This is a genomic window from Desulfospira joergensenii DSM 10085 (assembly GCF_000420085.1).
Taxonomy (GTDB): domain Bacteria; phylum Desulfobacterota; class Desulfobacteria; order Desulfobacterales; family Desulfobacteraceae; genus Desulfospira; species Desulfospira joergensenii.
Window position 1 is genome coordinate 284,866 of sequence record NZ_ATUG01000002.1, and the last position, 115,343, is coordinate 400,208.

Sequence of the window (115,343 nt, forward strand, 5' to 3'; positions counted from 1 at the left end):
CCAACCGGGCAGGATCTATCGTGGTCTCGGTGGACTATAGCCGGGCACCGGAGTTCCGGTTTCCAGCGGCATTGCTTCAATGCTACAAAGCCACTGCCTGGGTAGCCCGGAATGCCGCCCAGATCGGGGGAGATCCCCATCGGATCGCCGTGGGCGGAGATAGTTCCGGGGGCACCCTGGCCGCCGGAGTCACCCTCATGGCCCGGGATATGGGCGCACCCCCTGTCTGTTTTCAACTGCTCATCTACCCGGCCCTGGATGACTGCCTGCCCGGAACCCTCTCCTATCGAAAGTTTTCAACCGGTTACTCCCTCACCCTGGCCATCATGAAATGGTTTTTTGATCATTATCTTCCCGGTAAAATCGATAAAGATACTCCCTACCTGTTTCCGGCACGGTCCAAGAGCCTGGAAAACCTGCCCGGGGCCCTGATCATCACGGCGGAATATGATCCCCTGCGGGATGAAGGTGAAGAGTATGCCTTCCGGCTGGAAAAAGCAGGATCAGACGTGACCCTGAAAAGGTATGAGGGAATGATCCACGGATTCATCATCATGCACCGGGCCATTGACAGGGGAAAACAGGCCCTGGAAGAGGCAGGAGAATTTTTAAAAAACAGATTCGCGTCCCTTGGGGAAAGCCAGGGGAACATTTAACTTTTTAGACCAAAGGAATTTGGCCATGTTTATTAACGGAAAATGGGAAAAGGCGGAAGACAACGCCCAGTTTGAGGTATTTAACCCGGCCACCGGAGAGATGATCACCCGGGTGGCGGATGCCGGTCCTAGGGATATTTCCCGGGCCATAGATGCGGCGGACCAGGCATTTCCTGCCTGGTCCGCTTTGACAGCCTTTCAGCGGTCCCAATATCTTTACCTGGCCTGGCAGCTCATGATGGAAAAAAAGGAAGACCTGGCCCGGATCATGACCATGGAACAGGGCAAGCCGCTCAAGGCCGCCCGCAACGAAGTGCAGTACGGGGCTGATTTTCTTCTCTGGTTTGCCGAAGAGGCCAAACGGGTATACGGGCAGACCATTCCCTCGGCAAGGCCGGACCAGCGCTTTATGGTCCTGAAACAGCCCATCGGAGTGGTGGGCGCCGTCACCCCCTGGAACTATCCCGTATCCATGATCACCCGGAAACTGGCCCCGGCCCTGGCCGCCGGGTGCACCGCAGTCCTGAAACCGGCCGAGGCAACCCCCCTTTGCGCCGTTGAGATGTTCAAGATCTTTGAGCAGGCAGGGATTCCGGCAGGGGTGGTCAACCTGCTGACCAAGCTGGATCCAAAACCCGTGGGCCAGGCCTTTGTCTCCGATCCCCGGGTGAAAAAGCTGACCTTTACCGGCTCCACCCAGGTGGGGAAATTTCTGGGCCGGGAAGCCGCCGGCCATATGAAACGGATCTCCCTGGAACTCGGGGGGCACGCCCCCTTTATCCTGTTTGACGATGCCGATCCCGTCCATGCCGCCAAAGGGGCGGTCCTGGTGAAGTTTCTCAACACGGGCCAGGCCTGTATCAGCCCCAACCGGATCTTTGTTCCCCGGTCCATGGTGGAGGATTTTACCCGGGAGTTTGTCCAGAGGGTTAAGGCCATGAAAGCCGGGAACGGGATGGATGACGGGGTCAGGATCGGCCCTCTGGTGGGAGCCGATGCCCTTGCAAAGGTGGAGAATCAGGTCAAAGACGCCCTGGACAAGGGTGCGAGGCTTTTGGCCGGCGGAGAACGGCTTACACAGGACCGCCTGGAACGCGGCTGGTTTTATGCCCCCACCGTACTCACGGGGGTGACCCCGGACATGCTGATCTATAGGGAAGAGACCTTTGGGCCGGTGGCCCCCGTCATTGCCTACGGCCCGGAGGAGGATGTGGTTGAAATGGCCAATGACACGGTATACGGCCTTGCCGCCTATGTCTATACCAAGAGCATTTCCCGGGCCATGTCCGCCTTTGAGCGCCTTCATTTCGGGATCATCGGAATCAACGATATCAATCCCACATCGGCCTCAGCCCCCTTTGGGGGTATGAAGGAAAGCGGCATGGGCCGGGAAGGCGCCCGGGAGGGTATCGAAGAGTACCTGGAGACCAAGCTGGGAGGCTTTTCCATTTGACCACCCGGGTCATCCTGGTTTCCCATGCCTTGACCCCCTGGAACCTTCAGGGAAGGGTCCAGGGTCACACGGATGTTCCCCTGCACCCCCTGGGCTGGGAAATGGCCCGATGGCTGGGCCGGCAACTGGCCGGGGAGAGGGTTGACGCCATTTACACCAGCGATCTGATCCGGGCCGTACAGACAGCCCTTCCCTGCGCCCGGCAGAAATCCATTCAGATAAAAACCGACATACGGCTCAGGGAGGGGCGCAGTATCCTTCAGGAGCGGTCCGCTCTTTACCCGACCCTGGATTTTTCCAAGGAGGTTGAAACAAAGACCGATCTTTTTTTAAGAATGAACAAGGCCCTCTCGGAAATTGCCGGGACCCATGGGGGAGAATCCCTTCTGGTGGTTTCCCATGCCGCTGCAGTGGATATTTTTATCAACGCCCTTCTGGAAAAATCCGGGGATACGTCTTTGCACAAAGGCACCCGCATGGCCTTAAATTTTCTTTGCCGCACCCCAAACGGATGGCAGATTGACCACCTGGAAAAAGATCATTTCCTGAAAGTACCGGACCAGGGGCGATGCGCCCCATATTGTCCAGGTGATCCAATGGAATCCGGTCACCCAGACCAACAGTCAAAAGGAATGATATTTCCCGGCCGCGGTCGTTAATCATTGATAGTCAGTTCTGTATCTGCATGGGATCAAAAGTTGATTTTTTTACCAGGTCCGGAAATTTTCCGTTCAGGGTTTCCAGCGCGCCAATGGCTTCCGGGGGACCGATAAAAACCACATGGTTCAGCAAAGGGGTGCAATCTTTGACCGGCGAATAGGGTTCAATAGCGTGCTGTGCCATTACCAGGTTGAACAGATACATCTTGTCCCTGCACCCAAGCACTCCTTTGGCCCGGATCAATTTTTTGGGTAACCCCGAAACCATTTTTTTAAAGTCATCGATATCGTTTCCCTGCCACAGATACACGGCAGACAACAGGCGATCAGGCGGAACAGCATCCGCGTCCGGGTTTTCAATCAGTTTTTCAATTGCCGCTTCAAGTTTTTCTTCTGTTAAGGGCGCCAGCTCCTTAGGGACGAATTCTTCCTTTTGACCGTCGGAGAAAAACGGTTCAATGGGGATATCGGAAAATGTGGTCTCCATAAACCGGGCCGAGGAATTGTGTGTCCTGACCAGATTTTTTATGGCCTCTATCTGTTCTCCGGACACCAGATCAATTTTGTTGATAACAAAGAGGGAGGAAGATTCAATCTGTTTTTCCACCGATGCAAAAGATTCGTAAACATCCTCAAAACAGGCAGCATCAATGATGCAGATCTGGTCTGTTAGGTGAAATTGGCCATTGAATATCGATAAACTCAAATCCTTTTTCAGGGCCGTTGGATTGGCCACTCCTGTGGATTCAACAATCAGAAGATCCGGTTTAATGGTGCGGGCGATTTGGTTGAGGGATTTGATAAAATCGGTTTTCACACAGACGCAGAAGATAGAACCCCGGCTGATTTCAAGCATGTCGAAATCATCTCCCTCGATCAAGGTCCCGTCCAGTCCGACCTCTCCGAATTCATTCATCAGAATCATCAGCTTTTGATCTTGGGGTACTTTATTGACCATACGATTGAGAAAAGTGGTTTTTCCACTTCCTAAGAATCCTGTAATCAAAATAACTTTCGTCACAGCTCCCATATTTGCTTTCTCCTGTCCCCTCTCAGCTTTGTTTCTTCCTTGCTGTAAGCGTGTCGATGAGTTTTTCTTCGCTGAGCACCATGCCGGATGAAATCAATTCACCTTCAATGACCAGCCCAGGCGTTGTAAACACCCCCATTTTAATGAAATAATCTATATCATTTGTTTTTTCTATATTTGAGACCGCAGTCAGCCCGGTTTTTTCCAGGGCCTTGACCACATTCTCATATAAGGTATCACAGCTTTTACACCCTTTTCCCAGAATTTCTATCTTCATGAAAGAGCCTCCTTCAACCTTGTTAAATTTGATTTTTTTTGAAGAACCGCTGTTGGATTTCCTGAATCATGACTTCCTGACCCGGTATGATGGAGGAATAGACAATAGTTCCGTCCATGGCAATGCTGGGAAGGGATTTGGCTCCTATTTCCCTGAATCGCATGACCCCTTCCATGGTTCTTAAGTCCCATTCAAACACCTCTATCATTTCCTGAATTTCCTGAGGTAAAACCTTTACCGACTCTGCCATATAGACACAGGCTGTTCACTGTCTGAAATCGGTCAGCAGGACATCCACCACTATTTTACCGGCCAATTCAATTTTCTCCCATCATCAAATGCAATCTCTGTTTCAGTTCATCCACACCCGGTATTTTTTCAAACACAGGTTCTCCGTTTATCAGGATTGAAGGAACAGCAATCTGTCTTTTGAAAAGGGTCATGATCTTCATGTACCGCTTGGCCCCGGCAGGCGTTCTGGTGATCACTTTTTCAACCCGGACCCTGTCCGTGAAATCAGCCGCTGCCGCTTCAGCCACCCGGGCCATATAATCACAGGGAATTCAGTGTTCCCCTTCATGAATAACCTCAAGGAGTATCTGCCGCTGATTTTTCACTTCATCAATCCCCTCTTCAAGCTCATGTCTTGGTGGGATGGCATCAAAGAACAGCTCTCCATTGATAAACAGAGAGGGTATGGGAGCAATCCGTTTGAACTCGTAGACTCCCGCCTCCCCGAACAATTCAACAGAGAGTTCGAGAAACCGTTTTTTCCCTGGGGCTGTCTGCAGGTCAATTCTCCGGTATTCGACAATATCGGAATACTCCGGAAGAATTTCTTTTACCGCCTTATCCATATAAAAACAGGGAAGGCAATGGTTTGCCTTGTACATTACTTCGACGACCACTTTTTTCTGTGTATCCATAACCCTTTATTTACTTTCTGAAATAGACGTTGGAATGCCCGGTAAAAGAGAAAAAACCTTCAGGGAATTCCTTTTTTACCGGGCAGTGCTCCTTTTGTTCAATCAGCCATCGACCCGGGTATTTTTACCGGCACCTGCTTTGTCCAGGTTTTCTCCGATTTTGTCGAACTGGAAACCAACGTCCCGGGCTGCTTTTAGTTTCTCAACCAGCTCAGGATTTTTGGTTCGTTTGATCATTTCGTCAATCAATTCTTCATACTGGGGGATGATGCTGGGGAATACGATTTCTCCTTCAATGGCAATGGAAGGCAGGACCTTTCCCTTCAACTCCATGAATTTGCCAACTCCGGTCTTGGTCTTGATGGACCATTCCTTGTATTCGATCAGTTTCTGAACTTCTTCGGGCATTGCTGCCATGGATTCCATCATGTATCCACAAGCCGCACATTGGACGCTATCGAGCGTTAAGACATCAACCTGTATTTTATCTTCGGCCATGTGTTGCCTCCTATCTTTCTTTACAACCCTTGCGGATATCTTGGGAATGTTTCTTCAAACCATGTTTTGGCTTCATAGACCTGGGTCATATGTTCCGCCGGAACATCGTATGGAAGATCTCAGCCAGGGGCGAAGGTATAGCCGTGAGAACCGCCTGCGGCAAGGCTGACAAGAGCATCCTCCCTCGGCGAGATAAGACCCAGACTCAAGGCAAGGGTCAACTTCAGGTTTCCACCGAATCCCAGTCCGTATTCTCTGGCTTTGTCGCGGATAAAGTTCATGTTCAGCTGTTCATCAATGGCAAAGCCGTGGGTTCCAATCTTGCAGACTTCGTCCATGACTTTTGTGCAGTCGCCGCAGATAAAGAATGAAGAAGTAAGGCCGGCATCGTGAATGGCCTTAATGGAAGACTGGCAGTTCGGGGTAACATATTCACGGAAAGTTGTATCTCTGATCTGGGATGCAACGGGATCAACCAATGCGACAATCTCACACCCCATTTCAATATAAAACTTTGTTGCTGCTTCGCAAACCATACCGGCATACTCCAGAACCGCATGGGCGAAATCCTTTTTTTTGTAAACATCAGTAAATATACGGACTCCGGCCAGATGGGACGCAAGAGTCAAGGGTCCGCAGACAAGACCCATCATGACGCAGTCGAGCTCATCCAACTGCGGTTTTGCGATTTTTGCCGCCTCAAACAACACGGGCCAGCGGCCGTCCTCTTTGGTCGGAATCCTCATCCCTGCATCTTCCGGTGTTTTCTCCGAGCACGGATGAGTAGAGACAGAAGGAACATTATCTTCCCACCATTTCAAATGGCTTCCTACGGAATTCGCCTCCACGGACAGGTCAAAAAGCAACGGAATCCCATCTGCTTTGTACTGCTTTGCGGTCTCTACAATTCCTTTGGCGATCAATTCAGGGCTTTTAAGGTAATCATCTGCCTTTTCATTGATCAGAAATGCGCAATGAACGCCTGCATACGGGACCCAGGGAGCAGATTCAGTTCGCTTGCCTCTGTAGGCATCAATCAACAGCTGTTTGGACATAGGTGTTGCCTCCTCCATCTTTGTGTTGTGGGAAAAAAATATTAAGGGCCAATATATATTTTCCTTGTGGGGAAAATCCCAAATAAATTAAATCTCTTATATCCGATTAAGAGCGTTAATTAATGTCTTTAGCCAATAGGAATGATTTCAATTATCGTGCCACGAGAGGAATCGGCCCCAAAGCCACAAGGGTAGAGGGTGGATATGGTTCGTCTTTATTGCGGAGGAGGGTTGGATTTGGGGTCAAAGAGCCCCCAGGATTCATGAATGGACGTGCAAGGCTTTAATTTAACATGGAATTTCAGTGTGCGGGGTCAATCGTAAACAGTTTGGGGTCTTTTGGCCCCGAGGCAATTTTATTGTCAACCGGATTCTTCCAAGCGCCCTTTGCTCGGATATGGAAGATGTCGGACATGCATTAGTTGATTCCGTGCAGTTTTAATTTTTTAAAAAGCGTTTTACGGTTAATTTTCAGCATGGAAGCCGTTTTTGTCCGGTTCCACTGGTTTCGCTCAAGGGTTGCCACGAGTATCTCTTTCTCATACCTTTCCATAAACTGCCTGAGACCGTCTGCGTTGACATCGTCTCCATTTGGGGATGGAATAGACATTTCTTTTGATTTTTCAACCGCGCCATGACCGAAATCGAGACGGCGAAGTGTAATATACCGGTGAAACACGTTTTGCAGTTCCCTGACATTGCCCGGCCAGTCATATTCCGCAAGGGAGTCCAGAACACGGCTTGTGAATAAATGGGCTTTTTTCCCCCCTTGTCCTGTTTGATGGAGAAAGTGCTGGATCAGCAGCGGAATGTCTTCTTTCCGTTTTCTCAAAGGCGGCAGATCAATGGGGATGATGTGTATCCGGTAAAAAAAATCCTTGCGCATCTTGCCGTCGTTGACATACTGAAAAAGATCACGGTTTGTGGCCGCAATGATTCTTATGTCCGGTTTTATCACCTCCATACCGCCGACAGGTGTAAATCCGTTGCCTTCAATAGCTCTTAAAAGCTTGACCTGCATTTGCAGAGCTATTTCTCCAACTTCATCCAAAAACAGGGAACCGCCGTCAGCCTGTTCCATATATCCGGTTTTGTTGGTATATGCCCCTGTGAACGCACCTTTTTTATGGCCGAAAAATTCACTCTCAAGCAGATGCTCCGGAACCGCACTGCAATTGACGGAGATAAAGGGCCGGCCCCTTCTGTCACTAATGTCATGAATCGCTCGAGAGACAAGTTCCTTACCGGTTCCGGACTCTCCATAGACAATCACGTTGGTATCGGAAGCACCCGCCTCGATAATATGGTTATAGACTTCCTGCATCGCCGTGCTTTTGCCCACTATCTGGCCGAGTCCATAGCGTTTCTGCATACCGGATTTCAGCAGGAGATTTTCCTTGCGCAGGCTTTCCTCCTGCTTTCGCAATCGTGCTTGGGCCTGTTTTGACTGGGTGATGTCAAAAAAAGAAGCAATGCATCTTTTTTTATCAGGAAGGACTCCCAGCTTGATGACAATATCTTTTTCAACCCCATCCCGTGTAACAAACGAGCATTCATATTCATAAGGCTCATTCTCAGACCGACGGGAGCATATCTGTAAAAAAATCTTCAGATCCTCTGCTTTTTTGCAATCAATGAGATGGGAAAATTTAATCTTATTTTCTATTTCCTGCCGTGAAAATCCGGAAAATTGATTAAATTTGAGATTTGCCATGGAAACGGTCAGATCCCCCTCAATAATTAAAGAAGGGGCACCTGCATGCTCAAACACACTGCGATATTTCAATTCATTTTCCCGCAGCTTGTCTTCAACCTGTTTCCGGCGGATAATGTTCCACATCCCGTCCATCAGCAGGATCACCTGCCTTACATCGGATCGGTCATAAGGTTCCTTTTTATTTCCGACTCCGGCTATGCTTACAACCCGGTCCTGGTCAAAGGTGGGAACATTCATGTGTCTGTAAATTTTGGCGTGGCCCTCTGGCTGCCCCCTCTTATGCGGGTTGTCAGCCAAATAATCGTTGGTAATAATCGGTTTGCGCTGCCTTAAAGCTTCACCCCACAATCCCATATGATCAATGTGAAAGTTTTTTTGTTTGTGCTTTAGTTCGCATTGCAGGATGGCTGCTGTAGACCAGGAGTACATCTTGACGGTCTTTTGATCCTCATGGACAAATGCAAAATACCCCACCCTGCTTTCGGTCAGCTCAATCGCCTTTTCAAGTGCATAGCCGATAATTTCGTTCAGGGGAACCCCGGTCATCTGATTTAATTCCCAAAGGGTACTCAGGCGGGACTCGTTGAGATGCAGGGTCCTTAACGCCTGGCGTTTGAGGGTAGTATCATATATGGTTCCCATGAAAAAATAGTTTCCCAGACGATCGATGACCGGCTGACCGCTTTCGTGAACCCAGCATGTTTTCCCATCGGCATGGATGATGCGGTATTCCACGTCATAATTTTTAAATTGGGTCGCCCTGCGCAAAATGCTGTTCGTCCTGATGTCCCGGTCATCGGGATGGATGATGCGGGTATAATCCCGAGGGATACGGCCGGAGAAATGAGAGGGATCATGACCTGTTATGGAACTGATAACATCATTGAGGAATTCAACTTCCCATTCAGGGTTTTTAGTGCAGCGGTAGATTGCCACAGGGAGTTTCTGGGCAAAAGATAAAACATCATCATCATTCATTTCGTTTCTCCATTCATCAATCGATTTGTTTGATGGGTCTGGCTGAACAACGTCATGAAGCAATTTCAATGGAAATAATCAGATTTTTTCTCTTGGCCCGGTCCCTCCTTCTGTATGGTTATGATTAAATCACCTGGGTCCGGGCATTCTGAGCACAGGAGAGGAGATGTGTCAAGAAATTTGTCCCCTCCCGGTCCACCACCAAAGAATTGCCTGCTCCCCTCCTCCTGGGCAGTAGCCGAACCATTTCAATCGTCACTCCGGGTGCCCGGCTTCCGGCCGGAAGAAGATCCGGATCGCTGGGTGATCCCGGGAGAATGAGAATTGCCCTGAATCTCTCACAGGCGCACTGGGGGGATGAGCAGGCTGACATTTTTCATGGTGAAGTCATAAACTTGCGGGATATGATGACATTTGAGAGAAAACGCGGTCAGGAACTTCGGACGGCATTCCGGGAATCGGTGGATGATTACCTGGAATTCTCTACGGGGCGAGGCGAAGAACCAAAAAGACCCTATTCATGAGAATTTATGGTCCGGGTGGAACCGGAACTTCACAAGGCCCTGGCCGATAAAGCCGGGAAAAAGGAAAAATGCCTGAACGCCGGGATGAATGACACGCTTCAAGACGTTGTGAAAGGGGGTATCCAGGCAGATGCCTGGAAGGCCCCGGTCTTTGTTGAGAGCTGCCTGGGGATACCTGACAACTGAAAATCATTCCTTTCAGATATGGATATCGATGATCCCCAGCTGGATGGCATATTGAATCAGTTGTGAGAGATTGTCCATCTTCAGCTTTTCCATGATATTGGAGCGGTGGGACTTTATGGTGCTGGGACTCAGGCAGAGGGCGTCGGCGATCTTCTTGGTGGAGCTGCCCTCCACCATCATCTGGAACACCTCCCTTTCCCGGTTGGAAAGGGTGTTATACAGCTCTTCCTCCTGGGATTGTTTGTTCATGACCAGCCAGTCTTCGATCACCCGGGTGGAAATGGAGGGGCTCAGATAGGTAACTCCCTTGATGGCGCTGGTAACGGCCTTGACAATATCCCTGGATGCAGAGTTCTTTAGCAGGTATCCGGATACGCCGAGACCCAGGAGCTCCCGGATGTAGCGGCTGTGATCATGCATGGAAAGGATGATGATCTTGCTTTCCGCCCCGGCCTGTTTGATCTGACGGGTGGCTTCGATCCCGTTGAGTTCGGGCATGGCAATATCCATGATCACGATATCCGGTGTAAGCTCCATGACCTTTTTTACGGCCTCTCTCCCGTCCTTGGCCTCACCGACCACATGGATGCCTTTCTCTTCCTCCAGAAGCTTCATCAGCCCCTGGCGGACAATGGTATGGTCGTCGGCAATGACGATGCTGATTGATTTATTGCTCATACATCTCCTGTACATCCATGGGAAGGCACTCGGCGGCCTTTTCCTGGTTTATGGGAATTTCGATTCTGATTCGCGTCCCTTTCCCGGGTGCGGTCCTGAGGGAAAATTTCCCCCCCAGCAAAGTGGCCCGCTCCCTCATGGACAAGAGCCCCAGGGCGGGCCTTTCCTGATGTTCCAGTTCCAGGTCAAACCCGATCCCGTCATCGTCGGCAATAAAAATAATCGAGGGGTATCCTTTGATGATGGAGAGTTTAAAGGACCTGGCCCGGGCGTATTTCATGGCATTTGACAGGGCCTCCTGGGAAAACCGGTACAATACGGTCTCAATGTCTGGATTGATTCTCCCTGAAAATCCGATCATCTTAAAGGTAATTTTCAACCGGCTCTGTTCGGATATTTCGGAAATATACTGATCCAGGGCCGGCTCCAGTCCAAGATCGCTGAGCAGGGCCGGATGAAGCCGGTGGGAGATGCGGCGCATTTCCAGATAGGTATGGTTAATCTGTCCCTTGACATGCCGGAGCAGGGATTTTATCTCATCCGCTTCATCGGGAAGCTTGTTTTCAACGGCATCCAGTTTCAGGTTGATTCCGATCAGGGCGGAGCCGGTCTCATCGTGGAGTTCCCGGGAAATCCTCTTGCACTCCACTTCCTGGGAATGGAAAAGCCGGGCCGTGATTTCCTTTAGTTCCTCCCGGTGTTTTTCAACGGTCTTGATCAGGTTGATATTGGCAATGGCTCCCCCCACGAAATTGCCCAGGGATCCCAGGAGATGGAAATCCTCAATGGCCAGGGCCTCTTCATCCCGGATGCGGAAGGCCATGAACCCGGAAGGCTTTTCCTTTTCCGTGATGAGAAAGCAGGTCATGGTAATGGCTTTCCGGGTCTTTGAATTGCACAGGGAGACCTTAAAGGAAGGGAAAATCGATTTCGGCGTTAAAAAATTATCCTTTCCCAGGAGAAATTCCATGAGTTCAAGATCATGGAAGGTCAGGTCCACCGGACCCTTGTACATCCTGCTGGAAAACCCTTTGTAGGCGTTCAGATCAAAGGTATGCTTTTCATGGTTGATTAGAAAGATGGCTCCGATGGAGAAGTTCAACAATTTCATGACTTCATTGAGGGCCGTGGAGAGCATGGCCTTGAGATCATTGGTGCTGTTCATGGTCACAGCAATGGTATTTAAGAGCACAAGTTCCTGGTGATTTTTATACAGGGCCCTGAAGGCATCCATGCGGGCCGTGATGTCCTTTGCTATTCCTTCATATCCCAGGATCTTTCCCTGCCCGTCCCGGATGGTATTGGCGCTCAGGTTGCAGTGGAGGCGGGAGCCGTCCTTTGTTTTGAATCCGGCCTCAAAATCTTTTACATAACCGTTCAAGATCATCTGCTTCTGGAAAACCTTCCAGTGAATGGAATCAATAAAGATTTCTTCAATGTTTTCCAGGGCATAGAGTTCTTTCTTTTCTCGGTACCCGAGAAGGTCCACCAGGGCCTGGTTGAGATCGAGAAACCGCCCCTTTTTTGATATGATGAATATCATATCTTTGGTGCTTTCAAAAAGATGGCGGTACTTGTTTTCCGAATGCCTGAGGTCGTCCTCGAGAAGTTTGATCTTTGAAATATCTTTAAACACATCCACGGCACCGGTCACCATACCGTCTGTGCCTAAAATTGTTGAAGTGGTGCATTCAACCGGGTGAAGCTTTCCGTCTTTTCGGGTAATAATCATTTCCCGCCTGCTGCAGGTCTTTTTGGCCATTTCAGGATTGAAATAACAGCATTCGTTACAGCCCGGGGATTTGAATACCTGGCTGCAGTTCATCTTGCCGGCATCTTTGTTGGTATATCCGGTAATCCGCTGGGCCTGGGCATTGAGAAATTCCACCCGGCCTCCCTTACCGATGATCATGAAGGCATCGGACAGGTTGTTTAAAATCGCGGAAACGCTTTTATTCTGTAAATCCACCTTAAATCAAGGTCCTTTTGTTTTTGTCTGCTCAAACCCGCTTTATCCCAACAACAATCAGCATATTAAAAACAAAAGGTCAAGACAAATCATTGGAAAATGAAGAGAAAACCCCTGGCCTGCCGCTAATTTCAGAGGTGTTGACCCCGGGCGAAGGGGCAAAAGGAAAATCATCTTTTTTTTGATCAAATTCGTCTTTGGGACTATTTACCATGACCCGGGGCCAGGGTTAAAGTTGATGTAAATCTAAAAATAGTATAAAGGCAGGAGGTATGAGCGGCCGCATTCAGATATATACAGGCAACGGCAAGGGGAAAACCACCTCAGCCCTCGGGCTCATCCCGGGGGCCGTGGGAAAAGGGAAAAAGATCTTTTTCGGTCAGTTTTTAAAATCCGGAAAATACTCTGAAATGGATTCCTTACGGCGGTTCCCCGACCAGGTCACCGTGGAGTATTACGGACTGGGGAAATTCGTTAAAGGCTGTCCTTCGGATGAGGATAAATCCGCCGGCCGCCGGGGCTATGAAAAGATACGGGAGATTCTCAGGCAGGGCATCCATGACCTGGTCATCATGGATGAGGGCAATATGGCCGTCAAGTACGGTATAATCTCGGAACAGGCCCTTCTCGATCTTTTTTCCATTAAGCCGGAGCACGTGGAACTGGTTGTAACGGGAAGGGGCGCGACCCCGGCGGTCATGGACAGGGCAGACCGGGTGCTTGAGATGAATGCCCAAAAACATTATTATCAGCAGGGGGTAAAGGCCAGGGTCGGCATTGAAAAATAAAGACCCATAAAGGGCCGGAATGGAACCGGCCCGGACTCCCGGGAATTTTTAGCCAGATAAAGCCGGCCGGAAAACCGGTCCCGGTTTGAAAGGAAAATATGATGCTGGACGGGCCTGTCGTTATCGGTTCAGACCTTTATACCTCCCTCAGGGAGCGGACCCTGGAGTTTGAGAAAAAAAACGGGCGCCGCCCCAGGGTGCTTCTGACCAATATGGACCGGGGTTCAGACGGGAAGCGGGTAAAATCTTTTGGTGTGGTCTATGCGGAAGCCGGGTTTGATGTGGATATCTGCCCGGCCTTTAAGACACCTGAAATCGTGGCGAAAATGGCCGTGGAAAATGATGTCCATGCAGTGGGGGTTGTCAACGGCGGTTCTGAAAATCGGCTGCCGGAGACCTTGACCGCTATCCTGGCCGGCTACGGTGCCCTGGACATCCAGGTCATGGCCGTGGAAGCCGGGCCGTCCATAGGTTCGAACATTGCCGCTGAACCCGGGGAAGCCCTGGCTGTCCGATATGCCGAAGATACCCTGGATCGCCTGGGGGCCTGATGGAAGTTCCCCAATTCTACATCCGGGGTGTGTTGGAAGGGAACCGGCGGATTCTTTCCCAGACCCTGACCCTCCTTGAAAGCTCCCTGAAAAAGCATAAAGAATTATCCGGCAAAGTCCTGGAGGGGTTGCTGCCCCATACGGGCCGTTCCCTTCGTCTGGGAATCACAGGGGTGCCGGGGGCCGGTAAAAGCACCTTTATTGAAAGCCTGGGCTTGGATCTGGCAGAAAAAGGACACCGGGTGGCTGTACTGGCCGTGGATCCGTCCAGCCAGAAAGCAGGGGGCAGTATCCTGGGGGACAAGACCCGGATGCAGAAGCTTTCCTTCCATGAAAATACATTTATCCGGCCCTCACCGTCCGGGGACACCCTGGGAGGAGTGGCCGCCAAAACCAGGGAAAGCATGCTGATCTGTGAGGCGGCCGGCCATGACGTGATCCTGGTGGAAACCGTGGGAGTGGGCCAGTCTGAAATCTCCGTGGCCTTTATGGTGGATTTTTTTCTGGTCCTCATGGTTGCCGGAACCGGAGACGACCTCCAGGGAATCAAAAGAGGGGTGCTTGAGGCGGCAGATGCCATTGTTGTCAACAAGGCCGACGGAAAAAATTTTGATGGCGCCCTGCAGGCCAGAAAGGACCTGGAGCGGGCCGTGCAGATGACCCTGCCCGAATCCCGGATCTGGCAGACCCCTGTGCTTGCCTGCAGTTCCGTAGATGAAAAGGGAACCCGGACGGTATGGGACACAATCCTTGCCCATCAAAGGCTCATGAAAGAGACCCGGGGGTTTGAGGACAGACGGAAAAAACAGGCCCTGAACTGGATGTGGGCCCTGGTGGAGGAGGGACTGAAATTGAGGCTCAATCAAAATTCCGCCGTGGCAGGAATGATCCCCCATGTTTCCGACCAGGTGAGTAAAAACCTGCTCTCCCCCATGGCCGCGGCCCATAAGGTGCTGGAGCTTTTCTGAATCCGGCCGAAAATTACAGCCCGTTCAAAAATGCCAGGAGATATGAGATCCCCGCGCCGGCCCCAATGATGGACAATACCAGTTTGTATACTTTAGATAAGACAGGGGCTGGTTTGCGGTTTTTTGCCCCGGCCCGGCGCCTGGCCGCCCAGGCCTCATGTTCTTTGTGCTGCATTTTGCCGGATTCAAAATTCGTCATGGGTCCGTTCATGATCCGTCCTCCTTTTTTTTCCGATCCTTGTCAATTTGATCATGCTTGTAGCAGAGACCTGTTACGGGAGCGTCTATTGCATCGTTAATTCAACGTTTTTTTCAATTTTAAGTTTGATTTTCCGCAAATGTTAATTGCCGCTGCATCATGGGAAACCATTTCCGTTTTTTTCAAAAACCGCCGGGCTTGAGATTGAAATTAAACAACCCCCATGATAGTTTTCCCCAGATTCATCGTGCCCCATGGTCACCATGAAACCGGATTCTTTTTTCGGAGGAATGGAATGCTCAAGGTTTGTTTGATGGGAAAGTTTGAGGTAAAAATGGACGAGACGCCGGTGGAGATCCCTTCCAGACCGGCCCAGTCTCTTCTGGCCTATCTTATCCTCAATGCAAAAAAGAGCCATCGCCGGGAAAGCCTGGCCGGCCTGCTGTGGCCGGACTCCGGAGAAGCCAATGCCCGGAACAACCTGCGCCAGGCATTGTGGCGCCTGCGAAAATCACTGGGGAAGGAGTATCTCATCACCGATAAAATTTCAGCCGGTTTTAACCCCTCCTCGGATTACCGGCTGGATGTTGACATCTTTTTGAAGGGCGGGGAGGAAGACACGGCTCTGCCAGACTTGATCGAATCGGTATCGGTATATGAAAACAGGCTGCTGCCGGGCTTTTATGATGAATGGATTCTGCTGGAACAGGAGCGGCTGAAAATCTTGTATGAGGACCGGATGCAGCTGCTTTTATGCCGCCTGATGGATCAGGCATGCTGGCGGGAAACCCGCAATTGGGCGGAACATTGGATTGCCCAGGGAGCCATATCGGAACAACCCTATTGCGCCCTGATGAAGGCCCATGCCGGTCTTGGGGACCAGGCCGGCATGGCGGCCGCTTTCCAGCGCTGCTCCCAAGCCCTTAAAAAGTCCGTCGGCATTGATCCTTCTCCGGAAACCAAACGCCTGTTCCGGGAGCTCACATCCGGGGAAATGCCTTTACAGCCCCAAAAATCCCGGAACTATGGAGAGAAAAGCCTTCCTCCGGTAAAACTCCCGCTCCAGCCGACTCCCTTTGTGGGCCGGACAGATGAAATTGATTTGATTTCCGGTCTGCTGGCGGATCCGGCCCGCCGGCTGATATCGATTACAGGTTCAGGAGGCATGGGAAAAACACGTCTGGCAATTGAATCGGCCCGCCGGCAATCCAGAGCTTTTTTAGACGGTATCTATTTTGTCTCCCTGGCCCCGCTGGATGATCCTGTTTTCATGGTTTCCCTCATTGCCGAAACCGTGGACTTCTCTTTCCATGTCAGGGATCCGCGGGAACAATGGGAAGCGGATCAGCAGATCGCACAATTGACCGGTTACATAAAAAACAAAGAGATTCTGCTCATAATCGACAATGTGGAGCATCTTCTGACCTCTTCCCTGCCCTCCATGGCGGAGTGGAAAAAAGGAGCGGAAACCGTGGTGGCCGACATCCTCATGGAGGCGCCCCGGATCAAAATTCTGGCGACCTCGCGGGAACGGCTGAACCTGCAGGGGGAAACCCTTGTGGCCCTGAACGGTCTGAATTACCCCAAAAAGCCGGGAACCGGAGAAATACAGGATATTGAGACCTACAGCGCAATCCGGCTGTTTGTCAAAAGAGCCGGGCAGGTCCGGCCGGGATTTGTTTTGACTCCGGAAAATGTCTCAGATGTCATTGATATTTGCCGCCGGGTCGACGGAATGCCCCTGGCGATCCAGTTGGCAGCCGCCTGGGTCGATCTGCTTTCGCCAAGAGAAATCGCATTGGAGATTCAAAAAAGTCTCGCCTTTCTGGAAACCAGCCTGAATGATATTCCGGTCCGCCAGCGCAGCATGCGTTCCATTTTTGAATCCACATGGCAACGGCTCACTGAAACGGAGCAGGATGCGTTTCGGCAATTGTCCATATTCCGCGGGGGCTTTACCCGCCGGGCAGCACAGGCAATCACCGGTGCACCCCTGACCGTGCTGAGGACGCTGGTGAATAAATCCCTGCTGCGGCCGGATACCCGTGGGCGATATCATACCCATGAGTTGTTAAGGCAGTTCGGATTGGAGCAACTGGCCAGATTCCCAAATACCGAGGCCGCAGCAAAAGATCGGCACTGCATCTATTTTGCCGATCTTTTAAAAACCCTGGAAGCCGGTCTGACCGGGCCATCCCAGGGCCGGGATTTGGCTGAGATCGAAGTCGAAATTGACAACATCCGGGCCGCCTGGAAAAGGGCCGTGATCCAACTCAGGTTTGATCAGATGGAACATCTCATGGAAGGCCTGTGCGAATTTTACCGGATACGGGGGGAACTCAATGAGGGCTTTGAAACCTTTTATCCGACGGCAATGGCATTGGGCTGGCAGGGTTTCTCCCCTTCCCGGACAATCCCGGATTCCAACAGGGTATTTGAAGAGACCCTGCAGATTATAGAGGCAGCAGCACACGGCAGCACTGCCCATGACAGAAAAAAAGCGATCTTGGGCAAGGTTTTGGCCCGGTACGCCAGATTCCATTGCGAGTCTCCCAGCGGAGAGTACAAGGCCTTTCAGATCCGGCACAGTGCCTTGAAAATTTTAGGTGAATCCGGGGAAAAAAGGGAGATGGCCTGGGTTTTACGTTATATGGCCCATCCCGGCCTAAACCCCCGGGAAACCCAGGTCCTTTACAAAAAGGCACTTGCCGTTTTTAAAGATGCCGGAGACCAGCGGGGCATCGTGGACATCCTGTTCCGGCTGGGGATAACCGCGGCTCAACTGGGTGATTATGAGAAGGCAGAGCAATTGTACCGGGAGAGTTTGACAGGATCCCGGAACCTGGGCCGACGGCAGACGGTCATGTTCTGTCTGGCTGAACTGGGCTGGATTCAGTGGTCACTGGGAAACTATTCCCCGGCGGAAAAGCTGTTCAGACAGAGCCTGCCCCTTTCAAAGGAAATCGGATACCCAAGCTATAGGGCCACCATCCTCAGATATCTATCCCAGAATGCCCTCAGCCGGGGAGACTCTCCAAAAGCCAAACATCTCCTGGAGGAGAGTATGGCCATTTATTCCAGACTCGGATTAAGGGGGATGAGGGCAGAGACCCTTGCAGAGTCGGCCCGCATTGCCGCTGTGGAAAAGGAGTATTCCCGGGCCCGCCAATTGGCCGAAGAAAGCATCGGGATCTGCAAAGAACGAACCCACCAGAGGGGGATGGTGGTGCCCCTGACGGCTCTGGGAGAGGCCGCCCTGGGGCTGGATGATTTTGCAGGGGCGAAATCCCATTTCCTGGCGGCATTGGAAAAGGCCATGGACTTTTGGATGCCTCCCCTTGCATTGGATGTGCTGGCCGGTGCGGCCCATCTCATGGCAGCCCTGGACAGGAAAGAATCCATGTTTGAGCTTGCCCTTTTCGTCCACCAGCACCCTGTTGCCTGGCAATGGTCCAGGGACCGGGTTGCCCGGTTACTGAATGCCCACCCCCTGTCCTCTGATGCAATGGAAGCCGTCCGGACACGGGTAAAGAAACAAAAGCTTGAACGCCTGGTCAAAGATCTGTGCCAATTCAAAAAATCAAATTGAAATTGTCGTAAAAGATGAGACCCGATGTCCCGGCCGAGGCAACCTAGGCTTTTTGCGACGGGTTGTGGTCCTTATAAAGCTGTTTTCAAAATAAGATTCCGATTCATGCCGGGAGGAGCAAAGATTTTGCGCTCATTCTCGAAAATCATCCATGATTTTCTCCGAGGAGGGATCCCTTCTCCAGCGGCGTCTTGCCGCCCGAAGGAATCCAATCCGCGAAAACCTCTGCTCCTCCCTGAGTCTGGGCTCAGTCCAGGGAAATCCTCTACAATCCGTATTTTTCCAAACGGTAGAGCAGCACATGCCGGGGGATTTTGAGCAGCCGGGCGGCTTTGGACCGGTTTTGCCCTGCTTTTTCCAGCGCTTTAATCACATATGCCTTTTCAATTTCTTCCAGTGAGATCCCTTTATCGGGGATCACCGGATCCAGTCCGGTTGATCCGGTTGAGTCTGGGGCCATTCCCGGCAGGTGAAGGTCTGCCGCTTCAATGACGGCTCCCCTGCGCAGGATGATACAGCGTTCGACCACATTCTGCATCTCCCGGATGTTGCCCGGCCAGGCATAGGCCTTCATGGCGGTCAGGGCCTCCCTGGTAAAAGAAACATCTGCCGGGGCATCAAACTTTTTTAAAAAATGAGAAACCAGCGCCGGGATATCCTCGGGCCGTTCCCGTAAAGGCGGGATAAACAGGGGAATCACGCTGAGCCGGTAAAAAAGGTCCTCCCTGAACTCCCCTTTGGCGATCCGTTTTTGAAGATCCAGATTGGTGGCCGCAATGATCCGGATATCCACTCCCTGGGTTTTTTCCGCTCCCACCGGCTGGATTCTGCGTTCCTGGATTGCCCTGAGAAGCTTGACCTGGACATCCACGGCCAGTTCCCCGATTTCATCCAGAAAAAGGCTGCCTCCGGATGCAGTCATAAAATGCCCCTTCCGGTTTTTAACCGCTCCGGTAAAAGCCCCTTGAACATGGCCGAAAAGTTCGGACTCCAGAAGACCGGCCGGAATCGCCGCACAATTGATTGCCACCATGGGCCCCTGGCTTCTGGGGCTGTTCTGGTGGATCAGCCGGGCCAGCACCTCCTTTCCGGTTCCCGACTCTCCGGAGATCAGAACGGTGGCTTCGCTGTTGGCAGCCCGGCATGCCATCTCCAGCAACTCCTTCATCGCGGAACTGGCAGAGACAATGCCCTTGGTACCGGTCAGCCGGTTCACCTCATGGGTTAAGAGCCGGGTTCTGGACCGCAGTCCTTTCAGTTCCAGGGCCTTTTCACAGGAAAGAATCAGGGTCTCCCGGTCAAAGGGTTTGGTGATAAAATGGAAAGCTCCCTTTTGCATGGCCTGAACCGCCATTTCAATGGACCCGAATGCCGTAATGATGATCACCGGTGTATCCCGGGACGCCTGCTTGATCTTTTCCAAGAGGTCCAGGCCGTTCATATCATTGAGTTTGACATCTGAAACCACCAGGTCCGGTTCATGGGCATCAAAGAGTTCAAGGCCCTTTTGGCCTGAATCGGCCGTCAATACGGAAAAACCGCGGGAGGTCAGGTTATATTCGGTCACCCGCCGCAGGTTTGGGTCATCGTCTATGAGTAAAATGGTCTGGTTCATTTTCTCCGGCTCATCTGTTCAGGGTTTCTTTCCGGGGCAGGCAGACACGAAAACAGGCCCCGCCCGTTTCCGAGGGGGTGACCCGGATGGTGCCGCCCAAGCGTTCAACGATCCGCTTGCTGATGGACAGGCCCAGGCCGGTTCCCCCTTCCTTAAAGGTGACAAAGGAATTGAAAACCTCTTCGGCCATATCAGGGGAGATCCCCGGCCCATTGTCCGATACTTCAATACAGATCCGGCCTGTTTCATCCCTGTAATGGCAGATCTGGATCTTTCCCTTTTTTTCCACGGCATCTGCGGCATTGAGCAGCAGGTTCATCAACACCTGGGTCATGGCCGGTTCAGCCACCGGAAACCGGGCGGTCTCCTGATTTTTATCCACAGCCAGCCGGATGGATTTTTCCCGGATGGCTTGGCCGGCCATCTGACAGACTTTTTCAATGACGATTTCAAGGGCTTCATATGGGTCCCGGTTATCTGCCTGCTGTCCCCGGCAATAGGCCAGAACCTCATCCACGGAGTTGTTGAGCCGGAGAATTTCCGACCGCATGATTTCAATGAACTCATGTTTTGGATGGTCTGCCCCGACTTCGTCGGCCAGGATCTCGGCGGCTCCCTGGATGGAGGCCAAAGGATTTTTAATTTCATGGGCCAGGGAGGCAGATAAGCGGCCGAGTACAGAGAGTTTTTTGGCCTGCCCCAGTTCTTTTTCCGCCTGAACCAGCCTCACGGCCTGTTCGTGGAGGCGTTTATAGGATTTCGCCAATTTTTCGGAAATCCGGCGATACTCCTTCTGGAGTCGGTTCTCCCGGCTGGAAATGAGCCCGATGACCAGCCCGGCCAGCAGATAGAAGATAATTTCCGAAAGCTCCGAGTAATAGGCTTCGGGCCCCTGGGACCAGAACAGGAAAAGGTGGGGAACAAAGGAGAGACAGGACAGGACCGCCAGGGCCAGACCTCCCCGGACCCCATAAAGAATGGCCCCGATGGCAATGGGAAAATAGGAGAGCCTCCTGAAACTGTCATGGAAAAGAATCAAATGGCCCGGAGTGGTGTAATGCAGGACACCGATGATCCCCACCATCACCAAAAGGCCGATGAAAAGGATTTTTTTTATTTTTGGGTTCATCTGAAAAGTTCCGTTTCTTTGTATCCCTTTTGGGACCCGCTAATTCTATTGAAAAACGAATTAGATAGCAACCGGTTCCTGAAAAGGGACCCCTGGACGAACCATCGGGACCTCTCTTTTTTTTGAGGGTTTCATTTTTATCCTTACCCAAACCTTTATCAAGCCGAATGGAGAATATTCTGCAATCCATTGTAGATTATTCTCCATTCGCTGGCCCGTATTTTTGGAATTTTTTTTATTAATTTTTAAATCCATTGAAATAACAGGATTTTTTTTATGGCACAAGATATGCTATGCTCATACATGTCAGGGAATCCCATTGAACCATAGCACCGGGTCGTTCTGTTGAGAAAACCATTATCCGTTCCATAAGAAAGGACAGGCTTTGCCATGCAGCCCAAAACACTCCAGCAGCGAATCGCTCTCTTCGTTCTGATCCCGGTGTTTTTTATTCTGGCGGGAATGGGATGGGCAAGCTTTCTTTATGCCCGGAAAGCCATCCTGAAACAATGGGGGGAAACCGCCATTGCAAATCTCCAGAAAGCTTCTCACCTGATTGATATGCGGCTGAGCAAGCCCAAAGATCTGCTGCTGATGTTAAGGGACCGCCATGGCAAGGAACAGGATTTTTTTATCCGGGAATTCATCCTTGAGCAGTTAAAGGCCATGGAGGGCGTGGTGGATGTGGTGTATGAACATTCAAAGGGTTCTGATTCCCGTATGGGCCCAAGAAGGGCCATGCCCATGGAGCCCGTTCATTTTAACAAAATGGGAAAAATCCGCTTTTCACTGCCCCGGTATGATACCCAACTCCATCGGGAGACCATATCCCTATCTTCAGAGATCAAGGATTCAGATGACCGGATAACCGGCCGGATTGAGCTTGTTGTCTCCTTTGAGGATTTAATTGATCAAATCAGCAAGGCACCCTGGTGGAAAAGCAATACGGCCTTTTTAATCGACAATGAAGGCCATACATTATCGGCCACAAAAGCTTCCGACAGAAAGCAGGGATTTGACCAGACCGCCCGATTCGGTGAAACCGATCCATTGGAGAGGCAGACCCTGGAAGCGTTAAACAAAACCCCCTATGGAACGATATTCGGACCGGGACATCCCCCGGAGAGAATCAGCGGATATTACCACCTGAAAGAAGCCCCATGGAGCCTAGTTCTGATTTCTCCGGGCAGTCAGGTGCTCAGTTCCATTCTGAATTTCAGGCGCTTCTATCTGATCACGGGTTTTTTCGCCATTCTGGGCGTGCTTGTCTTCATCAGGACGGCAATCACCGGTACGGCCGACGCAATTAAAAACGTGTCCAGAGCCGCTAAGGATCTTGCCGACGGGGCCTTTGGAGAGCCGCTGCCGGTGTTGACAAAGGATGAGGTGGGTGAGCTGACCTTTACCTTTAACCGGATGACAAAACAACTCAAAGAAAGACTTGAAATGAAGGAGGCCCTGGGGTTGGCAAAAGAGATACAGCAAAGCCTTCTTCCGCCGGCAAACCTTTCAAATGAAAACCTTGAAATCAGCGGTTGTTCCATATACTGCGACGAAACCGGCGGTGACTATTTTGATGTGATCGAGGTTCCCGGGGACCCGGGGAAAATATATCTGGCCGTGGGCGATGTGGTCGGCCACGGGATAGGCGCAGCCCTTTTAATGGCAACCACACGGGCCTTATTGAGAAGCCGGATCATGCAGAACGGGTCCCTGTCCCAGATCCTAAACGATGTAAACCAACTTATCTGCATGGATTCCGGGGATACAGGCAGTTTTGTTACCTTTTTCTTGATGAAGGTTGATCATGGAAAAAGAGAGTTGACCTGGATCCGGGCCGGGCACGAACCCGCAATGGTTTTTCACCCGGAAAAAGATGGGGTGAGCGAGCTTTCCGGTGAGGGAATTGTCCTGGGTCTGGACGACCAGTGGAAATACAGGGAAAACACCTGGTCTGATATCCCCGAAGGGACCGTGGTGCTGGTCTCCACAGATGGTGTGCGGGAGCTTGAAAACAGGGCCGGTGAACGGTTTGGGAAGGATAGACTGAAACAGGTTCTTCAACAGTCCCACCCATTGTCCCCGGAAGAGATTATAAAGGTCGTCCTTGATGAAACCAAAGGCTTTTGCGGAGAAATGAACCAGAAAGACGATATCACTCTGCTGGCGTTGAAGTTTAAACAAACGACCCGGCAACGGAAAATATCTGAAAAAGAGCCGAAAAGGAAAAGGGTATGATGAAAAAAGGCATATTGGGGAGAATATTCATCTTTGGTTTTCTATTGCTGGCAGCTTCTTTTTCCCATGCAGGAGACAGGGAGATGCTGGAGCAGATCGAGGAAAGACTTTCAGGGGATCTTTCCATTCCGGATCTGCTTGTCTATGCCTATGAATCAAATCCCCGGATAACCTCGTCAAAGGAATCATGGAAAGGTTTTATCGAAAATTTCCGGATCGGGAAGAGTTATCCCGACCCCCAGCTGGCCATCACCTATTTCCCCTCCCCCATTGAAACCCGCCTGGGGCCCCAGGACTGGAATCTGACCCTTTCCCAGGCCATTCCCTTTCCCGGCCGCCTTGCGCAGAAGGGAAAGGTCCTTGAAGCAGATGCGGCCATTGCAAAGCTCCGGCTGGATAAAAGCGTAAAGACCCTGGTTCGGGACGTGACCGTTGCCTTTCATGAGCTTGCCTATATCCAGGCCGCCCTGGAGATCGCCCGGGCCAATCTGGGGGTGAACCGGCAGATGATGGAGATCAGCCAGAACGCCTATGCACGGGATAAGGCCTTGTTTTACGATGTTTCAAAGGCCCGGGCCCAGGCCGCCCAGGTCGAGTACGACCTTCTCCTGCTCCAGGAACTGGAGCAGACCCAGAAGACCCGGATCAACACCCTTCTCAACCGGACGCCCGAGGCGGCACTGGGAAGGGCCCGGTCCCTGCCTCCCCGGGAAATTGTCTTTTCCCTGGATGAAATTTACGGCCTGGCCCTGGTCCATCAGGAAGACATTCTCATTGCAGACGAGACCCTTAACCGGTCCCGGGAGGCGGTCCGGCTGGCAGAACTTTCAACTCTGCCCACGTTTAAGCTGGGCCTGTTCTATGCCGGTATCGGCAGCCCCGACGTGGCAGCCCCCCCCTCCAACGCCGGTGACGATGCCGTGGGGGTCCAGTTCGGCCTGAACCTTCCCCTCTGGCAGGGAAAAAACAAGAGCCTGAAACTCAAGGCCCAGGCAGAAAAGGAAAAGGCCCGGGCGGACAAAACAGACGTTGTTAACACCCTCAAGGACCGGATCAGCCGGCTCTGGTTCCGGCTCCGGAACTCCGGACGGCTGATTTCCCTGTACCGGGACGAGCTGATTCCCCAGGTCCGGGCCCAGGTGGAGACCGCCCAAACCTGGATGGACCAGGGAGAGGGGAGGATGGCCGATTTTCTGGAAATCCAGTCCACAGCCTATAATTTTGAGCTCTCCCTGGAACGGGCCAGGGCGGATTACGGCCAGGCCCTGGTGAAGCTGGAGCAGGCAGCCGGCGTGATTCTGGACCGGAAAAAAAGCCGGGCCCCCCGCGGGAGTGAAGATCTTCTGCCAAAGGAAGCCGGGAACGGGGGAAGCCTGCCATGAAAAAAAGGTTCTTAATTTTAATTTTGTTTTTTGCCTCTGCCGGGTGGGCCCGGGCCGATTACGCAGGTATGAAAAAGGAACTGGATACCTATCAGTCCCCGGATTTTTTCCCATCTTTTGAAGGTCCAGGACCGGTAAAGGAAGGCGTAAAACAAAGGCCGAAAACAGACGAAATTGATGCGGTTTTCCGTTTAAAACAGGCCTTGGCTTCCGAACTGGAAAAATTTCGGTTTTTTATTCCGGCCGATCCTGCCCTGTTAAAGGAGATCCGTCTTCTGGCAGGAGACCAGGAAAAGTGCACGGCCCTCATCGAAAAACAGGTGGACCCGGAAGAGATACTGATCCTGGCCATCTCACGCAATCCAGGGCTCCGGGCCGCCAAAAAAGAGGTGAAGGCAAAACTTGCCGCCTATGACCAGGTCGCGTCCATGGATGATATCCTAAAGACCTATGATTCCTTTATCAAGGGATCTGCAAACCGGGCCGGTCCTGATCCTGCCATGAAAAACAGTATCCGCCTGTCCTGGCCTTCCCCGGGCCTGACCGCCCTAAAGGGACGGGCCGTTGACGCCGATGCCGCCATTGCCCTTGAAAACCTGGCCATCATGGAAAAAAACATCATCACCCTTACCCGGAAGATCTATTGGGATCTTGCCCTGGTGGACGAATCGGCCCGGATCACCCGGGACACCATCAAGGCACTGGAACGGCTCCGGGAAGTGGCCACCTCCCTTTACAGGAGCGGCCGGACCAGCTTCCAGGATGTGATCAAGATCAATATCCGGCTGGCCCTGCTGGAACAGGACCTGGCCACCTATAGGCTTCAGCGCAGGAATATTGAGGCCCGGCTCCTTGAGAATCTCAACCTTCCGGCGGAATCCAGGGTCGGGGCCGTGGGACAATTGCCTCTCCTGCCCAAAATTCCCCTGCCTGAAACCCTCTATCCCGTTGCCGGAAAAGAGCGCCAGGAAATCAAACTCATCCGTCATAGAATAACCAAACTCCAGGCCATGGTGGAGATGGCCGAATCCATGACCGATGACTCCTTCAGCCTGGGGTTTTCATTTAACGACCATGACTGGACCGGGACATCATCGGGATTTTTAAAAAAGACCCTGGCGTCTGGAAAAAACAACCAGCCCAAAAGGCCGTGGAACGGAATCGCCCAGCCCTGGCTGGAACAGACCCGTCAGGCCCTGGCCGGCCTGGAACAGAACCTGATCCAAGAGAAAAAAGCCTCTGAACGGATGATCCGGGAAGCCTGGTTTGAGGCGGATAAAAATCTAAGGGAACTCACCCTTTTTGAATCCAAGATCCTGGCCCTGTCCCAGTCTGCCCTGGATGTATCCTCCCGGGAATATGAGACCGGGTCCATTCCCTTTTCCCAGGCCATCAGCTCCTATACGGACTGGCTTGGAATACGGCTGGCCATTGCCGAAAAGCGGACCGGTCTCGGCAAGTCCGTGGCAGAACTGGAAAAAAGGATCGGCAAACCCATAATCCGGAAGATACGATGAAAGAAAATATTAAAAAACTGGCAATCGTTGTCCTGGTGACTGCCCTGGCCACAGCAACGGGCACGGTTCTCCTGCTCAAGGTCACAGGCAAAAAGGCCCCGGCATCCCCGGCCGGGGAAAAATCCCAAGCTGAACAGGAACGAAAGATCATTTACTGGAAAGCCCCCATGGATCCCACCGAGATCTATGATGAACCCGGCAAAAGCAAGATGGGCATGGACCTGGTACCGGTGTATGAGGATGAGGTGTCCGGCACCCAGGATACGGGGAAGCGGAAGATCGTCTACTGGAAGGCCCCCATGGACCCCACCGAAATATACGATGAGCCGGGCAAGAGCAAGATGGGTATGGATCTTGTGCCGGTTTACGAGGACGAGCTCAAGGGGGGGGTGGACATAAAAATCAACCCGGTGGTTGAACAGAACATGGGACTGAGGGTGGCAAGGGTCGATAAAGGGATGCTCAACCATACCATCAGAACCTACGGCCATTTGACCTTTGACGAGACCCGTACCGGAATCGTCAGCGAAAAGGCCGGCGGGTGGATCGAAAAGCTGTATGCCGATTATACGGGGTTTGTGGTGGAAAAAGGGGATCCCCTGTACGAGATCTACTCTCCCTCCCTGCTGGCCTCCCAGGAAGAGGTTCTTTCCGCATTTAAAAATTACAGGCGGAACAAAAGCCCCATGAACAGGGACCTTCTGGACTCGGCCAAAAACCGGCTTCTCTATTACGACATCGCTCCGGAAGAGATCGGACTGATCGAAAAAACCGGAAAAGTCCGGAAGAGCCTCATTGTCCGGTCGCCCTACAGAGGGGTGGTGGTGTCCAAGGATGTCATTGAAGGGGCCTATGTGAAAACCGGAGCCAGTCTGTTCACCATTGCGGACCTGTCCGTCATCTGGGTGGAGGCCCATATTTTCGAGTATGAACAGAACCTGGTCTATGAAGGCCAGACCGTTGAGATGACCCTCTCCTATATCCCGGGCAAAACATATACCGGAAAAATCGCCTATATTTTTCCCTATCTTCAGCCCAAGACCCGGGATGTGATCATCCGGGTCTCCTTTGACAATTCAGACGGAGAACTCAAGCCGGATATGTTTGCCCGGATCAGAATCGACACCGCTCCGGGGGCAGAGGGATTGTCGATCCCAAGCCAGGCCGTGATCCATTCGGGAGAGAAAAAGATCGTCTTCGTTGCCAGGGGAAACGGCCGGTTCTCCCCAAGAGAGATTACCACGGGCATGTTTCTGGACCAGGACCGGGTGCAGGTGCTCAGCGGCCTCACTCAGGGGGAAAATATCGTGGTCTCGGGCCAGTTCCTGCTGGATTCCGAATCCAAACTCAAAGAGGCCATACAGAAGATGATCGAATCAAAATCCAAGGGACCGGCCAAGGCCGGCAAGACCCTGGAAACAGGAGGATCGGACGACTTTTTCGATGACATGGATGCGGCCCCGGATGCAGAGGACGATTTTTTTAAGGATATGGAATAGACAAGGAAGCCGTGATGATTGAAAAGATAATCGAGTGGTCTGTTCAGAATAAATTCATGGTGGTGCTGGCCACGGTTTTTGTCATTGCCGGAGGAATTCTGGCCATGATCCATACCCCCCTGGACGCCATCCCCGATCTCTCCGACGTCCAGGTTATTATTTACACGGAATATCCGGGCCAGGCCCCCCAGGTGGTGGAGGACCAGGTGACCTATCCCCTGACAACGGCCATGCTCAGTGTGCCCTTTGCCAAGGTGGTCCGGGGGTATTCCTTTTTCGGCTACTCTTTTGTCTATCTGATCTTTGAGGACGGGACAGATATCTACTGGGCCAGGTCAAGGGTCATGGAGTATCTCAACTTTGTCTCCGGCCGCCTGCCCGACGGCGTGACCCCCAGCCTGGGTCCGGATGCAACGGGTGTGGGCTGGGTCTATGAATATATTCTTCAGGATACAAATGGAAACACCGACCTGCAGCAGCTCAGGTCCCTCCAGGACTGGTTTGTGCGCTATGAGCTGACAGCGGTTCCCGGGGTCTCGGAAGTGGCCAGTATCGGCGGTTTTGTCAAACAATACCAGGTGGAGGTGGATCCCAACAAGCTGCTCTCCTATAACATCCCCATCCAGAAAATCAAAATGGCCATCCAGCGCTCCAACGCCGATGTGGGCGGCAAACTCATTGAAATGGCGGAAACCGAGTTCATGGTCAGGGGACTGGGATATATCCAGTCCATAAAGGACCTGGAGCAGATCGCAGTTGCCTTTGACGATAAGGGAACCCCCATCCTGCTCAAGGATATCGCCAATATCCAGATCGGTCCGGAACTGCGGCGGGGAATTCTTGAATGGAACGGTGAGGGAGAGGCCGTGGGCGGGGTCGTGGTCATGCGGTACGGGGAAAACGCCCTGGAAGTGATCCAGCGGGTCAAACAAAAGCTTGGGGAGCTTGAAAAAGGGCTTCCCGACGGGGTTGAGATCGTCACCGGCTATGACCGGTCCGCCCTTATCGAGCGGGCAGTGGATACCCTCAAGGGAAAGCTGACCGAAGAGATGATGGTTGTGGCCGTCATCTGTATCCTCTTTCTGCTCCACTTCCGGTCGGCTTTTGTGGCCATATTCACCCTGCCGGTGGGGATATTGATGTCCTTTATGATCATGTATCCTTTTGGTATCAATGCCAATATCATGAGCCTGGGGGGAATTGCCATCGCCATCGGGGTGATGGTGGATGCGTCCATCGTCATGGTGGAGAATGCCCATAAACACCTGGAGCGGGACAAAGGAGATCTGCCCCACACCCGGATCATCATCAATTCAGCCAAGGAAGTCGGGCCGGCTCTTTTTTTCAGCCTGCTCATCATCACGGTTTCCTTTCTGCCCGTGTTCAGCCTCATGGAGCAGTCGGGGCGCCTGTTCCGGCCCCTGGCCTATACCAAGACAACGGCCATGGCCGCCTCTTCAATCCTGGCCATCACCATTATTCCGGTGCTCATGACCTTTTTTGTAAGGGAAAATTCCATTGACCCGCAGCTTCCCAGGTCTCAAAAAGTGAAGATATGGGTACTGGCCATGGCAGGCCCGCCCCTGGCGGTTCTTGTCCTCGGGCTCTCCGGAGTCAGCCTGCCGGACCTGAGCCTGGTGCTGGCCCTGGTGCTTTCCCTGTTTCTCGGAATCTGCCTCTCCCCCCAGAGGATTGTCCCTGAACATAAAAATCCCTTGAACCGGTTTTTGATCCGGATCTATCTGCCCGTGATCAAACAGGTCCTGAAATGGCGAAAGATAACGATCCTGATCTCCCTGGCCGCCGTTGCCGTAACCTGGGTTCCCATGACCCGTGTGGGCAGTGAATTCATGCCGCCCCTGAATGAGGGGGACCTGTTGTACATGCCCACTACCTTGCCGGGAATATCCATCACAAAGGCAAAGGAACTCCTACAGCAGACCGACAAGATCATCCAGCGGTTCCCCGAGGTAAGGAGCACCCTGGGCAAAATCGGCAGGGCAGAGACTTCTACGGATCCGGCGCCCCTGTCCATGATTGAGACCGTGATTACACTCCGGCCCCAGGTTGAGTTTGAGATGATTTCAAAGAAGCGTTTTTTTTCATCCTGGCCAATCTGGTTGAAAAAACCCCTTACCTGGATATGGCCGGAACAGGTCAAGGGAAAGAAGCTCCATGAGTGGCGCAAAAAACCCATTGAACGCTTTTTCTCCGGATGGCCGACCGTGCTCAAAGCTCCCTTTGCCTGGCTGCTGCCTGAAGAGCGGTATATCACCATCCAGGAACTGACCGACGACCTGGAGCAGGCCGTAAAGTTCCCCGGGCTGACCAATGCCTGGACCATGCCCATTAAAACCCGGATCGACATGCTCTCCACGGGCATCAAGACCCCGGTGGGCATAAAAATCATGGGACCGGATCTTACGGTCCTTGCCGGGATCGGGGAAAAGATCGAGGCCATGCTCAGGGATAAAAAGGGCACATTATCGGTATTCTCCGAGCGGGTTACCGGCGGCAATTACCTGGATTTCACCATCAAGAGGGAAGAGATCGCCAGATACGGCCTCCAGGTGGCAGATGTCCAGGATATCATCAAGACAGCCATCGGGGGCATGAACGTGACCCATACCGTTGAGGGGCTGGAGCGGTATCCGGTAAATCTGAGGTATAATAGGAAGTTCCGGGACAACCTTGAGGAACTGCGGCGGGTCATGGTGCCCACACCCTCAGGCGCCCAGCTCCCCCTGATCCAGCTGGCCGATATCAGTATCAAAAAGGGGCCGGCCGGCATCAAGAGTGAGAATTCAAAGCGAAGCGCCTGGGTGTTCGTGGATATCAGGGACATGGACATCGGCACCTATGTCAAACAGGCAAAGGCCCTGGTGGATGAGAACATCAAGCTCCCCGCCGGCTATTCCCTGGTCTGGTCCGGGCAGTACGAGTATATGGAAAAAGCCCGGAAAACCCTGAATATTATTATCCCGGCCACTTTGATGGTGATTTTTATCCTCCTCTATATTCATTTCAGCAATATCATGGAGGTGGTCATCGTCATGGCCAGTCTTCCCTTTGCCCTTTTGGGAGGGTTCTGGCTGATTTACCTTCTGGGGTACAACATGTCCGTTGCCGTGGGGGTGGGATTTATCGCCCTGGCCGGACTGGCCACGGAAACCGGGATCGTCATGCTGGTCTATCTGGACGAGGTGTATGAGCGCCGGCAGAAACGCGGGCAGATGAACTCATCCGATGACCTGCACAGGGCCATCATCGAAGGGGCCGTGGACCGGGTCCGGCCCAAGATCATGACCGTGGCCACCACCCTGATCGGCCTTTTACCGGTCATGTACGGCACCGGTGCCGGATCCCAGATCATGAAGCGGATTGCCGCCCCCATGGTCGGGGGACTGGTGACATCCACCGTCATGACCCTGGTCATCATCCCAGTGATTTACAACTTATGGAAAACCCATGAGATCAACCATAAAACAACACAAGAGAGGCACCTATGAAAATTTTTAAATCCATTTTTATCCTTATCTTTATCTCCCTGTTCATCCCCTGCCCGGGCTCTGCCAAAACCAAAATGGCCGGCCACGATATGTCCGGCCACGGCAACTCCTCGGAACGGATCGGCAACCTCTTCCACGAATCCATGAAGGACGGGTACATGCTGTCCTACTACCTCATGGACATGCGGGAGATGAACCAGAAAAAAGACGCGGCCCATGCCGGCCACGGAGCCAAACAGATGGACAAGCCCCACCACATCATGGTCTATATCATGGACAAGGACCACAACCCTGTAGAAAAGGGCAAGGTGGGGTTTCTTATTAAAAACCATGAAGGAAACAAACAGAAGCTCATGGGCATGGCCATGAGCAAAGGCTTCGGCATCACAGCGGACATGCGGGAAAAAGGAACCTATACCATCACCACCAAGGCCGTCCTGGGGGATGTCAAGCTCATGGACACGTTTACGCACCAGATGGAATAACGAGTCTTTTGATTCCGGGCCTGAAGCAAGGCTTCGGGCCCGGTTTTTGATGATCTCAGATTTTTTTCTGACTGGATTGTCCTGTTCCGGGAAAACCGGGTGGGTTATGGATCAATGGACCCAACCCGGCAGGGGAATTCCGTAAATTCCAATCGTCCTGTCCGGTTGGAATGCAGGAAGCCCCGTGGCTTTCTGTCCCGGCATCCCGGGAGTTTGCGCCGATCCATCTGTCTTCTCTCCCTTGCCTGATCCCACCGGCTTTCCATGCCCCTTCATTCCGATCGATAACCATATTCATATTGCCCCACCCTGCTCGGCCTGCTTCCGTTGATGGCGGGTACGAAACCGGATCCCAGATAGCGGATTGCAGCACCCATGGTGGAGGCCTTGTATTCTCATCCATCCTTACACGGGTGATCCTCCCGGCTGTTTATATGATTTGAAAACATGTGGGCATGACCTGTTTCTTTTCAGTCAAAGGCGCAGAGGCTTGGAAAAGGGGCTATATCGCTGTTCTCAAAACAAGATTCCGATTCATGCCGGGAGGAGCAGAGCCCAAAAAAAATAAAGGAACATACTTTTGGGAATCGCTATCGCTGTTATAGGTCCTTAGTGATATTGGCCTTGGTATAAGAGTACTATGGTCCTACCAGAACAGAAAAACCATAAAATCCAGACCTTACCCAGAGTTTCTTTTCTGGGTTGATACTCTTTGTTTAAATACTTTTTAAATTCTTCTTGACAACGCAGGACCTTGGGGATTATAGCATGCCCGGATGCATATAACACTGGTCTAGCCAGATGCCAATTTTCTTGGCTGTGGTCTAGGAACCCGGATGCAATTGCCAGGGTTTGAGGCCTGGGTTATGGGCAAACGGCAAAGTATACCAAAACAACGAGGAGGCTTCAAAATAGTAAAGAGTTAATTAAAAAACCATCACTTAAAGTGAAAGACATAGGTTTGTCCGGTTTGCCTCTTGGGGTGAGCCGGGGATCCCGGTAATTCATCATTTAAGTTTAATGAAATTAGGAAGGAAGTGTTATGAGTGTCGGATTGCAAGGTTTATTGGCATTGCTGCCCATTATTGTGGTGGCGGTTTTCTTGGTTGGGATGAAATGGCCGGCAAGTAAGGCCATGCCCCTATCGTATATTACCGTTGTGGTGGTGGGATACTTTATCTGGGGACTGTCAGGAGCACAGATCCTTGGGGGTACCATCAAGGGTCTTGTGGTGGCCGGAGGGTTGTTGTACATCATCTTCGGCTCTATTCTCCTTTTAAATACATTGCAGGAGAGCGGCGGTCTTCAGCAGATTCGTAACGGATTTACGGACATTACCAAAGACCGCCGGATCCAGGTGATCATTGTTGCCTGGCTTTTCGGTTGTTTTATCGAAGGCGCTTCCGGATTCGGAACCCCTGCCGCAGTGGCGGTTCCCCTGATGGTCGGGCTCGGCTTCCCCGCATTGGGAGCGGTTGTTTCCGGTTTGATTATCCAGAGCACCCCGGTTTCCTTCGGTGCCGTCGGCACCCCCATGCGGGTGGGCGTAGGATCCGGCCTGGGCAACGGCAGCGAGACCATTGTCAATGATTTCGCCGCCAAACTGGGCTTTCATATTGTCGATGCCGCAGGGCAGTTCAACAGTCTTGCCTATGATCATTTCATCGCCTTTATCGCAGCAAAGGTCGCGCTCCTCCATTTTATTGCCGGTGCGTTGATCCCCCTTTTTCTGGTGGCCTTTTTAACCAAATTGTTCGGCAAGAACAAATCCTTTACCGAAGGACTTGCCGTCTGGCCCTTTGCTATTTTTTCCGCCTTTGCCATGACCGTTCCCTATGTTCTTGTGGGAACCTTTATCGGCCCTGAGTTCCCCTCCATGATCGGCGGTGCTGTCGGCCTGTTTATCGTTATTACGGCAGCCAAAAATAAATTCCTCCTGCCCAAGGGAAAACCCTGGGATTTTGAGGAGAAAGCCAAGTGGGAGGAATCATGGACCGGCAGCATTGAGATTAAAGATATCGGCAAACCCGGCGGCATGTCCGGTGCCATGGCATGGGCACCCTACGGGATGATCGCAGCCCTTCTGCTGTTCACCCGCCTGACCCCTCCGGTCACTGCATTCCTGAAATCCTTGACCATCAAGTTCCCGGCCATTGCAGGCATCGGGTCCAGTTTCGCCTTTGGCTATTCCCCGGGCAGCGTATTTGTCGTGGTCTCCCTGCTCACCTTTTTTCTCCACGGCATGAAAGGGGATGCCTATGCAAGGGCGTGGAAAACTTCCGCCAAAACCATGATCGGTGCCGGTACCGCCCTGGTATTCACGGTTCCCATGGTGCAGGTCTTTATCAATTCCGGCGGCGGAACCGCCGGGTTTGACAAGATGCCCTATGCCCTGGCCGCAGCCACATACGCCATTTCCGGCGGATTGTGGCCCCTGCTTTGCACCATCATCGGCGGACTGGGCGCCTTTGTGGCCGGGTCCAATACGGTCAGCAATATGACCTTTTCCCTGTTCCAGTTCAAGACCGCCCAGCTTATTGTGGACGGGAATCCCGCGCTGGCTGCCAACGCCATGCAGTGGCCCACCTGGATCGTAGCCCTGCAGGCCATCGGCGGCGCTGCCGGAAACACCATCTGTATCCATAATATCGTTGCGGCATCCGCCGTTGTGGGACTGCTCGGCAAGGAAGGGGTTGTGGTCAGAAAGACCTTCATGGTCTTTCTTTACTATTGCATCATTCCCGGAGCCATCGGCTACTCCTATCTCTATTGGAATGCCAAGGGCTTCATGAATCTGGGAACCGGTATCCTCATCGTATTCCTGGCAGCCCTGACCTATCTATTGTCCTCTAACAAGAGCCGGCTTCAGGATCTGTCCAGAAGCGCCGGAACCCATGGGTAACCCGTAAGTTTTTTTCGTTTGCTTTGCCGCACAAGCTGGCGGCACCGTTGAAAGTTAAAACGGTGCCGCCATTTTTGTCTGTACAAAAGGATAACCCGGATTTTACCCCAGCTGAAATTCTTCGGCCCAGCCGGCGAACCGCCGGGCGTGATCCGGGCTGATTTTTTCAAGCTTTTCCGTTATCTTCCCGGCAGTCATGGGTAGATTGTTTTTTGGGGGACTTTTAGAGAAGTACTTGTCCGCACAGCAGATGATCTTTTCCGCAAGACTCACCGGGACCATGTCCCGCTGGGGAAGGGGAAGATCGTTGCGGATGATGTTGGAAAGGGTGATGCCGGCCCCGGTGTGGCGCTCCGCCACCAGTCCGTAGGCCGGGTCAAGGCCCTCCTGGTCCAGGATCTGCCGGCCCAGAAAACCGTGGCAGATATAGGGAAGATCCCCGTTGCAGCCGATGGATTCGGAACGGGTCTTAAAAATGCCGATGTCGTGGAGAATGGCGGCCTTTTCAATGAAATCAAGATCCACCTGCCATGAGGCGGGCAGGTTCCCTGCGATCTCCAGGCTTTTTTCGGCCACCTTGACCCCGTGATCCTTGAGAATGGCGCTGAGCCGGGAACCCGGGGCATAGTACTTGTCTATGATGAGAAAAGGATCCATAGTATCCGGAAAAATTCAGGAGGAGAGGAGCACCCCTTCGATAAAGGGATCAAGATCCCCATTCAGGACCCGGTCCACATCCCCGATCTCATGGTCGGTGCGGTGATCCTTCACCATCCGGTAGGGGTGGAGCACATAGGAGCGGATCTGGTTGCCGAATGCGATCTCGTCCTTGCCGTCGTGGAGGCTCTGCATCTTTTTGTCCTGCTTTTCCTGTTCCAGGCGGTGAAGCCTGGACTTGAGGACCTTCATGGCGATCTCCTTGTTCCGGTGCTGGGAGGGTTCCTGCTGGCACTGGACCACCACCCCCGTGGGCAGATGGGTGATTCGGACGGCGGAGCTGGTCTTGTTGACGTGCTGGCCGCCGGCCCCGCTGGCCCGGTATACGTCGATCCTGAGATCTCCTTCGTCGATGTCTATTTTAATTTCGTCCTTGATTTCAGGATAGACAAAGACCGAGGCAAAGGAGGTGTGGCGCTTTCCGCTGGCGTTGAAGGGAGAGATGCGGACCAGACGGTGGACCCCGGACTCCACCTTCATGAATCCGAAGCAATTCTGTCCTGTTACGCGAAGGGTAACGCCTTTGATGCCGGCCTCATCCCCGGGCTGGTAATCGATGATCTGCATCTTATACCCTTTTTTGTCGATCCACCGGGTATACATTCGGAACAGCATCTCGGCCCAGTCCTGGGAATCGGTTCCCCCGGCTCCGGCATTGATGGAGACCAGCGCGTCCCGGGCATCGTCTTCATTGTCCAGGGTAATATCAATGGAGAATTTCTTGATTTTTTTTTCAAGCTTTTCCACCAGGCGGGCCACCTCTGCCTCGCTTTCACTGTCTTCTTCTTCCCGGGCCAGTTCCAGGAGGATCCCGGCATCTTCTATTTCCTCAAAGATCAGGGTGCAGGTTTCCACCAGGTTGGAAAGGGTGGTTCTCTCCTTTAACAGCTCGGTGGCCCTGTCTGCGTCGTTCCAGAAATCTTCTTTGGCGATGAAATGTTCCAGTTCCCGGAGGCGTTTTTCCTTGACAGGAAGGTCAAAGATACTCCTTGAGTTTGTCTGCTTTGGCGGTAATGGCTGAGATGGTCTGTTTTAATTCTGCGCTCATTTTCAGGTTCTCCTCAAGGGTTTTTTCACCACTTTTACCATAAAAGCGGCTGAAATTGCAACCAGGGCCGCCAGGACAAGGACAAAGGGATGCCGGGTGTAAAAGGAAATTTCCCTGAGCACGGGAATCTGCCTTACCAATACCCGGTCCTGGAACAGCCCGGTCCGGTCAAGAATCCGTCCCCCGGGGCCGATAAAGCCGGAGATGCCGGAGTTGGCCGCCCTGGCAACGCTTCTGCGGTTCTCCACGGCCCGGAGTACGGCAATGGAAAAATGCTGGGCCGGTGCGGAGGTGCGGCCGAACCAGGCATCATTGGTCATGGTGGTCAGAAAGTCTGCCCCGTTTCTGACAAATTCCCGGGACAGGGAGGGGAAAAGAATCTCAAAACAGATCAGGACCCCTGTGCTGTGTTCATCTCCCTGCCGGGTGGTGAATTGTAAAGGGGCAAACCCGGTTGTTCCGGGGGAGAAGTCCCCGGCCTCCTGGGTAAGCTTTTCCATGAAGGCCAGATATTTTCCAAAGGGAACATACTCTCCAAAGGGAACCAGATGGACCTTGTCATAGTGGCCCCGTACCAGGGAAAGGGAATCGAGCATATAGGCCCGGTTAAAATAGGAGAGACTCTGCCCGTCTCTCTCAAATGCCGGGCTTCCGATGAGAAAAGGGGTCCTTGCCTTGCGGACAACTTGATCGATCCGGTTGGAAAGGGCCGTGTCGTACCCGTAGTAAAAGGGCAGGGCGGTCTCGGGCCAGATAATCAGATCCGGTTTTGATGTTGAGGCGGTAAGGGAAAGGGACGCGTATTTGTCAATGGTTTCCTGTTTAAAGGCCGGGCTCCACTTTAAATCCTGGCGGATATTGCCCTGGACCAGGGCGATGCCGATTTGGGGAGCCGATTCAATGGCCCGGTCCATGTCCAGGATTCTGGTTTTTCCGTAGAAAAAAGCCCCGGCAAAAAGGGGCAGGATATAGAACAGGCATGCCCAGGCCCGGATTTTGGAGCCCGGCCGGGAGCGGCCGGAGGGGGTTTTAAAAAACAGCCACAGGGAGGCCAAAAGATAATTGGAGAGCAGGATCAGAAAAGAGAGTCCCAGAACCCCGGTCAGGTCCGCCGTCTGGACCAGGGTCAGGTTGGCATATTGGGTGTAACCCAGGACCCCCCAGGGAAATCCGGTAAAGACATGGGTCCTGGTAAATTCCAGGCCGACCCAGACAAAGGCGCCCAATAGGGGCTGAAACAGGGGATGGGGATCCAGTTTTTTCATTATAAAAGCAAACAGGGCCGGGAAAAGGGAAAGATATAAGCTTAAAAGAATGAGGGCCGAGGAAGAAAGCAGGGGGTGGAGTCCGCCGTAGGTGGACAGGGTGGGAATAATCCAGTAGATGAGGGTGATATAATGAACCAGACCTGTCACAAGCCCGGCATAAAATGCCTGACCGGCTTCCAGGGAATCTACAGCGACCAGAAAGGGAACCAGGGCGGCAAAGGCCAGAAACCCCAGTCCCGGATTCGGAAAACAGGCAGTGAGCATCAATCCGCTCAAAAGGGAGGGGAAATATTTTATCGCCGGCAGCAGGCAGACTTTCTTTATCATTATTTAACCCTTAAATTTTTTCAAAAAGTCTGCTATACTTATCAATTAGTCAATTCCGAGTCAATTTAAAGAAAACGGGAGCACCGGCGGCCATGACCGTTCAAAGCTCTAAACCAGATGCAAACAGGATCCAGAGACTGATGGAACAGATCGGGCCATGTGGATGCACCGATGTTCCGGAAGCCGAGTGCCTGACCCTCAACCAGATGAAGACCCTTTTGGCCGCCTCCCCTGCCGGCATAGGCATTGCCGTGGACCGGGTCCTTACCTGGGCCAACGATAATTTATACGCCATGCTTGGATATGAGCACGGCTCCCTCAGCGGAAAAAACGTGCGGATTCTCTATCCCAGCGAAACCGAGTATGAACGCACCTGCAGCCAGTTAATGTCAGGCATTCAAAAATACGGTACAGCCGTGGCGGAAACCCGGCTGGCCAGAAAGGACGGGTCTGCTTTTGACTGCAGGATAAGATCTTCAAAGCTGGACCCTTCTAATTCAGGGAAGGGGACCGTGGTCGTGGTCACGGATATCTCCGAGATTAAAAGTCTTCAGATTCAGCTTCAGCAGGCCCAGAAAATGGAAGCCATCGGTGTCCTTGCCGGAGGAATCTCCCATGATTTTAACAATATTCTCATGGGGATCCAGGGGCACCTTTCCCTGATGCGCATTAATCTGACCGCCACGGAAAAGGTGGCCTCCCATGTCAAGCAGATCGGGAAACTGGTGGGCACGGCCGCAGAACTGACCAACCGTCTACTGGGGTTTGCCAGGGGAGGAAAATACCAGATCGAACCCATGGACGCCAATCGTGTGGTCTCCATGGCCCTGGATATTTTCAGATCCACACGAACCGATATCCTCTTCCATGAATCCTATGAAGAAAATCTTTATACCATTGAAGGGGACTATTCCCAGTTGGAACAGGTCTGCCTGAACCTGCTTCTCAACGCATCCGAAGCCATGATCGAGCCGGGGGAGATCTTTGTCTTTACGGAAAACGTCCTGGTGGACAAAGACCATGATTATCATTTCAAGGTGGATCCGGGCCAATACATAAAAATCCGTATAAAAGATACGGGCATGGGCATGAGCAAGGACGTCCAGAAAAAAATATTTGACCCCTTTTTCTCCACCAAGGAGGCCGGCGGACATAAAGGCAGGGGACTGGGCCTGTCCACGGTATTTGGAATCGTGAAGAATCACGGCGGATTCATCATGGTGGAGAGCGATATGGGCAGGGGGGCGGATTTCCAGGTTTTCCTCCCGGCATCGGGTACGAAGACCAGCGGACCGGAAGAAGGCTCCGGGAAAACAGAGGAACTGGATTCCCGGTTCAGGGGATCGGAAACCATTCTCCTGGTGGATGAGGAAGAGGAGATGTTCCATGTGGGAAAAAGTTTTCTCATCAAACTGGGGTATAAGGTGATCACGGCAAGAAGCGGGATCGAGGCTGGGAAAATTTACTCCATGTACGGAGATGAGATTCCCCTGGTGGTTCTGGATACGGCCATGCAGAAGATGACTGTCCAAAAGGTGATTGCCGAAATCAAAAAGATCCGGAAAGATGTGAAAATCATGGTGGCGGCCGGATATGCCCAGGAAGACAGGGAGATCCCCAGCGCCGAATGCAATGGCTTCATCCGCAAACCCTATTCCATGCATGAATTTTCCCGGGCCTTGAGATCTGTCCTGGATCAATAAAGAGCTTTCCACTGGAACTTTTCTAGAATATCCGGGTGGATCCGTTCCAAAAGAAAAACATTCAATTTTGTTCGAGTTCAAGGCGAATAAAAATTATAACCGCAGGCATACGGAAAGTATTTTGAGGATTATAATTTTTATCCAACGCAGGAATCGGGCAAAAGGGGATGTTTTTCCTTAGATCATGCCTCCGTTGACGCCTATAACCTGGCCGTTGACATAGGCCGCTTTTGGGCTGCATAAAAAGGAAACCAGGGCGGCCACTTCTCCGGGTTTTCCCAGCCGTCCGGCCGGGATGGTCTTTGCGATTTCCTCCCTATCCATTCCTTGAATCATGTCCGTTTCAATGAACCCCGGAGCAACGGCGTTCACCGTGATCCCCCGGTTCCCCACTTCCCGGGCCAGGGCCTTTGTGGCGCCGATAAGGCCGGCCTTGGACGCAGAGTAGTTGACCTGGCCCGGATTTCCGGTCTGCCCGGCTGCGGAGGTGATGTTGATGATTCTTCCGGTCCGGTTCTTCAGCATATATTTTACTACGGGTTTGGTTACATGAAAAAATCCGGTGAGATTGGTATCAATGACCCGCTGCCAGGACTCTTTTTTCATCATGGCCAGGAGTCGATCATCCCGGATTCCGGCATTGTTGACCAGGATATCGATCCGGTTTCTCTCCCTGACGATCTCTTTTACAGCCTGTTCGCAGGCATCCTGATCGGTCTGGTCAAACTGGAGGAGGCGGGCTTCTCCGTTTTCGGCAAGGATGGCCTCCAGGGTTTTTTGGGCGGTTTCCCGGCCGGACCGGTAATTGATGTAAACAAAGATTCCCCGTCTGGAGAGATCCATGGCAACGGCCCTGCCGATACCCCTGCCCGCCCCTGTCACCAAGGCGGTCCGGTCTTCATTCCTGTCTGTATTTGCCTTCATGGTCCTTTGCCTTTTCTTTTACGGGTCCAAAATCATCCAAGGTTGAATCTGAAATATAAACTTGTCATGGGGTTTATGCAAGTTCCAGGGTGGACAAACCCAGGGCATGCAGGTTTACCATCCTTTCGCGGAAAGACGGTTAGAGCCCGTAAAAATCCTTCCCTCAGGAAAGCGGAAGCCCTGCGGCCGGCATTGGGTATTGAGGACAACCCGGACCCGGTCAGAGTAATCGCAAATATTGAAATTCTCAGGGGATTTTCAATTGAGCTTTACAATATCCGTCCCAAATGGTATTTTTTAAGGAGTATCTTATTATAGGTGCATCAGGAGTCTTTTTATGAAACATATTGAGATAAGGTTCGGGGATAACCTTGAGACACACGCTCCAGAAGAGAAATCTTTTGACGAGATGTTTCAAGCGGTCAACCCCATGTTCTGCTTTTCAAAGCGCGTCTGGAAACCCCAGATGGATATATTTGAAACCCGGACGGAAATTATTATCCAGGCGGAGATCGCGGGCGTGAACAAGGAAGATATCGTCATAGAGGTATCGGGCAAGGCTGTAAAGATCTCCGGGTCCAGAAAAAACCGCCAGCCCCATCCAACGGCCACTTACAGGCTGGCTGAAATTCAATTCGGCCAGTTCGAGAGAGTCCTTTACCTGCCCAGCGTCATTGACGTGGACAAGGTCTCGGCCACTTTTTCCAACGGCTTTCTCAAGCTGACCCTGGGAAAATTTCTCACCCGGGACTTCCAGCATGAAAAAAATGTTTCCATAGACTTTGCTTAAATCCTAGGCTTCCAAAAAGGACTTTCCATGGAGGATATCAGACACCCCTCGGCCCAGATCTCCACAAACGACATCCCCGGCATCATCCCCATTCTTCCCATTGTTGATACCAATCTCTTCCCCAAGATGGTTCTGCCCTTGGTTTTGATCCAGAAGGAGGCCATTGATCTCATTGACGAAGCCATGGCCGGCAACCGGATGCTCGGTCTTTTGCTCTCCCGGCGTTCGGATATCGATTCCAAGCACACGGCCGACGATCTTTACCGGATCGGGGCCGTGGCCGTAATCCTGAAGATGTCCAAGATGGAGGATGAAAAGGCCCAGCTTCTCATCCAGGGCCTTAACCGCTTCAAGGTGACCCGGTATATCCAGGGAAAGCCCTATATGCAGGCTGAAATAGAAGTCATGGAAAGCCGGAACATCGATCCCAGCGTTGAAAACCGGGCCCTGATGGCCAATATTGTCGAACAGTATGAGAAGATCGTTGACCTTTCCCCGGGCCTGCCTTCTGAACTGGGCCAGATGATCAAGTCCCTCCAGGAACCCAATGCCCTGGCCGACATGGTGGCTTCCACCATCAACGCGCCGGTGAGGGAGAAGCAAAAGGTCCTCGAACTTCTGGACGTGACCCGCAGGCTGAAAAAGGTCACCCGCCTGGTCAATGATCAGCTTGAAATCCTTGAGATGGGATCCAAGATTCAAAGTCAGGTCAAGGAAGACATGGACAAGCGCCAGCGGGAGTACTACCTTCGCCAGCAGCTCAAGGCCATCAAGGATGAACTGGGGGAATCCGAGGACGAGAGCGTTGAGATCCTGGAGTATCAGACCCTGATACGAAAGAAGAAGCTTCCCGACGAGGCCCGCAAGGAAGCGGAAAGAGAACTCCAGCGCCTGGCCCGGATGCACCCCTCCTCTTCGGAGTACGTGGTGGCTTCCACCTACCTGGACTGGCTGACCACCCTGCCCTGGAATGAGGCCTCAAAAGACAGGCTGGATATTCAGAAGGCCCGGCAGGTGTTGAACCAGGATCATTACGGCCTGGAAAAACCCAAAAAGAGGATCCTTGAGTACCTGGCCGTCAGAAAGCTGAAAAAAGATTCCAAGGGGCCCATTCTCTGTTTTGCCGGTCCTCCGGGTACGGGGAAAACCTCCCTGGGCAGGTCCATTGCCCGGGCCCTGGGACGGGAGTTTGTCCGGATTGCCCTGGGAGGCGTAAGGGACGAAGCCGAGATCCGGGGACATCGAAGGACCTATGTGGGCGCCCTTCCGGGAAGGATCATCCAGCACCTGAGAAAGGCCGGCAAAAAAAATCCCGTGTTCATGCTGGACGAGATAGACAAGGTCGACTCTTCCTACCATGGAGATCCCTCCTCCGCCCTTCTGGAGGTTCTGGACCCGGAGCAGAATTTCTCCTTTTCCGACCACTACCTGGATGTTCCCTTTGACCTCTCCGATGTCATGTTCCTGACCACGGCCAATGTCCTCCATACCATTCCGGCTCCCCTGAGAGACCGCATGGAGGTTCTGGAGCTGAACGGGTACACCGAGGATGAAAAGCTCAAGATCGCCACCCGGTATCTGATCCCGAGGCAGCGGGAAGCCAACGGGCTCAACGCCACCCAGATCAAAATCACATCCGGGGCCGTGAAGAAGATCATCTCCGGCTATACCCGGGAGTCGGGCCTGCGGAACCTGGAACGGGAAATCGGAACCATCTGCCGGGGTGTGGCAGCCAAGATCGCCGAAGAAAAGGCCGAGAGCCTGATCATCGGCCAGAAAGAGATCCGGGAGTACCTGGGGCCGGTTAGGAACATGCCCGACCTTGCCCTGAGAATCAAGAATCCCGGGGTGGTGGTGGGCCTGGCCTGGACCCCGGTGGGAGGGGAGATCCTCTTTGTGGAGGCCGTTGCCATGAAAGGCGGCAAAGGGCTCACCCTGACCGGACAGCTCGGGGATGTGATGAAGGAATCGGCCTCCACGGCTCTGAGCTATATCCGGGCCAATGCCGGAAAGCTCAAGGTAAAAGACTCTTTTTTTGAAACCCATGATATCCATATCCACGTTCCCGAAGGCTCCATTCCCAAGGACGGACCCTCTGCCGGGATCACCATGCTCACGGCTCTGGTTTCCCTGATCTGCGAAAAAAAGATCCGGCCCCGCCTGGCCATGAGCGGCGAAATCACCCTGAGGGGGGAGCTGCTGCCCGTGGGAGGGATCAAGGAAAAGGTGATCGCCGCCCACAGGGCCGGGATCCGGTCCATTATCCTGCCCCTGTGGAACGAGAAAGACATGGAAGACGTCCCCGACCATATCAAGACCCAGATGGATTTTTATTTTACCGACCAGATGGAGAAAGTACTGGAAAACGCATTTGCATGATGAAACCTGATTTCAGACCCCTGACCGCTGCCCTTGGAATCCTGATCCTGATCGCCCTTTTCATGCCGGGTTGTTCAAAGCATGTGGATTCAGGCTATTCCAGGCATATCCCTCCCGGATCATCGGGAAAACCCTCCTCCGGCAGGGTGCCGGCCACCCAGAAACCCTATCGGATAAAAGGCCGGGAATATGTTCCCATTGCCAGTGCAGACGGGTTTGTCCAGACCGGGAAGGCCTCGTGGTACGGCCGTAAATTCCACGGCCGCAAGACCTCCAACGGCGAGACCTATAATATGTACGCCATGACGGCGGCCCACAAGACCCTGCCCATGGGCACCTGGGTCATGGTTCACAACCTGGAGAACAACCGGCGCATCAAGGTCAGGGTCAATGACCGGGGGCCCTTTGTCCGGGGCAGGATCATTGATCTTTCCTATACCGGGGCAAAAAAAATCGGCATTGTGGGGCCGGGCACGGCAAGGGTGAGGCTCACCGCCCTGGGACGGGCCGTCTCCTATTCCGAGAAGACCAAAGACCCGGTTGAGTTCAAACCCCTCAATTATTGGAAGGGCAATTTCACGGTTCAGGTGGGGGCCTTTAAGAGCCGGGCCAATGCTGAAAATTACAGGGAAAAATTATCCGCCACCTATGAGAATGCCCATATGGTGACCTACGAAGATGACCGGGGGCTCTTTTACCGGGTCAGGATCGGGCGGTTCTCCAATCTCAAGGATGCCCGGCGGTTCAGCGAGAGGATTATGGCCCAGGGGGCTTTTGACAGGGCATTTGCCGTGGGAGAATAGAGCTTGAAGCCAAAAGCAAAAAGTCAAAAGCAAAAAGTCAAAATCGTTTTTCTGGACCGGGACGGGGTGGTTAATGAAGATTCCGCCGAATATATAAAAGAGCCTTCAGAGTTTCATTTTATTCCCCGGAGCCCGGAAGCCGTTGCCCTGCTCAACCGGCACGGATTCGAGGTCATCCTTATCACCAACCAGTCCCTGATCGGGCGGAAAATGGCCGATCTTCAAACCCTTGAGGCGATTTTCCACAAGATGAAAAAAGGAATTCAAGGGGCCGGCGGCCGGATCAGGGATATCTTTTTCTGTCCCCATACCCCGGATCAGGGATGTTCCTGCCGCAAGCCCAGGCCCGGGCTGATCCTTAAAGCGGCCGAGGTCTACGGAATTGATCCGGCAGGAGCCGTCATGGTCGGGGATTCTGCCAAGGATGTGGAGTGCGGGATCAATGCCGGCTGCGGCCTGACCTGCCTGGTGGCCACGGGCAATGGGAGAAACGCCCGGAAAGACCTGGCCCGGAAAGGAATTGTTCCGGACTATTTTGGAGAAGATCTTTACGATGCTGCCCAATGGATCACGAACCATCCAATCGGGTCCAATGAATAGCGGATAACAGGCTTCAGTGATAATGAAATTCATCCCTTATCCTTTATCCTTCATCCTTTTATTCCCATGATCAAAATCAAAGGGGTTCTCACCCGGCTCACATACCAGAATCCGGAAAACCATTATACGGTCTGCCGCATCCGGGTGGATAAGATCCATGATCCCATCACCGTGGTGGGCCATCTGGGCGGAGTGGCAGAGGGGGAAACCCTGGACCTGACCGGGAAATGGATCTCCCATCCCAGGTACGGGGACCAGTTCCAGGCAGACTCTTTTCAGGTCAGTCTGCCGGCCACGGTGTCCGGGATAAGAAAATACCTGGGATCCGGCATGATACAGGGAATTTCCCGGTCCCTGGCCGACCGGATCGTGGACCAGTTCCAAGAGCATACCCTTGAGATCATTGAAAATGAACCCAAAAAGCTCCTGGAGGTCCACGGCATCGGCCGGGCAAAAAAAAGGCTCATTGAAAAGGCCTGGAACACCCATCACTCGGTCCGCAGGGTCATGCAGTTCCTTCAGGATCACGGGGTCGGCATCTCCCATGCCGGCACAATCCTTAAAACTTACGGCCCCAGATCCCTGGACGTACTGGAGACAGACCCCTATCTCATTGCCAGGGATATCCCCGGGATCGACTTCAGGGTCATTGACAGCCTGGCCCGGGCCCGGGGGGTGGAAAAAGAGGATACCCGGCGTCTGTCCACCTGTCTTATCTGCCGCCTTCGGGCCTTTGAGCAGGAGGGCCATGTCTATGCGGAAAAAAAGGATCTTTTTGCCCTCAGTGCCCGGACAGCCGGGGTGAAGCCGGAAGACCTGGAAGAGGCCCTTGACGATCTTGCGGACCAGGAAGAGGTCAAGATCCTGGAGGTGAAAACTGTGGAAGAGCCTGAATCGGACCCGGAAAGAGAAGAGCTTCAGGAACCGGGGGCTTTTCCGGGAAAGATCGAGACCCGGGTTTATTTGAGCCGCCTTTTCCGGGCGGAAACGGGCATTGCCTCCAGGATAAAGGCCCTGCTCTCCATGCCCCGGTCCGGGCATTCCCTGAGCGGGGAGGAGATCCTGGAACAGGTTCTGACCTCCCTGGCCGTGAAATTATCCAAGGAGCAGCTGGAAGTGGTCTCCCGGGTTCTGGCCTGCAAGATATCGGTGATCACCGGCGGTCCCGGCACCGGAAAGACCACCCTGGTCAGGGCCCTGTGCGCGGTTTTTTCAAAGCTGGATCAGACCGTGGTCTTAAGCGCCCCCACAGGCCGGGCAGCCCGCAGGCTTTCCGAGGTGACCGGAAAAAAGGCCTTTACCCTTCACAAGCTCCTGGGATTCAACCAGGAGACCGGCGACTTTGAACGCAATTTCACCAATCCCCTTGCCCTGGACGTCTTTGTGGTGGACGAGGCATCCATGGTGGACACCCTTTTGATGTATCGTGCGGTGGAGGCCCTGCCTGCCCGGGCCCGCCTCATCCTGGTGGGGGACACCTTCCAGCTTCCTTCCGTGGGACCGGGAAATGTCCTGTCCGACATCATCCAATCCGGCCGGGTAGAGAGCTTTTTCCTGACCAAGATATTCAGACAGGCCCAGGAAAGCCCCATCATCACCCATGCCCACTCCATCCGGAACGGGGAAATGCCCGATCTGAAACAGGCCTCCAAAGAGGGCCTCTCGGAATTTTATTTTATTGAAAACCAGGAGCCCGGCAAAGTGGTGGAAACCATTCTGGAACTCTGCGCTCAAAGAATTCCCCATGTTTTTCCCCATGTTGAAGAAGTCCAGGTCCTGACCCCCATGCACCGGGGAGATGCCGGGACCATCAACCTGAACCAGAGGCTCCAGGCCGTTCTAAACCCGGACGGGGAAGGCATCCAGGCCCGGGGCCTTGTGTTCCGGCCGGGGGACAAGGTCATGCACCTGAAAAACAACTATGAAAAAGATGTGTTCAACGGGGATATCGGCCGGGTCCTGGAGGTGGACAGGAAAGAGGGGCAGGTGGTTGTGGATTATGAGGGCAGGTCCGTTGTTTATGACATTCTGGAACTGGACGAACTGACCCTGGCCTATGCCGTTTCAGTCCATAAATCCCAGGGCTCCGAGTATCCGGCCGTGATCATCGCCCTGACCACGGCCCATTTCCCCCTGCTCCAGAGAAACCTGATCTATACGGCCATGACCCGGGGCCGGGAACTGGTCATCATCGTGGGATCCTCCCGGGCCTTTGAAATCGCCTTTGGGAACAATCGCACCGCCCAGCGGCTGTCCGGGCTCAGGGAGATGCTGGTTCAGGAGTAATCAGATCATCTGAACACGCTGCATTCCCCGATTCTTCGGCTGATCTCTTCATCAATCAGGGCATAGGCTTTGGAATCCAGATCCGTATACCGTTTTTTGAATTCAAGCTCCATGATGCCTTCAGGCAGACGATCAATCCGGGGCATGAATTGGCTTTCTCCTTTACTGTTTTTCATTTGCCTTTGAATTCTATTTGCCTGGCTGGGAGAGGCAATGGCTGTTTCACCCAGCATCACGCCTGCCCTGTCTGCTGCAAGATCGGCAAAACTGAATCCGCTTCCCCCATTTGAATCACCCACTTCCTTGGCAATTCCGGCAAATTGGCTCAACTTGGTTCCGGCGGAAACGGCCAGTCCTGCAGAGACAAGGAAATGTTTGACCAGGTCCTCCCTGCCGTAAAGGGTCAACCGGATATCCACCCGGGGTTTGACCTGTTTGAGCTTGTCTGCATTGACCAGAGGGTCCAGTTTCTCTCCGATTACATAGAGGGACAATGCCTGGAGCAATGCCCGGTTTTCCAGCACTGGATCTTTGGAGAGTTCACTTTGTCCCGCAGCGAATTGAAACAGGGGGCGGATCACCCGGGAAAGGGAAATCTTTTTGAGGTGATTCTCCTTGAGAATATCCAATAGTTTTGTCAGCTCATTGGTGTATGTGATGAGTTTGAATTGGTGTTCCGGTGAAACGAGAAGGGTCTTTCCGCTTTCATGGAGCTTTAACAGGGAATCCGGGTTCCACTCATAGATAAAATTCAATTGCTTTTCCCGGATTGAAACGAATCGAAGGGCATCCAGATTTTTCAAAAACAGATTGTAAACCTCCGAGCTTAAAAAATATTGCCCAATGAGGGAAGCCAATGGGGTTATGATTTTTTTGGGAATCTTGAGTTTTCCTATCCGGAAGAAAAAGATTTCAGGCCTGTTTTTGTCCAGTTTCAAAACCAGTTCCGGATTCAGATATTCCCCAAACGGGGTTTTGGGGATTTTTATGGTGGCAAAAAAAGAAATAAAAGGAGCGGACAGGCTGACCTTGGGGAAGATATAATCTTTGCCGGTTAGCTGGGATACCCCGTAATTGGCCAGCAGGTTCAGATCCTGCTCCAGAATACGGATTCTCCGGATTTGCCTGAATCTCATAAATCTTGGTTTGTGAGTGCGGATCAGTTGTTCCACTCTTTTGACCTTGTCAAAAGACAAGGGCGGTCCCTTTTCCACCTGGGGATTTTTTTCAACAATTGAAACAAAGAGAACGGCCGGAGAGATCAGTATAAAGGCAAGAGAGAAGCCGATAAAGTATTTGATGATTGATTTTATCATATTTTTTGTTGGGTTCCATGAAGATTTGAATTCTGATAATTATCAGAGAAGCCTTTTGCCCTGTCAAGGGAATGCTTTGATTCTTACCCATTGCTTGAATCGAAATCCGACACTAAACTTGAAAATTCGGTGCCGTCATAATGGGTGATTTGGACTTTTTCCGATGGCCGGTAAGAAGTGCGAAGAGTCGGACCGGGGCGCATTGGAAGGCTTCCCGGCCAGGAAGGGCCGAAGGCAAGGCAGAAGGTGGCGCTTTGACAGTGGATCAGGACGCAAACTGGTTGAATTTTAAACCAATACCTGTTAAAAGAAGGTTTTGGTTCCAGGGGCTGGGTCATGGGCTTGTCAGGCTTTTTTTCCCTTAAAGCCGGACCTGGTTTTAATTTAGATTACAGGTGGAATTCACCATGCATTACGAAGGTATGATCATCCGGCCTCCCAGCGAGGCAGACTCTATCCTGCTCCAGGTGACCCTGGGCTGTTCCCATAATAAATGCACCTTTTGCGGCACCTTCCGGGAGAAGCGGTTCAACATCAAAAAAGATGATGTGATTTTCGAGGATATCGAATTTGCAAGGACCCATTGCCGCCGCCAGAACCGGCTTTTCATCTGTGACGGGGATGCCCTGATCGTTCCCCAGAGGCGACTGGTCCCCATCCTGGAAAGAATAAAGGAGCGGCTGCCCTGGGTGGAGCGTGTGGGACTCTATGCCAATACCAAGGGAATCGGCATGAAAACAGACGAAGAGCTGGAGGAACTGGCCTCCCTGGGCGTGAAAATCGCCTATATGGGGCTGGAATCCGGAGATGACCAGGTATTAAAGGAAATCCGGAAGGGTGCGGATTCGGCCAAAATGATCAAGATGGGCCGCAGGATCAAGAAGGCAGGCATCAAATTGTCCGTTACGGTTCTGCTGGGCCTGGCCGGGCCTGACCGCTCCATGATCCATGCCCGGGAGACCGGCCGGGTTTTATCGGACATGGACCCGGATTTCGTGGGGGCCCTGAGTCTGATGCTGGTGCCGGGGACCGAACTCCATGAACAGCACAGGAACGGGGAGTTCAAGCTGCTGGAACCCACGCAGATGCTGGCTGAACTGGGGGAGATGATCGCAAACACCCATCTGACCCAGGGACTTTTCCATGCCAACCATGCCTCCAATTACCTGCCCATCCGGGCCCGGCTGCCCCGGGACAAGGAAAAGACATTGGAATTGATTTCAGAGGCGCTTCAGGGGAAGATAGAGCTGAAACCCGAATTCATGAGAGCCCTCTAGTGCTTGGATGGAAACTCACCCATCTGCGGAGTTGCTGCAGAATTTTCAAATCCTCACGTACAAGAGTACACTCCGATCTGAAAATTCTTTGCGCCTTGCATATGGGCAAATTTTTCTTCAAGCCTGCACCGATTTATTATTGATTACTACAAGCTTAAGATAAAAATATTAAAAATTAGACTTTATAGGGAGAACCAACCATGGCAGAAGCCAATGAGACATTAGACCAGTTAACCATCAATACCATTCGGACCCTTTGCATGGATGCGGTCCAGAAGGCCAATTCCGGCCATCCCGGCGCGCCCATGGGCCTGGCCCCGGCAGGATATGTCCTGTTTAAACGATTTTTGAAGCACAATCCGAAAAATCCGGCCTGGATTGACCGGGACCGGTTTGTCCTGTCCGGGGGGCACTGCTCCTCCCTGCTTTACAGCCTGCTCTATCTTTTCGGGTACGGGCTGGAGATCGAGGATCTGAAAAATTTCAGGCAGTGGGGATCCAGAACCCCGGGCCATCCGGAATACGGGGATACCCCGGGCGTTGAGACCACCACAGGCCCCCTGGGCCAGGGCGTGGCCAATGCCGTGGGCATGGCCATTGCCGAACGTCACCTGGCGGCACGGTTCAACAGGGAGGGCCGGGAGATTATCGATCATCACACCTATGCCATGTGCGGGGACGGGGACCTCATGGAAGGGGTGGCCATGGAAGCGGTCTCCCTGGCCGGTCACCTGGGCCTGGGCAAGCTCATCCTGATCTATGACGACAATTCCATCACCATTGAAGGCAGAACCGACATCGCCTTTACGGAAAACGTTGGGGCCAAGTTTGAAAGCATGAACTGGCACGTGGTGGAGGTGGAGGACGGCAATGATCTCAATAAGATCCAGAAGGCCATCCAGGCCGGAAAGGACGCCATTCAGCGGCCCACCCTGATCAAGCTCAAGACCCATATCGCCTACGGCAGCCCGGCCAAGCAGGACAGCCCCGATGCCCACGGCGCCCCCCTGGGAGCAGAGGAGATCAAAAAGGTAAAGGAATTCTACGGGGTTCCGGCGGACAAGGATTTTTACGTGCCCGAAGAGGTGCTGGAAAATACCCGGAAGGCCGTTGCCTACGGAAAAGGATTTGAAAATTCCTGGCAGGCTGATTTTGACGTATTTAAGGCAGACCATCCCCAGGATGCAGCCCTGTTTGCCGATGCCTTCAGCGGATATCTGACCGGGGGCTGGGACAAGGATATCAAATGGCTGGCCCCTGAAGACGGCCCCATTGCCACCCGGGCAGCCTCGGGCCAGGTTCTCAACGCCATTGCCCCCAACCTGCCCACCCTCATGGGCGGGTCTGCCGACCTGGCCCCCTCCAACAAAACCTATCTGAACTGCTCTGGGGAGTTCCAGAAAGAGGCCTGGAAAAACAGAAATATCCGGTTCGGGGTTCGGGAGCATGCCATGGGAGCGGTTATGTCCGGCATGTACCTCCACTCCGGGATCCGCCCCTACGGGGGGACCTTCCTGGTCTTTGCCGATTATGTACGGCCGGCCATCCGGGTGGCCAGCCTCATGAAACTTCCCCTGATCTACGTGTTCACCCATGACAGCGTGGCCGTGGGAGAGGACGGCCCCACCCACCAGCCCGTGGAGCATCTGGCTTCCCTCAGGGCCATTCCCGGGCTCAACGTGGTCCGCCCGGCCGATGCCAATGAGACGGCCCTGGCCTGGAAACAGGCCCTGATCAATACCAGCTCCCCCACGGCCCTTCTCCTGAGCCGTCAGAAACTTCCGGTTCTGGAAGGATCCAGGGATAATATCGATTTCAACTACGGAGCCTATACCGTGAAAGAGGCGGGTCTGGATGCGGATATGATCATCCTGGCCACCGGAGCCGAGGTCCACGTCAGCCTGGATGCGGCCGGGATCCTTGAAAAAGACCACGGTCTGAAGGTTTCCGTGGTCTCCATGCCCTCCTGGGAGTGGTTTGAAAAGGCGCCTGCCCCTTACCGGGAGCGGGTCCTGCCCTCGGGCATTAAAAAACGGCTGGCCGTTGAAGCCGGGATCTCCATGGGCTGGGAAAAATACGTGGGAGACCAGGGCCGGGTCGTGAGCATCGAGCGGTTCGGCGCCTCCGCGCCCGGCGGCACGGTTCTCAGGGAGTTTGGATTTTCTGCCGGGAACATCGTGGAGAAAGCCCTGGAGCTGGTGAAAGGATAGTTTTCCCGGCTCTGCCGGACAAAACCGGGCAGGCATTGGCCTGCCCGGTAAACTTAGGGTTGAATACGAGGAGGAGACCATGATCATTCCGGTAAAAACCAGCGCCAGAACCCAGATGATCGACATCACTTCACAGGTCCGCAGGGCTGTGCAGGAATCCGGGGTCCGGGACGGCCTGGTCCATGTCTGTTCCATGCATACCACAGGAGCCGTCACCATCAATGAAAATGCCGATCCAGCCGTGGAGACCGATATCCTCAACACCATCAACAAGGTCATTCCCTGGGACGATCACTTCAAGCATCTGGAAGGCAATTCCGCAGCCCATATAAAGGTCAGCCTGTTCGGGCCGTCGGAAATCATCCCCCTGGAAAAGGGCTCCCTGGTCCTGGGCACCTGGCAGGGCATCTTTTTCTGCGAATTTGACGGCCCCAGGAGCCGGAAGGTGAATGTGAAGGTCCTGGCCGGCTGATGAAACAGAGGGTGCAACAGGCTGAAACCCCGCAAAAAATGGAGCGGTTATGAAATTCGTCTTATTGTCATTTGCCCTGGCAGCCGGGATGCTGGCCCCTCTCCAGGCCGGGCTCAACGCCAGAATGGGGCGTGCCCTGGGGGACCCCGTATATGCGGCATTGATCTCCTTTGCCGTGGGAACCGCCTCCCTCTTTATCTATGCTTTGGCGGTCCGTACCGAGTTTGGCACGATCCGCCAGGCCTCGGACCTCCACTGGACCGTATGGACGGCCGGCTGCATGGGAGCGGTTTATGTGGCGGCCACCATCATCCTTACCCCCAGGCTGGGAGCGGCCCTGACCTTTGCCCTGGTGGTGGCGGGACAATTGACCATGGCCCTTTTCATGGATCATTTCGGATTCCTGGGAGTGCCGGTCCAGCATTTCACCTGGCAGAGGATGGCAGGGATCCTTTTGGTTACCGCCGGTGTGGTGATCATCAGAAAATTCTGATCCCGGAAGTTCAAAGGAAAACCAGACCCATAACCGGTAAATCATCAGACATGAATTTTGCAAGCTCCCTGACCGGAAAGAATAGATGAGAAAGATAAGGCAGGCCACAATTCAGGAGGCCGGAATTCTGGCGGATCTGATCCAAAGGGCAAACCGCCCCGTGGCCGGGATGTTCAATATCAACCGGGAAAATACCCCCACCCACCCTTCATTCTGCACCGGGGAATGGATTGAGCAGGGGGTTGACCGGGGAGAAACCTATTTTATTCTGGAAAAAGACCGGTTTCCCGTGGGATGCGTGGCCTGCGAATTTCCGGAAAAGAGTCTGGCCTATCTGAACCGGCTGGCGGTTCTTCCCGAGTTTCAGAACCAGGGAATGGGAAGGAGCCTAGTCGATCATATCATTTCCCTTGCCGCAGACCAAGGGGTCAAAAAACTGAGTATCGGTATTATCGCCGGGCATTCCACGTTAAGAAAATGGTATGAAAAGATAGGGTTCCGGGTCTATGAAAAGAAGATTTTTGCCCATCTGGTTTTTGATGTGCTGCTGATGGAATATAGGATCCAATAATTTTTGCCAGGAGAAAGACCTTTTTTAAAGGAATAAGACCATGGAAAAATCAAAAACAATACTGATTACCCGGCAGTATCCGGATATTGGGATTGATCTTCTCAAGGATCAGGGGTTTCATTTGAAGTTCTGGCCCATGGAGCGGCCCATGACCCCGGAGGAACTGGTTGAGCATGCCCAGGACTGTGATGCCGTTCTTTGCACCCTGACCGAGAAGATAGACAAGACCTTTCTGGACAGATCTTCCCACCTGGACATGATCTCCCAGTTTGCCGTGGGCTTTGACAATATCGATGTGGACCATGCCACCCGCCTGGGGATTCCCGTGGGATATACCCCGGATGTCATGACCGAGGCCACCACCGACATCGCATTCGGCCTGATGATTGCCACGGCCCGGAAAATGGTTTTCAATCACAAGAAAATCCTCAGGGGAGAATGGGGATCCTTTACACCCAAGGATCATCTGGGAATGGAACTCATGGGCAAGACCCTGGGAATTTTCGGCATGGGCCGGATCGGCATGAAAATGTCCCTGAGGTGCCGGGGCGCCTATGACATGGATATCCTATACTGCAGCAGAAATCCCTATCCCGAAGCCGAAGAGAGGCTCAATGCAAGGCGTGTGGATTTTCATCAGCTTCTGGCCCAAAGCGATGTGGTCTCCGCCCACTGCCCCCTGACCCCGGAGACCCGGGGGATTTTTAACGGGGAGGCCTTCAGCCGGATGAAATCTTCGGCCATCTTCATCAACACGGCCCGGGGACCGGTCCATAACGAACCGGAGCTGATCCGGGCCCTGGAGTCCGGGGAAATCTGGGGGGCCGGCCTGGATGTCACAGACCCCGAGCCCATGGACCGGGACAATCCGTTGCTGTCCATGGAAAATGTCTGCGTCCTCCCCCATATCGGCTCGGCCACCCAGGAGGCCAGGGACGGCATGTCCAGGCGGGCAGCAAAGAACATCATCGAATTCTACCGGACCGGTTCCATGCCCCATATGGTAAATCCTCAAGTATTGGAAAAATAAACCAGGGAGAAATGGCATGCATTCATCGAAAATCATCCATACGGTCTCCTGCCATGCCGAAGGAGAAGTCGGGGACGTAATCGTGGGGGGGGTGGCCCCGCCGCCGGGGGAAACCCTGTGGGAACAGTCCCGGTGGATCGCAAAGGACAAGAGTCTGCGCAATTTCATGCTCAACGAACCCCGGGGAGGAGTATTCCGCCATTTCAACCTTCTGGTGCCCCCCAAAAATCCCGACGCCCAGATGGGCTGGATCATCATGGAGCCCGAGGACACCCCGCCCATGTCCGGGTCCAACTCCATCTGCGTGGCCACGGTTCTCCTGGAAACCGGGATTCTGCCCATGACCGAGCCCCAAACTTTGCTCACCCTGGAGGCCCCGGGCGGATTGATTAAGGCCAAAGCAGACTGTTCCAACGGCCGGGTGAAGCGAATGACCATTTTCAATGTACCTTCCTTTGTCCACCGGCTGGATGCATCCCTGGAGGTGGAGGGGATCGGAACCCTGACGGTGGATACAGCCTATGGGGGGGATTCCTTTGTGATCGCGGATGCTTCGGATCTGGGATTTGACCTTGTCCCGGATGAGGCCCGGGACCTGGTGGAGACGGGCATTAAAATCACCAATGCCGCCAATGAGCAGCTGGGGTTTTTCCATCCGGAAAACCCGGACTGGGCCCATATCTCCTTCTGCCAGATGGCTGCCCCCCTGACAGAGGAGAAAGGGGTTCTCAAGGGAAAGAACGCCGTGGCCATCCAGCCGGGCAAGCTGGACCGCTCCCCCACGGGCACGGGATGTTCCGCCCGCATGGCCGTCCTGGCCCAAAGGGGCATGCTCAAACCCGGGCAGGAGTATATCGGGGAATCCATTATCGGATCCAGATTCCTCTGCCGCCTGGAAAGCCTGACCAAGGTCGGAGACCTGGATGCCGTTCTCCCGTCCGTTTCGGGCCGGGCCTGGATCACCGGCACCCACCAGCACATGCTGGACCCGACAGATCCCTGGCCCGAAGGGTATAAGATCTCTGATACCTGGCCGAAAATTTGAAATCTTAACCGCCCATTCGGCCGGAATCGGTTCTGAGGGAATTGATAGGGTGAGGAATAGCAGGATTGGATATCCGGCGGTTGGAAACTGCGGCTCCGCAGCGGGCAGAATTCCAACAGGCTCTACATTCCGCCCCGCGAAAGGCTGAAAACTCGCTGACGCTCAAACAGGCCCCCCTTTTGCCGCTCCGCTCCATCAAGAGCCTGTAAGGAATCCCCCGCGATATCTCCGCCACAGTCCCCAACCGGAGAGAAGAACTTATCAGGCTGCTGTTCAAAGATCGAAACACCAGGACGGTTCTGGGGTGACAGGGCAACATTTTTTTCCACGGCAAGCCAGGTTAAAAATCGTTCTACTTTCTTTTCTCCCCTGTGCAGGTCTGCCCTGGATTTCATATTGTGAAAAAGAATGAATCTTTTAATCCAGTCGCAATAGATCCTTTCTGTATGAATGGACTAGTGCCTTACTCTCATCAAGCCCCGGATCGGCTCCAGTATTTTTTTTCTTTTGGCATTGACATTTATCAATTTCGGCAGGTAATTCTATGAAGGTAAAGTTACCTGATAATAGGCTATGTTGCAAATTATCAGGTAACTTTGACATGATAATCAATGGTTAAATGCCATAAGGTGAATTCGTGTTTGCATCAGAAGAACTAAACTCAATTCTCAAGGCTGAATTAGAACGAGGCAACAAAGTATCTGAAGAATCGGCATGGCCACCAAAATGTCGAAAACTTGTTATCCTTAAGGATAGATTTCATAAACCATATGAAACGCAAAGTTTAGATTTTCGCGTCATAAATGATAGACACTATTGGTATGCAGAATATAATTCAAATAACGGAGCAGAGTGTTTAGCATGCGGATTTTAAATTATGGAGCAATAATATTTCGCAGCATTTAACAACTTTCTGCACCTGACCGGTGTTCCGCTGCCGCTCCACACCGCCAGGTGAGAAATACGTTATCTTCGGAAAGAAATGAAAGACATTACATTCAAATTGGTCACGGATGAAGATTTGGCATATGTGACTGACATTTCTATAAAATCTTTCCATTCAGATATAGATGTAGGTGCTGAGGTTCTTAAAGGTCCACCCGGTTATGATTCTATAGATTTTCATAGAGAAATGTTAAGAGAATCTTCATGTTTTTATAAAATTCTCACCAATCAAAATATAATCGGTGCATTCTGGTTTATGAAAAAAGGAAAAGAAGAGGCATATGTATACCGTCTATTCATAGAACCAAGCTTCCATAAACATGGGATAGGTCTTAAAATTTTTAAGTTTCTTTTCCAAAGATTTCCTGAAATAAAAATCTGGCAATTAAAAACGCCAAAATGGAATAAAAGAACAAAACAATTTTACGAAAAAATTGGTTTCAAGATTTCAGAAGAAACTGAAAGACTTTTCTTTTTTAAAATGTAAAAGTCAAATACCTCCCGTACACTCAGCCTTCTCGGCGCCTATTTTTTATTAGGCGGATTCCTTTTCCATTCTTCCTTTAATTTCTATCCCCATTTGAAACGTTTCAAATGGGCGTCGTCCCTGGTTGCGGTATCCCCGGTGGTAGTGTCAAATATTTTTCGCACTTTTGATTCTGGTCTCAACTCAGTTTCATAATTTAAGCTGCATATTCTTTGTTAATTTTCATTTCTTTTAATAATTCCATATTCAGGTATTTTTTCGATCCCCACTTGGTGCCTGCAATATGTCTGAGTCGAGCTCCAACCAGCATAATAGCAGAGTTCCCATCAGGGAAAGCACCCACCACTCGCGTTCGTCTACGGATCTCTTTCATAATCCTCTCGAGAGGATTATTGGTCCGGATCCTCCGCCAGTGCTTACTTGGAAAATCATAATATGTGAGCGTTTCTAAAATGTTTTTTTCAACTTTTTCGGCAGCAGATCTGAGTTTTTTCTCTTTTAATTTCAAAACCACAGCCTTTGCCTTTTCAATTGCTGCCTGTTTATCTTCAGAAGCGTGAATAGCCTTGAGCATTCTGGATACTTCATTCATTTTGCCGCGAGGGACGACACTGAATACATTTCTATAAAAATGAACTGTACACCTTTGCCATTTGGCATCAGGATAAAAGTCACCCAAGGATTCAACCAGGCCAAGGCAGGCATCACTAATTACGAGTTCAACACCTTTGAGACCCCGTTGCTTTAAATGCTTTAGGAAACCACTCCAGCCTGCTTTATCTTCTTTGTGGCCTTCCTGGACACCTATTACCTGGCGATATCCCTCCTGGGAAACGCTGACGGCCACGAGGACAGATACATTACGGACTTCATTTGCCCAGGTTCTTTTGAGAACAATGCCGTCCAAGTATACATATGGATGATTACCTTCAATCGGCCGGTTCCGCCAGTCTTCTATATGTTTATAAATCTTTTTGTTCAGATTGCTCACAGTGCCGGGACTGACCCGAGTTCCCCAAAGCGCCTGGGTGATATCTTCAACCCGTCTTACAGACACACCCGCCAGATACATCTCTATCATGGCTTCTTCAACTGAAGATTCTCGGCGTTTATACCGTTCGATGATAGCGGTTTCGAATTTCTGTTGTCTCAGCTTAGGCACGTTCAGTTTAACCTCGCCTGCCTTTGTATGGAGGTTTCTTTGATAATAACCGGCTCGGGTATCAGTTCTGGATTGGGTGCGTTGGTAGCGCTCTGCATTGCAAAGTTTGTCAGCTTCTGCATCCAACATTTTATTGAGCGTCTCTTCAACTGTGCCTCTTACCATTTCTCCAAGGTGATCTTGAATCTTTGATTCATCAATTTTAATGACTTTATCCAGCTTTTGTGTATACTCTTTTTCCAAGATGGTCTCCTTTCTTGATTATTGTTTTTTCTTGGTCGATTTAACAAATAACCAAGTTGAGACCATCTTTTCAATTTTTAATTGTGCGAAATTATTTATACGTTATCTCCCCGGTGAGGCCGTTCATAGTTGTAATAGTGCAGCCACTTGTCGAGATCTTCCTGTAAAGCGGAAACGGACTCATATAGCTTTTTCCGGAAAGCCGTACGGAAAAATTCGTCCAAAATTGTCCTGTTGAATCTTTCCACAAATCCGTTCGTCCTTGGACTGGCCACCTTTGTTTTCCGGTGATTGATATCATTGAGTTCAAGGAAGATCTCGTACAAATGGATCGTTGGCCGCCCTTTGAATTCCGTACCGTTGTCTGTAAGGATATTCTCAATACAGATATCGTTCTCTTCGTAAAAAGGAAGAACCCTGTCATACAGGACATCCGCCGCTGTTTCCGGGCGCTTACTGGTGTATAACTTACCAAAAGCAAAGCTGCCATATGTATCAACAACGGCTTGTAGGTATACCCTGCCAACGCCTTTGAGTCGCCCGACATAAAACGTATCCTGGCATAGCAGGTAACCAGAGTAATGGCTTTCCACATTCCGTTCTTTGAACTCAGGATTGGCCTTTTCCAGCAAGCGGATCTGGGTCTCTGTTAATTCAAAATCTTCAGACAACGACTCTTCAAGCTTTAAGAGGCGTTTGTATTTTGTCTCCATTCCAGCCTTTTTCCAGATATTGCGGATCGTGGTCGCACAGACAGCAAGGCCTTCAAGAGCGAGCTGATCAGCAATCCGTTGCTGGCCGAAAGCAGGGTTTTCCAATGAAAGTGCAATGATGCGATTTTTGGTGTCTTCAGAAATTTCGTTAGGGTGTGGTCCTGGGATTGGTGGTCTGTCAATCAAGCCTTCAAATCCATACTCCTGGAAAGATCTTTTGTACTCGTAGAACTGGCTTCGAGATACCTTGTGCATCTGGCAGGCTTTGGATACGTTCCCCAATTTTTCAGCAAGCTGTAGCAAAGTCAGTCTTTTCTGTGCTAATTTCTTTTTGGCGGTCATAATGCTCTTCTCCTTTTGGACATATTTTTGATTGGCGTTAAAAATATATCCGAGAAGGCTTATCACCGCCACCTCTCACTGGGGATTATTGGAAGGTCCCCAGTGAGAGGTGGCTATGCCTATGGCAATTTCAAACTGTCCGGTAGGATCTTAACTTTTCCATTTAAAAAGAGTATTTGAATAATAATTAGGGCCGCCTCATTCTCCCGGAGCCAAAGTGGCAGGATCCGGAACCGACGCAGGAATGCACCCCTTGATTTTCCTGCCATCTCTCTCCATTGTCTTAACTGATTAGAAAAATAAGGTAATTTCAACTTTCTATTAAATGGCATAGGAGTTGCTTAATCCTAAGGAGTTTGTTTGATCAATCTTAGGCAAAAAGGAGATAAAAAATGCCTGCATTACCCGAAGAAACCAGCAAGGCCTGGGAAAATCATAAGGGCCCGGTTATCCTGACCACGGTCAATAAAGAGAGCATACCCAATTCCATTTATGCTACCTGTGTTTCCAAATATGATGAAGAAACCCTGGTGGTGGCCAATAATTATTTTTCCAAAACCATGGAAAACATCAAGGCCGGGTCCAAGGCTACGATTCTGTTCATCACCGGGGAGAACACATCCTACCAGGTCAAGGGCAGCATTGAATACCATACCCAGGGTCCTTTGTTTGATGATATGAAAAAATGGAACCCTGAAAAACATCCCGGCCACGGCGCCACGGCGTTGAAAGTCGAAGAGGTCTACAAGGGAGCTGAAAAACTCCTGTAATTTTTTTCCGGGCCCGGATTCCCGGGCCCGGAACCATAACCGTCTCCAGGACCGACCTTTGGGTCGCCCGAAGAATTGAAGATAGAGATTTTTGTAAGAGCCGGAGCTCTGTATCCTGAACCATATCAAATCCGGATTACCGGTCTTTCCATTCCGTAGTGGTCTTATTCAAAAAGGCTTTGATGCCGTTCCGGGCATCCTCTGAGGTATTGTTCATGACAATGGTATGCTTGGCATAGTGCAGGGCCTGGGCATCGGTCATGTCTGCCTGGGCATAGAGGCCCTGTTTCCCGATGGCCAGGGCAAAGCCGCTGGCCTGGGAGATCTGCTCCGCCAGTTCCATGGTTTCAGATTCCAGGTCTTCCAAGGGCACCACCCGGTTGACCAGTCCCAGTTCCCTGGCTTCGGATGCGGGAAAGTCCCGGCCGGTCAACAGCATCTCCATGGCCGCTTTTCTGCCGATGGCCCGGGTGACGGCCACCATGGGGGTGGTACAGAACAGGCCGATTTTGACGCCCGGGGTGGAGAACCGGGCATTGTCCGCAGCCACGATCAGATCGCACCAGGCCGCCAGCTGGCAGCCGGCGGCAGTGGCAATTCCCTGTACCCCGCAGATCACCGGCTGGGGAATTTCGTGGAGCATCATCATCATCCGGGTACACTGGTCAAAGATGAACTTGTACTCTTTGGTCCCCTTATCCACCATTTCGGAGAGGTCATGGCCGGCGCAGAAGTGTTTTCCCCTGGCCTTGAGAACCAGCACCTTGATGGATTCATCCCCGGCCGTCCTTTCCAGGACATGGATTATTTCCCGGATTTTCTGCCGGGAAAGGGCATTGATCTTTTCAGGGGTGTTCAGGGTTAAAAGTCCAACGGCATGGGTCTGGGAAAAGGTGATCTCTTTGTAATCCATTTGGTACCTCCTGTGATTGGGAATGGATGAAACCGGGTTCCGGATGAATAGATTGTCTCTAACATGCAGAAAATATAGTGTCAATTTAAGACTTTGTTTTTGTAAGGAATTCCTGTGGGTTCTGTTCCGGTTGTGGGCAGCATTGTCAGGATCAGGGGGGCAAAAACGATAAGAGCCGGACCCGGATATGCGGATCGCGAGCATGGGATAGGGGAACCAAAGAGCCATTGTGATTTGTTTTTAATTCTGCTATCTGGGAAACGGTGACCCGTTCCAAAAACTCCTGTGGCCGGGATCCCGCCAGAATCGTAGGAATACGATATCTGAAATTAGGGAAATGGCATCAACCTTTGATCAAGGGGGATTATGACTGATTTTGATTTTGACTACATCGTTGTGGGATCTGGTTTCGGGGGAAGTGTATCTGCCATGCGGCTGTCCCAGAAAGGATACCGGGTCGGGGTCATTGAATCCGGAAAAAGATGGAAAAATCAAGATTTTGCTAAAAGAAACTGGAATCTGCACAAGTTCCTCTGGATGCCCAAGATCTTTTTGCACGGAATCCAGCGCATGTCCCTTCTCAACGATGTGTTTATCCTGGGAGGGGCCGGTGTGGGCGGGGGCAGCCTCAACTATGCCAATACCCTCTATATTCCGCCGGACAAGTTCTTTGATCGGGATACGGTGAAACGGCTGGGCGGGAAAAAAGAGCTGCTCCCCTTTTACAGCATTGCGAAAAAGATGCTGGGGGCCGTTGAGAATCCGGTTCTGGGGGAGTCGGACCATCTCATGCGGGAAACTGCCCAAGAATTCGGCCGGGCCCATACCTTTTGCAAGACCGAGGTGGGCGTCTATTTTGGTGAGGAGGGGAAACGGGCCAGGGATCCCTATTTTTTCGGGGAGGGCCCGGACCGGATCGGTTGCGAACTCTGCGGGGCCTGCATGACCGGCTGCCGTAAGGATGCAAAAAACACCCTGGACAAAAATTACCTTTTCTTTGCCGAGAAATTCGGAGCTCAAATCATCCCTGAGAACAAAGTGGTAGATGTCCGCCCTCTTTCCCCGGAGGGCTCTGCCGGGTATGAGATCACCACCGTCAAGACCACGACCCTGTTCGGGAAAAGATCCTCTTTCCGAACCAAGGGCATTGTTTTTTCCGCCGGGGTCCTGGGAACCCTCTCCCTGCTGCTGAACATGAAGGAAAAGGGCAGGCTGCCCAGGCTCTCCTCTGATCTGGGGAAGATCGTGCGAACCAACAGTGAGGCCATCTGCGGGGTGAAGTCCGATTCCGGGGATGCCGATTTTTCAAAAGGGGTGGCCATTACCTCCAGCGTGCATCCGGATGAGGATACCCATATGGAGCCGGTCCGGTATGCAAAGGGGAATGATTTCATGGGACTGCTCCCCGTACTTCTCACCGATGGGGGAGGGAAGATCCCCAGATTTGTCCGGTATCTTTTCAATGTGATCAAACATCCGGTCCGGTTTTTTAAGGTGCTCAATCCCATCGGATTTGCCCGCCGGAGCCTGATCATCCTGGTCATGCAGACCCATGACAACTATCTCAACCTCTTTTTGAAACGCCGTCTGATCTGGCCCTTTGCCAGGTCCCTGACTTCGGAGCAGGCCACGGATAAGAAAAATCCCGTATACATCCCCATTGCCAATGAATTTGCCCGCCGCCTGGGAAAACGCATGGGCGGCACCCCCACCAGCATTTTTACCGAGGTCTACCTGGACGTACCCATTACAGCCCATATCATGGGCGGCTGCTGTCTGCACGAAGAGCCCGGCCGGGGGGGCATTGACAAGAAGAACCAGGTGAGGGGATATGAGAACATGCTGGTTGCGGATGCCTCCACGATCCCGGAAAATCTGGGCGTGAATCCTGCCCTGTCCATCACGGCCCTGGCGGAAAGGGCCATGTCCTTTATCCCGGTCAAACCGTCGAAAAAGATGAACTTTTTAAAGGCGGAGTTCAAATGGGGGATTGATAGTCTGCTGGTCCGGTCCCCTGAGCCGGGTCCGGGCAGGGAGGAAACAAGCCCTTGATGGAAAGATTAGGGGAAAAATAGAAGGCAGGACCTTTATCCGGGAAGCTCTTTTCCATGGTTTCGGGCCAGCAGTTCCAGAAGATCCCGGGTCACGGCCCGGACCACTTCCCGGCATCGTTCCATTTGAAATTCTTCCCCGAACTCATCCCGCAGGGTGGCGCAATGGGTGGTTCCCCAGGTCTCCACAAAGTGTTGGCGCAGCCCAGCCCCCAGGGATGCGGGAAGGTCCCAGTCTCCTGAGGGGTCTTTGCGGCCGTGAATATGGCCGATGGCGATGAGGCCGCCGGAAAGGGCGCCGCAGGCATCCCCATAGGTTTTTCCGAAACCGCCCCCAAAGGGTGTGGCATGGGCCGCTGCCAGGGTGGGATCCTGTCCCAGGCTTTGCAATACAGCCCAGGCCACGGCTTCTGCGCAATGAAATCCATTTCCGAAAAGTTCTCCTGCCTGATCACAGGCCTCGCAGATGATGGCGGTTTCTTTCATTTTTTTTCTCCTGATAATGGGAAAATTTGATATGGGGTTGTGCCTGTCTGATATTTCCTTTAAGCTTCTTTTTTAATCGTGTCCAACGATTTATTCCGATGGTGCCCATCGCCGGAGCCGATGGGAGTTTGAAAAAAGGAAGTGAGGCTGTCAAGGGATTCCAGGGAGCCTTGAATGACAAGGCTTCTCCTGCATATCCCGGCAATGAATCTTTAAGTTCTGTGAGGTTTGATATGAAAAAATTTTTCTTTTCTATCTCCCATCTGGTTCTGATCTGCCTGCTGATTTCTTCTGTTTTGTCGGCCGGTGAAGCCAACCGTTCCGCCACTCTGGTTGTGGACCGGGATGAAACCTGTAGTTCCCAGGCCTTTACGGATCACATGATCAGTACGGATACCGTGACTTTTGTACTCCCGGAAACCGACGGCCCGGTCAGCGGAAACGGTCAGTACCGCCTGAAAGGTTCCGGATACTCTCTTTCCGGGCCCAGCCGGTACAGGGGCCGGGTGGTGGATGAGGAAACCCTTGTCTTAAGCTATGGGCAGTGGTGGTACAAGGGCAAGGCCATGACGCCGGCGGCCCCGGAAATGCCCACGGAGGCCCGGACCGTAAGCATTCCCCTTGAGCCGGGCGGAGAAAAGGTCATCCGTTTCACCAATGCCCATGCAGATTTGAAAAGCCCCTGTTCCGGGACAGTGATCTACCGGCTGAAAATGGAGCGGGAAACCCAGGTATGGAATATTGTTCTGACCGGTTCCTATCATGTTGAACATTTGACCGCATTGTGGGGGCCTGAATTTGCCTTTGGCAAAGATTATTTCCAATATGCCAGCGGTGCGGTGTTCCATTATAACCTGGCCGTCCAGGTGGTTTTAACCAAGAAAAAGGGCAGGCTCGTTTACACCTCGGGCCGGGTGCAGAAGGCCCAGGTCAAATTCGAGTACAGGCAGACACCGGAGCTGTACTCGGTCCAAAGCCTTGTCTGCAGGGGCTGCGATGCCGTGAATCGGCTGAAAGGAAGATCCCTGTCCGGAAGCCTGTCCAAAGGGACCCTTTCCCTTTCCTGGCCGGACATCCGGCCACTGGTGGAGGGGAGATCAAGGCTGGCAGGCCAATGCGATCCGGGCCAGACCATCTGTGCGAAAAGGAAAAAAGAAGAGCTCGCCTTTTCTGGCCAGGATGACGGGTTCCTGATGCGGGCCGCCGGTCATGTACTGGCCCTCAGGCCCGGGGTCCAATCCTTTAAGATCGACAGCAGCGACAATCCCGGGGCAGCTATCCTGCGGATCTATCACGACTATAGACTGGAAAGGGTAAAATAGGGGGCCTTTGTCCGCAGATGGATCCGGGCGGGCATTTCCCTGCAGGAGCAAACTCGCCGTAAAAGAAAAAGGGGGATGGAAACAATGTTTCCATCCCCCTAAGTATAACGGGATTTCGTAAATTAGAAATTGAGAAGTTCGCTGAGCTCTTTGGTGGAGAAATCCCATTCCGTGTTGTGGGGCGGGAACTCGTCCATGAACATTTCAGGCAGCTGGTCGTCCACAGGGGTGAAACCGGCTTTTTTGTTGAACTCCCTTTCATTTGTCAGGATGGACTTGCCCAGTTCAATGACATCGTCCGGGGTCAGGGTCAGGCCGTGCTGGGCATTGATCATGTCCACGATGGTGGGCAGGCCGTCTTCGTTGTCCAGGACGGCAAAGGCCACGAACAGGCAGAGGCCTGCCGCGTCAATGGCGGCGGTGGCCACCTGGAGGTTCTGGGACAGCTCCAGGTTGCCCTCTTTTTTGTGGGGGTCAATGGTGCCGCCCACGCCCAGGATATTGGCGGTTACCCCGTATCCTGCAGTATGGTCCGCTCCCATGGGGGTGGTGGCGTAGGTGACGCCCACACCTTTGCAGGACCTGGGATCATAGGCGGGCAGGGACTGTTTCTTGACCACGGGCACCCGGGAGACTCCCAGGGCATCCCCGGTGAACAGGGCGCCGTTTCCGATAATCTTGCCTTCTGCTGCATAGCTGCCGATCTTGGAGAGCAGATCCACGGCGGCCTGGCCGTCCCCCCAGGGGATCATCCCGCCTTCCATGGCGATTCCTAAAGCCACGCCCATTTCAATGGTGTCCAGGCCGAAGTCGTCGCAGAGCCTGTCCAGCATGGCGATGTGGTCCAGCTCCTTTATGGTGGTATGTGCGCCAAAGGCCCAGATGGTTTCATATTCAAAGCCCGAGGTCAGGTACTTGTTGTCCTTGTCATGGTAGACATTGGAGCATTTGATCACGCATCCGGGATGGCAGCCTTCTGTGGTGATGCCCCCCCGGGCTTCAATGGTCTCGGCCATGGTTTCCCCGCTGATATCCTTGGCATGCTCAAACCGCCCGGATCTGAAGTTCTTGGTGGGCAGGGTGCCTGCTTCGTTGATGACATTGACCAGAACCGCGGTTCCCAGTGCCGGCAGGCCTTCGCCGGTAACCGGATGTTTGTGGAGCATTTCCACCCAGCGCTTGTTGGCCGCCTTAAAAGCGTCGGGATCTTTGATTTCCATCCGGCCGGCCCCCTTGTCATCCACCACAATGGCCTTGATCTTCTTGGAGCCCATGACCGCTCCCAGGCCGCCCCGGCCGTGGGCCCGTCCGGGCCTGCCGTTCATGTCGGCCTGGTTGATGGAGGCCCCCTTAAGGCATTGCTCTCCGGCCTGGCCGATGCTCAATACCCCGACCTTGCCGTACTTGTCCCAGAGTTTTTCCATGATCTCGTAGTTGCCTGCCTTGACAAGATCTCCGGCCGGGAGGATCTCAACTCCGTCATTGTTGATGACGATCATGCTGTACTCATCATCATCGGGTTTTCCTTCCAGGACAAGGGCAGCGATTCCCAGTTTGGCCAGTTTCTGGGAAACCAGGCCCCCGGCGTTGCTTTCCTTGATACCGCCGGTAAGAGGGGATTTGGCACCGGCGGACAAGCGGCCCGAGTCGGCTGCCGGCGACCCCGAAAGAACACCGGGTGCGAAAATCAGCTTGTTGTTTTTTCCCAGGGGATGGCAGGTGGCAGGCACCTCATCCAGAACCATCTTGGATGTCAGGGCCCTTCCCCCGAGACCGGCATAGGCATCGGGAGTTTCCTCAAATGTAAAGGTCTTTTCCTTGGTGTTTATACGTAATAGTTTTCCCATTTTTCCTCCTTGGCAAATGTTCAGACGTTCATTTCATTGAGTTTTTCAACGGATTAAAATGCTCTTCCCGGCTTGACCCTTTCCACCGGGAAATATCCGTACACGATACAATATGCCACGGACCGGGGAGGTTGTCTAATAAAAAAAAAGATTAAATTTTTCCGGATTCAGCCAGGTCGGAAAGCCCTTCTAAGTCCTTGAGGAGAATCTCCTTTGCCCGGACCCGGATCAGATCGAGATCGGACATTTTTTTCAGGACTCTGGAGATGGTTTCAGGGGTGGTGCCGATGAGATTGGAGAGCTGGGCCTTGGAAATGGGCAGGGTCACCCGGGTCTGGTTGTTCTGCTCCCGGGACAGGGTCAGGATATAGGCGGCCAGCCTTGCCGGCACCTCTTTGAGACTCAGATTTTCGATCTGAACCGTAAAGGCCCGAAGTCTTTTGGAAAGGTCGGCCAGCATGTTCATGGCCAGGGCCGGTGCCTGGGTGATGAGTTCGACAAACCGGTTCCTGGGCAGAAAGAGAATCCCGGAAGCTTCAAGGGCCATGGAGGAGGCGGGAAAGCTTTTGCCTTCGAAAACCGGAACCTCGCCAAAGGTATGGCCGGGGCCGTAGATGTGGAGGATCTGCTCCTTTCCTTCAAAGGAAAGCTTGAATACCTTTATCTTGCCGGTCTGCACGATATAGAAGCCGTCTCCCCGGTCTCCTTCCTGGAATATGATCTCTCCTTTGCCGAATTCCAGGCGGGTGGAAATGGCATGGATTTTTTCCAGGTTGGATTCGGAAAGTCCGGAAAAAAGGGGGATGGTTTTCAGGGGATCAATCAGTTTTCATTCCTCAATAAAGAGCCAAAAGCAAAAAATGGGGGCCGTCTTTACAAAACAATTCTGTCATGATCTTATTACCAGGTTATCCGCAGGTTTTGCAAATGCTTATTTTACTAGCAAAAGTCCGTTTTAAGGAGCGGATTGCACGGGAGGAAGATGAAAGCCTATTATCTGATCCATATTCAATACCTGGGGTTCAGGTTCCACGGCTGGCAGAGCCAGCCCGGGGTCAGGACCGTGGAGAAGATGCTGGAAAAGACCCTGAAAACGGTTCTGGGGCACGAAGATTTTAAAATGTTGGGGGCCAGCCGGACCGACGCCATGGTTTCGGCGGACCATTCCCTGTGCGAACTTTTTCTGCATCATCCCCTGGAGGATTGGGACCGGTTTTTAAGGGAGATGAATGCAAACCTGCCCAACGATATCCGGATTCTCAAGATCGAGGAAACCACCCGGGATTTCAATATTATCAATAGTCCCCGGATAAAGGAGTATGCCTATTACTTCGCTTTCGGGGAAAAATTTCACCCTTTTTGCGCATCCCTGATGACCTGCTTTCAGGGCCGCCTTGACATTGATCTGATGAAACAGGGGGCAGCCCTGTTCCACGGAAAACATGAGTTCGCTCAATACTGTACCCGGCCCGAAGCCAAAACACAGACCGTGCGGGAGATCCTTTTCACCAGGATAGAGGAAAACAAGGCCCTGAAAGCCAGTTTTTTTCCGGAAAGATCCTGGGTATGGAAGATCCATTCAAAGGGATTTTTACGGAATCAGATCCGGTTGATGATGGGGCAGCTGATCTGCCTGGGGAGGGGAGAGATCAACCTGAAAACAATTGAGGATTCCCTTACGGATAGGGGGAACAAGCCCCTCCGGCAAATCGCCCCGCCTTCCGGACTGATTTTAAATCGAATCCGGCTTTTGTAAGAAAATTTCCTACAGGACAATCAGAATTCTTCCAATTGCTGCTTTGGTAAGGCCTTGATACCTTATAACCTGGTCAGAAAGATGTGTCATTCTAATTTACACCATTTAACAGGAGGATCGTATGAGAGGGAAGAGTTTATGGATCATCGGGTTTATTGCTGTGCTTTCAATGGCACTTTGTCAGACTGCTTTTGCCAAGGAAAGAATTGTATTCGGCGGCGGCCCCGCCGGCGGAACCTTCCAGGTGGTAGCCAACGCCGTCCAGGTTTACAAACCCATGAAGATGGCTGCAGATTTCAAGGTACAGGCCCAGTCTTCTGCCGGTTCTGTTGAGAACCTGAGAAAAACCGATGCCGGAAGGCAGCAGATGAGCGTTGTTTATTCAGGCCATGTCTATCTCGGCCGCAACGGCATGATGAAAAATGATACCAAAAAATATGAAAACGTAATGGCGGTTGCATGGCTCTACGGTGCTCCGGGTCAGCTGGTTGTCCGCAAAGGATCCGGCATCAATTCCGTAAAAGACCTTGTGGGCAAGAAAGTCGGCGTGGGCAATGCCGGTTCCGGCGCCTTTGCCAACTGCGAGCTCTTCTTTTCCCACATGGGGGTATGGGACAAGATTGAGAGAAACGCCATGGGATACAACGATGCTGCCCAGGCCTTCGGCAACAATCAGCTGGATGCTTTCTGGCTGTTCACGGCCTTCCCCAGCGGAGCCGTCATCATGGCAGCCCAGACCAACGACATTGCCCTGGTCAACCTGGATGCCGATGCAAAGGCCTCCGGTTTTTATGACAAATACCCCTATTTTGCCAAGCTCTCTGTTCCGGCCAACACTTACAAGGGTGTAGACTACGATTCTCCTTCTTTCCAGGATTCAGCCCTCTGGGTGGCAAACTCAAAAGTCTCTGCTGACGTGGTTTATAAAATGTTGTCCCTGATATACAGCGATGAGGGTCTGGCCCATATGAAAGAACAGAAAAAGACCTTTAAGCACATGTCCGTGAAAACCGGTGCCGACGGCATTGTAACTCCTTTCCATCCCGGAGCTGAAAAGTTCTGGAAAGAAAAAGGCGTCTTATAGGATCTGTTGTTTGGTTGGTGATTCCGGGCCCGGGGTTTCAACGCCCCGGACCCGGGAGAGCCGGGTTTTTTCATTTGGTATGAATCAAGAAAACAGGAAGGCAAACCGTGTACGAGAAACTTAACCGATTTGAGCAGGTTCTTTTTGATGTCTGTTCGGTCATCCTGGTCGTTTTTTATTCCTGGGCAGCGGTGATACAGCCCATGGCTACCCAATACCACCGGGGGGTATATGTCATCATCACCTATATCCTTGTCTTCCTTTTGTACAAAGCCAAAACCAAGATCGGAAGGGTCATAGACTATACTCTGATTCTGCTCTCCATAGCTTCGGTGGGGTATTGGATCACGATGTTTGAAACCATTAATTACAGAACCGGGGCCGAGACCCAGACAGACATGATCTTTGCCGTTATCGGCGTGCTCATCGGCATTGAACTGGCCCGCCGGGTGGTGGGAAGTGTATTTGTCATCCTGGGCAGTCTCATGCTTTTGTACGGGGTCTACGGGTACATGGCACCGGATCTGGTCTCCCATGCAGGGGCACCGTTTACAGAGCTTTGCATCTCCATCTTTTATAAGAGTGACGGTGTTTTTGGAATTATGGCCAATGTTCTGGCCACCTATGTGATACTCTTTGTATTGTTCGGGGCATATCTTGAAAAATGCGGTGCCCAGAAGTTTTTCATTGACTGGCCCCTGGCTGCTGTCGGTCATAAGATCGGCGGGCCGGCCAAGGTTTCCGTGATTGCGTCGGGCCTGTTCGGGTCCATTTCAGGGTCTGCCATTGCCAATACGGTATCCACAGGGATGTTCACCATTCCCATGATGAAAAAAGCGGGATTCAAGCCCCACGTCGCCGGCGGTATTGAGCCCGCAGCCTCCATCGGAGGTATGTTTATGCCCCCTATCATGGGAGCGGGCGGATTTATCATGGCGGAGCTGACAGGCATGCCCTATTCCAGGATCATGCTTGTGGCCATTTTTCCAGCCCTGATGTACTTTTTCTCGGTATTCTGCATGGTCCACTATGAGGCGAAAAAAGAGAATATCGTCGGTGAAAAGTCGGAGCATTCGGCCCTGGAGATCTTCAAAAAGCAGTGGTTTTACACCATTCCCCTGATCATCATCACCATTTTCATGCTCTACGGATTTTCCCCGGGGTATTCGGCCATTATAGGCCTGGTCTCCTGTATCGTGATCTCCTGGGTGAGAAAGGATACCCGGATCGGACCGAAACGCTTCATCGAAGCGGCCCGGGAGGGTACGGAAAACAGCCTGAAGATCGGTGCCACCGTGGGGGTGATCGGAATCATCATCGGGGTGCTTACCTTTTCCGGCCTGGTTTTGACCTTTGCCGACATCATGATCGAGCTGGCCGGCGGCTCCCTGCTGCTGACCATCTTTTTGGTTGCCCTGGCATCCCTGGTTCTCGGGATGGGCGTTCCTGTAACGGCCGCCTACTTGATTACGGCGGTTGTGGCCGTACCGGCCCTGACCCATCTGGGGGTCAATGAAATCGCAGCCCATATGATCGTATACTGGCTGTCCCAGGATTCCAATATAACGCCGCCGGTATGTATTGCAGCCTTTGCCGGGGCCACCATCGCCAAGGCCAATATGTGGAGGACGGCGTTTGCATCCTTTAAGTTTGCCAAGTTCCTCTATCTTGGGCCCATCCTGTTCGGCTATGTCCCCGGGTTTTCCCTGGACGGCAGTGCCATGGACATTGTCAAGGCCTTTATCGCCATTCTCTTTGGAACCTGGGCCTATTCCTGGTTTCTCAGCGGAATCTGGGTCGGTTATATTAAAAACCTGTTTTCAAAAAAAGCAGCATCCTAATTTTTTACGGCCTTTTCCTGTTTCAGCCGTAAATGAGGCGTCCCCCCTGGCGGGCATCTTGGCCCATCAGGGGGGACCTGTTTTGATGACCCAGCCGGAATGACAGATGGGTAGGCATCCAACTCTTCCTCAGCCTGAAACCCATCCTGTTTACAATTATTGGTTGCCCCGTCAACGGAGAATACGGTATATCTGTTCCCTGGACCATTGATCCAAAAGAAACCAGGGGAACCGGGCAGAAACCATGGATAAATTTGAACAGGTGATTGATACCTCAATCGGGTATCTTGTGGGCCGGACCTCCCGGGCCATTGTCAAGCGGCTGACAAAGAAATTTGCAGAGGCCGGGTTTGATGTCAGTTACGAGCAGTGGAGCGTTCTCGTTCACCTATACCGCAGGGACGGACAGACCCAGCAGGAGCTGTCCAGGAGAGTGGTCAAGGACAAGGCGGCCATCACCCGGCTTTTACATGTCCTGGAAAAAAAGAATATTGTTCTGAGGATTCCGGACAGGACCGATAAAAGGAGCAACCGGGTATACCTGACCCATAAGGCCAAGGTGTTTAAGGAGGAGCTGATCCGCCTGGTGGAGGAAATGCTGTTTGAAGCGGAGCAGGGGATCCCCCCGGAAGAGATGGATCAATGTAAAGCCACCTTGAACAAGGTGTTTTCAAATTTTGAACGGCTCAACAACTGAATTTCTCCGGTTGCCCTCTTTGCCTGTTCATGGGATCTTTGGATTTTTTTCCTTACAATTCCACAAGTTTGTTCTGAATGGCAAACCGGGACAGTTCCGCGTTATTTCTCAGGTTTAATTTTTTCAACAATCTCGAGCGATAGGTGTCCACGGTCTTGACACTGATGTTATAGGAAATGGCGATCTCCCGGTTGGTGCTTCCCAGGGCAAGTTTTCGTAAGACCTGGAGTTCCCGCATGGAAAGGGATTCGGTCAGGCTTTTGCTCTGATCTCCCCGGATCACCCGGAGGGCCAGGGCCTCGCTGGCTTTTTCCGTAAGATAGCGGCCACCGGAATATATCTTTTTTACCGCGGCCACCAGTTCTTCCGGGGCAGACTGTTTTGTCAGATATCCCATGGCTCCGGCCTCTATGGCCCGGATGACGTACTGATCCTCCTCGTGCATGGTCAGGATGAGAACCGGGATCTCCGGACAATAGGCATTCATCCGGCTCATCACCTCCAGGCCGTCCATTCCGGGCATGGAGATATCGATCACTGCCGCGTCGGGTTTGTTTTTCATAGCCTGGTCAAAGGCCTCTTCCCCATCGGATGCTTCTGCAATCACCTTGATTTCATTGGAATCTTCCAATACCTTGCGCAGGCCTTCCCTGACAATACTATGGTCGTCTGCCAGCAATACCTTGATCATGGCTTATCCTTTCGTATTTACCCTGCATTGGATCTTTGTTCCGTGGGAGGGCCGGGAAATTATGGTGAGGCTTCCGCCCACAAGATTGGCCCTTTCTTTCATCCCTTCCAGTCCGAAGCCCTGGTTTTCTTTCAGATTTTCAGGTTCGAATCCGGATCCGTCATCCTCAATGTTCAGCACAAGCTCATCTTTAATATTTTTCAGTTCCACCAGTATGGTACTTGCCCCTGAATGGCGGATGGCGTTTGTGACCGCTTCCTGGCCGATCCTGTAAAGGGCCGTGGCCAGGGTATTTGAAATCTCAGGAAAAGGATTATGCCGGAAAACGCAGGAGACGTTGGACCGTTTTTCAAAATCCGATACAAGGGAATCCAGTGCATCTGCCAGGCCAAGATCATCCAATACCCTCGGCCTCAACCGGTATGCCATGTTCCTGACATCCTGTATGGTGTCATCGATCAGGGCCTTCATCTTGCCGGCCCGCTGCCCTGCCTTAACGTCTGTCTCTTTGAAATAGTTTTCCACCCAGACCGTATCAATGCGCAGGGCCGTAAGGACCTGGCCCAGATGGTCGTGGAGCTCCCTTGCCACCAGTTCCTTTTCCCTTTCCTGGGAGGCAATGATGTTTTTGGACAGGTTTTTCAGGTTGTCCTGGGCCTTTTCAAGCTGGGCCGTCCTCATCTTTACCTGCTGTTCCAGATCAAGGGAGTATTGGGAGAGTTTTTCCTTGGCCTCGTGAAGACCCTGCTGGGCAATGTTCTTCTCAGTTACATCGACGCTGACCGCCAGGGAGCGGATGATTTCCCCCTCCTGGTTCCGTACCCCGTAGCAGGAGAGGAGGATATCCATTTTTTCATTGTTCTTTTTGACCATGGTATAGGGAATATCCTTACAGAATCCCGTACTGAAAAACCGGGGAAAAATTACGCCGAGGGCATATTTTTTCGACTCTCTGGTAAAAAATTCCGTAAGATTCCGGCCGACGGCCTCTTCCCTGGAAAAACCCATGACCTCGACCCAGTGGTCCGAGACCCGGGTGATCTTTCCCTCTGTATCTATGGAATGGAGCATGACCGGTGTTTTATTGTAGATGTGCCGGTATCTTTCCTCACTCATCCTCAATTGGTTTTCTGCCAGTTTTCTCCTGGAGACTTCCTGGGCTGCCAGCTGGTAGAGGATAAAGACGATGATGCCGGCCAGAAAGGTGACGATGACCACTACGGGGCCGATCACCCGGATAAAAGGTTCGGTGGCCAGTTTTTCAATCTCTTTATGGTTCCTCAGGGAGAGAATCTGCCATCCCGGGTAATTGGGTACTTCCAGGCCGGATATCAGGAACTCCTCTCCCTTTGCATCCTTGACAAGGCCGTTCTCTTCCCTGGAAAACCCGCTCCACTCCCAGGGACCGTTTCCAAACTGCTTTGAATCGGCGATCTGATTGAGCCTTTCATCGTCCAGGTCCCACAGGAGCCTGAACCTGAGATCGTCCTTGTTGGCAATAAAGATAACCCCTTCCGGATCCACGAACAAAAGGATATCTTCGGCTTTTTCAAATAAAAAGGTCTCGACAAATTCAATGGAGGATTTGATGACCGCCACGCCCAGGACGGTTTTCCCGGATTCGTCAAAAACCGGGTGGCTGTAATAGACCCCCCGTTTCAGGGATGTGGTGCCCAGGGCCAGGTAGGTGGCGGCCCTGCCCTGTACGGCGGACTGGTAATAGGGCCGGAAGGAAAAATCTTTCCCGACAAAGCTGTCATGGCGGTTCCTGTTGGAGGAGCAGAGGGTAACCCCGTGGACATCCATGAGATAGGACACGTCCAGGTCCAGGGAAGAGGTATAGATATCCAGGATCTGGTTGGCCTGGAAAATGGTTTCCAGGTTGGTGTCTTTAAGGACAATTCTCAGTTCCTTCATAGCGGCCAGGGTTTTCACCGGCTTGATATGTTCGGATAAATAGGTGGACAATTGTCCGGTCAAAAGGCGCAGCCGGGTGTGGGCCTGGGCTTCGGTTTTTTGAAAGGCGGCTTCCCGGAAGGAATGATAGTAGAGCCACCCTCCGGCGGATGCGGAGAAAAAGGCGAATATAGCCAGGATAAATATGATCAGTCTCAGGCGCATGGTTCCGAGTATGATATGAACGGCTTTAAATGTCAAAACTTAAAGGGTCGGGCCGGATGAACGGCTTTTATAATTGAGAATTTTCAAATATTTTTATAGGATGATCTTTTAGGGGAATTTAAACCAAGGGGTATCCGAAAAATAATATTCAGAAAGGATCTTTGCATGCCGACCATTGTTTTTAACGCATTTTCATTTTTACAAAAAAAGCTGAGGAAAAAGAACATCGCCTATTCCGATGCTTCCATGGATCTCAAAGAGGGCACGACGCCAAGGGACCTGCTGGGTCAGGTGGGGCTGACCCGGGAGGAGGTCGAGGTTGTTTTCATCAACGGGAAGGTCGGCCCCTTTGATACCGTACTCAGGGACAATGACAGGGTTGCCTTTGTTCCTCCCGGCACCCCGGGCCCTTACAGGGTCTACCTGGGGTTTAAAAACAAGGACAATGTCTGAACGGCCGGAACGATTCCGGGCCTTTATCGCCATATCCCTGCCCGGCCGTGTCAAACAGGAGTTAAAGCGACTCCAGGACCGCCTTAAGGCAAAAGGAATAAAGGCCTCCTGGCCCAGGACCGAGGCCCTTCATCTGACCCTGAAATTCCTGGGAGAGGTCCCGGAGGATCAGGTTACAGCCGTTCAGGCCTGCATGGCCAGGGCCGTGGCCCAGGTTCCCTGTTTCCAACTCAATGCCGGCGGGATCGGGGTCTTTCCCGGAATCAAAAAGGCCCGGGTCATATGGGCCGGGACCGGAGGCCGGACAGACATTCTTGAGCAGGTTTTCAGGAACCTGGACAGGGAGCTTGCGCTTCTCGGGTTTCAAAAGGAAAAACGGCGCTTCTCCCCGCATTTTACCCTGGCCCGGATTAAAAAAGGGATATCCCCCAAAACTCTGATTCAACTGATTCAGGAATGCAATGACATCAGGTCTGGATTTTTTAGGGTAAGGACCCTGGATCTGTTCAAAAGCAAGCTTCTGCCCGGGGGAGCGGTCCATTCAAAATTATTCGAGGCGGAACTTGGGAGGAATGTAAAGTCAGAAAAAAAATCAATCAATGATTTTTTGTTTGGATTTGAAAATAGGTCTCCTGATTTTTCTGTTCCTGGATTTCATCGGCTGAAAAATTTTCAAGGTCAGCCTCCAGTTTTTTTTCAGAAAAAATTCCTTTTAAGATGGTTCCCTGAAAAACTTTTCCTGAGATTTTGATTTCACAGGAATTTTTTTGTGTCCTGGACCATTCATAGAAAGAATAAAGATCCTGTTCAAGGGAAAGAATTTCATTTTCATTTTTTTTCTGTAAAGATAAAAGCTCAAGCTCTATTTTTTTTATTTCATTTTCATATTTCTTTTTCGAAGCGTTAAACTTTTTTATGGAGGAGACAGCCCGATCCATTCTGGTTTCAAAACTTTTTATCAGGGCAGCAATGTTTTTTTGTTTTTCTTTTTTAATTAAATTCTTTTTGCTGTTGTACTCTTGAACAAGAATTTGTTTTTTTTCTTTTGCCCGGTCATGAAACATTTTAAGGTCGATCATTTTTTGAAATGCTTTTTTAGAAAGATGCTCCTGCTCCTCTTTTGTTTTTTCAAGATCTTCCTCTTCAGATTTGATTTCACGGATCTTTTGATCAATGTACTTTTTATACTCGATCAGGTAATGTTCGCCACCTGCGCAGAGAGTGCATGGGGCTGTTTTTTTATTGCCGGCCCCCGAAAGAGAGATTCCTTTTTTGGCATAAATTTTTGAGCTGATTATCCGGCATTGATCCGAATCCACCTTACCGGCACAGAAGACCCTGGAATCAAATATTTCATTCCGGATATGGATATTTCCAAAACTCAAGATAAAGCAATTGTGAAGATACCGGGCATGAATATCTCCATGGGCCAGGATGAAGCTGTCCGTGATTCCCACATCCGAATGGATATCGCCCAGGGCCTCAATCCTGGCGCCCCTTATTTCGGAGGCTTTGATCCGGCCGGCAGTAACGGGAAAAGCACCGGTTAAAATTCCGGATATGGTCAGGTTGCTGTATGCATCCGGCAAATCTCCGTATTTTAAATCCAGGTCTTCCAGAAGATGAAGGGTGGGATGGATATATATCTTCCTGGCAATGGAAACAGAAGGGATTCCGCTCTTGGCGGCGATAATTCCGGATCCGTCTCTGGAAGGCCGGGTCCCCGGGCCGCTTCTGAAGGTAAAGCTCTTTCCCGTATCCCTGGATCTTGTTTTTTCTCCTTTGACATTGGTTCTCTCACACTCCACCGGCCCCGGTTTTTCCCAGGTTAGTTCTTCTCCCTTCCTGGTGTCTCCCTGTTCTTCCTGGCCTGTACGGGCAAGAAAAGCCGTTTTTTTGGCCCGGATCAAGGCCTCTGAAAAATCCTGATAGGCCGCAGTGAATTCAAGATCCTTGTTTTCCAGATGGCATTGGAGGATGGGGTCCGGATAAATCCCATGGGTGATCCCCATGGCGGCCAGCTTTTCCTTGAGCGCGGCCAAGCCGGTCCGGGGTCGGCCTTCCCCGCTAATGAAGACCTTTGCCTCCATCATATCCGGACTGATATTTACCTGAATCTCTTCTTGGGGCGTCTCATCAGACCTGTTCTGCTCCTTTAAAATTATATCTTTCTGCTCCGGGGTCAGGCTCTCCATGTCAACCATGATGCTGCCCAGGGCGTTTATGGTATTGTTGAGTTCAAACTCCTGTGCCTGAATCTCCTGGGCCTCTTCAATATCCGACCTGGAGGCAAACCCCTTTTCAAGGACGTTTTCCGCAAATTCAACATCAAGGGCTTTGATCCTGAGAAACTGCTCTTCGTAATCCGACAGGTCCACTTCTTTTTCATGGGGGGTGTTTTCTTTGCGGATTTTGCTGGCCCTGCGTTCCAGAAAGGTCTGTTCCTGTAAGACCTGATTTTTCTGTTTTTCCGTGATCACCCTGGATTCAACCAGGATATCCCCGATGAGTTTCTTTAATCTGGCCCGCTTAAATTCCTTTTTCTGGAATTCCAGGGCTCTTTGTACATCTTCTTCCGTGGCAAACCCCTTTTCCACGGCGATTTTACCAAATTCTTTGCCGCTTTTCTTGACGGCATGGTACTCCTGGATCAATTTCAACAGGCCGACCTGATATCCTGTGGCAAGCCTCTGGCTCAGGAGTAGGGTTGAATAATCTTCAGGCTGCTTTTCTTTGATTTTCAGGGCATGGAGGGAAGTGATTTGTTTGTGCTGGATCTTGTCAATGGTGCCGTATTGAAGGGCAAGATCGGCAAGGCTGGGAATGCTGGTTTCGCTCACTCTTTTCAATTCCAAACAATGGGTTTGCGTCAATCACTGGCACTATTCAATCAGGGAGAACAGAATAAGGGAATTCAAAAGCAAAGTAAACCCTTGGATTTTATAATATACTTCCTATATCGATATGTTTTTCAAAATGTTCCTTGAGCAGAGCATAGTTTTTTTCTTTTTCAACGGCCATATCCTGGTTTGGCAGTGAAAATCCTTCAAGGCCGATCATGGAAAACCATTTGGCCAAAACAGGCGAAAAATCGAAAAAACCGTGGATATAGGTTCCGGCGATTCGTCCGTCGTCACTCACACATCCGTCGGTTTCATCACAGAGAACCCCGTTCCTGGACTTGATTTTCAATAGGGGGGAGCCCGAGGTCAGGCGGGTGAATCCCATGTGGATCTCATACCCTTTGCCTGAAGCTTTATCCCATTCAAAATCGCTGATGGTGGTTGTCTTGGGATCCTTTAATACGGTTTCAACGGGCAGAAGACCCAGGCCCATGGTTCTTCCCGGACTGGCCTCCACTCCCTGGGGATCGTCCACAAATTGTCCCAGAATCTGGTATCCCCCGCAGACACCGAGGATATGACCGCCCCGGTCACGATACTCTTTCAACGGGCTTCCAAACCGCTTTTTTATCCATTCCAAATCGGCCCGGGTGTTTTTGGATCCCGGGATGATAATGGCCTGAAACCGGGAGAGGTCCCTTGGCTGATCAATGAAAAGCAGTTGAAGGCCCTCGATTCTGGACAGGGCATGGAAATCCGTAAAATTGGAGATATGGGGGAGGCGGACAACGGCAATTTGGGGGGATTTTGGATCTAACGCCTTTAAATTACTAATATTTTCAATTTCAACGGAGTCCTCTGCGTCGATACGGAAATGGGAATACCAGGGCAGTACCCCGAATACCTTTTTCCCGGTCTGCTTTTCTAACCATTCCGCCCCGTCCCTGAACAGATCAATGTCTCCCCTGAACCGGTTGATGATAAACCCTTTTACCCGATCCCTGAACGCGTCGGGCAGGCAGGCCAGGGTTCCGACGATCTGGGCAAACACCCCTCCCCTGTGAATATCCGCCGTGAGAACCACATGGGCGTCGGCATATTCTGCCATGGCAAAATTAACAATGTCATTGGGCATGAGGTTGACTTCCGCACAGGATCCTGCCCCTTCCAGGACGATTCTTTCATATCTTTCAGACAGGCGGTCAAAGGCCCGGCAGGCCTCGTCCCAATAAAAAGATTTATCCGTATGATAGGACATTGCCGTATGATTTCCCTGGGCCAGTCCGTTGAGAACCACCTGGGACTGCTTTTCTCCGGTGGGTTTCAAGAGAATGGGGTTCATGTCCACGTGGGGAACCACCCGGGCGGCTTCGGCCTGGACGATCTGGGCCCGTCCCATTTCCAGGCCTTCCGGGGTAATGCCGGAGTTGTTGGACATGTTCTGGGCCTTGAACGGGGCCACTTTTTCCTTCCGGTCCGAAAGGCAGCGACAGATGGCTGCCCCGATAATACTCTTTCCCACATCCGAGCCTGTCCCCAGAACAGCGATGTTTTTTTTCATTTTTCTATCCCGACCCGGGCGGCTACACCCTGGTGATAGTAGTGTTTAATTTCCCTCATTTCCGTGACCAGATCCGCCTTGTCCATTACCGACTGGAGGGCCTTCCTTCCGGTGATGACCAGTTCCATATTTTCAGGTTTCAGCTCCATCAGGGCCAGGAGTTCCTCTTCCGAGAAAAGACCGTAGGCAACAGCCACATTCCCCTCCTCTGCGATAACCAGGTCGTGTTTATTCCCCTTGAGAACCTCGCATAATTTCAGGTATCCCTTCCTGGCCTGGGCCTTTTCTTCTTTTGATGGGACGCCTTTTACAAATTCTCCAGCCCCGTACTGCTCAACGGTGATATTATCAAACACGGACAGGGCTTTGATTTCCGAATAATCTTCCTGCTTGAGAAACTGGCCGATAAACACCTTGAGCCCGGCGCCGGCCGCACGAATGGCAAGACCCAGGCTGGCCGTGGTCTTGCCCTTGCCGTTTCCCGTGTACACCTGAATATAACCTTTCATCTCAGCCCTACCTTTATTTTTCAATACCATATTTTTTCGTATATCCCCTGGGCGTAAACATGAAATCCATATACTGCATGGATGTGCTTGAACCGATAAAAAGCACCGTCTGCATGCCCACCTCTGCCGTGTCCACCCGGTCCAGGGTGGTAAAGGAGATCTTTTGATTTTCCCGCATGGCTCCGGTAACCACGGCCACGGCCGTTTCTCCTGGCCGGTGTTCCATGATCAGGTCCCTGGCCCGGGTCAGCTGCCAGTCCCGTTTTTTGCTCTTGGGATTGTACAGAACCATTACAAAATCAGCCATGGCAGCGCAGGACAGTCGTTTTTCAATGGTTTCCCACGGGGTGAGCAGATCACTTAAAGAGACGGCGGCAAAGTCATGGGTCAGGGGGGCGCCGGCAAGGGCAGCCCCGGCCGCCAGGGCCGGGATTCCCGGGACCACTTCCAGCACAAGGCCGGTTTCCTCAGCATCGGATGAAGCAGAATTCCTGAGAATCTGGATCCCCCTTTGGGAGCAGATTTCAAAGACCAGGCCGGCCATGGCATAGATACCCGGATCTCCTCCGGAAACCAGGGCGCATGAAACACCTGACAGGGCCTGGTCAATGGCCTGCTCCACCCGGTCCACTTCCTTCATCATACCGGTGGATATTATTTTTTTATCCAGAACAATATCCTTTATCAGGTCAATATATGTGGTATATCCGGCGATACAATCTGCCTCCCGGATGACCTGTACGGCTCTTTGGGACATATGATCCTGGCTCCCCGGGCCGGTGCCGACAATAAATAGTTTCATATTTCCAGGGCCACAGCCAGGGTAACATCCCGGTTCTTTTTCTTGGGAACAATGAGTTTCCCGTTGTTGGCCGCCAGAATGGCTGCTGCTTCGCATACGCTTTTTACTCCCAAATGTTTTTCGACCATCTTGGATGGGTTTTCAATGGTTTTTACCGAATTAAGGCTGGTTTTGTCATAAAATTTTATGGGAACTCCCAAGGTCTCCGAGAGCCTTAGCAATCCTTTTTCATCCTTTTTTATTTCTGTGGTGGCAATGGAAACCAGACTGTCCAGACTCAGGTTTTCCCCGGCCATGATGGCGTTGAAAAAATCACGGATAATTTCAAAGGGCGTATTTCGGTTGCACCCCATGCCGATGCTGAGCACCCTCGGCCTCAGAATCATAGTTTCACGTGAAACCTTTTCTGTTTTCCAGGAACAATGGATTCTGGGAACTTCTTTATCCGTTTCATCCTCCAGGAGAAATTTTTTGGGGATGGCTTTACGGATAAATGATCCCGGATCTTTGAGTAGAATTTTTTTGTCTGTTAGAAAAGCCATGTTTATCCGTTTAATATTTTCCGGAGTTTCAATGAATAGATTGCACCTTTTGGCGATCATGTCAATCGAAGGGAGCTGATTCACGTCTGTGGCCGTCGTAATCACCGGGTTGGCTTGGATCCGTCTTGCCAGGTCCCGGGCAAGTTCATTTGCTCCCCCCAGGTGACCTGAGATCAGGCTGATCACATGGTTCCCCTGGTCGTCAATCACCACGACCGCCGGATCAGCCAGCTTGGATTGGAGGAGGGGGGAAATCATTCTCACGGCAATTCCTGTGGAAAAAATAAACACATGTTTTTCATACCTCTGAAACCGGCGTTTAATTTCTCTTGAAAGGCTGGAGAAAATATTTATATTTTCCGGACGACCCAATGGGTAAGACGGTTTCCCGGTTTCCGGACCGTTTTCTATTTTTTCACTTATGAAGAGATCTGCCTTTCCAATTCCGGAACAGATTCTGATTCCAAGTTTCTGGCCGTTGGGGGTAATGGCCCAAACAGCCATGGGTTTTTTGGGGCCATCTCCCTTATTCGGACTTCCGGTAGCCATGGGAAAATCCTGGATCGTATAATTTGGATTTGATCAGCTCGCTGTTCCCCATGCTGGCTTCAACGGCTCTGCCCACCAGGATGAGTGCATGGCGGGTGATATCGTTCTCCTGACATGTCCGGGTCAGCTCTCCGGTTTTGCAGTAAAGAATCTTTTCTTCCGGATGACTGACCTTGTAAGCCACGGCACAGGTACTGTCCTTTCCATAATGCTTTTTAAGTATGGTCTGGACCTTCTCCGTATGGGCCATGCTCAGATAGATGGCCATGGAGGACCCGTGGGCGGCCAGTCTGTCCAGGTCCTCTGTGTCCGGGACCGGGGTCCTTCCCGCAATACGGGTAAGGATCAAGGTCTGGGTGACCTCGGGCAGGGTGAACTCCATTTTCATTTTTGCCGAAGCGGCAAAGGCCGCCGTAACCCCCGGAAGAACCCGGCAGGGGATATCGAGCTTTTCCAATTCCCGGATCTGTTCGAATATGGCCCCGTACATGGAGGGATCACCGGTGTGGAGCCTGACCACCCTCTTGCCTTCCCCGTGGGCCTGACAGATCATATCGATAATCTGATCCAGGTTCATGTCCGCACTGGATACGGTCCGGGTCTGCTCTCCTTTCCAGCAGAGAACGGCCTCGGGAACCAGGGAGCCGGCATAGATAACGAGATCGGCTTCTTGAATGGCCTTCATCGATTTTATGGTCATGAGTTCCGGGTCCCCGGGACCGGCTCCTGCGAAAACCACCTTTTTTTTATTCTTTTCCATTGGCGCTCTCTTTCTTTTCCACGTCCATGGGCTTTGCTCCCCAGACAATCCATACCGGGTTCAAGGCTTCCATGCGGTCACCGTAAGGCATGGGTCTGGATCGAGAAACCTGAACCTGGACCATTTGCGGGCTAAACCCGTGTTTTTTCAAAACATCGAGGGATTTCTCCATGTTCTGGATTAATACGGTATTGATCACAATAACTCCGTTTCCCATGAGGTTCCGGCAGGAAACCTGGATAATGCTTTCCAGATCCCGGCCTCCTCCGCCGATAAATATTCTGTCCGGAGGGGCAAGCTCCTGGGTCCCCTCGGGAAACTTCTGGTTAAGAACCTTGATATTGGAGCAGTTGAATTTTTTAATGTTCTCTACAATATTGGCAATCCTGTTGGGATTCTTTTCAAAGGAATAGACATGGCCCCATGGAATCATTCCCGAGGCTTCAATGCCCACGGAACCGGATCCGGAACCCACATCCCACAGGACATGGTCTTTTTGTTTGAGTTGAAGCTTGGACAGGGCAATGCTCCGGATTTCAGATTTTGTGATCAATCCTTTTGAGTGGCTGAATTGTTCGTCATCCATCCCCAGGTATGTTTCATGTGAAACATTATCCCTGTTTTGCCCGTAATGATTTGCTGTATCCAGCCCGGGTCGCAGCAGAATAACGAGATTGGGATGGGAAAAAGTCTGGTCTTTGATTCCGGCGTAATTATCAAACCAGGTGATCTTTTCACGGTCCTTGTCACCAAGTCTTTCCAGGACACAGACCCTGAAGCCATGGAGTCTGAACTGAATGAGGCTGTCGGCAATAAATGCAGGGTCGTTCTCGGGATCGGTTAAAAAAGCGACCTTGTTTTTTCGGGCCAGACTGGAAAAGGAAAAGTTCTTTTTGGCCTGACCGTGGAGGCTGATGATTTCCGCATCGTGCCAGGGTTCACCAATGGCGGAAAAGGCAGCGGAAACCGAAGATATGTTGGTCTGTATCCGGAGCTGGTTTTTATCCATTCGTTTTACAAGGGTAGACCCGATGCCGTAAAACAGGGGATCCCCCGAAGCCAGGACCACCACCTTTTTATGGGCCATGCGCTCCTGGATTTCCCGGATGAGGTCTTCCATGCTGCCCCTGATGACAAGACGCTCCCCTCCATGGGAGGGAAAAAGTTCAAGCTGTCTTTTACCGCCCACAAGGATGTCTGCCCCTTCAATGATCTCAAGTTGCTTTGCCGTGAGATCCTGTTTTCCCATGCCCAGACCGATTACCTGTATCATATTCACCTCATGCCGCAAAAAAGTATAGGGTTCCGGCCAGGATGATGCTTGCCACCCTGAAGGCCTGACCAGACAATAGCAGTTGCAGTCCCATTTTGGGAGAAAAAATTCCCATATATCTGGGTATCTGGTGTCTCAGGGCCCGGATGGGAAAGGCCAGGACATTCCCAAGCAAAAGGGCGATAACGGTCTGTTTTATGGAGAGCACCCCTGCATCCATCAAGGCTCCGGCCGCGGCAAACCCGGAGGTGAACTCTGCTGCAAAACTTAATACCACCACGGATAAGGATTCCACCGGGATCAGCTTCAGGGATACATACCGGGTAACGGCCTGGTTCAGGTAGGTGAAAAATCCGTTTGCATTGAGGATGAAGACCAGGGTGTAGATGGGCAGAACCCAGGTCAAAATATTGGAAATCCGGATGGGAAGGCTTTTTTTGATCCTGGTGATCAGGGCTGAATATCCGGTTCCAGAGGGTTCATTTGCCTGGGATCCTTTATCCGTTGGCCCGGAAAGCAAAGAGGGCTCCGGCAGAAAAAAATGTCCAAAAATAAAAAAGCAGGCCGTTCTGAAGGCCGTGGCCCCAAAGGTGAGGAAAAAGTAGAGGGCGCCTGCAAATCCGGTCAGGGGAAGAACAATGAACATGGTTGTGGGAAGGTGAAGAAAAAAGGCCGGAAACTGATTCACGTAATTGGACAGAAACAGCTGGAGCTTTGTAATTTTTTTTTGTTCGTAGAACTCAAGCAGCATGGCATTGGCAGCGGCCCCGGAAATAAATGCCGTGGTAAAGGCCGCGCTGCAGTGATGCCCCAGGTTTGAAAATCTGAAAAAGGGGCGGGCCAGGACCGCGGCCTGGCGGGTCCACCCCATGCCTTCGATGATCTGTCCGGCCAGAAGCCCGATACAGATGAAAACCATGAGCCTGAACAGGGGAAACCCCAGTCTTGAGACAAGGGTGTCCATGTTGACGCTGTCCGTAAAGACAAGGCAGAACCCAATCATGCACAGGGTCACTCCCAGGGAAATCCCCAGGTTTTTAATGCTGAGTTCCTTCTTTTTCATTTGGAGGCCAGAATCAGGGTCCAGTAATCTGGGGCCCTCAGGGCCAATGCATCCAGGTTATCGATGATTTCTTCATTTTCACGGCCGCATTTGGAAACGGCCACGGATTTTTCAAACAGGCCGGTCTCCTTTAATGCCACATTGATATCCTCGATATTTTTATAGGCTTTGACAATGGCCACATTTTCAACGCTTTGAATGTTCCTGATCCGGCTGCCGCCGTAGGCCCCGGATGTCAGCAACAGGGACTCTTCCCCTTCCACCAAAATGCGGTTCAGCCTGGCCGCGGCTGCGTGAAACGAAGTGATGCCGGGGATGGTTTCAATGTCCGCGTCCGGCATGATCTGATCCATTTTCTTTAGAATATAGCCAAAGGTCGAATAGGTTACCGGGTCACCCAGGGTTAAAAAAACGGCGGTTCTGCCCTTGTCCAACTCCCCTGCGATCTGCCGGGCATTGGCTGTCCAGGCTTCATCTGCTTTTTCCCTGTCCTTTGTCATGGGGAACCCCAGTATCTCCACCCTGGCAGAAGAAGAAATATAGGGAGATGCAATTTCAACGGCCAGGCTGTAGGGGTTTTTGCTGGAGGCGGCCGTAAAGATCACATCGGCCTCCTTGATGGCCCTGACCGCTTTCACTGTGATGAGTTCCGGATCTCCGGGACCCACTCCCAGACCGTATAACTTGCCTTTTTTTTCCATTATTTTTCCTTTTCCATATCCAATTGGGCGAAAACATCGGGGTAAAGCATATGCCCGATGGCCTTTATACCCTGGTAGAGCCTGGGCACGGGCCTGGAGACGATGTTTTCGTCTATTAAAAAAACCTGACGGGTTTTCACGGCTTTGATAATTTCAAACCCGGGTTCATCCATAATCATTTCAAGGTTTACGGGATTCATTATCCCTTTTTGGGCAAGGAACACATCGATTCGGGATGCCTTTTCCAGGATCTGTTCCTTGCCGTATATGGCAATATTGGTATTCCGGGATGACCGGGCGTCCGGTGCCACATTGATTCCTCCGGCCGTCTCCAGGGCAAAGATGGGCATGGCGCCCGGAATAAAGGTTTTCATCCGGCTGTGTATGGCTTCGAAAAAGACTTTTTTCCGAACCTTTACCCTGCTTTTTATCCGGTTTTGAACCCTGCTGATTTTATCCTTAAACCCCCGGACCAGTCGTTTCGCCTCTAAAGAGCGGCCGGTAAGATCTCCCAGGGTCAGCCAGTAATCGTACATTTCATCTACGCTGGAGGGCTGAAGGGAAACGACTTTTATTCCGTATTGTTCCAGCTGTTGGATAAATTTAGGATATCCGTTGTCAATCATGGGCCTGACCAGAACCAGGTCAGGTCTTTCCGCCAAAAACCGTTCCGGATCGTCATGGTATGAGAACCTTTTTTTGGATTTCACCTGGACCGGATAGGTGTCATTGACAGAGACTCCGATGATTTCACGGTCCAGGCCCAGGGCGAATAGATTCTCCGTATGGGCCCCGTAAAGGGAGATAATCCTGGCAAAGGGTCTGGATACGTCGATCTCCCTGCCCTTTTTATCAATGACGACATGGGCGGAGCAGGGCAGGGCCAGGGCCAGATAAAGCCCCAGCACAAGCAGAGCCTTACGCTTTTTTAAAATAGGCCTGTCTGGCCTGAAGATATTCATTAAATTCAACCTTTGATTTTACCTGAAAAACATTTTCAATGGTTTCCCGGGTCAGGACATCCCTGGTGGGGCCGGCAGCCCTTATCTCACCATTTTTTAAAAAGAGCAGTTCATCCGCCCAGGCCGAGGCCAGGTTCAGGTCATGGAGAACCGCAATGATAATTTTATTCTGGGTCAAAACCGAGTTTTTCACCATATCGAGTATATGCAGGGTATGGTTGATATCGAGGTTTGAAAAGGCCTCGTCCAGCAGGAGAACGGGTGTGTTCTGGCACAAAGCCCTGGCCACGACACAGCGCTGTTTCTCTCCGCCGGACAACTCGGTAACCTTCCGTTCTCTTAAATCAAAGATTCCTGTGTCCATCATGACCTGGTTGACCCGGTCTCTGTCAGTCTGACTCGGGTGACCGAACCTGTCAATATAGGGGTGTCTTCCCATCATCACCACCTGGCCCACGGTAAAGGGAAAGTTTATCTCATGATTTTGTGAAACAAGGGAGATCATCCTTGCCGTTTCAAGTTTTGACATGGCTGAAATGGAGCGGTGGTCGACAAGAACAGACCCGCGGTCGGGCAGGAGAAATCCTGAAATAAGGTCGAGCAGGGTTGTTTTCCCGCTGCCGTTGGGACCGAGAATGGCGTAAAATGTCCCCTGCTGAAATTCGGTGCTCAGATCTTCTAAAACGGGTCTATCCCCGTAGGTAAAGGAAATATTTTGAATTTGGATATCCATCACTTTAACCTGCTTTTTTTGAATATCCAGCAGAAAACCGGCCCCCCTGTCAGGGCGGTAAGCACACCGATTGGGATTTCATGGGGAAGAACCGCCCGGGTAATGGTATCGGCAAACAAAAGGAGTACCGCCCCTGCCAGCATGGATACGGGCAGCAGCTTCCGATTGTCGGGTCCGGTCAGGAATCGAATCATATGGGGGACCAGAAGGCCGACAAATCCGATGATTCCGGATACGGAAACAGATACGGCAGCCAGCATGGACCCGGTGAGCAGGAGGATGAGGATCACCTTTTTCAGATCGACCCCGAGGCTGGATGCGGCCCGTTCTCCCAGGGAGATGATATTCAGGTCTCTGGCATAGAAAATGGAAACCAGGAGACCAAAGAGCAGAAAAAGAAAGACCACCAGAAAATTAGCCCAGGTTTTGGAGGCAAAGCTGCCCATGAGCCAGAAGATAATGACCGATACCTGATCATTGGCCAGAAATTTTAAAAAGCTGATGCCGGCGGATAAAATGGCAGCCACGATGATGCCGGACAGGATCAGGTTGTTGGAAGACAATCTGCTGACGCTTCCCTGACCGCCTCCCCTGGAGGAGGAGGAATAGGACAGGAATATGACAAAAAACAGGGTGGCAATGGCCCCGGCAAAGGCAAACCCGGGAATGGACACAAATGCGGCCCCCAGATTCAGGAGAATGGCAATGCTGGCCCCGAATGCAGCTCCCGCTGAAACGCCAAGGGTGTAGGGGTCTGCCAGGGGGTTGAGAAGGATTCCCTGGAAAAGCACCCCGGACAGGGAAAGGGCCCCGCCCACGGCGGCACAGGTGAGGATCCTGGGAAGCCTGACATGGAAGATTACCGCATAAAAAGTTTCCGACTGGGCAGTGTCCAGGGTGAGGGTATTAAAGAGTTTTCCAAGGAGGATATGAAAAATTTCCTGAACCGGAATCTTGATATATCCCATGGACAGGGAGATCAGGATCATGGCCCCGAGAAAAAGGGAAAACAGGATCACCAGAACTCCTGTTTTCCCTCCTGTTATGGCAACCGGTATACGCATTAATGCCATAATCACAGGCTGTCGCCCGTATCCTGGGCAGTCCTCCCAAAACAGACTGCCCAAAGATATTTTGATTCTCTCTTCCGGTTTCCATCTGAAAAAACAGACGGAAAAAACTTCGCGGTAAAAAAAACGAACCTTTTTGTTCTATGCATCATTTGCTCGCGTCAGCTTTTGTCCTGGGATAAGCAAGAAACTGGACAGATTTCTTTTGGATATTTCTTATATCCAAAATAGTTTCACGTGAAACTATGGTCAGAGCCTACTTGGCTCAGCCCCCAAAACCATCCGGTTCCCTCCTTTCATTAAAAATTCTTATGCAATCCCGGGTTTACGGAAAAGGGCATTAAAAAACCCACACCAGCAGTGCTGGTGTGGGATCCGTTTTTTCCTCAACCTTAACTTAATTGATCTACCCAAGTCCTCGCAAGCAATACGATCAATTGTCCAGGCAGGTCTTCTGACTTCCGGATCGACTTACTTGTCACGCCTTCCCCATGAAAGATCAAAGGTGGCTTTGGTGAGGTTCATCCCCGGTTACAGCGGCGGGTCCGTTCCTGAATTTCACAGGATTCCCTTTCAACTGCCAATGCAGTACCTGAAGTTCCTGAACCATACCCCCTTGAATTAAAAGTGTCAAGAAAAAAGGAAAACCTGTATAATTGGGATCTTAGTTGAGACTCAGCCTGTTTTTTTCTGGATTATTTTCCAAGGGCTATACGAATTTCCCTTGAAAGAAGGTTCATACCGAAAGGTTTCATGAGAATTTTTTTAATCCCGATTTTTTTCATGGTATCCGGGTCCATTTCATCATGATATCCAGAACAGAGGATGACGGGCATGGCGGGGTCGGCCGTAAGGATCTTTTCCGCAAGGCTTTTGCCCGTCATTTTCGGCATGAGCATATCGGTGATGACAAGATCAAAATCATGTTCCCCGCTCAGAAAGATGTCCAGGGCTTCCAGGCTGTCATTGCAGAGGATCACCCTGTACCCCAGCTGTTCCATGATCTGTTCTATCATCTCGGTTTGATAGGATTCATCATCCACGAAAAGGATCAGTTCGTTGTTTCCCGGTTCAAAGGACTGGTAAGCCGGCGCGGCATTATCGTCTGAATCAAAACAGGGAAAAAGAACTTTGAATTCAGTGCCCTGCCCGGGTTTGCTCTCAACACTGATATGCCCCCCGGTTTTGGTGATGATGCCGTGGACAACGGAAAGACCGAGCCCGGTGCCCTTATCCTTACCCTTTGTGGTGAAATAGGGATCAAAAATTCGTTCCAGCATGTCCTTTCTGATACCGCATCCCGTATCCCCGACCACCAGGAGGAGATGCTGCCCGGGGCTGAGTTCCGGCATTGCAGAGGTATCTCCCTCGGACAGGGTGGTGTCCCTGAGGCAGACCGTGAGTGTGCCTCCTTCTTCCTTCATGGCATGCCAGGCATTGGTGCACAGGTTCATCATGACCTGATGCATCTGGGTTTGATCGGCCAGGATATAGGCATCGCTTTGCAGGTCGGTTTTAAAATCGATAAAAGCGGGAATGGTCGCCCGGAGAAGTTTAAGGGCTTCCTTAACGATCATACTGAGCTGAAGAGGCCGTTTTTCATATTCGGTCTGGTGGCTGAAGGTCAGGATCTGACGGACCAGATTTTTGGCCCGTTCAGAGGCATTTAAGATCTGTTCCAGCTTGGGTTTGATCGGGTCCGGGGCCTGGGCCAGGGAAAGTTCTGAAAACCCGATGATGGCGCCCAGAATATTGTTGAAATCATGGGCAATTCCGCCGGCCAGGGTGCCGATGGCCTCCATTTTCTGGGATTGCCTGAGCTGCTTTGCCACCTCCCTTCGTTCCCTTTCAGCCCTTTTGCGCTGCTTGAGTTCATTGGCCAGCCTTAGGTTGGCCTGTTCCAGATCCCGGGTTCTCTCCTTGACCCGCAATTCCAGTTCATGGTGCAGATCCTTTAATTTTTTCCCGTTCCGTTTCAGGCTGTGGTAGTGGAGGGCGAGATCCCTGCCCTTTTGAATAATGGTCTGCTTTTCAATGGGATCGCAGACATCGTTGGCTATGATGAGCATTCGTTTTCCGTGGATCACCACGGCCGTGGCCTCAAATAAAAACTCTTGTCCGGTGTGGTCTTTTTCAATCCAGAGACCGGATTTAAAACTCTCCTGGGGATTTTTCAGCCATCTTGATTTTGCTTCCTGGATAAAATTTCCCAGGAAACTGAACACATCTTCCGGGCAGGGCCGGCCGGAAACCAAGAGGTCTGAGTGGGGAAGTTTGTCGATCCACTGGGGCGGACTTCCCAGCAGGATGAATTCATCCTGGTCATTCATCTCCAGCACGGCAAAGTTCAGAGCCCTGAAAAGATCCTCCATAAAAGGTGTGTTTTTTCCCATGACCCTGGTATGGGATTCCCGGCGGAGCAGACTCTTCTGCTTTTCAATGAGCAGACTGAGTTCGTTGCATTTTTGCTGGGTCTCGGTGAAAAAGGCCTCTTTTTGTGAGGCGTCCCACAGGATAAGGCCATATCCGGGACCGGATTGAAAAACAAGGGCGTCTACCGTGACCTGGGGCGTCATCTGGATACATGAAAATTCCATGGACCCGTTTTCCAGGGGCAGAATCCCCTCCATGAAAATGACAATATCCGATATGGGAGTATTTGTCCGGGGATTCCCAAGGTTCAACTCGGAAAGGTTTCCGCCCCATTCCAGGATGTTTCCTGTTTTGTCTGTGATGAAGTAGACCAGCCTCGATTCTCGAAACACCCGGGAACACAATTGTTCCAGGATTACGCTTGCGAAAGCCGACATTTTATTTCTCCACCATTTTTCGGGTTAAGAGTTCAAAAGCCTGGTCCACATCTTCTCCGGTTTTGGCACTGGTCAGGATGACATGGATCCCTTTTTTATCTATTTCATTTAAATCTTCGGGGTCAATTTCCCAGTCTTCCTTTAAATCCACCTTGTTGACCACAAGGATAAAGGGAAGCGTCCCCATGGTATTGTCTGCAATCTGTTTGAGGTTCAATGCCGTGGAAAGAGTGGTTTTCCGGGTGCCGTCGGCCACGAAGATCAAACCGGAAGATCCCTTTAAATAGGAGAGGCGGACGTGCTGAAAGTCATCCTCACCGTGCAGGTCCCAGATGATGAGATCCACAGGGGAATGGTCCAGATCCACCCGGGTTTTTTCAATTTTAACTCCAATGGTGGTATGGTATTTATCTGAAAAAATGCTGTGGACATACTGCTGGACAAGACTGGTTTTGCCCACGGCAAAGGCCCCCATCATGCAGATCTTTTTTTTAATCATTTTTATTCCCTTTGGGCATGGAAAAACCCCTGAATGTTACGGCCCGGTTGAGTTGCCTGTCTTCCCTGCTGATCTCTTCCCTGAGTGGGATTTTGTCCCCGACTCCGGATATGCTCATCAAAGAGGGATTGACCCCGTTGATGAGCAGGTGGCTGAACACCTTTTCTGCCCGGTCACGGCTGAGCTTCTGGTTTCTTTTTTCTGTTCCGGAGGAATCCGTGTGGCCCAGGATCATGATCCGGAAGGGGATTTTTAACCGGGCCTGGAGGACCTGGATACGGCCGATGATCTCTGCCAGCCGCTGGAACACATCTTCCTGTCCGTCCACCAGCCGGGTGCTGTTGGTACGAAAGTATATTTTTTCAGATTCCAGTTTTTTTGACGCCTGTTGGAACTGGATTTTTTCGGGGTTGATAAGCAGGGAGTCATCATAGGAGTCGATTCCCGGAAGGGCTGCCGCGGATTGACGAAGGGTTTCAATCCATTCCTGGGAAGCCTCTCCCCGGACGATGAGTCTGGATTCCGACAATGAGAGCTTGACGGTCTGGGGCGGTTTGAGCCTGTTTTTTGCCCGCTGGATCACAAATTCCGGATCAAGGCTGTAAAAGGGGGTCCAAAGGGCCCGGACTTCCCTGGAGAAAAATCCCTGGTTCTCAGGAAAATCCGGAAGGACCTGAACCAGGGGGTCCTTGAACCCCTGAATCTGGTATCGGCCGAACCTCTTTTGGGCAGACAGGAGGATGATCCCCTTTTGGGTCTTGAGCCGGGTGAGATATCCCTGCCAGGCAAGGTGGGACTTGTAAAGGTTGAACCCGATAAAACCCATGGCTGAGATCAAGACAAGAGCCGTGACCCAGAGCAGGGGCGATACTTTTTTGTCATGGCTTTTTTCCTGGGAGTCAAGCCCCTGCTTGAGGGGTTCCCTGAATACGGCAAAGGGAAAGGGATCCCCGTCAAACTCCGATAAAGTGTTTCCGGCTTTTAGATGGATCTCCTCAAGGAGCTCCCTGTACTTGATCCGCAAGGCCATTGGGGGCGTTCCCCGGATCACTGCGGCCAGGAGGGCTTGCTCTCCCTGCTCAATCCATACGCTCCGGTCCGATCCCATACGAAGGGTGTCCAGTTCTTCATCTTCCTCCCCGGGGGTAAAGGAATCCTTGATAAAATCCTGAATGGCCGTGAGCATGGCTGAAACCAGGTCAGGATCCTGGACAAGGGCTTCCCCGGCAACCACATGTTCAAGAACGATTCCCGATTTTTTATGGATGAGAAAAATTTGTTCCACTCGAAAAAGAAGGGTGTGCAAAAGGACGATTTCTCCAAAGGGTTTCCCGGTTTTTAGGGCCTCAAACCGCCACTTCAGGCCCTGGATGGAAAAACTGTGATTCAATGCCTGGTTCAGGGACTGGATCATCCCCATGATGGTGGATGAAATGGCTTTTCTGATACCGGGACCCAGGGCCGGGAATATGGCATCGGCAAGGGCCTTGGGGTTTTTTCCCACTGAGGATTTGATGGAATTGTCAATCACGGGCTGGATCACCCGTGCAAGTTTGCCGCCGGCCAAAACAGAGAGGGAAATGGCTTCAGGCAGGGTCTGGCTGATCTCCCGGGCTCTGACCATGGGATCGTCAAGCCGGGTTTCGATCTTTTGAATCCTCGCCTTTTCAGGCTGGATCAGCAGATCCTTCAGGGTCTCAAGGGCATCGTTCCCATTTGGTTTTGAGTCTATTTCGGGTGGCTTTTTCTCCATGGGACGAGAAGTCTATCCTTCGGGAGTGACAATGGATCCCAGGTTGTCTTCTCCTGAGAGCCGCATGGCCAGTTCCAGGAAAAACCCGGAAAGATCCGAGCGGTTGACCTTGGCTTCATCCAGTTCCCTTGCCGTTTGCTTGAGATGGGTTGAGGCCTGGTCATGCTTTGACAAAATCTCCGCAGACAGCTTTTTGGATTGCTCCAGGATCTGTTCCCGGAGCTGTGTGGATTTTTCCGCCAGGTTTTCTTCCTCCTGGACAAGTTTTTTGGTCAGGGACTCAAAGGATTCTTTCATTTCCCTTTGAATCTTATCCTGGGAATCGGACCGGTCATTGGATTCGGTTTTGATCCGCAGGTTAATGTCTTTGATCTCCTGTTTGACATAGGTTTCCAGGGAATCGATCCGTTTTAGAATCTCTTCTTTGAGTTCCGCGGCTTCCTGGGTCAGTTGCTGCTCCACGCTGGAAAATCGCCTTTCATAATCCCTTGCCTGACTGCCAAAGAGAATATCGCGGATTTTATCCATGTTGCCGGCTTCTGCCAGGTTGGGTCCAGGGGCATTCTGAGTTTCCGTGGGATCGCCGGAATCACTCGGTTTGGCTTTGTGGGGCTTGCTCATTGGATATCTCCTTTTGTTGGTTGGCGAAATGCTGGTTTGCCTGTTAAGAGACTTCTTATTATGTATTTAAGTCTGGGTAGAGTCAAGGCCTTTGCGAATTACAACGAAATTCCATTCAGTGGTTTTCCGGTCGGGAGGCGGCCCGCCCTGTCTTTTGGAACAGATCTCCCATGGCCCGCCCTCTCCCGGCCCTGCATAAAAAGCATTTCAATTAAATTCAAAAACAGACCGGGGTGAAAGGTGAATTTTATGATACCGGGTTTTTCCGGGCTTTTTTTCCCATCCGAGAAAAGCGGATTGACTTTTAACGGATCATTCACAGTTTAGAGCAGATTGGTTTATTCACCTTAAGGGGTAAAACAGACGGCAAAAACGAAGGTCCCTTTACCGGAGAGAAGCAGTGGCAGATAAAGAATTTGATTTTTGGCAGGACCATTCTCTGAACTATTTGAATATGGCCCTTTCCCATGATCGTCAGGAAAGATTGGAAAACCCTGACGGATACGGGAAACGGACCGGGGAATGCGGGGATACGGTGGAGATTTTTCTGATGATCCGGAAAAACCGAATTGAGATCGTTTCCTATGAGATTGACGGATGTATGAATACCAATGCCAGCGCTGCGGCCCTGGTTGAAATGGCAGAGGGCCTGGACATCGATTCTGCCTGGAAAATCACCGACCAGACCCTCATCGATTTTCTGGAAACCATTCCCGAAGAAAGTTTTCATTGTGCGGAACTGGCCGTGGGTGCTTTTTACCTGGCCCTTTCCGATTATCAGAATAAAGCGGTTCAGGCGGACAGGATCGGAAAAACCTAGGCCCTGTCCGAAGCGTTGCGCATCAGACGGTTAACGCTCTTAATATAGTCCAGGTTATTACAGGGTTTGGACAGATGATCCAGGAACCGGTCCTTTTGCTTTAACGCTTTGATGGATTCCAGGAACTCCAGGTTTCCGGATATAAATAAAATGGGAAGGGTTTTATTTTTTTTCCGGATATGCTGGTATACATCCATGCCGTTGAGGTTCCCCCGGAGGATGAAATCAAGGCTGACCAGATCATAGGTGTTTGAGTTTCGTTCGAAAAGTTCGATGCCGGCCCTGCCGGTGTCGACCACATCCACCTGATGCTCATAGGGAGGATGGGAAAGGATTCGGGTCTGGATTTCAGCTATGGCAGACTCATCTTCCACCAGGAGAATATTCCGGCCGGATTTCAGGACGGCTTCAGGGGCTTTACCGGTCTCTATGGATGAGGGCTGTTTTTGAAACCCGGGCAGGCGGATGAAAAACCGGGTGCCTGATTCAGGGGAAGAGTCAAAAAGAATCTTCCCTCCATGCAGATCAACGTATTTTTTAACGTTGGACAATCCATAGCCCGTACCTTTGGTGCCCGGGGGATAGGCCTGGGAGGTATCCCGGCTTCCCTTCAGGGTAAAGGCGGGCTCGTAGATGCGGTCCCTGAACTCCGGAGGAATGCCGCACCCGTTGTCAATGACTTCCAGAAGGACGTCCCTGTCCCGGCAGCAGGTTTTTATGGTGATCCGGGGGGTCTCGGTTTTGCCCAGGGCCTGAACGGAATTCTGGATCAGGTTGATCAGGGTGTGTTCGATCATTCCGGGGTCCGCCAGCAGGTTGGGGGTGTCCGGATGGTCTTCCCTGATCACTTCAATATCAATGAGTTCTTTTTTCAGCAGGTTCAGGACAAGATCTATTTTACGGCTCAGTTTGAAATATTCCTGTTTGGGTTCAATGTCCTTGGCAAAGGCCACCAGGTTTTTGGTCAGATTTTTTCCCCGGACGGTCTGGTCGAGAATCCGGTTGAAAAATTTAGACAGATCCTTGTTGGGGCAGTCCAGCAGTGCCAGTTCGGCGTTTCCCATGATGACCCCCAGGGTATTGTTGAAATCGTGGGCCATTTTTCCGGCGATCTGTCCCACCAGGGCCAGTTTTTTCTGCTCCTCAAAAATCTTCTGGGCCTGTATTTTTTCCTGTTCCGCCTGCTTAAGGGGGGTGATATCGGTATGGGTGCCGATGATTCTTAGGGCCGTTCCCTTATCATCCCTTTCAATGGCCTTGCCCCGCTCAAGGATCCAGACCCATTTCCCGGCCTTGTCCTTCATGCGGAACTCCGTTGTAAAACCCTTGGTCCTTTTTTCAATACAGTCTTTGTTTATCTTAACCAGACGGGGCCTGTCTTCCGGGTGTATCCGGTCGGCCCAGGATCTGGCATCGGGGATGAATTCGTCTTTCCCATATCCGAGCATGGATGTGCAGCCCGGACTGAAATAGATGTGGCCGGTCTCTATATTCCAGTCCCATATTCCGTCCCGGCTGGCTTCCATGGCCAGCCTGAACTGTTCTTCGCTCTTTCTCAGCTGTTCTTCTATCTGTTTACGATCCAGAATTTCCCGGGTCAGGGAAGCGTTTTGTTCAATGAGGTTCCGGGTCTGTTCCGTCACCCTCTTTTCAAGGAGTCTGTTCTGGTCGGCCAGTTCTTTTTTTGCCTGTTCAAGCTGGCGGGTCCGGTTCTTTATGGTGCGGTCCATGTCGGAGATTACCCGGGCCAGCCGGCCGATTTCATTGTCTGGCCTGACCGTGGGCGGCGGCACGAATTCTTCTTCGGACATGTTTTTAATGGCCGATGCCAGGTCTGAAAGGGGAAGAGAAACGGTTCTGGAAAGATAGATACTTAAAAGAAGAGCCAATCCCAGGGAGACGCCCAATGCCCCAAACGAGATGTTTTTTTTCAGGCTGAAATTTTCCATGAGCCTCTTTACCTGCTCTTCCAGTTCTTCCCGGGAGTCTTTCCGGAATTCATGGATGAGTCTTCCTAACTCTCCACTTACAAAGGGCTCTATATCATTTTCCAGGAAAGTTGCGGCTTTTTCGTGGGAGGTCCGTGACAGATCTGACAATTGTCTGATCTGGGTTTCATAGACCTGTACCCCCTTATCCAATCGGCCCAGCCAGAGCTGGCTTTCCATGATTTCGGATTCTTCAGCGCTCAGTTCATGAAATTCTCTGGCCATGTCCTGCTGGGCCTGGTTGGCTTTTTGGGCGGAATCAAGGGCCTTTTTAAAACGGATCAGGGATTGGTGAATCCGTTCTTCTGCCTGGCCGATTTCTTTTAATGCCGCATTCTTTTTATCCGGGGTTCCGGCGTATCCGTATTGGAGGGAAATATGAATCAGTTCCCTGGAGGCGGTATGGGATTCATTCAGGGCATCCTTCATCAAGGAGGTATATGTGGCTTCAACCAGAGCGCCTTTGCTGAATTGGGAAATCTGGTATTCAGATTCCCGGATCAAATCGCGGAAAAGTAAATTAACGGCCAGTATTATGCTCGCCAATATGAAAAGCGAAAATAGCAATCTGCCGCGAATACTCATCTGTTTTCCCCCGGACCCCGAATCATTTATAAAGAAAAATAAGGCCTGCGCTCGGGGTTTGTCAACCAACGAAAAATAGAGAGGAAGATATATTTGACAGTGCAGAAGAATCGTCATCCCCGGCAATAAAGGCTTCAGGCCGTTATCTGCCATGCGAAAACCCGATAAAATAAGGGATGGGGGTTGATGATTTCATGTTTTATGATATGGTTTCTTTCGTTCTGTCAACAATGATTTCATGGCGAAAAATCGGAGGGTACACATCCTATGATTTCCAATTCCATGGCCGTAAACTCTGTTGCCCGGAAAGGGCGACTATTCACGGCCGTCATCACATTTATAGCCGTTACCTGCCTGGTCTGCCAGGCCCAGGACCTTGAAACAAAAACCAGCGAACCCGGAAAAGAGGCGGTTCTGGAGAAATCAGAGGCCCTTTCCGTTGGTGAGGATGAAGCCTCCGGCCGAAAAGATACCTCGATGAACATGCTGGCCTCTATCCTTGACCTGAAAAAAAGTCTGGCCCAGAGAATTGCCCAGAAAAAGGTTTTGCTTGAGAAGAGCGGTTCTGAAACGGAAAAGGCCGTTTTGAAAGAGGAACTGGCCAAACTGGATGAGAGCCTGGCCGGGGCCAATTCGGATTTTGAACGGATTGCCACGGGAATTGACGTGGGGCTGTTTGCCCAGAAGAAAACAAAGAAATTCAACTGGGAAGATGAACTGGTCTCCCTGATAGAACCGGGGATCAAGGAACTCAAACAGCTCACGGCCAAGGCCAGGCATAAAACCCAGCTAAAGGATGAGGTAACTTTTTACAAAGAGTTGCTTCCCATTGCCCGGGAGGCCAATGAAAATCTGGAGGCCCTTCTTTCAAAGGTCGAAGACAGGGTGCTGAAGAAAAATCTTGAGTCCCTTGTGCCTGAATGGGAAAGCGTAGAAAATCAGATCCAGAGCAAACTGGACATCGTCCAGATGGAGCTTGGAAAAATTGAAGCCGATGAGCAATCTCTGATAGACTCCGGCCGGGCATCCATCAAGAATTTCGTCCGGACCCGGGGACTTTTTCTGTTCATTGCCCTGGTCGCCTGTATCGGGCTGGTGCTGTTCTTAAGAGTCCTCCACCGGAAGCTGATCCGGCTCGTCCCCGGGTATTCTGAAAAATACCAACCCTTTCATGTCAAGGCAATCGGTCTTTTTTTCAGGGTATTGACCTTTTTTCTGGCCCTTGTGGTCCTGATCTTTGTATTTTATACATTTGAAGACTGGGTTCTGCTCTCCCTGGCCGTTCTCTTCCTGGCCGGGCTGGGATGGGCGGCTAAAAATACCCTGCCCAGATTCTGGAACCAGGGCCGTCTCATCCTCAATATCGGTCCGGTCAGGGAAGGGGAAAGGGTTGTCCTGGACGGGGTCCCCTGGCTGGTAAAAAACATCAATATGTTCAGCAGTCTGGAGAACCCTGACCTGGGGATTAAACTGAGACTGCCCATTGATGTGCTGATGGACAAGGTTTCCAGACCCTTTAACCGGCATGAACCCTGGTTTCCCTGCCGGAAAGACGACTGGGTCATCCTGTCCGACGGAACCCGGGGATGCGTGACCAGCCTGTCCCAGGAAATGGTGGAGCTGGTCCAGCGCGGCGGGGCGCGAAAAATCTATCAGACCGGAGATTTTCTTTCCCTTGCCCCCCTGAACCTTTCCGCCAATTTCCGGATCAAGGTTGTGTTCGGCATTTCCTATGACCTTCAGGCCCGGTCAACGGGCAGCGTGCTGGAGATTCTGGATCAAACCATCCGGGACCGGATCCGGGACGAAGGATATGAGGATTCCCTGCTCAATCTCAGGGTTGAGTTTGCCCAGGCCGGCGGGTCTTCCCTTGATTTCGTGGTGATTTCCGATTTCAAGGGAGAGATGGCTCCCCTTTACAACCGCCTGGTCAGGGCCATCCAGAGGTGGTGCGTGGATGCCTGCACGGAAAACAGCTGGGAAATTCCCTTTCCCCAGCTTACGGTCCACAAAGGCGGCTGATGTTTTTCCATCCAGGCTGTTTCGCCAACAGGGAAAATGGGTCCGGGAGGCTGGTTTTTTTTTAGACCAAAAGGTCCGGCCCGGACATTGGCTCCTGCCCCTGCCCCGCATGGATGAAAAAGGATGAAAATGATGGGCTAAGTAATTGGATTTTAATTGGATATGCTGTCGTTTCAGTCTCTTGTACATGGCCTGGAAATTATTATTCGCGCTTGGGCTGGATTTGTTATGGGAAATAAGATATGATTTCGAATTATACAGATTGAAGCATTAATGGGAAAAGTATGAAGTTTTTTTCACAAATCTTTAGGTTTTGTTTCAATGACGCCAGAAAGAGATATATTCGCGGAAATTAAAAAATCAAGGCATCTTCCCAAGCTTCCCCAGGTGATGCTGAAACTGATCAAGGCCTGCAATGACGAAAAGTCAAACACCCAGGATCTGACAGATATCATTTCCACGGACCCGGGACTGACCTCCAAACTTCTCCAGATCATCGGATCTCCCTATATCAATCTGCCCGAGGATGTGAATACCATCAAGGGGGCCGTGGTTTACCTGGGACTGGATACCATCCGGAACATCGCCATTTCTTCTTCTGCCATGCATTTTTTCAGCCTGGCAAAAAATCTTCCCGAGTTCAATATCAGCCGGTTCTGGTTCCATTCCTATAAATGCGGTCTCCTGGCCCAGAGGCTTGCCCGGGAGTGCGGGCTGCCCAATACGGAGGAATTCTTTCTGGCCGGACTTCTCCATGACATCGGCAGGCTCATCCTGATCCAGGCCTGCCCCGATGAGTATAAGAGCATTTTAAAGTCCGCTGACGGAGAAGAAGAGATCCTGGTCCAGGAGATGGAAAAATTCGGAGCCGACGCCCCCCGGGTCAGCGCCTGGTTTTTCCGCCAGTGGAACCTGAACCCTCTGATTTCCGGGGCCGTCATGTTTATCAATGAGCCGGCAGATAAAATAAAGAGCGAACTGGTTCAGATCAAAGTGGTTTACATGGCCAATATCCTGGCCAATCCTTCGGCCCTTGAGCGGATTCCCGAGCTGGCATCCTTTTCAGAACTGCCTGGAGATCTTCTCGAAGAGATGACCACAGGAGTGGAACAAGAGGTGATGGAGATGGCCGCCAACCTCGGCCTGAAGCTTGACCAGCCCCAGGGCGGGGAGGATGATACGGCCATTGCCGGCCGGGTCAGGGATTACTCATTGTTTTACGGAACCCTGGAAAACCTGCTCATGGCAAAGGACCTGGACTCCATCATGGAGATCGTCCATAACGGGTTGAAAATCATATTTGATGTGGGGCGGGTCTTTTTTTTCTTCCCGGACCATAAGCAGACCCTTCTTTCAGGAGACAGCTGGGGCCGGGATAAACTTCACAAGATCGTAAAGAGCATTGCCCTGCCCATGTCCAACCGGACCAGCCTGCTGGTCCGGTCTGTCAAGGAAAAGAAGGTTCAGTGCAGTTTCAGATCCGAAAACAAAAAGGTTCAGGCCATCTCCGACACCCAGATTATCCGCCTGCTTGAGGCGGACGGATTTTACACCGTTCCGGTCTTCTCCAGGGAACGGGTTGTCTGTTTACTGGTCATGGGGGTGGACCAGACAGCTGCCCGTCAGATGGACAAGGATCAAGGACTGGTGGAAGTCTTTTCAAGGCAGGTGGGAGTCTGTATGGAAAATATTCTCTTTCACCGGGAATACGCCCTGGACATGAATGAAAAGAAGATGGAAGCCTATGCCACACTCACCAACAGGGTGGTCCATGAGATCAACAATCCCATTGCCATCATCAAAAATTACCTGGAAACCCTGAGATTGAAACTGCCGGACAAGCATCCGGCCCAGGAGGATCTGTCCGTGGTGGGAGAGGAGATGACCCGGGTATCGACCCTGCTTGAAGATCTTTCAGTCTTTGCCAGGCCCAAAATCGGCGGGTTTGAGTTTCTGGACATCAACCGGTTCTGCTCCCGGATCTTTGACCTGCTGAAAAAATCCTTTTTCATGTCCCGGCAGATCGAGGCCACCATGGTTGCAGATCCTGATCTGCCCAGAGTCAAAACCGACGGAAACGCCTTGAAGCAGGTGCTGATCAATTTGTTTAAAAACGCGGCCGAGGCCATGGAAACCGGTGGGAAAATAGAGGTCCGGACAAAATTTCTGGCCGATTCGAGCAAAATAATGATCGATGAGAAAAAGCGGGTCCCCGGTGAGATTGAAATTCAGATATCCGATAATGGACCGGGCATTTCCCCGGAAATAAAAAACCGTTTATTTGAACCCTATAACAGCTCCAAGACAGGGAAAAAGAACTCGGGCCTGGGCCTGGCCATTGTTCATTCCATTGTCAAGGAACTTAACGGCAGAATCACCTGTGAAAGCCGGGAGGGAAAAGGCACCCGCTTTTCCATTTTTCTGCCTGTACTTTCCGGGAACGATGACCCCGGATCGGATCAATAAGGAATCGGTTCATTGGAGAGATCATCCGCTCAAAATAAATCCAGCCTGCAGATCGGTGAGCTATTCATCGAGGAAGGTCTGATCTCCCCCCAGGATATGGAAAGGGCCCTGGCTGTACAGGAAAAAAGCCTTGATTCCCAGAGCCGGAATCGGCCCAGGCTGTTTGGAATGATTCTCTGTGACCTGAACCTGGTGACGCCGGTGGACATTTACCATGTCCTCAAGAAAAACAACACACTCATGACCCTTCAGGGGTATCTTGAAAGCCGGGGGATTCTTCCCCCCGGGGCCATCCAAAATGCAGAGGTCCGTGCCCAAGAAACCGGGATCCCCCTGATCAGCATTCTGCTGGAGGACGATATCATTCCCAGGCAGCAAATGGCAAAGATCCTGGTGGACCTGTTTCACATTCCCCTGAGATCCATCAGTGATTTTGTGTTTAATAAAAAGGACCGTGCCAAGCTTGCCAGACTCATATCCAGTCAAGACGCCGGATCCAACGGGGTGATTCCCCTGCTCCTCCAGGGAAAATCCCTTTTATGCGGGATCACGGATCCGGATAACCTTCTTTTCATCCGGGAGTTGAGCAACAAATTTCCCCTGTACCGGTTTGAGGCCCTTTTTATTCCCTTTTCCGGATTTGTCTGGTTCTATAAACTTCTGTATAATGAAACCCATACGATTTCTCCGGGAATTGAAAAATCGAAAGAAAAATCCATGGAACTCTCCCTGCTCACGGATTATGAGGCGGTTATCAAGGATCCGGTAATTGAAAAGGACGGGGTTCTGGCCCTGTACGAGCGGTATGAACTGCTTCGCAAACTGCTGGGATGTAAAGGAGATCAGGACCGCCGGGTGGCGTTTCAGACCTTTATCATGGAAAAGCACGAGGCCATTACCCGGAAATTTCAATGCAGATCCATACGGTTTTCCCTGGAGAATGACCAGGGGCAGGTTATGATCGCGGCATTTCCCAAACACCAGGAAAAAAATCCATGGCAAAAGTAATCACCGTTACCAGCGGAAAAGGGGGCGTCGGGAAGACCAGTATCAGCCTGAACCTTTCTCTGGCTCTTTCCTCGGCCGGTTTCAAGGTCTGCCTCTTTGATGCCGACCTGGGCCTGGCCAATGTCAACATCCTCACCGGACTCTTTCCTGAAAACGGGCTTGAACAGGTCATGGACGGGGACCTTACCCTGAATGAGATCATGATCAGGGACTTCCACGGGATCGATATTATTCCGGGCAGTTCAGGGGTTGAGAAAATGGCAGACCTGACCCTGAAGGAATCCGACACCCTGATAAAAGCCTTTCTGAAATTGGATGCCTATGATTATTTCATCTTTGACACTTCAGCGGGGATCTCCGCCCAGGTCCTCTCCTTCTGCATGGCCTCCCATGAGATGATCCTGGTGGTTACACCCGAGCCCACCTCCCTGACCGATGCCTATTCCCTGTTAAAGGTTCTGTCGGAGAACCGGCAGGTTCCGGCCGTAAAAGTGGTGGTCAACCAGGTCAAGACCCGGGCCTCTGCCCTGAAAACCTGGTCCAAGTTAAAAGGAACCGTCCAGAGATTTCTCCGCATCAAAATTTCCCCCCTGGGCATCGTGGCCCATGACCGGAACGTTCCGGCCGCCATCATATCCCAGGTCCCCTTTTTTATCCTTTCCCCGGACAGTGTGGCCACCAGATGTATCCGGTCCATTTCCCAGAAACTGGCCCTGGTTCCGGATGAACAGGCAGACATTCCCATGGAGCTTTTCTGGCACCAATGCTTTCAATTCTTTAACAGCCGGAAAAAAGCCGAATCCCAGACCCGGGCATCGGGGCGCCGCCGCCCGGGCCCAGCCACCCCTGGGACCCCACCGGCCCGGGATTATTCTTTGGAACTGGCAGAACTCAAGCAAGGCCTGTCCCGGATTGAGGCCCAGGTCTCCCGGCTCATGGACGATACCGCCGGGATAAAGGACCTCATGGGTCAGGTGACGGAGCTGAAAAGGATATTCAAACAGAAGGCCTTTTCCAGCCCTGGAGAGAAGCCTGTCCCGGACCGGACCCTTCACCGGCAAAGGCCCGCTCCGGCTGAGGCGGCGGATCGCCCTGAAGATTCCGACAAGGGGATTTCCCCCGTTGCCGCCCCCCTTCCCAAACCCGGGAAGATCTACCTCGATTTTGAAGCCTGGATGAAAAAGCGTTCGGTTTAAAACAAAGGCATTCCTTACTGCTTTTTGGGATGGATCTTTTCACTGCAAATTTTAATTAATAGATCCATAGCTGTTCTCAAAAGAATATACCGAATCTTGCCGGGAGGAGCAAAGATTTTGCGCTCATTCTCGAAAATCATCCATGATTTTCTCCGAGGAGGGACCCCTTCTCCACCGGCGTCCTGCCGCCCGAAGGAATCCAATCCGCGAAAACCTCTGCTCCTCCCCGAGTATGGGCTCAGTCCAAATATAAGGTGAAAATAAAGGAAGATAGTTTTGAAAACCGCTATAAGCTTGAACCACCGGGATGGCTTCTGGTCAGGATTCCATTTGTAAAACCCTGAGGCAGTTCTCCAGTTCTTCGGGCGTGCCCGTACGTTTGCCCCTGTCATCGGAGAGTTTGATTGTATCCTGCCAGGGCTCTTCGGCGCCGGGCCTGGATTTTGAAAGTTTGATAACCATGTTCAAGGGAACAACTCCCACGTCATTGGTCAGGTTGGTGCCGATTCCGTATGCATCCTTGATCTTTCCTTTGCACTCCCGGTGAATGGCAACGGCCCGGTCAACATCCAGGCCGTCGGAAAATACGATGGTCTTGGCGCAGGGATCAATGCGCAGTTTTTTATAGTGATCCAGAATCTTTTGTAAAAAGCCCACAGGATCCCCGGAATCCTGACGAACTCCGTCAAACAGCTTGGCGTGCATGGTGTCAAACCCGGATAAAAACACATCCGTGGTATAGGTATCGGCCAGAACAATGCCCAGATCCCCCTGGAATACCCTGACCCAGGCATCCTGGGCAATGATATTGGCCCTCCGGTACCCGGCCAGCACGGCATGGAACATGAACCATTCATGGGCCAGGGTGCCAATGGGCGTGATCTTGAATTTTCTGGCAAAATGAACATTGCTGGTGCCGATGAGGGTGTTGTTTTCCACATCCAGAAGATCTTTGATCATGTTTTCCTGATTGGCGGCAGAGTATCTTCTCCGGGTTCCGAAATCGGCAAACCTCACCTGGTTTCTGCTCAAGGTTCGGGCCTTTTTCCGGTTGATCTCCCGGATCTTTGGCCGGGGCAGGATCGGGGCATCTGTCATGGAGAAATAAATTTCACTGATCAGGGCCATGAGGGGAACCTCCCAGAGAATCGTCCTGTACCACGGGCCTTTGACGGTCAAGGAAAACCTTCCGTTTTCCTGTTCCACACTCACTTCTCCGGGATGGTAGGTATAGGATTCAAGAAAATCCAGATAGACCGGGGTGAGAAAATAGCAGACATCTGCCAGGTATCTCTTTTCATCCGCTGAAAGACGAAGACCGGCCATTTCATCCACCCGGCTCCTGAGTTTCCGGGCAAATCCGGGGGGGAACCGGGTATTTCCCCGGTTGAAGAATTTGTATTCGGCCTCTGCCCGGGGATAGAGAGTATGCACGGCCTGCTGCATGGTGAATTTATACAGATCATTGTCAAGGATGCTTAAAATCATGGATTTTTCCAGTCTGGATTGAAGGCTGACCCCGGTTATAGCCTTTTTGGAGGAATTTGTATAGGGGGCGGCAGCAAGTTCCGGCTTGAGGGCCTGCCGGTCCTGTGTATGGGAGGAACTCTTTTAAACGGGAATCGGGAAAGATGGGATTGGTGTTCCATGACCTGTGCCGGGGCAGCAGAGAAGACGAGCCGGCGGCCCTGGAAGAGATGAAGGCCGCCTCAGTGATTATTTGTCCCCGGCTTCCTGAAAAAATCTCAGACCTTACCCCAACGCTGCAGAAATCAAATTTTTATGCAGCGTTGGGGCATATTCTCTATTCGGATTCAAAGGAGCGCTGGAACAGATCTGCCAGGGCCTCTTTGGCATCCTCCGTCAGATTCCGGGTGCCGGTTCCGGAAAAGGTCTTGTGGGAAATGACCGGGGTCACCATCTGCCAGGAGTTGTCAATCCAGGAAAACCATGCCTTGCGGTCCTGTTCATAGACAAATAAAGGCCGGTTAAAGAGTTTTCCCAGTTCAACCCCCCATCCGGTGCCTCCCTTGACCGTATTGTCCGGAAGAATCCAGCCCACGACAAAGATCTGGTACCCGTTGTTGATCATGTGGAAAATGGACTGAATGACCTTGCGGATCTTATCGGCCTTTGAAAAGGATCTGCCCATGCGGGCCGATACGATGTCCATGCTGATGTCCCCTTTTTTCAGCTCTTCGTTTGTGAGGATCCATACTCCGGAGTCACGATGGATCTTATGTCCTTCAAAGGAAAAATTGACTTCCTTGACACCGAATTTTTCCGCAAGTTTTCCAAATTCCTCTTCCGCACCCCGGTGGCCGCCGCTGTACAGTGTAAACTGAGATGGTTGGTTCATCCTTTTTCTCCTGAAGATTGAGGCGCTGGCCTCTTTTTCTGCAAAGTTGATGTTTTATTTGAAAATAATTGGGTACGTGCCCAAACCGGCTCTAGAACACCGATGCCGGATATAATATATAAAATCAGGGGAATAATCAATAGAAGCAGTCCTGGGGCGTTGAAAAAAACCGTGAACATGGTACACTGCCCGGAACAGATGCGGGTCAGATATTGGTGAACAGGATAAGAACATGAAATCAAAAGCCCTTGAGGTCAATCTTTCCGATACAAAAACCGATGTAGCCATTGATGAAAAGTACAGGTTTCTCCTGGAAATTTTCAGCGGATATGTGGGCATTTTAAACCGGATGGAGATTTTTTTAAAAGAACTCTCCCATCCCTATATGAACTGGGGCTTTATCGTCAGCGAAGCCCGTCATTTTTCCCTTCATTATTTTTATCTCTACAAATCCCATGAAAAGGGCAAGGATGCCCTGGCCCTTTTCGCCCAGATGCAGATATCGGCATTTGAATCCAAGACGGAACCCCGGATCCGCTCCGATGCAGCAGACAATCTCATGCTTCTCATGCATCATATGGCAAAGGAATCCGGCCAAAACCTGGACCGGTTCCTGCCGGTCATTGAAACCTTTTTGAACCGGGTCTCTTCCTATGAAGACCGGGACTTTAAATTCTTCATGGGAAGCTATTACCAGCCCGACCGCCTGGGAGCCCTGGTTCTGGAGAATCTGTCCCGGGAACCCAAAGACTGCCCCGGCCTGTTCTCCGCCCTGAACCGTCTGCTGATCCGGTTTTTTAACTCTTCTTTCTCCTATTGGCTGAAAAAGGATGATCCCATTGAATGGATCCGGGAGAATATCGATGAATGGCAGGTCACCCAGGAGCTGGCCCAGGTTCTGGAACAGGTGTCCCATACCCGGGTGCGGACCTGGCAGACCCGTCTGGAAGATCTGGTTCGCTCCCATGATCCCGGATCCCGGGAACTTTTATCCCATCTGATCCAATTGACGGGGTTCCGGGAATATGTGAAAAAATTCAAGGAGGTGCCCCGGAAAATCCCCTCTCTCAGCCATGATGAAACCTATGGCCGCCATCTTAAGCTGACCTTTTTGTTCTATACCATTCATGTGACCGGTCTTTCCATGATTCACAGGGATTCTCTGGGGGAGATCAACCGGACCCTGACCCTGCTCATCGGAGACAAGGATTTTAAAAAAAATATCCCCATCGTGGACCAGACCTTTGCCCTGCTCAAAGAGTACAAGGGGCGGTATCCGGGAACCGTTCTGGAGTGCATCCATAAAATCGGGGACGCGGTCTACCGGACCGATGAAATTGAACTGATCAACCACTTTATTGACCGGGCCGTGGACCACGGGTTTCAGTTTCCCATGATCCGGGGAACCGGGGAAGACTGGCAGATCCAGGGGAATATGGCCCATGTGAAGAATATCCGGGTTTTCCTCGACCTCATCGGCCAGCATCCCAACAACTCAAAGCGCCTCCTGTCGGCCCTGATCATATCCCTGGCCATCGGCGGGGTCTTTATCCGGGATACGGATCTTTTCCCCCGGGATATCACCCGGTTTTTAAATTCCGATATCGGACCGGTTTACAACCTGGTCAAGCAGCTGGCAAGGCTTTTGCCCACTTTTTTCAATGAAATCGGAGCCGAGGGGCAGCTGAGGGACATCTCCACCCAGCTGGATGAATCCTGCTATCGGAAAGACCGGCTGATTCATTTTTTAAGAAAGCAGTGCCATGTGGAAAGTTCCAGCCGGATCATCGAGTTCATCCAGCAGGTCATCCTCTTCTGGAAGACCCGGGACAAGACCCCCCTTGAGCCCTTTGTTCCCCCGTCCATTTTCCAGGACATCCAGACTTCGGGCCGGTTTGTGGACGGACCCTCGGCCATCCTGGGTTATCTTGAAACAAAAAAACTGGTCCATCCCGAAGATTTTCTCATGTACCGGCAGGATGCCCTGGACCGGTATATTGAGGAGGTGAAAGAGGTCACGGAGCTGGACCGCTCCAGGGTTAAGCTCATCCTTCATTTTTACCGGCTGCTCAATGAGAAATACGGCATTGACAATCTGGAGATAAAATCCTATCTCAGTTCATTCAAGGCCGAACATCTGCCCGATCCCCAGCGCCTCATCGCCGGCCTTGAGGAAAAAAACCTGGAGACCAAGATTGAGTATCTGCTCAACTATATGCTCCAGCTCAAGGAGATCATCCTCTCGGACAAACAGTTCGAGGTCAACGAGGCCATCTACCACAAGCGTCATTTTGCCGTGGACATTCCCTCCATGTACGGCAGTTACAACGAGGCGAAATTTGATGCCATGGGTCTGACCCTGAGGGTGGAGAGCATTGTCAACGTCCTGTTTGAAGATCTCATCAACGGCATTGACCTGAGGTTGATTACCAAACCCACATTTGTGAGAATCTTCACGGTCCTCTCCCTTTTCAGGAAAGCCCTGGCCCTGGACGGGATCATGTCCAACAAACTGGACACCCAGATGGAATTTTTAAAATATTCCATGAATATCACCACCTGCTCCTTTACCCAGTACCTGGATATCTTCAAGGGATTTACCCGGGCCGTGGCCGATGCCATCAACGACCACTTCAACAACCTGCATTCCAACAACCTGGTCCAGATGGAGTCCAGGATCGGCAAGGATCAGATCCTGCCCAAGTATTTGCCCAAGAATTATAAAGAAAAAACAGATCCGTCCGTCCTGGATGAGGCCATGGCCGGAACCCTGGATCAGCGGTTGGCCGACATCTTTTACCGGGACAGGATCGCCACTTCCCTGGGACTTCAGCAGCTGGATGTATTTTTAAACCGGATTCTACACACCCTGTTCCGCCAGTCGGAAAAACTATCCCAGGACGAGCTGAGTACCCTTTTGAACTACGATCCCAAATGCTCGGTCACCCGGATCAGCAATGAAGAACTCATGGGCCAGAACATTATTTTCCTGGGCAACAAGGGGTGGAACCTGATCCGGCTCAAGCAGCTGGGCATGGCCATACCCAACGGATTCATCATCACAACGGAAGTGTTCAAGTGCCTGGATCTCATCGACACCTATTCACCGGCCTCGGTGAATTTCAAGATGCATGTTTCCTCCATGATCTCCAGACTGGAGAATGAGACCGGCTCCTTTTTCGGGGATCCGAAAAATCCCCTGCTGCTCTCGGTGCGGTCCGGTTCCTCCATTTCCCAGCCCGGCATGCTGGACTCTTTTCTCAATGTGGGGATCAACGAAGAAATCGCCGCCAGTATTGCCGAACACACCGGGAATCAATGGTTTGCCTGGGACAGCTACCGCAGGTTTCTCCAGCAGTACGGCATGACCTTTGGAATCCACAGGGACGCCTTTGACCAGGTCATAGCAGCCCATAAAAAGAAAAAGGGGATTCAGTTCAAACGGTATTTTTCAGGCGCCCAGATGAAGGAGGTGGCCCTGGCCTATAAGCAGTTGCTCCTGGATTCCGGGGTTGAACTGGTGGAATCTCCCATGGACCAGCTTTTCCTGGCCATCCACAAGGTGTTTGCCTCCTGGAATTCCAAACGGGCCAAGGATTACCGGAGGATCATGGGGATTTCCGATGACTGGGGAACCGCGGTCACGGTCCAGTCCATGGTCTTCGGAAACCGGTCCCGACAGTCCGGGTCCGGGGTGGTGTTCAGCCACAGCCCCAAGCTCCCAGGAGACGCCATACGGCTCTGGGGGGATTTTACCATCGGCAACCAGGGGGAGGACGTGGTGGCAGGGCTCGTCAAGACCCTTCCCATATCCGAGATCCAACGGGAACTGGAGGCCCAGGAAACCCGCATCAGCCTGGAAACCGCTTTCCCAAAGATCTACGGTCAGCTCAAGGCCGTTGTCCAGCAGCTCATCCAGAAAGAGCTATGGAACCCCCAGGAGATCGAATTTACCTTTGAAGGACCAGAGGAGAAGGACCTTTTTATTCTCCAGGCCCGGGACCTCTCCCTCAGGGACCAGAAGAAAGTGGCCGGCTTTGCCCTGGATGAGCAGGAGCTGGAGCAGGCATTCCTGGGCCAGGGCATCGGGGTCAGCGGAGGGGCCATGAGCGGCAGGATCGTCTTCACCCTGGAGGAGATCAAGGCCTATCGACGGGAGGCTCCGGATGAGCATCTGATCCTGCTCAGGAACGACACGGTTCCGGACGATATCCTGGAAATTGATGCGACAGACGGAATTTTAACGGCAAAAGGGGGGTTGACCTCCCATGCAGCCGTGGTAGCATATAATTTGGGAAAGACCTGTGTGGTGGGCTGCGAAGACCTGTTCTGCGATGAGGAGAACCGGGCTTGCAGGCTGGACAATGTGAGCCTGAACACGGGGGATCATATCAGTATTGACGGACACCAGGGTTCTGTTTTTAAAGGCAGAATCAAAGTAAACCTAATTTAGTACATGAGGTGAAAAATGGGCACGAATAATGAATCAGGGGTTCTTGGAATAAACGGCCTGGGACGGATCGGAAAACTTTCCCTGTGGCACCATGCCGGCCGGAAATATTTTAATGAGATCGTGATCAACCTGGGCAGGGAAGTCGGCAAGTCCTTTTCCGACATTGTCCATTATATTGAGAGGGACTCCACCTACGGCCGTCTGGAAGCCTTTCTCCACGGCTGCATGGGAGAGCCGGTGATCACGGATGTGGATGAGGCAGGTTCAACTCTGCGGGTCAACGGGGTCAAGGTGACCCTCCTCAAAGAGCATCGAAACCCAAGGGATATCCAGTGGGCAGAGCACAATGTAAACCTGGTGGTGGACACCACGGGCCAGTTCCTTGACCCCAACCTTGCTGCCGACGATCCCAGGGGATCCATTCGGGGCCATCTGGAAGCCGGGGCCCAGAAAGTCATTGCCTCGGCGCCTTTCAAGCTCAAGCAGGGCGCAGCCATGCCCGAGGACGCCGTGACCACGGTCATGGGAATCAATGACCGGGATTATGACCCGGTCCGCCATGCGGTTGTTTCCAATGCCTCCTGCACCACCACCTGCCTGGCCCACATGGTCAAGCCCCTGCTGGACTACTTTGGCGTGGACCGGGTCCTGTCGGCATCCATGGCCACCATCCATGCGGCCACGGGCTCCCAGCAGGTCCTGGACCGCCTGCCAAAGACAGGGGCAAAGGACCTGAGGAAAAACCGGTCCATTATGAACAATATCATTTTAACGACCACCGGGGCGGCCAAGGCCCTCCAGCTGGTCATCCCTGAAATGGCCTCCATCGGATTCATTGCCGAATCCGTCCGAATCCCCACTGCCACGGGATCCTTGATTATCCTGGTCATGAACTTCCAGGACGAGCTGAACAAAAAGCCCATCCGACGGGATCTGATCAACGAGGTCTACCAGAATACCGCCGCCCAAAATGCCAACGGCTACCTGGTCTATTCAGACAGCCAGAACGTATCCTCGGACATCATCGGCACCCCCCGGGCCGCCGCCTTCATTGAGGGCCACGAAACCCATACCCGGACCGGGGCCATCAACATCAACCTGGAGCATATGCGGGGCATAGACAAGAGCCTGCTGGAAAACATCAAGGACCAGATGGTGGGCTCCATCCAGGTGACCCAGGCCGTGATCTACGGCTGGTACGACAATGAGCTGGGCAGCTACACCAACATGCTGGGAGACCGGACCGTTACCATTGCGGAATCTCTGGATTGAGCCGGAGGGAATGGTTTTTTGCCATGACGCACGGATTCGTTTTCTGCCCTGGGGGGCAGGGAATCTGCCATCTATAAAGGAACTCCAGAAAAATGGAATTGTTTGAAGCCATCCATACCCGAAGAAGCATCCGGAAATACCAGGACAGGGAAGTGCCTTTTGACCTGATAAAAAAAATCCTGGCTGCGGCCATGATGGCACCCAGCACAGGAGATGCCCGGACCTGGCATTTTATCCTGGTGACGGATCCGGATAAAAAGGCCAGGATCCGGGAGGTCCACCCCTATGTCAAGATGGTGACAAAGGCGCCCCTTGGCATCCTGGTCTGCGGGGACCTGTCCAGGGAAAAATTTCCGGGATTCTGGCCCCAGGACTGTTCCGCGGCCATGCAGAACCTGCTTTTGGCCGCCCATGCAAGCGGCCTCGGTGCCGTGTGGACGGGCATTCATCCCATTGAGGACCGCATAACCCGGTTTAAGGAGATCTTTGATCTGCCGGACCATATCCATCCCCTGGGACTGGCCGTAATCGGCTGGCCGGCCCAGGAAAGAACGGCAGAGGAAAGATATACAGAAGAGTGTATCCACCATAATAGATGGCAGGACAGGGCATCGACCGGGATCTGACACCGGAGGGATCATGAAAACAATGGAGACTAAAATGGATCCGAAAAAAAGAATCCTATTGTTGATTCTAATCATGTCCTCCATCGTCCTTATCGTTGAGGCCGTCACCATCGGTGTTCTTTACAATACGGCAATTACGGAAAACAGATCCAGGCTCGAAGAAACCGCCAAAAGCCAGGCCCGTCTGATTGAAGCAGTGGGGCGTTTCGACAAAATCTACAGCAATGACTACCCTTCCGGGGCAAGGCAGGCGACCCTGGATCAGATCAAAAGCGCCCATGAGCAGTACCGGGGGTTCGGTGAAACCGGAGAGTTTACCCTGTCAAAGAAGAAAAAGGACCAGATCGTTTTTCTCTTGAGCCACCGCCACTATGATCTGAACAATCCAAGACCGGTTGCCTGGGATTCCGAACTGGCAGAACCCATGAGGCTGGCCCTGTCCGGAGAATCCGGCACCATTATCGGCATGGACTACAGGGGAAAGACAGTCCTGGCCGCATACGAGCCCGTGGCGGTGATGGATCTGGGTATTGTGGCAAAAATCGACCTTTGGGAGATCCAAAGACCCTTTATCAGAGCCGCCTTGATCAGCGGATTATTTGCCATTGTCATTATTCTGCTGGGGGTCAGCCTTTTCTTCAAGATTACAAACCCGCTTTTAACCAGCCTGACCGACACCGTGGCAAGACTGAAAAAAGCCCTGGAAGAAGTGAAAACCCTGAGGGGGATCATTCCCATCTGCTCCTTCTGCAAGAAGATCCGTGACGATAAGGGGTATTGGAGCCAGGTTGAGGTCTATGTGAAAGAGCGGTCCCATGCAAGTTTCAGCCATGGTGTCTGCCCGGAATGCATGGAAGAGCATTATGGCGACTACGCGCCTAAAAAAAGATAACCCGGCCCTGTTCCGGGCCTGCTATCCTTTCCCAACAGGAATTCACTCGATTCCGGGCTGTCCCAGGAAAAAAGTCCGGGCCCTGTCGTAGGCCCGGGATAAATGCTCCTTTAACTCTTCGATCAGGGCATAGAGGGTGGGAACCACCACCAGGGTAAGGATGGTGGCGATCATGAGTCCGAAGATGACCACAATGGCCATGGACCTCCACCACTGGCTCGATTCGCTGGCCGTGGATACGGCCATGATATGAAAATCATAGGAGACCCCGGTGACCATGGGCAGCAGTCCCAGGATGGTGGTCACGGCCGTAAGCAGCACCGGCCGCAGCCGGGTGGCGCCGGCGGCGATGACGGCATCCCGGATGCTCCGGCCCGAGGCCCGGAGCTTGTTGGTATAGTCGATGAGGACGATGGCGTTGTTTACCACCACCCCGGCCAGGGAG

The 115,343-nt window shown here is 51.9% G+C and carries 94 protein-coding genes, 1 pseudogene and 1 riboswitch (2 of these 96 only partly in view); of the genes and pseudogenes, 48 read left to right on the plus strand and 47 right to left on the minus strand.

Annotated elements, in window-relative coordinates; translation table 11 throughout:
• The 3 genes in view from F608_RS0113635 to F608_RS34815 are tightly spaced (at most 25 nt apart) and all read left to right on the plus strand, a layout consistent with a single transcriptional unit that may run on beyond the window.
• Positions 1-656: the 3' portion of an alpha/beta hydrolase gene (locus F608_RS0113635; protein WP_022666205.1), read on the plus strand. It extends 346 nt beyond the left edge of the window; only the last 656 of its 1,002 coding nucleotides appear in the window; its start codon lies beyond the left edge, outside the window; its stop codon occupies positions 654-656.
• 25 nt (positions 657-681) lie between these two features.
• Positions 682-2,109 (plus strand): NAD-dependent succinate-semialdehyde dehydrogenase, encoded by a 1,428-nt coding sequence (locus tag F608_RS0113640; protein WP_022666206.1) that lies wholly within the window; start codon positions 682-684, stop codon positions 2,107-2,109.
• On the plus strand, positions 2,106-2,768 hold the full coding sequence (locus F608_RS34815) for a histidine phosphatase family protein (RefSeq protein WP_022666207.1): 663 nt from the start codon (positions 2,106-2,108) through the stop codon (positions 2,766-2,768). Before F608_RS0113640 ends, F608_RS34815 begins: the two co-directional genes overlap by 4 nt.
• Before the next feature lie 10 nt (positions 2,769-2,778).
• Here F608_RS34815 and F608_RS34820 read toward each other — a convergent pair whose 3' ends face one another.
• From F608_RS34820 to F608_RS34825, 8 genes are all read right to left on the minus strand, one after another.
• Positions 2,779-3,798, minus strand: coding sequence for a CobW family GTP-binding protein (locus F608_RS34820; protein ID WP_022666208.1), 1,020 nt, complete (start codon positions 3,796-3,798; stop codon positions 2,779-2,781).
• A 22-nt stretch (positions 3,799-3,820) separates the two neighbouring features.
• Positions 3,821-4,075 carry a thioredoxin family protein gene (locus F608_RS0113655; protein WP_022666209.1) on the minus strand — a complete coding sequence of 85 codons (255 nt, stop codon included), beginning with the start codon at positions 4,073-4,075 and terminating at the stop codon, positions 3,821-3,823.
• A 22-nt stretch (positions 4,076-4,097) separates the two neighbouring features.
• Positions 4,098-4,283: a hypothetical protein gene (locus tag F608_RS0113660; RefSeq protein ID WP_022666210.1), complete on the minus strand. Its 186-nt coding sequence runs from the start codon at positions 4,281-4,283 to the stop codon at positions 4,098-4,100.
• Between the two features lie 109 nt (positions 4,284-4,392).
• Positions 4,393-4,623 (minus strand): hypothetical protein, encoded by a 231-nt coding sequence (locus F608_RS0113665; RefSeq protein WP_022666211.1) that lies wholly within the window; start codon positions 4,621-4,623, stop codon positions 4,393-4,395.
• A gap of 15 nt (positions 4,624-4,638) precedes the next feature.
• Positions 4,639-5,001 (minus strand): hypothetical protein, encoded by a 363-nt coding sequence (locus F608_RS0113670; RefSeq protein ID WP_022666212.1) that lies wholly within the window; start codon positions 4,999-5,001, stop codon positions 4,639-4,641.
• A 102-nt stretch (positions 5,002-5,103) separates the two neighbouring features.
• Entirely contained in the window at positions 5,104-5,499 is a 396-nt protein-coding gene (locus tag F608_RS0113675; RefSeq protein ID WP_153307506.1) for a hypothetical protein, read from the minus strand.
• A gap of 119 nt (positions 5,500-5,618) precedes the next feature.
• Positions 5,619-6,554, minus strand: a complete 936-nt coding sequence (locus F608_RS0113680; protein ID WP_022666214.1) for a uroporphyrinogen decarboxylase family protein — start codon at positions 6,552-6,554, stop codon at positions 5,619-5,621.
• Between the two features lie 418 nt (positions 6,555-6,972).
• Positions 6,973-9,249, minus strand: a complete 2,277-nt coding sequence (locus tag F608_RS34825; protein ID WP_022666216.1) for a sigma-54-dependent Fis family transcriptional regulator — start codon at positions 9,247-9,249, stop codon at positions 6,973-6,975.
• A 530-nt stretch (positions 9,250-9,779) separates the two neighbouring features.
• Between F608_RS34825 and F608_RS36695 the strand changes: the two genes are divergently transcribed.
• Positions 9,780-9,959 (plus strand): toxin-antitoxin system HicB family antitoxin, encoded by a 180-nt coding sequence (locus F608_RS36695; RefSeq protein WP_022666218.1) that lies wholly within the window; start codon positions 9,780-9,782, stop codon positions 9,957-9,959.
• A gap of 12 nt (positions 9,960-9,971) precedes the next feature.
• Here F608_RS36695 and F608_RS0113700 read toward each other — a convergent pair whose 3' ends face one another.
• The gene (locus F608_RS0113700) at positions 9,972-10,637 is read right to left on the minus strand and encodes a response regulator (RefSeq protein WP_022666219.1); all 666 of its coding nucleotides are present in this window, start codon (positions 10,635-10,637) and stop codon (positions 9,972-9,974) included.
• Complete coding sequence (locus F608_RS0113705) at positions 10,627-12,606, minus strand: sensor histidine kinase (RefSeq protein ID WP_022666220.1); 1,980 nt, start codon at positions 12,604-12,606, stop codon at positions 10,627-10,629. Before F608_RS0113705 ends, F608_RS0113700 begins: the two co-directional genes overlap by 11 nt.
• 23 nt (positions 12,607-12,629) lie before the next feature.
• On the opposite strand from F608_RS0113705, the gene F608_RS36200 reads away from it, so the two are divergent.
• The 4 genes from F608_RS36200 to meaB all read left to right on the plus strand — a co-directional run bounded on the left by F608_RS36200 (position 12,630) and on the right by meaB (position 14,913).
• The gene (locus F608_RS36200) at positions 12,630-12,791 is read left to right on the plus strand and encodes a hypothetical protein (RefSeq protein WP_153307507.1); all 162 of its coding nucleotides are present in this window, start codon (positions 12,630-12,632) and stop codon (positions 12,789-12,791) included.
• 87 nt (positions 12,792-12,878) lie between these two features.
• A complete protein-coding gene (locus tag F608_RS0113710; RefSeq protein ID WP_022666222.1) occupies positions 12,879-13,394 on the plus strand; it encodes a cob(I)yrinic acid a,c-diamide adenosyltransferase in 516 nt (171 codons plus the stop codon).
• Between the two features lie 101 nt (positions 13,395-13,495).
• On the plus strand, positions 13,496-13,945 hold the full coding sequence (locus tag F608_RS0113715; RefSeq protein ID WP_022666223.1) for a hypothetical protein: 450 nt from the start codon (positions 13,496-13,498) through the stop codon (positions 13,943-13,945).
• Entirely contained in the window at positions 13,945-14,913 is a 969-nt protein-coding gene (meaB, locus tag F608_RS0113720) for a methylmalonyl Co-A mutase-associated GTPase MeaB (protein ID WP_022666224.1), read from the plus strand. Before F608_RS0113715 ends, meaB begins: the two co-directional genes overlap by 1 nt.
• A 13-nt stretch (positions 14,914-14,926) precedes the next feature.
• On the opposite strand, the gene F608_RS0113725 is transcribed toward meaB, so the two are convergent.
• Complete coding sequence (locus tag F608_RS0113725) at positions 14,927-15,124, minus strand: hypothetical protein (RefSeq protein ID WP_022666225.1); 198 nt, start codon at positions 15,122-15,124, stop codon at positions 14,927-14,929.
• Between the two features lie 283 nt (positions 15,125-15,407).
• On the opposite strand from F608_RS0113725, the gene F608_RS0113730 reads away from it, so the two are divergent.
• Positions 15,408-18,701, plus strand: coding sequence for an AfsR/SARP family transcriptional regulator (locus F608_RS0113730; protein ID WP_022666226.1), 3,294 nt, complete (start codon positions 15,408-15,410; stop codon positions 18,699-18,701).
• A 265-nt stretch (positions 18,702-18,966) separates the two neighbouring features.
• Here F608_RS0113730 and F608_RS0113735 read toward each other — a convergent pair whose 3' ends face one another.
• Positions 18,967-20,316 carry a sigma-54-dependent transcriptional regulator gene (locus F608_RS0113735; RefSeq protein ID WP_022666227.1) on the minus strand — a complete coding sequence of 450 codons (1,350 nt, stop codon included), beginning with the start codon at positions 20,314-20,316 and terminating at the stop codon, positions 18,967-18,969.
• 10 nt (positions 20,317-20,326) lie between these two features.
• On the minus strand, positions 20,327-21,445 hold the full coding sequence (locus tag F608_RS0113740) for a two-component system sensor histidine kinase NtrB (protein WP_022666228.1): 1,119 nt from the start codon (positions 21,443-21,445) through the stop codon (positions 20,327-20,329).
• A gap of 390 nt (positions 21,446-21,835) precedes the next feature.
• Here F608_RS0113740 and F608_RS34830 point away from each other — a divergent pair, with 390 nt between their 5' ends.
• The 7 genes from F608_RS34830 (at position 21,836) to F608_RS0113780 (ending at position 34,977) form a co-directional block, all read left to right on the plus strand.
• Positions 21,836-23,683: a SpoIIE family protein phosphatase gene (locus F608_RS34830; protein ID WP_022666229.1), complete on the plus strand. Its 1,848-nt coding sequence runs from the start codon at positions 21,836-21,838 to the stop codon at positions 23,681-23,683.
• The gene (locus F608_RS31925) at positions 23,680-25,065 is read left to right on the plus strand and encodes a TolC family protein (RefSeq protein WP_022666230.1); all 1,386 of its coding nucleotides are present in this window, start codon (positions 23,680-23,682) and stop codon (positions 25,063-25,065) included. The genes F608_RS34830 and F608_RS31925 overlap by 4 nt, the downstream gene beginning before the upstream one ends.
• Positions 25,062-26,582: a TolC family protein gene (locus F608_RS0113755; protein WP_022666231.1), complete on the plus strand. Its 1,521-nt coding sequence runs from the start codon at positions 25,062-25,064 to the stop codon at positions 26,580-26,582. Before F608_RS31925 ends, F608_RS0113755 begins: the two co-directional genes overlap by 4 nt.
• Positions 26,579-28,081 (plus strand): efflux RND transporter periplasmic adaptor subunit, encoded by a 1,503-nt coding sequence (locus tag F608_RS31930; protein WP_022666232.1) that lies wholly within the window; start codon positions 26,579-26,581, stop codon positions 28,079-28,081. The genes F608_RS0113755 and F608_RS31930 overlap by 4 nt, the downstream gene beginning before the upstream one ends.
• 14 nt (positions 28,082-28,095) lie before the next feature.
• Positions 28,096-31,590, plus strand: coding sequence for an efflux RND transporter permease subunit (locus tag F608_RS31935; RefSeq protein ID WP_022666233.1), 3,495 nt, complete (start codon positions 28,096-28,098; stop codon positions 31,588-31,590).
• The gene (locus tag F608_RS0113770) at positions 31,587-32,075 is read left to right on the plus strand and encodes a hypothetical protein (RefSeq protein WP_022666234.1); all 489 of its coding nucleotides are present in this window, start codon (positions 31,587-31,589) and stop codon (positions 32,073-32,075) included. Before F608_RS31935 ends, F608_RS0113770 begins: the two co-directional genes overlap by 4 nt.
• Positions 32,076-33,117: 1,042 nt before the next feature.
• The gene (locus tag F608_RS0113780) at positions 33,118-34,977 is read left to right on the plus strand and encodes an L-lactate permease (RefSeq protein WP_022666236.1); all 1,860 of its coding nucleotides are present in this window, start codon (positions 33,118-33,120) and stop codon (positions 34,975-34,977) included.
• 102 nt (positions 34,978-35,079) lie between these two features.
• Here the strand turns inward: F608_RS0113780 and F608_RS0113785 are convergent, their stop codons facing one another.
• From F608_RS0113785 to lnt, 3 genes are all read right to left on the minus strand, one after another.
• The gene (locus F608_RS0113785; protein WP_027362738.1) at positions 35,080-35,634 is read right to left on the minus strand and encodes an HD domain-containing protein; all 555 of its coding nucleotides are present in this window, start codon (positions 35,632-35,634) and stop codon (positions 35,080-35,082) included.
• A 15-nt stretch (positions 35,635-35,649) separates the two neighbouring features.
• Positions 35,650-36,742 (minus strand): peptide chain release factor 2 gene (gene prfB / locus F608_RS0113790; protein ID WP_208599538.1). Its coding sequence is split into 2 segments (ribosomal slippage): positions 35,650-36,672 and positions 36,674-36,742, totalling 1,092 coding nucleotides; the frame shifts between segments, so codons are not numbered across the junction.
• A gap of 2 nt (positions 36,743-36,744) precedes the next feature.
• Complete coding sequence (lnt, locus tag F608_RS0113795) at positions 36,745-38,337, minus strand: apolipoprotein N-acyltransferase (RefSeq protein WP_022666237.1); 1,593 nt, start codon at positions 38,335-38,337, stop codon at positions 36,745-36,747.
• 92 nt (positions 38,338-38,429) lie between these two features.
• On the opposite strand from lnt, the gene F608_RS0113800 reads away from it, so the two are divergent.
• Positions 38,430-40,040 (plus strand): hybrid sensor histidine kinase/response regulator, encoded by a 1,611-nt coding sequence (locus tag F608_RS0113800; RefSeq protein ID WP_027362741.1) that lies wholly within the window; start codon positions 38,430-38,432, stop codon positions 40,038-40,040.
• A gap of 177 nt (positions 40,041-40,217) precedes the next feature.
• Here F608_RS0113800 and fabG read toward each other — a convergent pair whose 3' ends face one another.
• Positions 40,218-40,964 carry a 3-oxoacyl-ACP reductase FabG gene (gene fabG, locus F608_RS0113805; RefSeq protein WP_022666239.1) on the minus strand — a complete coding sequence of 249 codons (747 nt, stop codon included), beginning with the start codon at positions 40,962-40,964 and terminating at the stop codon, positions 40,218-40,220.
• A 337-nt stretch (positions 40,965-41,301) separates the two neighbouring features.
• On the opposite strand from fabG, the gene F608_RS0113810 reads away from it, so the two are divergent.
• The 5 genes from F608_RS0113810 to recD2 all read left to right on the plus strand — a co-directional run bounded on the left by F608_RS0113810 (position 41,302) and on the right by recD2 (position 47,822).
• Positions 41,302-41,754: an Hsp20/alpha crystallin family protein gene (locus F608_RS0113810; protein WP_022666240.1), complete on the plus strand. Its 453-nt coding sequence runs from the start codon at positions 41,302-41,304 to the stop codon at positions 41,752-41,754.
• A gap of 27 nt (positions 41,755-41,781) precedes the next feature.
• On the plus strand, positions 41,782-44,133 hold the full coding sequence (gene lon / locus F608_RS0113815) for an endopeptidase La (protein ID WP_022666241.1): 2,352 nt from the start codon (positions 41,782-41,784) through the stop codon (positions 44,131-44,133).
• A complete protein-coding gene (locus tag F608_RS0113820) occupies positions 44,130-44,936 on the plus strand; it encodes a septal ring lytic transglycosylase RlpA family protein (RefSeq protein ID WP_208599539.1) in 807 nt (268 codons plus the stop codon). The genes lon and F608_RS0113820 overlap by 4 nt, the downstream gene beginning before the upstream one ends.
• 3 nt (positions 44,937-44,939) lie before the next feature.
• Positions 44,940-45,536, plus strand: coding sequence for a D-glycero-beta-D-manno-heptose 1,7-bisphosphate 7-phosphatase (gene gmhB / locus F608_RS0113825; RefSeq protein ID WP_022666243.1), 597 nt, complete (start codon positions 44,940-44,942; stop codon positions 45,534-45,536).
• A 66-nt stretch (positions 45,537-45,602) separates the two neighbouring features.
• Positions 45,603-47,822, plus strand: a complete 2,220-nt coding sequence (gene recD2, locus F608_RS0113830; protein ID WP_022666244.1) for an SF1B family DNA helicase RecD2 — start codon at positions 45,603-45,605, stop codon at positions 47,820-47,822.
• 5 nt (positions 47,823-47,827) lie between these two features.
• Here recD2 and F608_RS0113835 read toward each other — a convergent pair whose 3' ends face one another.
• Positions 47,828-49,138, minus strand: a complete 1,311-nt coding sequence (locus F608_RS0113835; RefSeq protein ID WP_022666245.1) for a YfiM family lipoprotein — start codon at positions 49,136-49,138, stop codon at positions 47,828-47,830.
• Between the two features lie 407 nt (positions 49,139-49,545).
• On the opposite strand from F608_RS0113835, the gene F608_RS0113840 reads away from it, so the two are divergent.
• The 7 genes from F608_RS0113840 (at position 49,546) to F608_RS0113870 (ending at position 56,236) form a co-directional block, all read left to right on the plus strand.
• The gene (locus F608_RS0113840; RefSeq protein ID WP_022666246.1) at positions 49,546-50,415 is read left to right on the plus strand and encodes a radical SAM protein; all 870 of its coding nucleotides are present in this window, start codon (positions 49,546-49,548) and stop codon (positions 50,413-50,415) included.
• 200 nt (positions 50,416-50,615) lie between these two features.
• Positions 50,616-52,625, plus strand: a complete 2,010-nt coding sequence (gene tkt / locus F608_RS0113845) for a transketolase (RefSeq protein ID WP_022666247.1) — start codon at positions 50,616-50,618, stop codon at positions 52,623-52,625.
• Between the two features lie 79 nt (positions 52,626-52,704).
• The gene (locus F608_RS0113850) at positions 52,705-53,097 is read left to right on the plus strand and encodes a secondary thiamine-phosphate synthase enzyme YjbQ (RefSeq protein ID WP_022666248.1); all 393 of its coding nucleotides are present in this window, start codon (positions 52,705-52,707) and stop codon (positions 53,095-53,097) included.
• 49 nt (positions 53,098-53,146) lie between these two features.
• The gene (locus F608_RS0113855; RefSeq protein WP_022666249.1) at positions 53,147-53,590 is read left to right on the plus strand and encodes a DMT family transporter; all 444 of its coding nucleotides are present in this window, start codon (positions 53,147-53,149) and stop codon (positions 53,588-53,590) included.
• A gap of 85 nt (positions 53,591-53,675) precedes the next feature.
• Positions 53,676-54,161, plus strand: a complete 486-nt coding sequence (locus F608_RS0113860; protein ID WP_022666250.1) for a GNAT family N-acetyltransferase — start codon at positions 53,676-53,678, stop codon at positions 54,159-54,161.
• 40 nt (positions 54,162-54,201) lie between these two features.
• Positions 54,202-55,191 carry a 2-hydroxyacid dehydrogenase gene (locus tag F608_RS0113865; RefSeq protein WP_022666251.1) on the plus strand — a complete coding sequence of 330 codons (990 nt, stop codon included), beginning with the start codon at positions 54,202-54,204 and terminating at the stop codon, positions 55,189-55,191.
• 16 nt (positions 55,192-55,207) lie between these two features.
• A complete protein-coding gene (locus F608_RS0113870) occupies positions 55,208-56,236 on the plus strand; it encodes a trans-3-hydroxy-L-proline dehydratase (RefSeq protein ID WP_022666252.1) in 1,029 nt (342 codons plus the stop codon).
• Positions 56,237-56,358: 122 nt separating this feature from the next.
• Here the strand turns inward: F608_RS0113870 and F608_RS37385 are convergent, their stop codons facing one another.
• The gene (locus tag F608_RS37385) at positions 56,359-56,688 is read right to left on the minus strand and encodes a phage integrase N-terminal SAM-like domain-containing protein (protein WP_084681149.1); all 330 of its coding nucleotides are present in this window, start codon (positions 56,686-56,688) and stop codon (positions 56,359-56,361) included.
• A 530-nt stretch (positions 56,689-57,218) separates the two neighbouring features.
• Here F608_RS37385 and F608_RS0113880 point away from each other — a divergent pair.
• Entirely contained in the window at positions 57,219-57,668 is a 450-nt protein-coding gene (locus F608_RS0113880; RefSeq protein ID WP_022666254.1) for a GNAT family N-acetyltransferase, read from the plus strand.
• 196 nt (positions 57,669-57,864) lie between these two features.
• Here the strand turns inward: F608_RS0113880 and F608_RS0113885 are convergent, their stop codons facing one another.
• Together F608_RS0113885 and F608_RS31940 are read right to left on the minus strand one after the other, a co-directional pair.
• Complete coding sequence (locus tag F608_RS0113885) at positions 57,865-59,049, minus strand: IS256 family transposase (protein WP_051148546.1); 1,185 nt, start codon at positions 59,047-59,049, stop codon at positions 57,865-57,867.
• A 119-nt stretch (positions 59,050-59,168) separates the two neighbouring features.
• The gene (locus F608_RS31940) at positions 59,169-60,128 is read right to left on the minus strand and encodes an IS481 family transposase (protein ID WP_022666255.1); all 960 of its coding nucleotides are present in this window, start codon (positions 60,126-60,128) and stop codon (positions 59,169-59,171) included.
• 392 nt (positions 60,129-60,520) lie between these two features.
• Between F608_RS31940 and F608_RS0113900 the strand changes: the two genes are divergently transcribed.
• On the plus strand, positions 60,521-60,898 hold the full coding sequence (locus tag F608_RS0113900; protein ID WP_022666257.1) for a pyridoxamine 5'-phosphate oxidase family protein: 378 nt from the start codon (positions 60,521-60,523) through the stop codon (positions 60,896-60,898).
• 136 nt (positions 60,899-61,034) lie between these two features.
• Here F608_RS0113900 and F608_RS0113905 read toward each other — a convergent pair whose 3' ends face one another.
• Complete coding sequence (locus F608_RS0113905; RefSeq protein ID WP_022666258.1) at positions 61,035-61,811, minus strand: enoyl-CoA hydratase; 777 nt, start codon at positions 61,809-61,811, stop codon at positions 61,035-61,037.
• A gap of 366 nt (positions 61,812-62,177) precedes the next feature.
• Here F608_RS0113905 and F608_RS31945 point away from each other — a divergent pair, with 366 nt between their 5' ends.
• On the plus strand, positions 62,178-63,863 hold the full coding sequence (locus F608_RS31945; RefSeq protein ID WP_022666259.1) for a GMC family oxidoreductase: 1,686 nt from the start codon (positions 62,178-62,180) through the stop codon (positions 63,861-63,863).
• Positions 63,864-63,898: 35 nt separating this feature from the next.
• On the opposite strand, the gene F608_RS31950 is transcribed toward F608_RS31945, so the two are convergent.
• Positions 63,899-64,348 carry a C-GCAxxG-C-C family protein gene (locus tag F608_RS31950; protein ID WP_022666260.1) on the minus strand — a complete coding sequence of 150 codons (450 nt, stop codon included), beginning with the start codon at positions 64,346-64,348 and terminating at the stop codon, positions 63,899-63,901.
• A 128-nt stretch (positions 64,349-64,476) separates the two neighbouring features.
• Between F608_RS31950 and F608_RS0113920 the strand changes: the two genes are divergently transcribed.
• A complete protein-coding gene (locus tag F608_RS0113920) occupies positions 64,477-65,670 on the plus strand; it encodes a hypothetical protein (protein WP_022666261.1) in 1,194 nt (397 codons plus the stop codon).
• A gap of 122 nt (positions 65,671-65,792) precedes the next feature.
• Here the strand turns inward: F608_RS0113920 and F608_RS0113925 are convergent, their stop codons facing one another.
• Entirely contained in the window at positions 65,793-67,517 is a 1,725-nt protein-coding gene (locus tag F608_RS0113925) for an aldehyde ferredoxin oxidoreductase family protein (protein ID WP_022666262.1), read from the minus strand.
• 151 nt (positions 67,518-67,668) lie between these two features.
• A complete protein-coding gene (locus F608_RS0113930; protein WP_027362744.1) occupies positions 67,669-68,343 on the minus strand; it encodes a cyclic nucleotide-binding domain-containing protein in 675 nt (224 codons plus the stop codon).
• Between the two features lie 156 nt (positions 68,344-68,499).
• On the opposite strand from F608_RS0113930, the gene F608_RS0113940 reads away from it, so the two are divergent.
• The 4 genes from F608_RS0113940 to F608_RS0113960 all read left to right on the plus strand — a co-directional run bounded on the left by F608_RS0113940 (position 68,500) and on the right by F608_RS0113960 (position 72,895).
• The gene (locus tag F608_RS0113940) at positions 68,500-69,273 is read left to right on the plus strand and encodes a tRNA pseudouridine synthase A (RefSeq protein ID WP_022666265.1); all 774 of its coding nucleotides are present in this window, start codon (positions 68,500-68,502) and stop codon (positions 69,271-69,273) included.
• 121 nt (positions 69,274-69,394) lie between these two features.
• Positions 69,395-70,357 carry a TAXI family TRAP transporter solute-binding subunit gene (locus F608_RS0113945; protein ID WP_022666266.1) on the plus strand — a complete coding sequence of 321 codons (963 nt, stop codon included), beginning with the start codon at positions 69,395-69,397 and terminating at the stop codon, positions 70,355-70,357.
• 107 nt (positions 70,358-70,464) lie between these two features.
• The gene (locus F608_RS0113950; RefSeq protein ID WP_022666267.1) at positions 70,465-72,198 is read left to right on the plus strand and encodes a TRAP transporter permease; all 1,734 of its coding nucleotides are present in this window, start codon (positions 70,465-70,467) and stop codon (positions 72,196-72,198) included.
• 244 nt (positions 72,199-72,442) lie between these two features.
• Entirely contained in the window at positions 72,443-72,895 is a 453-nt protein-coding gene (locus F608_RS0113960) for a MarR family winged helix-turn-helix transcriptional regulator (RefSeq protein WP_022666269.1), read from the plus strand.
• Between the two features lie 52 nt (positions 72,896-72,947).
• Here the strand turns inward: F608_RS0113960 and F608_RS0113965 are convergent, their stop codons facing one another.
• The gene (locus F608_RS0113965) at positions 72,948-73,586 is read right to left on the minus strand and encodes a response regulator (protein ID WP_022666270.1); all 639 of its coding nucleotides are present in this window, start codon (positions 73,584-73,586) and stop codon (positions 72,948-72,950) included.
• Between the two features lie 3 nt (positions 73,587-73,589).
• On the minus strand, positions 73,590-75,743 hold the full coding sequence (locus F608_RS0113970; protein WP_244154293.1) for a sensor histidine kinase: 2,154 nt from the start codon (positions 75,741-75,743) through the stop codon (positions 73,590-73,592).
• A 129-nt stretch (positions 75,744-75,872) separates the two neighbouring features.
• On the opposite strand from F608_RS0113970, the gene F608_RS0113975 reads away from it, so the two are divergent.
• Positions 75,873-76,160: a MoaD/ThiS family protein gene (locus F608_RS0113975; protein WP_022666272.1), complete on the plus strand. Its 288-nt coding sequence runs from the start codon at positions 75,873-75,875 to the stop codon at positions 76,158-76,160.
• A complete protein-coding gene (gene thpR / locus F608_RS36925) occupies positions 76,153-76,911 on the plus strand; it encodes an RNA 2',3'-cyclic phosphodiesterase (RefSeq protein WP_161626861.1) in 759 nt (252 codons plus the stop codon). Before F608_RS0113975 ends, thpR begins: the two co-directional genes overlap by 8 nt.
• Positions 76,912-77,152: 241 nt before the next feature.
• Here thpR and F608_RS36930 read toward each other — a convergent pair.
• The 16 genes and pseudogenes from F608_RS36930 to F608_RS0114060 all read right to left on the minus strand — a co-directional run.
• Positions 77,153-78,364, minus strand: a pseudogene (locus tag F608_RS36930) (FapA family protein); the annotation flags it as partial.
• Between the two features lie 736 nt (positions 78,365-79,100).
• The gene (locus F608_RS0113990) at positions 79,101-80,564 is read right to left on the minus strand and encodes a cobyric acid synthase (protein WP_022666275.1); all 1,464 of its coding nucleotides are present in this window, start codon (positions 80,562-80,564) and stop codon (positions 79,101-79,103) included.
• Positions 80,561-81,073 (minus strand): cob(I)yrinic acid a,c-diamide adenosyltransferase, encoded by a 513-nt coding sequence (locus tag F608_RS0113995; protein WP_022666276.1) that lies wholly within the window; start codon positions 81,071-81,073, stop codon positions 80,561-80,563. Before F608_RS0113995 ends, F608_RS0113990 begins: the two co-directional genes overlap by 4 nt.
• Positions 81,074-81,086: 13 nt before the next feature.
• On the minus strand, positions 81,087-81,875 hold the full coding sequence (cobJ, locus tag F608_RS0114000; protein WP_022666277.1) for a precorrin-3B C(17)-methyltransferase: 789 nt from the start codon (positions 81,873-81,875) through the stop codon (positions 81,087-81,089).
• Positions 81,872-82,966, minus strand: a complete 1,095-nt coding sequence (locus F608_RS0114005; RefSeq protein WP_022666278.1) for a cobalamin biosynthesis protein — start codon at positions 82,964-82,966, stop codon at positions 81,872-81,874. Before F608_RS0114005 ends, cobJ begins: the two co-directional genes overlap by 4 nt.
• Positions 82,944-83,726, minus strand: coding sequence for a precorrin-4 C(11)-methyltransferase (cobM, locus tag F608_RS0114010; RefSeq protein ID WP_022666279.1), 783 nt, complete (start codon positions 83,724-83,726; stop codon positions 82,944-82,946). The genes F608_RS0114005 and cobM overlap by 23 nt, the downstream gene beginning before the upstream one ends.
• Positions 83,713-84,999, minus strand: coding sequence for a bifunctional cobalt-precorrin-7 (C(5))-methyltransferase/cobalt-precorrin-6B (C(15))-methyltransferase (locus F608_RS31955; RefSeq protein WP_022666280.1), 1,287 nt, complete (start codon positions 84,997-84,999; stop codon positions 83,713-83,715). The genes cobM and F608_RS31955 overlap by 14 nt, the downstream gene beginning before the upstream one ends.
• 7 nt (positions 85,000-85,006) lie before the next feature.
• Positions 85,007-86,062, minus strand: coding sequence for a nucleoside recognition protein (locus F608_RS0114020; protein WP_022666281.1), 1,056 nt, complete (start codon positions 86,060-86,062; stop codon positions 85,007-85,009).
• A complete protein-coding gene (gene cobI, locus F608_RS0114025) occupies positions 86,059-86,763 on the minus strand; it encodes a precorrin-2 C(20)-methyltransferase (protein WP_022666282.1) in 705 nt (234 codons plus the stop codon). The genes F608_RS0114020 and cobI overlap by 4 nt, the downstream gene beginning before the upstream one ends.
• Positions 86,763-87,725 carry an ABC transporter substrate-binding protein gene (locus F608_RS0114030; RefSeq protein ID WP_027362750.1) on the minus strand — a complete coding sequence of 321 codons (963 nt, stop codon included), beginning with the start codon at positions 87,723-87,725 and terminating at the stop codon, positions 86,763-86,765. Before F608_RS0114030 ends, cobI begins: the two co-directional genes overlap by 1 nt.
• Complete coding sequence (locus F608_RS0114035; RefSeq protein ID WP_022666284.1) at positions 87,682-88,458, minus strand: ABC transporter ATP-binding protein; 777 nt, start codon at positions 88,456-88,458, stop codon at positions 87,682-87,684. The genes F608_RS0114030 and F608_RS0114035 overlap by 44 nt, the downstream gene beginning before the upstream one ends.
• Positions 88,458-89,477, minus strand: coding sequence for a FecCD family ABC transporter permease (locus F608_RS0114040; RefSeq protein ID WP_022666285.1), 1,020 nt, complete (start codon positions 89,475-89,477; stop codon positions 88,458-88,460). Before F608_RS0114040 ends, F608_RS0114035 begins: the two co-directional genes overlap by 1 nt.
• Before the next feature lie 478 nt (positions 89,478-89,955).
• Positions 89,956-90,139, minus strand: a riboswitch (cobalamin riboswitch).
• Between the two features lie 84 nt (positions 90,140-90,223).
• Complete coding sequence (locus tag F608_RS34835; protein ID WP_051148574.1) at positions 90,224-92,338, minus strand: hybrid sensor histidine kinase/response regulator; 2,115 nt, start codon at positions 92,336-92,338, stop codon at positions 90,224-90,226.
• A gap of 1 nt (position 92,339) precedes the next feature.
• Positions 92,340-92,837, minus strand: a complete 498-nt coding sequence (locus F608_RS0114050) for a Rab family GTPase (protein WP_022666286.1) — start codon at positions 92,835-92,837, stop codon at positions 92,340-92,342.
• Positions 92,830-94,590: an OmpA family protein gene (locus tag F608_RS0114055; RefSeq protein WP_022666287.1), complete on the minus strand. Its 1,761-nt coding sequence runs from the start codon at positions 94,588-94,590 to the stop codon at positions 92,830-92,832. Before F608_RS0114055 ends, F608_RS0114050 begins: the two co-directional genes overlap by 8 nt.
• 12 nt (positions 94,591-94,602) lie before the next feature.
• Positions 94,603-95,211, minus strand: a complete 609-nt coding sequence (locus F608_RS0114060) for a hypothetical protein (protein ID WP_022666288.1) — start codon at positions 95,209-95,211, stop codon at positions 94,603-94,605.
• A 400-nt stretch (positions 95,212-95,611) separates the two neighbouring features.
• On the opposite strand from F608_RS0114060, the gene F608_RS31965 reads away from it, so the two are divergent.
• On the plus strand, positions 95,612-96,031 hold the full coding sequence (locus tag F608_RS31965; RefSeq protein WP_022666290.1) for an iron-sulfur cluster assembly scaffold protein: 420 nt from the start codon (positions 95,612-95,614) through the stop codon (positions 96,029-96,031).
• Here the strand turns inward: F608_RS31965 and F608_RS0114075 are convergent.
• Complete coding sequence (locus F608_RS0114075) at positions 96,028-98,604, minus strand: ATP-binding protein (protein ID WP_161626862.1); 2,577 nt, start codon at positions 98,602-98,604, stop codon at positions 96,028-96,030. The two genes, F608_RS31965 and F608_RS0114075, sit on opposite strands and share 4 nt — an antisense overlap.
• A gap of 267 nt (positions 98,605-98,871) precedes the next feature.
• On the opposite strand from F608_RS0114075, the gene F608_RS0114080 reads away from it, so the two are divergent.
• From F608_RS0114080 to F608_RS34840, 4 genes are all read left to right on the plus strand, one after another.
• On the plus strand, positions 98,872-100,626 hold the full coding sequence (locus F608_RS0114080; RefSeq protein ID WP_022666292.1) for a mechanosensitive ion channel family protein: 1,755 nt from the start codon (positions 98,872-98,874) through the stop codon (positions 100,624-100,626).
• Positions 100,627-100,947: 321 nt separating this feature from the next.
• The gene (locus F608_RS31970) at positions 100,948-103,092 is read left to right on the plus strand and encodes an HDOD domain-containing protein (protein WP_022666293.1); all 2,145 of its coding nucleotides are present in this window, start codon (positions 100,948-100,950) and stop codon (positions 103,090-103,092) included.
• 12 nt (positions 103,093-103,104) lie between these two features.
• A complete protein-coding gene (locus F608_RS0114090; RefSeq protein WP_027362753.1) occupies positions 103,105-104,100 on the plus strand; it encodes a GspE/PulE family protein in 996 nt (331 codons plus the stop codon).
• Positions 104,088-105,296 (plus strand): MinD/ParA family protein, encoded by a 1,209-nt coding sequence (locus F608_RS34840; protein ID WP_051148575.1) that lies wholly within the window; start codon positions 104,088-104,090, stop codon positions 105,294-105,296. Before F608_RS0114090 ends, F608_RS34840 begins: the two co-directional genes overlap by 13 nt.
• A 318-nt stretch (positions 105,297-105,614) precedes the next feature.
• On the opposite strand, the gene pncB is transcribed toward F608_RS34840, so the two are convergent.
• Positions 105,615-106,784: a nicotinate phosphoribosyltransferase gene (gene pncB, locus F608_RS0114105; protein ID WP_022666295.1), complete on the minus strand. Its 1,170-nt coding sequence runs from the start codon at positions 106,782-106,784 to the stop codon at positions 105,615-105,617.
• Positions 106,785-107,100: 316 nt separating this feature from the next.
• A complete protein-coding gene (locus F608_RS0114110) occupies positions 107,101-107,655 on the minus strand; it encodes a hypothetical protein (RefSeq protein ID WP_022666296.1) in 555 nt (184 codons plus the stop codon).
• A 232-nt stretch (positions 107,656-107,887) separates the two neighbouring features.
• Between F608_RS0114110 and F608_RS0114115 the strand changes: the two genes are divergently transcribed.
• The 4 genes from F608_RS0114115 (at position 107,888) to F608_RS34845 (ending at position 114,898) form a co-directional block, all read left to right on the plus strand.
• Complete coding sequence (locus F608_RS0114115) at positions 107,888-112,108, plus strand: PEP/pyruvate-binding domain-containing protein (protein WP_022666297.1); 4,221 nt, start codon at positions 107,888-107,890, stop codon at positions 112,106-112,108.
• Positions 112,109-112,123: 15 nt separating this feature from the next.
• A complete protein-coding gene (locus F608_RS0114120) occupies positions 112,124-113,380 on the plus strand; it encodes a type I glyceraldehyde-3-phosphate dehydrogenase (RefSeq protein WP_022666298.1) in 1,257 nt (418 codons plus the stop codon).
• 92 nt (positions 113,381-113,472) lie between these two features.
• On the plus strand, positions 113,473-114,006 hold the full coding sequence (locus tag F608_RS0114125) for a nitroreductase family protein (RefSeq protein WP_022666299.1): 534 nt from the start codon (positions 113,473-113,475) through the stop codon (positions 114,004-114,006).
• Positions 114,007-114,019: 13 nt separating this feature from the next.
• Positions 114,020-114,898: a PDC sensor domain-containing protein gene (locus F608_RS34845; protein WP_153307508.1), complete on the plus strand. Its 879-nt coding sequence runs from the start codon at positions 114,020-114,022 to the stop codon at positions 114,896-114,898.
• A 42-nt stretch (positions 114,899-114,940) separates the two neighbouring features.
• On the opposite strand, the gene F608_RS0114135 is transcribed toward F608_RS34845, so the two are convergent.
• A protein-coding gene (locus F608_RS0114135; RefSeq protein WP_022666300.1) for an efflux RND transporter permease subunit crosses the window boundary here: on the minus strand, positions 114,941-115,343 show its 3' end. 2,864 nt of this gene lie beyond the right edge of the window; only the last 403 of its 3,267 coding nucleotides appear in the window; the start codon falls outside the window, past its right edge — the gene reads right to left on this strand; the stop codon is at positions 114,941-114,943.

Excerpts from the sequence above, each read along its gene's own strand:
- F608_RS0113640 (WP_022666206.1), top strand. The coding sequence starts at position 682 with ATGTTTATTAACGGAAAATGGGAAAAGGCGGAAGACAACGCCCAGTTT.
- F608_RS34820 (WP_022666208.1), bottom strand. The coding sequence starts at position 3,798 with ATGGGAGCTGTGACGAAAGTTATTTTGATTACAGGATTCTTAGGAAGT.
- F608_RS0113655 (WP_022666209.1), bottom strand. The coding sequence starts at position 4,075 with ATGAAGATAGAAATTCTGGGAAAAGGGTGTAAAAGCTGTGATACCTTA.
- F608_RS0113660 (WP_022666210.1), bottom strand. The coding sequence starts at position 4,283 with ATGATAGAGGTGTTTGAATGGGACTTAAGAACCATGGAAGGGGTCATG.
- F608_RS0113665 (WP_022666211.1), bottom strand. The coding sequence starts at position 4,623 with ATGGCCCGGGTGGCTGAAGCGGCAGCGGCTGATTTCACGGACAGGGTC.
- F608_RS0113670 (WP_022666212.1), bottom strand. The coding sequence starts at position 5,001 with ATGGATACACAGAAAAAAGTGGTCGTCGAAGTAATGTACAAGGCAAAC.
- F608_RS0113675 (WP_153307506.1), bottom strand. The coding sequence starts at position 5,499 with ATGGCCGAAGATAAAATACAGGTTGATGTCTTAACGCTCGATAGCGTC.
- F608_RS0113680 (WP_022666214.1), bottom strand. The coding sequence starts at position 6,554 with ATGTCCAAACAGCTGTTGATTGATGCCTACAGAGGCAAGCGAACTGAA.
- F608_RS34825 (WP_022666216.1), bottom strand. The coding sequence starts at position 9,249 with ATGAATGATGATGATGTTTTATCTTTTGCCCAGAAACTCCCTGTGGCA.
- F608_RS36695 (WP_022666218.1), top strand. The coding sequence starts at position 9,780 with ATGGTCCGGGTGGAACCGGAACTTCACAAGGCCCTGGCCGATAAAGCC.
- F608_RS0113700 (WP_022666219.1), bottom strand. The coding sequence starts at position 10,637 with ATGAGCAATAAATCAATCAGCATCGTCATTGCCGACGACCATACCATT.
- F608_RS0113710 (WP_022666222.1), top strand. The coding sequence starts at position 12,879 with ATGAGCGGCCGCATTCAGATATATACAGGCAACGGCAAGGGGAAAACC.
- F608_RS0113715 (WP_022666223.1), top strand. The coding sequence starts at position 13,496 with ATGCTGGACGGGCCTGTCGTTATCGGTTCAGACCTTTATACCTCCCTC.
- meaB (WP_022666224.1), top strand. The coding sequence starts at position 13,945 with ATGGAAGTTCCCCAATTCTACATCCGGGGTGTGTTGGAAGGGAACCGG.
- F608_RS0113725 (WP_022666225.1), bottom strand. The coding sequence starts at position 15,124 with ATGAACGGACCCATGACGAATTTTGAATCCGGCAAAATGCAGCACAAA.
- F608_RS0113730 (WP_022666226.1), top strand. The coding sequence starts at position 15,408 with ATGCTCAAGGTTTGTTTGATGGGAAAGTTTGAGGTAAAAATGGACGAG.
- F608_RS0113735 (WP_022666227.1), bottom strand. The coding sequence starts at position 20,316 with ATGAACCAGACCATTTTACTCATAGACGATGACCCAAACCTGCGGCGG.
- F608_RS0113740 (WP_022666228.1), bottom strand. The coding sequence starts at position 21,445 with ATGAACCCAAAAATAAAAAAAATCCTTTTCATCGGCCTTTTGGTGATG.
- F608_RS34830 (WP_022666229.1), top strand. The coding sequence starts at position 21,836 with ATGCAGCCCAAAACACTCCAGCAGCGAATCGCTCTCTTCGTTCTGATC.
- F608_RS31925 (WP_022666230.1), top strand. The coding sequence starts at position 23,680 with ATGATGAAAAAAGGCATATTGGGGAGAATATTCATCTTTGGTTTTCTA.
- F608_RS0113755 (WP_022666231.1), top strand. The coding sequence starts at position 25,062 with ATGAAAAAAAGGTTCTTAATTTTAATTTTGTTTTTTGCCTCTGCCGGG.
- F608_RS31930 (WP_022666232.1), top strand. The coding sequence starts at position 26,579 with ATGAAAGAAAATATTAAAAAACTGGCAATCGTTGTCCTGGTGACTGCC.
- F608_RS31935 (WP_022666233.1), top strand. The coding sequence starts at position 28,096 with ATGATTGAAAAGATAATCGAGTGGTCTGTTCAGAATAAATTCATGGTG.
- F608_RS0113770 (WP_022666234.1), top strand. The coding sequence starts at position 31,587 with ATGAAAATTTTTAAATCCATTTTTATCCTTATCTTTATCTCCCTGTTC.
- F608_RS0113780 (WP_022666236.1), top strand. The coding sequence starts at position 33,118 with ATGAGTGTCGGATTGCAAGGTTTATTGGCATTGCTGCCCATTATTGTG.
- F608_RS0113785 (WP_027362738.1), bottom strand. The coding sequence starts at position 35,634 with ATGGATCCTTTTCTCATCATAGACAAGTACTATGCCCCGGGTTCCCGG.
- lnt (WP_022666237.1), bottom strand. The coding sequence starts at position 38,337 with ATGATAAAGAAAGTCTGCCTGCTGCCGGCGATAAAATATTTCCCCTCC.
- F608_RS0113800 (WP_027362741.1), top strand. The coding sequence starts at position 38,430 with ATGACCGTTCAAAGCTCTAAACCAGATGCAAACAGGATCCAGAGACTG.
- fabG (WP_022666239.1), bottom strand. The coding sequence starts at position 40,964 with ATGAAGGCAAATACAGACAGGAATGAAGACCGGACCGCCTTGGTGACA.
- F608_RS0113810 (WP_022666240.1), top strand. The coding sequence starts at position 41,302 with ATGAAACATATTGAGATAAGGTTCGGGGATAACCTTGAGACACACGCT.
- lon (WP_022666241.1), top strand. The coding sequence starts at position 41,782 with ATGGAGGATATCAGACACCCCTCGGCCCAGATCTCCACAAACGACATC.
- F608_RS0113820 (WP_208599539.1), top strand. The coding sequence starts at position 44,130 with ATGATGAAACCTGATTTCAGACCCCTGACCGCTGCCCTTGGAATCCTG.
- recD2 (WP_022666244.1), top strand. The coding sequence starts at position 45,603 with ATGATCAAAATCAAAGGGGTTCTCACCCGGCTCACATACCAGAATCCG.
- F608_RS0113835 (WP_022666245.1), bottom strand. The coding sequence starts at position 49,138 with ATGATAAAATCAATCATCAAATACTTTATCGGCTTCTCTCTTGCCTTT.
- F608_RS0113840 (WP_022666246.1), top strand. The coding sequence starts at position 49,546 with ATGCATTACGAAGGTATGATCATCCGGCCTCCCAGCGAGGCAGACTCT.
- tkt (WP_022666247.1), top strand. The coding sequence starts at position 50,616 with ATGGCAGAAGCCAATGAGACATTAGACCAGTTAACCATCAATACCATT.
- F608_RS0113850 (WP_022666248.1), top strand. The coding sequence starts at position 52,705 with ATGATCATTCCGGTAAAAACCAGCGCCAGAACCCAGATGATCGACATC.
- F608_RS0113855 (WP_022666249.1), top strand. The coding sequence starts at position 53,147 with ATGAAATTCGTCTTATTGTCATTTGCCCTGGCAGCCGGGATGCTGGCC.
- F608_RS0113860 (WP_022666250.1), top strand. The coding sequence starts at position 53,676 with ATGAGAAAGATAAGGCAGGCCACAATTCAGGAGGCCGGAATTCTGGCG.
- F608_RS0113865 (WP_022666251.1), top strand. The coding sequence starts at position 54,202 with ATGGAAAAATCAAAAACAATACTGATTACCCGGCAGTATCCGGATATT.
- F608_RS0113870 (WP_022666252.1), top strand. The coding sequence starts at position 55,208 with ATGCATTCATCGAAAATCATCCATACGGTCTCCTGCCATGCCGAAGGA.
- F608_RS0113880 (WP_022666254.1), top strand. The coding sequence starts at position 57,219 with ATGAAAGACATTACATTCAAATTGGTCACGGATGAAGATTTGGCATAT.
- F608_RS31940 (WP_022666255.1), bottom strand. The coding sequence starts at position 60,128 with ATGACCGCCAAAAAGAAATTAGCACAGAAAAGACTGACTTTGCTACAG.
- F608_RS0113900 (WP_022666257.1), top strand. The coding sequence starts at position 60,521 with ATGCCTGCATTACCCGAAGAAACCAGCAAGGCCTGGGAAAATCATAAG.
- F608_RS0113905 (WP_022666258.1), bottom strand. The coding sequence starts at position 61,811 with ATGGATTACAAAGAGATCACCTTTTCCCAGACCCATGCCGTTGGACTT.
- F608_RS31945 (WP_022666259.1), top strand. The coding sequence starts at position 62,178 with ATGACTGATTTTGATTTTGACTACATCGTTGTGGGATCTGGTTTCGGG.
- F608_RS31950 (WP_022666260.1), bottom strand. The coding sequence starts at position 64,348 with ATGAAAGAAACCGCCATCATCTGCGAGGCCTGTGATCAGGCAGGAGAA.
- F608_RS0113925 (WP_022666262.1), bottom strand. The coding sequence starts at position 67,517 with ATGGGAAAACTATTACGTATAAACACCAAGGAAAAGACCTTTACATTT.
- F608_RS0113940 (WP_022666265.1), top strand. The coding sequence starts at position 68,500 with ATGAAAGCCTATTATCTGATCCATATTCAATACCTGGGGTTCAGGTTC.
- F608_RS0113945 (WP_022666266.1), top strand. The coding sequence starts at position 69,395 with ATGAGAGGGAAGAGTTTATGGATCATCGGGTTTATTGCTGTGCTTTCA.
- F608_RS0113960 (WP_022666269.1), top strand. The coding sequence starts at position 72,443 with ATGGATAAATTTGAACAGGTGATTGATACCTCAATCGGGTATCTTGTG.
- F608_RS0113965 (WP_022666270.1), bottom strand. The coding sequence starts at position 73,586 with ATGATCAAGGTATTGCTGGCAGACGACCATAGTATTGTCAGGGAAGGC.
- F608_RS0113975 (WP_022666272.1), top strand. The coding sequence starts at position 75,873 with ATGCCGACCATTGTTTTTAACGCATTTTCATTTTTACAAAAAAAGCTG.
- thpR (WP_161626861.1), top strand. The coding sequence starts at position 76,153 with ATGTCTGAACGGCCGGAACGATTCCGGGCCTTTATCGCCATATCCCTG.
- F608_RS0113990 (WP_022666275.1), bottom strand. The coding sequence starts at position 80,564 with ATGAAAAAAAACATCGCTGTTCTGGGGACAGGCTCGGATGTGGGAAAG.
- F608_RS0113995 (WP_022666276.1), bottom strand. The coding sequence starts at position 81,073 with ATGAAAGGTTATATTCAGGTGTACACGGGAAACGGCAAGGGCAAGACC.
- cobJ (WP_022666277.1), bottom strand. The coding sequence starts at position 81,875 with ATGAAACTATTTATTGTCGGCACCGGCCCGGGGAGCCAGGATCATATG.
- F608_RS0114005 (WP_022666278.1), bottom strand. The coding sequence starts at position 82,966 with ATGGCTACCGGAAGTCCGAATAAGGGAGATGGCCCCAAAAAACCCATG.
- cobM (WP_022666279.1), bottom strand. The coding sequence starts at position 83,726 with ATGGAAAAGAATAAAAAAAAGGTGGTTTTCGCAGGAGCCGGTCCCGGG.
- F608_RS31955 (WP_022666280.1), bottom strand. The coding sequence starts at position 84,999 with ATGATACAGGTAATCGGTCTGGGCATGGGAAAACAGGATCTCACGGCA.
- F608_RS0114020 (WP_022666281.1), bottom strand. The coding sequence starts at position 86,062 with ATGAAAAAGAAGGAACTCAGCATTAAAAACCTGGGGATTTCCCTGGGA.
- cobI (WP_022666282.1), bottom strand. The coding sequence starts at position 86,763 with ATGGAAAAAAAAGGCAAGTTATACGGTCTGGGAGTGGGTCCCGGAGAT.
- F608_RS0114030 (WP_027362750.1), bottom strand. The coding sequence starts at position 87,725 with ATGAATATCTTCAGGCCAGACAGGCCTATTTTAAAAAAGCGTAAGGCT.
- F608_RS0114035 (WP_022666284.1), bottom strand. The coding sequence starts at position 88,458 with ATGGATATCCAAATTCAAAATATTTCCTTTACCTACGGGGATAGACCC.
- F608_RS34835 (WP_051148574.1), bottom strand. The coding sequence starts at position 92,338 with ATGTCGGCTTTCGCAAGCGTAATCCTGGAACAATTGTGTTCCCGGGTG.
- F608_RS0114050 (WP_022666286.1), bottom strand. The coding sequence starts at position 92,837 with ATGATTAAAAAAAAGATCTGCATGATGGGGGCCTTTGCCGTGGGCAAA.
- F608_RS0114055 (WP_022666287.1), bottom strand. The coding sequence starts at position 94,590 with ATGGAGAAAAAGCCACCCGAAATAGACTCAAAACCAAATGGGAACGAT.
- F608_RS0114060 (WP_022666288.1), bottom strand. The coding sequence starts at position 95,211 with ATGAGCAAGCCCCACAAAGCCAAACCGAGTGATTCCGGCGATCCCACG.
- F608_RS0114075 (WP_161626862.1), bottom strand. The coding sequence starts at position 98,604 with ATGAGTATTCGCGGCAGATTGCTATTTTCGCTTTTCATATTGGCGAGC.
- F608_RS0114080 (WP_022666292.1), top strand. The coding sequence starts at position 98,872 with ATGATTTCCAATTCCATGGCCGTAAACTCTGTTGCCCGGAAAGGGCGA.
- F608_RS31970 (WP_022666293.1), top strand. The coding sequence starts at position 100,948 with ATGACGCCAGAAAGAGATATATTCGCGGAAATTAAAAAATCAAGGCAT.
- F608_RS34840 (WP_051148575.1), top strand. The coding sequence starts at position 104,088 with ATGGCAAAAGTAATCACCGTTACCAGCGGAAAAGGGGGCGTCGGGAAG.
- pncB (WP_022666295.1), bottom strand. The coding sequence starts at position 106,784 with ATGATTTTAAGCATCCTTGACAATGATCTGTATAAATTCACCATGCAG.
- F608_RS0114110 (WP_022666296.1), bottom strand. The coding sequence starts at position 107,655 with ATGAACCAACCATCTCAGTTTACACTGTACAGCGGCGGCCACCGGGGT.
- F608_RS0114115 (WP_022666297.1), top strand. The coding sequence starts at position 107,888 with ATGAAATCAAAAGCCCTTGAGGTCAATCTTTCCGATACAAAAACCGAT.
- F608_RS0114120 (WP_022666298.1), top strand. The coding sequence starts at position 112,124 with ATGGGCACGAATAATGAATCAGGGGTTCTTGGAATAAACGGCCTGGGA.
- F608_RS0114125 (WP_022666299.1), top strand. The coding sequence starts at position 113,473 with ATGGAATTGTTTGAAGCCATCCATACCCGAAGAAGCATCCGGAAATAC.
- F608_RS34845 (WP_153307508.1), top strand. The coding sequence starts at position 114,020 with ATGAAAACAATGGAGACTAAAATGGATCCGAAAAAAAGAATCCTATTG.